We start from the raw sequence: 111,295 nt of genomic DNA on the forward strand, positions 1-111,295 counted from the left end.
GCCTGCCGAGGCGGAGTTGCGGCACCGGCAGTTCCGCGCCCTGGCCAAGGCCCGGAGCCGAAGGCTCCGAACAGCCGAGGCCCAACACCGGCCCCCGGGGCCCGGGGTCCCCGGGTCCCGCGGTTCCGGGGTTCCCGGGTCCAGGGGTGGGTCCAGGGGTCCAGGGATCCAGGGGTCCAGGGATCCAGGGTCGGGTCCGGGGCCAGGTCCCGGGGGCCGGGGGCGCGCCCCGGTCCGGGGTCCGGGGGCCGGGGGCGCGCCCGGGCTCCCGGGTTCGGCCGGGCCCGGAAGCGGGGGTGCGGGAGGGCGGCTGGGGCCAGTGCTAAACGGACTGGCGGAAGCGGGTCGTGCGGTGGATCGGGTCCGTGTCGATGGACGGGATCACGTGTTCGCCGATCAGTTTGATCGTGGTCATCGTGTCCTCGTACGAGATCCCGGTCGGGAGGCCGAAGGACAGCTGGTCCGCGCCCGCCTGCTCCCAGCGCTTGCACTGCGCGCGGACCTCCGACGGGTCACCGCAGATCAGCAGCTCCTCCGCGATGAGGAGTTCGATGATCTCCGCGTTGTACTCGGGGAGGGTCTCCGGCCACTGGGGAATAGCCTCCGGCCGCGGGAAGGTGTCGTGGTAGCGGAAGACCAGCGACTGGAAGCGGTTCATGTTCGCGTTGACCGCGATCTCCACCGCCTTCTCGTGCGTCTCCGCGCAGATCGCCGTCGACGTGACCATGACGTTGTCGTTGACGAAGGCGCCGATGGCCTTCGCCTCCTGGATGGCCGTCTTGTACTGGTCCAGGACCCAGCTCATGTCCGAGACCTTCTGCACGCTGAAGCCCAGCACGCCGAGCCCCTTCTTGGCCGCCATCGCGTACGAGGACGGGGACCCGGCGGCGTACCACATGGCCGGGTGCCCCTTTCCGTACGGCTTGGGGAAGATCTTCCGCGGCGGCAGGGACCAGTGCTTGCCCTGGAACCCCTCGTATTCCTCCTGGAGGAACATCTTGGGGAACTCCGCGATCGTCTCCTCCCAGATCTCCTTCGTGCCGTTCATGTCCTCGATGCCCGGCAGGAAGCCGAGGATCTCGTGGCTGCCCGCGCCGCGGCCGGTGCCGAATTCGAAGCGGCCCTTGGAGAGGTGGTCGAGCATGGTGACCTTCTCGGCCACCTTGACCGGGTGGTTCACCGGCGCCAGCGGGTTGAAGATGCCCGAGCCGAGGTGGATGCGCTCGGTGGCGTGGGCGAGGTACCCGAGGAACACCTCGTTCGCCGACAGGTGCGAGTACTCCTCCAGGAAGTGGTGCTCGGAGGCCCAGGCGTACTTGAAGCCCGACTTGTCCGCCTGGATGACGTACTCGGTCTCCTCGATCAGCGCCTTGTGCTCTGCCTCGGGGTCGACCTTGGATCGCGCCTCAGGCACGTATCCCTGCACAAAGAGCCCGAATTCCAAGGGGGTTCACCGTCCTTTAGTTTCTGACGTTGCGTCAGATTTGATGACTCGACTGTTCCATCGCGAGGGGTGGAGCGTCAATAGCTGACGCTCCATCAGATGCACCCCCGCCAGATGCGCCCCTCAGAGGATGCTGACGCCCGCCATCCAGCCGCCGTCGATGACGAAGGGCTGGCCGGTGATGTACGAGGAGTCCTCGCCGGTCAGGAAGAGGGCCAGCCTGGCGATCTCCTCGGGCCGCCCCACGCGCCCCATCGGGACCACCCGCTTGTAGAGCGCCGCCATCGCGTCCCTGGCCTCGTCGGTCATGTTCGCCGGGTCGAGCAGCCCGGGATTGGCCATCGGGGTGTCCACGGCGCCCGGGCACATCGCGTTGACGCGGATCCCCTTGCCCGCCAGCTCCAGCGCCGCCACCCGCGTCAGTCCGAGGACGGCCGCCTTCGTCGCGGCGTACGACCCGACGTACGCCATGCCCGTGAGGCCCGTGTACGAGGAGGTGTTCACGATCGTGCCCCCGCCGGCCGCCTCGATTTCGGGCGCCACCGACTTGATGCCGAGGAAGGCGCCCACCTGGTTGACCTGGACCACCTGCTGGAACTCCTCCAGGGGCGTCGCGGCGAGCTCGTTGAAGCGCAGGATGCCCGCGTTGTTCACCAGGCCGTCGACCGGGCCGAAGGCCTCCTTCGCGACGGCGATCGCGGCCGCCCAGTCCTCCTCGCGGCTCACGTCCATCCGTACGTACCGGGCCCGGTCCTCACCGATGTCCTTGGCCACGGCCGCGCCCTGCTCGTCCAGTACGTCACCGAGGAGCACCTTGGCGCCCTCGGCGGCGAAGAGACGGGCCTCCTGCTCGCCCTGGCCGCGCGCCGCGCCGGTGATGATCACGACGCGCCCGTCCAACTTGCCCATGGGGACTCCTAGTCGTTGAGGTGGGGGGCCACCTCGGCCCCGAAGGCGGTGATCTGGTCGACGAGTTCGGCGCGGTCGCGGCTGCGGAAGCGCACCTGGATCTGGTCCACGCCGAGCGCCTTGTACTCCCGCAGCGACTCGGCCAGCGCTTCCGCCTTGCCGGTGAGGGCGCGGCGGCCGGTGTCCCAGCCGGGCTCGCCGACGTACAGCGCCTCGGTGATCGCGCCGAACTCGATGGGGCCGGTGACCCCGGCCTCCTCGCGGAGCGCCTTGATACGGGCGATCTGCGCGGGCAGCGCGGAACGCGGGTCGCCCTGCGGGAGCCAGCCGTCCCCGCGCACGACGGCCCGGCGCACGGCGGCGGGCGAGGAGCCGCCCACCCAGACGGGGATCCGCTCCTGCGCGGGCCGGGGCAGCTGGCCGAGGTCCTTGAAGGAGAACCGCTCGCCCTCGTGCTCCGGGTACTCCTCGGGGCCGAGGGCGGCGCGCAGGGCGTCGAGGGTCTCGTCGAGGACGGCTCCCCGGCGGGCGAAGTCCACGCCGAGGACCTCGAACTCCTCCTGGACGTGCCCGGCGCCGACGCCGAGGATCAGCCGGCCGCCGGAGAGGTGGTCGAGCGTGGCGTACTGCTTGGCGCTGATCAGCGGGTGGCGCAGGCCGAGGATCGCGACGTGGCTCAGGAGCCGCACGTGCTCGGTGACGCCCGCGAGGAAGGAGAGGGTGGCGACCGGGTCGTACCAGACGGTGCTCATCGGGCCGGCGAGCCGCCGCGGGATGGCGACGTGGTCGCAGGTCGCCACGTAACCGAAGCCGGCCCGGTCGGCGGCGCGGGCCACCTCGGCGAGGTCGGTGGCGGTGGCCGCGGCCTCCCAGGGCTCGGCGTAGAGGGTGCTCTGGGACTGGATCGGGAGCTGCATACCGCAGACCAGCCGACCTTCGGGAAATACGCGCGCCATGGCGGGCCCGCCTCGCCTTCGTCTGCCGATTCGTCGTGTCGGTGCGTGTGCCGGGCCATCGTCGTAGCTGACGGTCCGTCAGGCAAGGGGTGCGGACGCGGAGGGTGCGCGGGCTCTGAGGACGCCGCGTGAGCGGGGCGCTGGTCCTCGACTGCGAGGGGCTCTCCCGGCTCGTGCGTCAGGACCGCGGCCTGCTGGAGTGACTGACGGCCGCCGAGGCCGAGGACGCCCGGCTACTGGTCAGCTCGGTCACCCTCGCCGAGGCGCGCGACCCCCGGGTGAACCAGGCCCGGTACGACTACGCGGTCTCCCGCGTGAACGTCGTCGCGCCGAGCGAGGCCATCGCACGGCACGCGAGCCAACTGCCGGCCGCCGCCGGGCTGCACGGGCACACGTACGCACTGGATGCCGTCGCGGCTGCGACCGCCCTCGACCAGCCCGGACCCGTCACCTTGCTCACCTCGGATCCCGAGGACCTGTCCGCGCTGTGCGGGAAGCGGGTCCGGGTCGTCCGGATCTGACGGCCCCGCCGACCTGCGCCGTCAGAAGCCTTCCGGGCCCATCACGATGACCGGCTTCGCCGCCGGGTCCAGGGTCTCGAGGACCTTCTTCATGGCCGCCTTCGGGATGCCGACACAGCCCTGGGAGGGGCCGTCGTGGTCCACGTGGAGCCAGATGTTGCCGCCCTTGCGCTCGCCGTCCGGCTTGGTGGCGTCCAGCGGGGAGGTGCCCGGCTTGCGGTTGAAGTCGATCGCGACGACATAGTCGAAGGAGCCCGCCAGGGACTCGCCGTTCACCCCGCGGCCCGTCGCCACGAACGCGCTGTCCTTGTCGTACGGGAGCCGCGTCCCGGGCGGCTTCGGCAGCAGGCCGCCCGCGTCGGTGAGGGCGAAGACGCCCTGCGGGGAGGTCAGGTCCCCGTACGTGCGCTCCGTGGACCAGCCCTTGGCCCCGTTGCGCGCCGGCCAGCTCTCGCCGCGCACCCAGTCGGCGCCGGCGGCGGGCCGCGTGTAGAGGGTGGCGGTGGACTCCGAGGAGTCCTTGGCCTTGCCGGTGACCAGGATGAGCTGGCGCGACTCGGCCGGGATCCGCTGCCGGGTCTGCTCGCTGATGCCGTTCAGCCCCTGGAGGGCGTGCCGCTGGGCGTCACGCGCGGCGCGGTCCTCGGCCGGCGGGCGGGAGTCCGCGCGGGCCTGCGGGGCGGCGCCCGCCTCTTGCGGGTGCTGGGCCGTGTACACCCAGCCCGCCCCGAAGGTCAGCAGGCCGAAGGTGGCGGCGAGCGCCACACGGCGCGACGGACGGGTCGAGCCGCCCGTGCGGGGCGTGCGGGTCGTGCGCGAGCGGGCGCGGCGGTGCTTGCTCATTGAACCGACCGTACAGCAGCCGACCTTCGCAGCCCGTGCACTGCGGGGGCGTGCCCGGCCCGTCCCGCAGCGGACGGCACGCGCGGACCATCGGCCCGCCCTCCCGCTCCGATCGGCCCCGGGCGCCCGTGCCGCCCCCCGCGCGCACGCGGCCGTACGCGCGCCCGCCGCCCCGACCGCCGCCCGGGTCGGGGGGCCCAACCGGGCGCCCCCACCTGCGGCGTGGGGCCGCTCGGCGCGCCCGCGATACGGCTCCACCGGAGCCTCGGCACGTCCGCCGGACCGATCACCGGACCCCGGTCGCCCGTGCTGGGCCCGGCCGGCTGCCGGGGGGGAAGGCCGCGACGGCCGCTCGGCCGTGGGTACGCGGTGTGTGACGTACGGCATGGCCCGGCGGGTCGGCACCGAGCAGGCTCACGTGTCCGGTGTGCGGCGTACGGGCCGCTGGGCCCCGGCCCCGGGCACCCGACGGCTGCGCCACGTCCACCGGCCGATGGGGCGGGCGGGCGAGCGGGCGGGAATCCCGTACCCCCAGGCCGATCACGGGCGTACGCTGAAGGATGCGAACTCCACGTCACGCGGCGCGCGTTGTCATCGTCTCCCCGGCCGGATCGGTGTTCCTCTTCCGCGAGGACAACGTGGAGGTCGGCATCCACTGGCTGCCGCCCGGTGGCGGGATCGACCCCGGCGAGAGCCCCGAGGACTGCGTGCGGCGCGAGCTGCGCGAGGAAACCGGATGGACCGACCTGGAGCCGGGGCGGCTGCTGTGCACGTGGGAGCACGACTTCACGCACCAGGGGATCCCGGTCCGCCAGCACGAGCACATCTACCTCACCCGGGGGCCCCGTCGCGAACCGGTCCTGGAGTACCCCGGCATCCACTGGCAGTGGCTCTCGCCGGAGCGCCTGGCCACCCTCGGCGAACCGCTGTGGCCGCCGAGCCTGCCGGACCTCCTGACGAACGGCCCCGCGGAGCCGGTCCACTTGGGGCTGCTGGCCTGACCCCCGGCCGTCAGCCCTTGCGGGTGGCCTTGGCGTACAGCGAGGCGGCGTATTCCCCGAGCACGGTGCTGGTCGACACGTCGTCGGTGTCCCCGCCCGTGAGGATGCCGATGATCTTCCCGTCACGGGCGATCCACGCACTGCCGCTGGTGCCGCCGGGGAAGTCGGCGCAGTCGAAGCGCTGTTGGGTCTCGCTCTCGCGGACGGCGACCGCGGTGCACGTACGGGGCACCTTGCGGTCGGCGGGGTAGCCGGTGACGGTGACCTCCTCGCCCGCGCGGCCGCTGGTGTCCAGCACCGCCGCGCCGGTCACGTCCTCGATGGTGCGGCCCTTGCCGTCGGGGGCGAGGCGGGCGAAGGCGAGGTCGTAGTCGTCGTCCGTGCCCTCGGACCAGCGGTCGTCCTCGAAGACCTCCTCGATCTTCCAGGTGCCGTACGGGGCGAACCCGTTCGCGTAGGCGGGTGCGAACACGGCGCTCCCGCCGTCCTGCTGCCCGTCGAGGAGACAGTGCCCGGCCGTGATGATCAGGTTCTTGCCGGGGCTGTGGACGACGGTGGCGGTGCAGAAGTGATCACTGTCCAGGCCGTTCGTGAACAGGGCCCCGGTGAAGGCCGCGGGCCCACCGGGCGGCGGGGTGACGGCCGGCGGCAGCGTGCTCGACGGCGGGGCGGAGAGCTGGGGCTTGGCCGCCTGCGCGCGCGAGGAAGCGGTCGGCGATCCCGTCGGCGCGGCCTTGGCGGAGCGCGCGGCCGACGTCCCTTCCGGCGGCGGCGCCAACTCGGCCACCGCGGCGGACGCCCCCAACGCCGCCACAGCACACAGCACCGCCGTCACGACGGTCCGCTTGTCCACCGGCATGATGATCCCTCCGCTGTGCCCCGGCGAAGCATGCCCCGCGAGCGGGGGCGGTTGCAAGGGGCGGGGTGGGCGGTGCGACGGGCCGCCGCCTCACCCGCGCCCCAGGACCACCGTCCCGGACGAGCAGAACCAGCCGCCCGTGCCCGAGGCCACCGCGACCTCCGGGAGGCGGCCGCCGCGTTTGGTGACCTGGCGGCCGGGGCCCGCCTCGCCGCGGAGTTGGCGGACCGCCTCGACCAGGAGGAACAGGCCGCGCATGCCGGGGTGGCAGGCCGACAGGCCGCCTCCGTCGGTGTTGACCGGGAGCTCCCCGTCCCGCAGCAGGCGGCCCTTCTCCACGAAGGCCCCGCCCTCGCCCTTCGCGCAGAAGCCGAGGTCCTCCAGGGTCACCAGGGTCATGTAGGTGAAGGCGTCGTAGATCTCCGCGAGGTCCACGTCCGCCGGGGTGAGCCCCGCCCGCTCGAACGCCAGTCGGCCGGAGAGCGCCGCCGGGGACACCGTGAAGTCCTCCCACTGCGCCATGGCCGTGTGGGAGACGGCGGTACCGGAGCCCAGGATCCACACGGGGGCCTTGGCCGTGCCGGGGACGTAGTCCTCGGCCGCGAGGAGCACCGCGCAGCCGCCGTCCGAGCGGATGCAGCAGTGCAGCTTCGTGAAGGGGTCCGCGATCATCTCGCCGGACAGGACCTCGTCCACGGTGATCGGGGCGCGGTACATCGCGTCCGGGTTCGTGGCCGCGTTCGCCCGGGCCTGGACGGCCACCGCGGCGAGCTGCTCCAGCGTCGTCCCGTACTCGTGCATGTGGCGGCGGGCGGCCATCGCGTACTTGGAGACCAGGGTGTGGCCGTAGGGGACCTCGAACTGGAGCGGTCCGCGCGCCCCGAAGGAGAGGTTCGCGGTCCGGCGGCGGGCCTTGATGTCCGCCCTGGCGGTGGATCCGTAGACCAGCAGGACCGCGTTGGCGTGGCCCGCGGCGATCGCGTCCGCGGCGTGGGCCGCCATGACCTCCCAGGTCGAGCCGCCGACCGAGGTGGAGTCGACCCAGGTGGGGCGCAGGCCGAGGTATTCGGCCACCTCGACCGGGGCGAGCGTGCCGAGGCCGGCCGAGGCGAAGCCGTCGATGACGGAGCGGTCCAGGCCGGAGTCGGCCAGGGCGCGCCGGGCGGCTTGCGCGTGCAGGGCGTAGGGGGTGGGGCCGTCCACGCGGCCGCAGTCCGAGAGGGCGACACCGACCACGGCGACCTTCCGGCGGGGGCGGGGGACCGTAGAGGAAGACGACATGGACCCGACGGTACATCTGATGATGCGTCAGATACCAGATCGGGGCGGACGGGGGATGGGCGAACGGACATCGGGGACGGGGACCCGGAGCGGGCGCGCGAGCCGGCCCGCCCGCCCCCTGGGCATCTGCCGCCGCCCGGCCTAACATGACGGCCCGTCAGATACGGGGAGGAGCCCGACGATGGATGCCGCCTTCACCGCGGAGCAGGACGAGATACGCCGCACCCTGCGCGAGATCCTGGGCAAACGCTGCGGCCCCGACGAGGTCAAGGCCGCCGTCCGCACCTCCGCCGGACACGACCGCGAGCTGTGGCAGCAGCTCGCCCGCCAGCTGGGGCTGCCGGGCCTCGCCATCGCCGAGGAGTACGGCGGCGTCGGCTGCGCCCCCGCCGACCTGGCCCTGGCCTGCGAGGAGACCGGGCGGGCGCTGCTGCCCTCGCCGCTGCTGGCCACCGCCGTGCTCTGCGCACCCCTGATCACCGCGCTCGGCACCGCCGCGCAGCGCTCCGCCCTGCTCCCGCCACTCGCGGCCGGCACACTGACCGCCGCCCTCGCGGTCCCCGGCCCGGCGCTGGCCACCGCGCTCGCCCTGACCGGCGACGACGTCGACGGACAGTGGTCCGGCGGCGGCCGCGCGGGCGGGGTCCAGGCCCGCACCGACGCGGCGGGCGGCGGCTGGCGGCTGTACGGGGAGGCCGCGCAGGTGCTGGACGGGCACAGCGCCTCGGTGCTGCTGGTCGCCGCGCACACGGGCGGCTTCGCGCGCAGCCGTACGCTGCTGTTCCTCGTACGGGAGGACGCGCCCGGGCTCACGCGCACCCGCCAAGCCGTGATCGACGAGACCCGACCGCAGGCCAAGGTCGAACTGCGGGACGTACCAGCCGAGTTGCTGGGCGGAGGTGACGGCGGCAGCGACACGCTCCGCGCCCTCGCCGCCACCGGGCGCACCGCCGCCGCCGTGCTCGCCGCCGAGGCCGCCGGCGCGGCCGGGCAGGCGCTGGGGCGCACCGTGGAGTACGTACGCCGGCGCGAGCAGTTCGGCCGGGCGATCGGCTCGTTCCAGGCGGTCAAGCACCGGCTCGCCGACCTCTACGTACAGGTCCAGGCGGCGCGCTCGGCGGCCTACTACGCCGCCTGGGACCCGGACCAGGGCGGCCTCGCCCTCGCCCAGGCCCTGGAGGCCCTGCGGGTGACCGCGGGCGAGGCGATCCAGCTGCACGGCGGCATCGGCTTCACGTGGGAGCACGACGCGCACCTCTACTTCAAGCGGGCGGCGGCCGACGAGCTGCTGTTCGGCCCGGTCCACCGGCTGCGGGCGCACGCCGCGGCCCGCGCGGGCCTGTTCGCTCCCCCTGCCCCCCACACCCCCTCTGCCCCCAGCACCACGTCCGCACCCTCCGCACCGTCCGTCCCGTCCGTCGCACGAGAGAGGGCGGCCGTCTGATGGCTCCCGGCGTCAAGCTGATGCAGAAGGTGTCCTCGACCATGCTGTTCGCGAAGGTCGCACCCCACGTCATCCCCGCCCTGGACAAGGCGGTGCACCGACTCACCCGCGGCAAGGTCCTGCTCAGCGCCCGCATGCTGCCGGGCGTGATCCTCACGGCCAAGGGCGCCAGGACGGGCGAACCGCGCACCACCCCGCTCGCCTGCATGCCGGAGGACGGCGGGTCGAGCTGGGTGCTGATCGGCTCCAACTTCGGCCGGCCCGGCCACCCGGCGTGGACGGGCAACCTGCTCAAGCACCCGGACGCGCACGTGAGTTGGCAAGGCCGGGACATCGCCGTGCGGGCCCGGCTGCTGGTGGGCGAGGAACGCGCGGCGGCGTGGCAGGCGGTGCTGGGGTTCTGGCCGCCGTACGCGACGTACCAGGCGCGCATCGAGCGCGAGATCCGGCTCTTCCGCCTGGAGCGTCGCTGATCACAGGGGTACGGAAGAGGCGGACGCGGAAGAGGCGGACGCGGAAGCAGTTCCGGACGGCGGACCCTGGACAGGGCCCGCCGTCACTTGGTCGGCTTCTTGCCCGTGATGCCGAGGTGGACGAGCAGCGCCAGGTTCGGCTTGAGCTCGGCCTGCTTGACGCCCCAGGCCTGGAAGCCCTTCTGGTGCGAGGCGACCGCGGCCAGCATCGCGACCAGCGAACCGGCCATCGCCGCCGGACTGAGGTCCTTGTCGACCTTGCCCTTGGCCTGGAGCTCCTTCATCGATTCGGTGAGGGAGTTGGTGACCGAGTTCAGGATCTTCATGCGGATCTTGTAGAAGCGCTTGTCGCCCTCGGCCGCGCCGAGGTCGACGACCCGCAGGATCGCGTCGTTGCGCCGCCAGAACTCCAGGAAGCCCTCGACGAGTTCCTCGGCGGTCGCCCAACCGGACTTACCGACCCAGGTCCGGCCCTCGACGAGCGAGGTCAACTGGGCCCCTTCCGAAGCCATGTGCTCGGCGATCTCCAGGACGGCGCCCTCGACGTCCGGGAAGTACTGGTAGAAGGTCGCGGGGGAGGTACCGGCCTTGCGGGCGACGTCGATCACTTTGACGTCGCGGTACGGCGAGGAGCTGAGCATCTCGCTGAGGCAGTCGAGCAGCTTCTGCCGCGTCGCCTGGCCGCGCCGGCCGGCGACACGCCCGTCGACGGTGCGTACTTGTCCTGTCATGCCGTCAGCTTACCGAGGGGTGATCGGCGCGCTATTCGGCCGCCTGCAAATGGGGTTACGGGGTCCCTGGCCTGGGCGGAAGGCGGTCCCGGGCGGCCCGGGGGGCGGATTTCGGACGCGGCCCGCCCACCCGCGCCCCCCTGCCCGGCTCGGGCGTGTCGCCCGGTTCCGCGAGGTATCCCCCGAATAGTCTTATCAACAGGCTGTGGACAAGTTTTCGGGCGGATCATGGCTGGGAGAGGTGGGAGGGTACACACCCCCGCACAACGGAAGGAACCGGGCCCATGGCCGCATTCGCGGAAGGCGCACCCTGCTGGGTGGACGCCTCGCTCCCGGACGTCGAGGCGGGCAAGCGCTTCTACGGCGCCCTCTTCGGGTGGACCTTCGCCGACAGTGCGGGCGCCGAGTACGGCCACTACACCCAGGCCTACAGCCGCGGGCGCAACGTCGCCGCCCTCGCCCCCAAGCCCGACGGCCGGATGCCCACCGTATGGGGCGTCTACCTCTACACCACCGACGCCTACGCCTGCGCCCAGCGCATCCGCGCCGCCGGCGGCCAGATGGTGATGGACCCGATGCCCGTCGGCCCGTACGGGACCGCCGCGATGGCCGCCGACCCCGGCGGAGCCGTCTTCGGCCTCTGGCAGCCCGGCACCCACCACGGCTTCGAGGCCCAGCAGGAGCCGTACACGTACTGCTGGAGCGAGGTCTACACGCGGGCCCGCGACGCCGTCGACGTCTTCTACGCCAAGGTCTTCGGCTACGTCCCGCAGGACCAGGACGACGCCGGCGTGGAGTACCGCCTGTGGTCCCCGCCCGGCACCGCGCCCGGTACGGACACGGCCGTCCTGGGCCGCAGCCTGATCACCGACGCCTTCCCGGAGATCATGCCGGCGCACTTCCTCGTGTACTTCGCCGTCCCGGACTGCGACCAGTCCGTCGCGATGGCGCAGCGGCTCGGCGGGCGGGTCACCGCCGACCCCTTCGACACCCCCTACGGCCGGATCGCGGTCGTCGCCGACAATCAGGGGGCCGTCTTCGGGCTGCTCTCGGAGCCCCGGACCAAGCCCGGCGCGTAGGCCGGGCACGCACGCGCCCCGGCCGCCCGGGCGGCCCCCCGGACCCCGTGCCGGAGAGATCACACGGCGCTGCTCGCCGCGCCGGGGCCGGACCCGGCGCGAGCCTGACAGAATCGGGGTGCGCGACCCGGGCGGCGCCCGGAGTGAGACGCTGCGCGGGGCCAGGCCCCGCACCGGTGGGAGCGGGCCCGGAGCGTGGGTCCGTACGGGGAGTGTGGAGGCGAGTGGTGGAGCAGCTGACGCAGCACGACCCGAGACGGATCGGCCCCTTCGAGGTGCTGGGACGGCTCGGCGCCGGCGGCATGGGGCTGGTCTATCTCGCGCGGTCCGCGTCCGGACGGCGGGTCGCGATCAAGACGGTGCGCACCGAGCTCGCCGAGGACCAGCTGTTCCGGGTCCGCTTCACCCGCGAGGTGGAGGCGGCCCGGGCCGTGTCCGGCTTCTACACCGCGGCCGTGGTCGACGCCGACCCGCGCGCGGCCGTGCCGTGGCTGGCGACCGCGTACGTCCCGGCGCCCTCCCTGGAGGAGATCGTCAACGAGTGCGGGCCGATGCCCGCCCAGGCCGTGCGGTGGCTCGCGGCCGGTATCGCCGAGGCCCTGCAGTCCATCCACGGGGCGGGCCTGGTCCACCGCGACCTGAAGCCGTCCAACGTCCTCGTCGTCGAGGACGGGCCCCGCGTGATCGACTTCGGTATCGCGAGCGGGGTCTCCAACACCCGGCTGACCATGACGAACGTCGCCGTCGGCACCCCCGCCTACATGTCGCCCGAGCAGGCGAAGGACTCGCGCAGCGTGAAGGGCGCGAGCGACGTCTTCTCGCTGGGCTCCACGCTCGTCTTCGCCGCCACCGGGCACCCGCCGTACCACGGGGCGAACCCGGTGGAGACGGTCTTCATGCTGCTGCGCGAGGGACCCAACCTGGAGGGGCTCCCCGACGAGCTCCGTCCCCTGATCGACTCCTGCATGCAGATGGACGCCACGCAGCGTCCGACCCCGGCCGACCTCCAGGCGCAGCTCGCCCCGCACCTCTTCGAGGGCGGCGACGAGAGCGGCACGGCCTCGGCGTGGCTCCCGGGCCGGGCCGTCGCGATGATCGAGGCCCGGCGCGCGGGGAACCGTACGCCCGCCGCCGCGATCGCGCCCCCGCCCCAGCCGGGCCCCCGCTCGGCCGGCGGGGCCTCCGCGGCCGTCACGCACCGCCGCCCGCGCGGCGGCGCCGACCCGTGGGTGGATCCGCGTACCGGCCAGGCCGTCCCGCAGCGCCCCCACCACCCGCCGATGAGCCCGGTCCCCTCGGGCGAGCCCGTCCGCCTCGGCGGCTCGCCGGTGCCGATCGGTCCCGGGCCGCGCGTGAGCGCCGCGGCGCCGGCGGCGCACGCCTCCGTCGCGGACTCGGCGACCGGCTGGGTCCGCCCGCCGGGCGGCTCGGCGTCCTCCGCGTCCGTACCGGCTCCGGTGTCCTCGCCCGGGTCCGTGCCGGGCCCCGCCCCGGCCCCCGACAGCGGCCGCTGGCGCCCGTGGCGCTTCCGCATGTCGAACGAGGTCTGGGGCACCCCGACCGTCGCCGGCAACCTGCTCTACGTCACCTCCTTCGAGGTGCACGCCCTGGACGTGGCGAGCGGCCGGCGCCAGTTCAAGACCCGCGACGTCGCCTGGTCCATGGCGGTCGCCGACGGCCGGATCCACGCCTCCGACGGCCCCTCGCTGTACGCGCTCGACGCCGGCGACGGCTCCGAGCGGTGGCGGCTGTCCACCGACGCCTGGGTGTACGCCCTGCGCGCCGAGCGCGGCACGGTGATCACCGCCACGCGCGGGGGCGGCGTACAGGGCTGGGAGGCCTCCAACGGCCAGAAGCTGTGGGAGCTGACCGGCGCGCAGAGCGACTTCGAGACCCCGGAGGCCGCTCCGGTCCTCCACGACGGCACGGTGTACGTGTGGCAGGACGCGCGGCTGCGCGCCCTGGACGCCCGCAGCGGCCGCGAGTCCTGGTCGTACCCGGTCGGCGACGCGGCCTCCTGCGGCGGCGTCCCGGTCCGGGTCACCCCGGCCCCGGACGGCAACGTCTACATCGCGGCCGGCACCCGCGTCCTGTCGGTGGACCGGGCCTCGGGCCGGGTCCGCTGGCACTTCGAGGCCCCCGCGGTCTTCCTGGCGCCGCCGGCCTTCGCACCGGGCGCGGCCATCACGGGCGGCGGGGTCTACCTCGTGGACTACCTGGGCACCGTCTACGCCCTGGACGCGGCGACCGGACACGACCGCTGGCGGATCGCGACGGAGGGCCGGCAGTCCTCGGACCCGGTCCTGGTCGTGGGCGGCAACGTGCACCTGGGCGCGGGCAGCGCGCTCTACACGCTCGACGCGGTCACCGGCACCCCGAAGTGGCGTTTCGCGGCGGGCGGCGAGATCACCGGCCTGCCGGCGGTCGCGGACGGCCGGGTGCACTTCGGCTCGGCCGACCACTGCCTTTACACCCTGGACGCGGCAGGCGGCCAGCTGCGCTGGAAGCTGGCCACGGGCGGCGAGATCACTGGCGCCCCGGTGGCGGAGGCGGGCGTGGTGTACGCGTGCAGCAAGGACCGCTGCGTGTACGCCCTGGACGCGGCGAAGGGCACGGGCACCCGTACGAGCGCTTGACCTGCATACGGGCGGGGCTCCGGCCCCGCCGCGCGGGGAACCGCACCGGGAGTGACAGGATGGACCCCATGAGCAACGTTTACTTCGACATCACCATCAACGGCGCGCCCGCGGGCCGCATCGAGTTCAAGCTCTTCGACGACGTCGTCCCGAAGACCGCGCGCAACTTCCGCGAGCTGTGCACCGGCCAGAACGGCTACGGCTACGCGGGCTCCGGCTTCCACCGCATCATCCCGCAGTTCATGCTGCAGGGCGGTGACTTCACCAACCACAACGGCACCGGCGGCAAGAGCATCTACGGCGAGAAGTTCGAGGACGAGAACTTCCAGCTGAAGCACGACCGCAAGTACCTGCTGTCGATGGCGAACGCCGGCCGCAACACCAACGGCTCGCAGTTCTTCATCACCACCGTCCTGACCCCGTGGCTCGACGGCAAGCACGTCGTCTTCGGCGAGGTCGTCTCGGGCCAGGAGCTCGTCGACCAGATCGAGGCCCTGGGCTCGCAGTCCGGCGCCCCCAAGGGCAAGGTCGAGATCGCGGCCTCGGGCGTCGTCGACGCCGCCTGATCGCACTCCGCCAGTACGGCCGGTCGGCCCCGCCCCCTTCCCGGGGGCCGGGGCCGCCGCCGCGTCCTGACGTGTTCGTAGGATGACCCCTTGATCAGAGCAATCGCGATTACGGGGGCGATTCGGCATGACGACCTTCGACACGGAGTGGGCAGGGCTCAAACAACAGGCGGCGGCCGGCGTGGACATGCGCCTCGCGAGCGCCGCGGCGGCACCTGACGGAGGCGGCGGCAACGGCGACCTGACGTCCGACCGGGCCGTCTGGAACCGGGCGAGCCAGGATCTCGGCGGCCTGTCGACGAGCATCAAGGGCGCCTTGGGCGCACTGGAGACGGGTCAGAAGGGCGCCGCGGTCGAAGGCGTCCAGAGCGCCACGGCGCACCAGGAGCTGTACCAGTCCTGGAAGACGTACCTGGAGAGCCTGTCGGGCAAGTGCACCTCCCTCCAGGGACCGCTGGAGAAGGCCGGCAAGGGCCAGTACGACAACGACGAGGCCATCAAGGGCGGCTTCGCGCAGATCAACGGGCAGTACAAGGACACACCCGCCACCGGCGGCAGCGGCGGGGGACGGTGAGCCTGAACCATGGACTACTCAGCACTCGTGGCCCTGAAACCGTCCGAGTTCACCGAGGCCGCCGACGGGTTCAAGGCCGTCAGCGACATGGCGGACCACGCGTACGGTGACACCGAGGGCCAGATATCGGCGCGACTGCGGGCCGGTCTCGACGGCGTCGCCCTGGAGGCGGCGCTGGGATCGCTCCGGGAACTGGCGAAGAACTTCCACTACACGCAGGTCGAATGCGGTCTGGCGGCGACCTCGCTGAAGGCGTTCGCGGCCGCGATGACCGAGGCGAAGAAGAAGCTCGCGGACGCCCTTGAGGACGCGGAGCACCAGAAGTTCAGGGTGGGGGCCGACGGCTCGGTGACCTACCCGCCCGGCGGTACGGAGAAGGACGGGAAGCTGCCCGAGGGCGGCACCGTCACCGGCAGCGCCAAGGGCAAGCCGTCGGGGAACGTCATCGACCCCACGAAGGACGCCAACGACCTGTCGGCCGCCTTGGAGCGGCAGGCGGCGAACATCCACCCCAATCCGAACTTCGGCAAGGCGGTGGAGATCGCCAACCGCATCGCGCAGGCCGTCGCCGAGGCGACCGAGGCCGACGCCCTGTGGGCGCCCAAACTGCGCAAGCTCAAGGCGGACGACGACCTGGTCGTCTCCGACAAGGACTGGGCGGACGTGCAGAGCGACACGTCCGAGGTCCGCAGCGGCGCGAAGGACTACCTGGACCACATCAAGCCCCCGCCCAAGGGCGACGACCCGAAGGCCAACGCCGACTGGTGGAAGGGCCTGAGCCCGGACGAGCAGTCCGCGTACCTGTCCCTGAACGGGGCGGAGGTGGGCGCGATGGACGGGCTGCCCTCGGTGGTCCGCGACGAGGCCAACCGCACCGTACTGGCGGAGACCAAGGCCCAGTTCCAGATCAGGCTGGACGGGATCCCCCCGCAGCCGCAGAAGTACGTCCCCTCGGGCAGGGACTACCCCGCGGTCGTACTCAACCCCGCCTGGTCGGAGTGGGACGAGAAGTACGCCAAGGACAAGGCCTTCCTGGACAAGAACCTCAAGGGCATGAACGCCATCCAGGCCCGGTTCGACGCCACGGGCACGGACGGCCTGCCCGAGGCGTACCTGCTGGGCTTCGACACCAAGGGCGGCGGCCGGGCCATCGTGGCAAACGGCAACCCGGACACGGCGGCCCACACCGCGGTGTTCGTCCCCGGCACGTACACCGACATCACGAAGTCCGAGACCTACATCGGCCACATGTCCAAGCTGTGGAAGGAGACCCACGCCCAGGTCCCCGGCGAGAACGTGTCCACCATCACCTGGATCGGCTACGACGCCCCGCAGAGCATCGTCCCCGAGGCCATGAAGGAGAAGTACGCCCACACGGCGGCCCCCGACCTGAACCACTTCATGGCCGGTCTGGAGCAGGTCCAGGGCGGCGACGAGAAGAGCCACACCACCCTCATCGGCCACAGCTACGGCAGCACGGTCGTGGGTGCGTCGTCGAACGCCGGCGACCTGCGCACCGACGACATCATCGCCGTGGGCAGCCCCGGCATGCTGGTCGGCCACGCCAAGGACCTGGACGTCGGCGCGGACCACGTGTGGTCCGAGGCGGCCGGCTTCACCAAGGACCAGGTGCCGGCCGGCGGCAAGGCGGCCGGGCTCGGCGGCGGTGCCCACTGGTACGAGGAGCTCCTGCCCTTCGGTTACGCATGGGGGTCGAACGTGCCCTCCGACGAGGATTTCGGGGCCCATATCATGGAAAACGACGCCAATGATCACGGGGACTACTGGAGGAAGGACTCGAAGAGTCTTGAAAATCAGGCGAACGTCGTCGCCGGTCATTACGACAGGGTCACCCGTGGCTGACACGAAGACCCGGGACCGGGTCGCCGGCCGCCGGGTTTCCGGATCTCTGCGGATCAAGGCTCTCGCTGTCGTCCTTGCCGGATCGCTTTCCATGCTGTCTATGGGGTGTTCGAACGTGAAAGAACTGAACTACGAGCCCGTCAGGATGGATCCCGGTCCGGCGCGCACGAAGACGAAGCAGGTCTCCAGCCGCCTGCTGGAGATGACCGGCGTCAAGGGCAAGGTGACCGAGCCCGGCCCGAGCGTGTCGCGCTGCAGCGAGTACGGGGACGACCTGTTCGCCACGGAGCACCCCTGGTCGGTGTACGAGATCTCCGACGCGCAGGTCGAGGAGGGCATGCAGAACCTGCGCAAGGCCCTCGGCGAGAACGGCTGGAAGATCACCAAGGACGGCAAGGCCAACAGCCAGGCCCAGGACCCGGAGATCTACGCCGAGAACAAGGCCGAGCAGTTCGACGTGCACGTCACGGGCCGCAGGAAGACGGAGACCGGGCAGTCGATGCTCCTGTTCAAGGTCGTCTCCGCCTGCTTCCGCGCGGCCTCGGCCTCCGACCTCGACGGCCAGTACTGACCCTGACCCGGCCGCGTCAGGGGCGCTCCGCCGGGGGGTAGGCCTCCGGGGGCGCCGTGGTGGTGTGCGGCGGCAGCGGGCGGACGCGGCGGGTGGGGCGGCCGCGCATGACGGCCGCCGCCAGCACGAGCAGGGCGCCAGCGCCGAAGGCGTTGGCGACCCCGTCGCCGAGGCCCATGCCCTCGACGCCCACGGCGAGGCCCTCGGCGGCCTGGCCCTGGCGGATCGCCCACAGCACGCTGAAGGCGAGGACGACGACCCCGGCCACGGCCATGAGCAGCCGCGAGCGCAGCACGATCGCGATCAGCGCGAGCAGGGCGGCGACGAGGAAGGGCAGCAGGAGCGAGGTCAGCAGGGCGGACTTGTGCGCCGTGATGCCGGTGCCGGTGAAGAGCTCGTAGACGCGGTAGTCGCGTCCGTGACGGCCGTCGTACCAGGCACGGAAGGGGCTCCAGACGGCGGCCGCCGCTCCGATGAGACCCAACAGCGAGCCGATGACGTTGCGGATCATGTCCGGTCCTCCGAGGTAGCGGTCGCGGTCCCGACGCTACGTCCGGGCCCCGGAGGCCGCATGCCGGAGGCCGCCGGACGGGTACGGCCGGTGGCGGCGGCTGGTAGCGTGCCCGCCGATGTCCAGGAGAGGAGCTTCGGCCATGGTGGCTGCACGTCACATCAGACTGACCGCGGTGCTGGTGACCGTCGTCTTCGCACTGACCGGGTTCTCGTCGAGCGGCGGCAGCAGCGGGAGCAGCGGCAAGAGCAAGAGCAAGAGCAGCGGGGGCGGGTGCTCCAGCTCCAAGAGCAAGAACAAGAAGAAGAGCCACAACGGGAGCGGCAACAGCAGCCCCACGCCCTCGGCCAGCCGGACGCCCCCGCCCGCGCACGTCATCGTCATCAGCTGCGCCGGCGCGGGGAAGACGGAGGCCACCCTCCAGGTCAGCTCCAACCTGGACACGCAGCGCTCCGTGCGGATCCCGGTGACCTTCCAGGACGCCCGGGGCGCCGGCCTCGACACCGGGTCCGTCCAGGTCACCCTCAAGGCGCGCGAGACCCGGACGGTCACCGTGCCGCTGACGAAGCCCGCCAAGGCCTCCGAGGTGAAGACCTGCCTGGTCGGCACGGTCGACTGACGGTCAGCGCAGCCGGGGCCGCGCGGTGCGGCTCCTGTTCGTGAAGAGTTCCGCCTGACGCTCCGGGGGGAGGTTCCCCAGGGCGATCAGCGCCGGGGCCTGGGCCAGCGCCTGCTGGAGCGTGGCCTGCTTGGCCGACCACAGGGCCCGTACGGTTCCCTGGACGGCCTGCGTCGGGAAGCCCGCCAGGGTCTGGGCCGCGCGCAGGGCCGCCGGGAGCAGTTCCTCGGGCGCGGTCAGTTCCGAGACGAGCCCGATCTCGTACGCCCGCCGCGCGGAGAGGCGCTCGGCCGTGCCCATCAGGGACATCCGGGCGGCCTCGCCGAAGGGCATGCGCTGCGCCATGTAGACGGCCTCGTAGGCGCTGACCATGCCGTAGCTGGTGTGCGGGTCGAAGAAGGTCGCCGTGGTGGACGCGATGACGAATTCCGCCTCACCGAGCAGGTAGAAGGCCCCGCCGCAGGCCATGCCGTTGACGGCGGCGATGACCGGCTTCCACAGGTCGGCCGCCTTGGGGCCGATGGCGATCAGCGGATCGTCTGCGGAGTACGGGGAGGCGGGCTGCGGCACCTCGACGCCCCGGTCGATCCCCGTGCAGAACGCGGCCGCGCCGGAGCCGGTGAGCACCACCGCCCGGACCCCCTCGGCGAAGCGGAACTCCCGCCACACCGAGCTCAGTTCGGCGGCCGTCGCCAGGTCGATGGCGTTGTGCCTGGCCTCCCGGTCCAGGGTGACGACCGCGACCCCGGACTCCTTGTCCCGCTCCACCCGCAGCGTCACGGCTTCTCCAGGATCCAGCGCGGCACGGCCATCGCGCCGACCGAGGTGAAGGCGACCTGGACGCGCGCGCCGATGCGCAGCCGGGCCGGGTCCACCGAGTCGAGCGGGGCGTCGGCGCGGGTGACCAGGTTCCCGGCCAGCCGGATGTGCGGGGCGTCGGCGAGCTCCACGAGGATCACGTTGTACGGGGCCTGCGCGGCGTAGGCGGGCAGCAGGGGCGGGTGCGGTCTGACGTACGACCAGATGCGGCCCCGGCCGCTCATCCGGCGCCATGCGCTGTCGAAGGACCGGCAGTGCGGGCAGCAGGGGCGCGGCGGGAAGCGCAGCCGGCCGCAGCCGGGCGCCGCGCAGGCCTGGATGCGCAGCTCGCCCTGGGCGGCGTACTCCCAGAAGGGGGCGCCGTCCTCGTCGGGGACCGGCAGGAGCAGTTCGTCAGTGGCAGGTGCGGTCATGGTCGGCCCCTCACGCTCGAAGCAGGATCGCTGACGTCGGGACTCCCTCGCCCGCCGTCACCAGGCAGGTGGTGGCGTCCGGGACCTGCGCGGTGGAGATGCCCCGCAGCTGCTTGACGCCCTCGTTGATCAGGTTGAAGCCGTGCACGTACGCCTCGGACAGGCCGCCGCCCCCGGTGTTGATCGGGAGCCGGCCGCCCGTCTCCAGGGCCCCGCCCTCGGTGAAGGCGGCGCCCTCGCCGCGCCCGCAGAAGCCGTAGCCCTCCAGCGACAGCGGGATCAGCGGGGTGAACGCGTCGTAGATCTGGGCGACGTCCACGTCCTGCGGCCCGAAGTCGGCCTGCTTCCACAGGTGGCGGGCGGCGGTCCAGGCGGGGCCGGACAGCGGGTCGTCGTTCCAGTAGTTGACCATGCCGTGGTGCTGGGCGGGCAGGCCCTGGGCGGCCGAGTGCACGTAGACGGGCTTCTGACGGCAGTCCCTGGCCCGCTCGGCGGAGACGATCACGCAGGCCAGCGCCCCGTCGGTCTCCAGGCAGTTGTCGAAGAGGCACAGCGGCTCGCTGATCATGCGGGAGGTCATGTACATCTCGCGGGTGAGCGGGCGCTCGTACATCATCGCGGCGGGGTTGGCGTTGGCGCGGTTGCGGCAGGCCATCGCCACGTTGAAGAGGTGGTCGCGGGTGGCGCCGTACTCGTGCATGTAGCGCCGGGCCAGCATGCCGATCTCGTCGGCGGGGCGCAGCAGGCCGAACGGGCGGGTCCACTGGCCGGGGGTGGGCAGCTGGACGGCCGTGTTCTTCCAGGGGCGCGGGCCGGAGCCGCGTTTGCGGGAGCGCCAGGCGACGCCCACGGTGGCCTGGCCGGTGGCTATGGCGGCGGCGAGGTGACCGACGGTGGCGCAGGAACCGCCGCCGCCGTAGCCGATCTTGGAGAAGAAGGTGACGTCCCCGGCGCCGATGGCCTTGGCGACCTCGACCTCGTCGGTCTCCTCCATCGTGTAGGAGGAGAAGGCGTCGACCTCGGAGGGCTCGATGCCCGCGTCGGCGAGCGCCGCCAGGATGGCGCGGCAGGCCAGTTCCTTCTCGGACTGCGGCAGGTGTTTCGCGAAGGCCGTCTGTCCTATGCCGACTATCGCCGTAGCGTCCTTGAGCGTTGCCGCCATCGCGACCTCCGGGGTGCGCCAGTGCTGACAGCCGCGAAGGCTACAGCTAATCTGACGGATAGTCAGCTACCGGGTGAGCAGGAGGGTGACACGCATGGGCGAACACGGGCGTGACGGCGTGCGTGGCGTGCGCCGGCACGTGTACGAGGACGTGCGCGAGGACCTCGGCGGGGGCGTGCCCGAGGACCTCGGGGAGGACCTGCGCGCGGACCTGCGCTGGGGCACCATCGCCGGGCTCGTCCAGGCGGCAGCCGCACGGTACGCCGACCGCGAGGCCGTCGTCGACGGCCGCGTACGGATCAGCTACGCGCAGCTCGGCGAGCGCGTCGAGCGCGCCGCGGCCGCCTGCATCGCCGCCGGGACCGAGCCCGGCGACCGGGTCGCCGTCTGGGCCCCCAACACGCTGGAGTGGATCGTCTCCGCGCTCGGGGCGGTCTCGGCGGGCGCCGCCCTCGTCCCCCTCAACACCCGTTTCAAGGGCGCGGAGGCGGCGTACGTCCTGGAACGCAGCCGGGCCCGGCTGCTCTTCGTCACCGGCACCTTCCTCGGCACCTCCTACGTCGCCTCCCTGCGCCGCGCCGCGGGCGACGGCCCCGGCGCGGGGCCGCTGCCCGGCCTGCCGCACCTGGAGCAGGTCGTGGTCCTCGCCGACGACGCCCCCGAGTCCTTCCGCACCTGGAAGGACTTCCTGACGGACGGCGACCGCGTACCGGCCGCCGCCGTGCGCGAACGCGCCCGGTCCATCCCCCCGGACGCCCCCTCCGACATCGTCTTCACCTCCGGCACCACCGGCAGCCCCAAGGGCGCCGTCATCACCCACGCCCAGTCCCTGCGCTGCTACGACGTGTGGTGCGAGCTCGCCGGGCTGCGCGAGGGCGACCGCTACCTGATCGTGAACCCCTTCTTCCACACCTTCGGCTACAAGGCCGGGATCATCGCCTGCCTCATGCGCGGGGCCACGATGGTGCCGCAGCCCGTCTTCAACGTGGACACCGTCCTCGCCAACGTCGCCGCCGAGCGGATCTCCGTACTCCCCGGGCCGCCCACCCTGCACCAGTCGTTGCTCGACCACCCGCAGCGCGACCACCACGACCTCTCCGCCCTGCGCCTGGTCGTCACCGGCGCGGCCGTGGTCCCCCTGCGGCTCGTCGAACGGCTGCGCGGCGAGCTGCGCATCGCCACCGTCCTCACCGCGTACGGGCTCTCCGAGTCCAGCGGCATCGTCACCATGTGCCGGCGGGGCGACCCGGCGGAGGTCATCGCCGCGACCTCCGGGCGGCCCATCCCCGGCACGGAGGTGCGGATCGCCGGACGGGACGGGGCGGCGCTGGCGGCTGGCAGCGCGGGCGAGGTGTGGGTCCGCGGCCACCACGTCATGCAGGGCTACTTCGAGGACCCGGCCGAAACCGCCGCGGCCATCACCCCCGACGGCTGGCTGCGCACCGGCGACGTCGGTGTCCTCGACGCGGCCGGCAACCTGCGCATCACCGACCGGATCAAGGACATGTTCATCGTCGGCGGCTTCAACGCCTACCCCGCCGAGATCGAGCAACTCCTGTTCCTGCACCCGGACATCGCCGATGTCGCGGTCGTCGGAGTGCCGGACCCGCGCCTCGGCGAGGTCGGCAAGGCCTACGCGGTCCGCCGCCCGGGCTCCACGCTGACCGCCGACGACCTGATCGCCTGGTCGCGGCGGGAGATGGCCAACTACAAGGTGCCGCGCACGGTCGAGTTCGTCACCGAGCTGCCGCGCAACGCGAGCGGCAAGGTCCTCAAGCGCGAGCTGCGCACGCGTTAGCGGGTGCGGCGGGCGAGGACCAGCCGCCACCGGGGAGCTCCGCCGGGCAGCCGCCCGAACTGCTCCAGCGGCACGGTCTCCACGGTGAACCCGGCCGCCCGGAGGTCCTCGCGCACCCCGCCGAACGGGAAGGTCCGGTAGTACATGACGAAGGGCGGCCGCCACACCGCGTTGCGCATCCGCATCACCGCGTCGAATCCCGCCGTCACCCACCACACCGGTGTGCTCGGGGGGATCGGGGCGCCGATCGGGAAGGCGAAGACCCCGCCCGCGCGCAGGGACCGGTGGATCCCGGAGAAGAGCGCGGGCCGCTCGGACGGCAGGAAGTGGCCGAAGGCCCCGAAGCTGACCGCCAGGTCGTAGGTGTCCGCCAGCGCGGGCGGCAGCGCCCGCGCGTCGGCCCGTACGAAGTCCACCAGCGGAGAACCGGGGCCGTACGCCCGCTCCGCCTCGGCGAGCATGCCCGCGCTGAGGTCCACCCCGGACACGCGGTCCCGGCACAGCCGCCGCAGCATGCCCATCGCCGCCCCCGTGCCGCAGCAGACGTCCAGCCCTGCGCCGAAGCCGCCCTCGTACTGGGCGAGGGCCTCCTCGACGGCGTCGAGCATCCGGTCCGGGGTGCGGAAGGGCGTGTGGTCGAACTTCGGCGCCAGCAGGTCGTAGCCCCGCTCGATCGAGGACAGGCCCTGCACGAGGAGTTCGCGGACGCTCGGTCCGTGGGAGGAGAACACGGCTCCAGCCTATGTCGCGGCCGCTCCCCCCGCCCGGACGCACGCGTACGGCGGTCGCGGTGGCTCCCCCTCCGGGCCACCGCGACCGCCGTTCCCCCGTTGCTCCCCCGTACGCCGATCCCCCGTGGATCCCCCGTGCGTACGGGGTGGTGCGTCTTACGGGCGCGGAGAGGACGCGTGGTTGTCCAGCGTCTGGATCTCCTCGCCCGGCAGCGGCGGGTCGACCGGGACGGGCTGGTCGACCGGCTTGATCTCGATGCCCGAGGCGTGGTTGTCCAGGGTCTCGATTTCGACGCCCGAGGCGTGATTGTCGAGCGGCTTGATGTCAGCGTCGGTCGGCAAGGTGTTCTCGTTCGTCGTCATCGGTTCTCCTGATGGATGGGTGGGCCCCGCTCGGCGATTCCCCCGAGGATCGCCGAACGGGTAGTCCTCCAACCGACCCGGTTCCCCCCGGAACTCCGGGTCGATGCACCTATCGTGGCGGGGGGCGATAAACGAACGATGAACGCCTCGTTCATCGGCCGTCACCGCAGGTCGCAGCCGGCTCAGGCGGCGGGCCAGTCGGCCGGGTCAGGCGGCGGGCTCAGGCCGCGAGCTCCGACGCCAGCAGGTTGCGCACCTCGGCCAGTTCGCTCGACCCCAGCTGCGCGAAGACGCTCTCCGCGTCCCGCCAGCAGGCCCGCGCCCGGTCGCGCTGACCCAGCCGCCGCAGCGCCTTGCCCAGCACGGTCAGCACGGTGGCCCGGCGCCACTCCCCGCCGATGCCGCGCAGCGCGATGGCCTGCTCGGCGTGCGAGGCGGCCAGGGTGGGGCGGCGCGCCGCCAGGTGGGTCTCGGCGAGCCGGAAGTGGGTGACGCCCTCCCACAGCGGCTGACGGTTGTCGTGGAACAGCGCGAGCGCCTCGGTGAGCTGCGTCAGGGCCTCGCCGTAGCGGCCCGCCTGGGTGAGCGCGATGCCCAGCGCGTAGCGGCCGTTGGCCAGGCGCAGGGTCAGGCCCATCCGGTCGTAGATGGCGATGCCCTGCTGGGCGAGGTCTATGGCGCTGGCGAGGCGGCCCAGTTCCACGTGGATGCGCGAGAGGTTGCACAGGGCGCTGGCCTCGCCGACGTTGTTGCCGTCGGCGCGGAAGTTCTTGATGGCCTCCAGCAGGTACCGCTCGCCGTCCGCGTGCCGGCCCTGGTACAGGGCGATGATCCCCCGGTCGTTGGGCGCCCAGCAGCTGGGCAGTGGGTCTCCGGCGGCGCGGGCGAGCGCGGTGGCCTGGCGGGCCTCGTCGTCGGCCTCGGCGAACCGGCCCGCGACCAGGTGGACGTTGGTGAGGGTGGTGCGGGCCCGGCCCTCGGCGTACGGGTCCCGCGCGGCCTGGGCGGCGTCGCGCAGGGCGACGGCGGCCGACTCGTACTGCTTGGAGTTGGCCCCCGACTCGGCCAGGTCCTTGGCCGCCCACAGCAGGTCCACGGCCCGGCGCAGCACGGGCGTGTCACCGGCCGTGGCGCACGGCCGCGCGGAGGCCTGCCGTACGCACGCCAGCAGCGGGTCGGCCTCGGCGTACAGCCAGTCCAGCGCGGCGCGCGGGTCGGCGAAGACCAGCCCGGGGTAGTGCGTGTCGGACAGGTGCGCGGGCAGCCGGTCGCCGGGGCGCTCCAGGGCGTAGACGCCGGAGGCGGTGGCCAGGTAGAAGTCCAGCAGCCGGTCCAGGGCCGCCTCGCGCCCGCTCGGCGGCTGCTCGTCGCGCTCGGCGCACGCACGCGCGTAGAGGCGTACGAGGTCGTGGAAGCGGTAGCGGCCGGGCGCGGCGGATTCGAGGAGCGAGCAGTCGACCAGAGCCTCCAGGAGGTCTTCGGTGTCGTACTCGGGCAGGTCCAGTACGGCCGCTGCCGCGGACAGCGAGATGTCGGGGCCGTCGGCGAGGCCGAGAAGGCGGAACGCGCGCTGCTGGGCGGGCTCCAACTGGCCGTAGCCCAGCTCGAAGGTGGCTTTGACGGCGAGGTCGCCGGCCTGGAGCTCGTCGAGGCGGCGGCGCTCGTCGGCGAGCTTGGCGGCGAGGACGGAGACCGTCCAGGTGCGGCGGGCGGCGAGGCGGGAAGCGGCGATGCGGATGGCGAGCGGCAGGAAGCCGCAGGCGCCGACGACGTCGAGGGCGGCCTGGCGTTCGGCGCGCACCCGCTCCTCGCCGACGATCCGGCTGAAGAGCTGGAGGGCCTCCTCGGGGCTCATCACGTCGAGGTCGACGAGGTGCGCCCCCGCGAGGCCCGCCATGCGCACCCGGCTGGTGACGAGGGCGGCGCAGCCGGCGGTGCCGGGCAGGAGCGGGCGGACCTGGGCCGCGTCACGGGCGTTGTCGAGGAGGACCAGGACGCGGCGGCCGTCGAGGGTGGAGCGGTAGAGCGCGGCGCGGTCGGCCGGGGAGTCGGGGATGGCGGTGTCGGGGGTGCCGAGCGCGCGCAGGAAGGAGCCGAGGACGGCCTCCGGTTCGGCGGGGCGGGCCTCGGTGCCCTGGAGGTCGACGTAGAGCTGGCCGTCGGGGAAGTGCGGGCGGGCGGCGTGGGCGACGTGCACGGCCAGGGTGGTCTTGCCGACGCCGCCGATCCCGGCGAGCGCGGAGACGGCCATGACCTGGCCCGCGGCCCCCGCGGACAGGATGGTGCCGAGCTCGTCGACGAAGCTGGAGCGGCCCGTGAAGTCGGGGACGGTGGCGGGCAATTGGGCGGGCCTTACGTGAACGGCCGCTGCGGCGGGGGCCGGGTCCTCCGCGCGGGCGAGGTCGGCGTCGGCGTTCAGGATGCGCTGCTGGAGGGCGGCGAGCTCGGGGCGGGGGTCGACGCCGAGCTCGTCGGCGAGGAGCCGGCGGGTGTCGGCGTAGACGGCGAGGGCCTCGGCCTGCCGGCCGCTGCGGTAGAGGGCGAGCATGAGCAGCTCGCGCAGGCGTTCGCGCAGCGGGTGGGCGGCGGTGAGGGCGGTGAGCTCGGAGACGGCCTCGGCGTGGTGGCCGACCTCCAGGTCGAGGTCGAGGCGGGTCTCCAGCAGCTGGAGGCGCCATTCGGCGAGCCGGGTGCGCTCGGTCTCGGCGTGCGGGCCCGGTACGCCGGCGAGCGGCTCGCCGTCCCAGAGGTCGAGGGCGCGGGCCAGGAGCGTACGGGCGAGGGAGCGGTCACCGGCCGCGCGGGCCGCTTCGGCGTCGGCGGCGAGGCTGCGGGCGACGCCGAGGTCGAGGGTGGCGGCGCAGCGCAGGCGGATCGCGTAGCCGCCGGACTCGGTGACGAGCAGCCCGGGGGCGACGACCTTGCGCAGGCGGGAGGCGTACGTACGGATGGTGGCGAGGGCCTGCTGCGGCGGGTCCTCGCCCCAGATGGCGTCGATGAGCTCGGGTGCGGTGGCGGTACGGCCCTCACGGAGCAGGAGCACCGCGAGCAGGGCCCGCTGCTGGGGCGTACCGGAGGGCAACAGCTCGTCCCCCCGCCAGGCCCGCACGGGGCCGAGCACGGCGAAACGCGAGTCCGTCGGCGCCGACGCCGGCGCCTTGGCGGCGGGCTCTGCGGTGGTCCGGGGCGCGGGCGCCGGCGCCTTGGCGGCGGGCTCGACCGAGATCCCCGGGGCGGGCGCGGTTCCGCGGGGCACGGGCGCGGCCGAGATCCCGGGCACGGGTGTGGTTCCGCCGGGCGCGGGCGCGGGCGGGGTTGCGCCGGGGCCGGGCGCGCGCCGGGGCGTCTCCTCGGGCGCCGAACGTGGCGAGGGGTCGGGGGGTGCGGCGGGGGTGTGTTCGACGCCCTGCGGGGAGCGCCCCGGCACACACCCGACCCCGTCGCAACCGGCCGGGGTGGGTCCGTGAGGCGCGCCGGGCGCGGGGCCGGGGGGTGCGGCGGGGGTGTGTTCGGCGCCCTGCGGGGAGCGCCCCGGCGCGCGGCCGGCCCCGTCGCAACCGGCCGGGGTGGGTCCGTGAGGCGCGCCGGGCGCGGGGGCGGGGGGGGCGGCGGGGGTGGGTTCGGCGGGCTGTGGGGGGTGCCCCGGCACGCAGCCGGCCCCGGGACCTGCTTCGGGTGCGGCTGTAGCCGCAATCGGCGGCTGCGGGATGGCCGGTACGCCGTCCATCTGTCGTCACCCTGCCTTCCGTCGTCGTAAGGGTCAGTCTGCCCTGTGTTGCGCGTACACGTCAGCCCGTCCCGGGCCGATCGCGGTCCAACTAGCTGACGGTTCGTCAGTTCAGCGCTACCGTATGGGCCATGGAGACCTTCCCGAAGATCATCTCGGTGGACGACCACACGGTGGAGCCCCCCCACGTCTGGCGGGACCGCCTCCCGTCCAAGTACCGCGACACCGGCCCACGCGTCGTCCGCGCCCCCTTGAAGGAAATGACCTTCCTCGGAGGCAAGTTCGCCCCTGTCATGGGGGCCAAGGGCGACGACGGCCCGATCGGCGACTGGTGGGTGTACGAGGACCTGCACCGGCCCCTCACCCGGCTCGACACGGCCGTGGGATACGACCGCGACGAGATCAAACTGGAAGTCATCACCTACGAGCAGATGCGCCCGGGGTCCTTCTCGGTTCCCGACCGGCTCGCGGACATGGACGTCAACCACGTCCAGTCGGCGCTCTGCTTCCCCACCTTCCCCCGCTTCTGCGGCCAGACCTTCACCGAGGCCAAGGACCGCGAGCTGGGCCTGCTCGGCGTACGGGCCTACAACGACTGGATGGTGGAGGAGTGGTGCGGCCCGGACGCGGGCGGCCGGCTGATCCCCCTCACCCTGATCCCGCTCTGGGACGCCCGCCTGGCGGCGGCGGAGGTCCGCCGCAACGCGGCGCGCGGCGTGCGCGCGGTCGCCTTCTCGGAGATACCCCCGCACCTGGGCCTCCCCTCCGTCCACACCGACGAGTGGGACCCCTTCCTGGAGGCGTGCGACGAGACCGGCACGGTCATCGCCATGCACATCGGCTCCTCGTCCCGCATGCCGTCCACCTCGGCGGACGCCCCGCCGGCGGTCGGCTCCACCATCACCTTCGCGAACTGCTGTTTCTCGATGGTCGACTGGCTGATGAGCGGCAAGTTCGAACGCTTCCCCCGCCTGAAGATCATGTACGCGGAGGGCCAGATCGGCTGGATCCCGTACATCCTGGAGCGCGCGAACGTGGTCTGGGAGGAGAACCGCGGCTGGGGCGGGGTCGCGGACAAGGTGCTGCGCCCGCCGTCGGAGCTCTTCGCGGAACACGTCTTCGGCTGCTTCTTCGACGACGCCTTCGGCCTGAAGAACCTGGACTCGATCGGCGTCGCCAACGTCCTCTACGAGACGGACTACCCCCACTCGGACTCCACCTGGCCCAAGTCCCGCGAGGTCGGCGAGGCCCAGATGGGCCACCTGGCGCCGGACGTCGTGGAGCGCATCGTGCGCGGCAACGCGATCGACCTGCTGGGGCTCACGGCGGACGGCCTGTGGGCGGGACCGGGGGCGTGAGCGTACGCGCGGGCGGCGGGATGGACGCACATCACGGCCGGTGGTGTTCGATGGGGGCATGACCAGCGCCGACAGCAGCCACAGCGACGCGTTCCACGCCACCTTGCACTCCCTGCGCGTGTGGGACGGCCCGCTCCCCGACTTCGACGCCGAGAACGCTCCCACCGAGCCCTTGGAGCTGTTCAGGGAGTGGTTCGTCCACGCCGCACGGGCGGGCCAGCCGGAGCCGCACACGATGAGCCTCGCCACGGTGGACGCCGAGGGGCGGCCCGACGTACGGACGCTGATGCTGCACGACGCCGACCCGCGGGGCTGGCACTTCGCCTCGCACGCCACCAGCGCCAAGGGCGTACAGCTGGCCGGGCAGCCGCAGGCGGCGCTCGGTTTCTACTGGCCGGCCGTGGCCCGGCAGGTGCGGATCCGGGGCCGGGTCGGTGCCTGCGGCCCGCAGGAGAGCCGGGCGGACCTGGCGGTCCGCTCGCGGGGAGCGCTCGCGGCCGCGCTCACGGGCCGCCAGAGCGAGGTGCTCGGCTCCACGGAGGAGCTGGCGCGGGCCTCGGCGGCCGCCTGGGAGCGGGCCGGCGCCGAGCCGGACGCGCCGGCTCCGACGTGGACCCGGTACGTACTGGACCCCGTGGAGGTGGAGTTCTTCCAGGGCGACGCCGCCCGCCGCCACATCCGGCTGCGCTACCGGCGCACCGCCGACGGCTCCTGGACCCGCGAGCTCCTCTGGCCTTAGGTGTGTTGTCCGGGCAGGTTGGTGCCGCGCCTCGCCGCGTTGTCGTCGCCTAGGATGCGCCGGTGGAGCTCAGTTCGGTGATCATCGCGGTGGCGGGCGTCGCAGGGACGCTGGGGGGTGCGATCCTCACCCAGCGCGGCTCGGAGCGCGTCAAGCGCCGGGAGATCGAGCTCGTGCGCGGCCACGAGGCGGTCCGCGAGGAGTTTTCGCTGCGCCGCACCTGCTACGTGGAACTGAACCGCGAGGCCCGGCAGTTCACCACGGCACTGAGCCGCCACCTGCACGTCATCCGGGAGCGCGGCGTGACGGACGCGGACCGCCTCACCCTCGAAGAGGTCCGGCGCGCCCACCTCGACCGGTACTCCGAGGCGCAGATGACCGCCCCCGAGGAGGTACTGCGGCCGGTGAGCACCGTCAACCGGGCCCTGAGCGAGGTGTACGGCCAGGTCAAGCGCCTGGAGCGCGGCGAACCGGGACCGGGCGAGACCATGGAGTCCGCGGTCCGCGCCCAGCAGGAGCTGTGGGACGCGCTGCGCGCCATGAGGGCCGCCATGCGCCAGGACCTCGGGGTGGAGTGAGCGCCGGGGTCAGCGAGCCGCCGGGGTCAGTGGGCCGCCGGGGTCAGTGGGTCGCCGGGCGGAACACCGCCACCCACACCCCGTCCGCCGTCTCGCGGAAGGTGACCGCGAGCGCCATGCCGATGCGCAGGTCGGCCGCCGGGCAGTCGACCACATCGGTCATCATCCGGGGGCCCTCCGCCAGGTCCACGACCGCCGCCGTGTAGGGGACGCGCGCGCCGAACGGCGGGAGGTCGTTGCGGTGGATCACCGACCAGGTGTAGAGGGTCGCCCGGCCGCTCGCCGTCTCCCACGCCACCCGGTCCTCCCCCGCCCAGCACTCCGGGCAGAACTCCCGCGGGTAGTGGTGCGCCCGCCCGCAGTCCGCGCAGCGCCGCAGCAGGAGGCGGCCCTGCGCCGCCGCGTCCCAGTAGGGGCGGGTGAACTCGTCCGCCTCCGGGAGGTCGTACCGTACGCCGCTCACAGGAACAGTCCCGTCGCCGCGTCGAGGGACCAGGTCTGCCAGGCCATGGCGAAGAGCGCGACCAGCGAGATGAGGGCCATCATCGCGTTCTGGCCCTGCTCGGCCCAGTCATGGATCATCAGCACGAAGTAGAGCAGGTTCAGCAACAGCCCGCCCACCAGCGCGATCGGGGTCAGGAAGCCCAGGACGAGACCCAGCCCGAGCGCGAGTTCCGCGTAGACGACGACGTAGGCGATCAGCTTGGGGCGGGGTTTCACGACCAGCTCGAAGCCGCCCTGGACGAAGGTCCAGCGGTGCTTGGCGGCGACGTCGGCGGCCCAGGCGATGCCGGTGCCGCGTTCGAACCAGCCCTTCTTGTCCTTGTGGCGCCAGCTCTCCAGCCACCACAGGCCGAGGCCCATGCGCAGCACGGCGAGCCACTCGGCCCCACTGAGCCAGATGGTCTGCATCGGCAGCCCCCACCCCTCTCGCGATCGCTCGCACCCACCCACCCCGCTATCTGACGGAACGTCAGTTCAGCGGATGGCGGCCGATCGCGCAAGCCCCCGGCCACCACCCGCCGAACCCGGTGCGAACCCCGTCCGAACCCCGCCCCAACCCCGTCGTAACCGATCCGCAATCGATTCCCTCCTCGTCCGAGACCCATCAACCCAGCGTGGCGATACGCTCACACCTCATGCCCGGAGTCCCCACACCCCCCGACATGACCACCCAGCCCCGCCCCGTGTACGTCATCGGGGCCGGCCCCGGCGGCCTCGCCGCGGCCGCCGCGCTGCGCGCCCGCGGGGTCCGCGCGGTCGTCGTCGAGAAGTCCGACGCTGTCGGCGCGTCCTGGCGGCGCCACTACGACCGGCTCCGCCTGCACACCACCCGCCGCCTCTCCGCCCTCCCGGGCCTGGCCATGCCGCGCCGCTTCGGGCGCTGGGTCTCCCGCGACGACGTCGTGCGCTACCTGGAGAAGTACGCCGAGTACCACGAGCTGGAGCTCGTCACCGGCGTCGAGGTGACCCGGGTCGAGCCCGCGCCCGAGGGCGGCTGGACCTTGCACGCCACCGGCGGGCGGGTCCTGAACGCCACGGCGGTCGTCGTCGCCACCGGGTACAACCACACGCCCGCCCTCCCCGACTGGCCGGGCCGCGAGGCCTACACCCGGCCGCTGCTGCACGCCCGCGACTACCGCGCCCCGCAGCCGTACGCGGGCCAGGACGTCCTCGTCGTCGGCGTCGGCAACACCGGCGCCGAGATAGCCGTCGACCTCGTCGAGGGCGGGGCCGCGCGGGTGCGGCTCGCCGTGCGCACCGCCCCGCACCTCGTGCGCCGCTCCACCGCTGGCTGGCCGGCCCAGCGCACGGGGATCCTCGTACGCCGACTGCCCGTGAAGCTCGTGGACCGGCTGAGCGTGGCCGTCGCCAGGATCTCCGTCCCGGACCTGTCGGCGTACGGGCTCCCGCGCCCCGACACCGGCCTGTACAGCAGGGTCACCGAGGGCGCGATCCCGGTTCAGGACGCCGGCCTGATCGATGCCGTCCGCAGCGGCAAGGTCGAGCCGGTGGCGGCCGTCGAGGCCTTCGACGGCGCCGAGGTGGTGCTCGCGGACGGCTCGCGGATCAGCCCGGACGCGGTGATCGCGGCCACCGGCTACCGCCGCGCCCTGGAGGACCTGGTCGGACACCTGGGCGTACTCGACGAGCGGGGCAGGCCGCGCACGCATGGCGCCCGCACCCCCGAGCAGGCCCCCGGCCTGTACTTCACCGGCTTCACCAACCCCATCAGCGGGATGTTCCGGGAGATGGCCTTGGACGCGGAGAAGATCGCCAAGGCGGTCGCGGCCCGACTGCCGGAGGCCTGAAAGACACCTGGTCGCGCCCGGCCGGGTCTGGCACCGTTCCTTACGGGAGCCTCCGCACGCCCGCACGCCCGCACGCCCGCGCCGCCGCACGCCCGCGCCGCCGCACGCCCGCACCGCCGCACCCTCATGCCCGCACACCAGCGCCCCCACACCACATCCACACATCGCCTCCGCCAGCTTTCCTGCGCAGCCCTGTTCCTGACGGCACGTCAGTTCAGTAATCTGACTGCACGTCAGTTATCGAGTTCCATCGAGGTTCATCGAGCAGGAGCGGGCGGAACGATGCTTGGATCTACTCACGGCACCCTCACCACCGACTTCCGCGCACGGGTCGAGGCCTGCGGGGAGACGCCCAGGACCGCCGTCCACTCGTCGGCGGCTCCCTCCGCCGACGACGCGGTCGCCCTGGACGTCAGCGGACGGCCGCTGCACGCCGACGTGCCCGACCTGGACCGGTTCTTCCGGCCCGAGTCCGTGGCCGTCATCGGCGCCTCCGACGCCGAGGGCAGGCCCAACGCCGGCATCACCCGCCAGCTCATCGCCTGGGCCGAGCGGGTGGGAGCCCGGATCCACCCCGTGCACCCCACCCGCGAGAGCGTCTTCGGGCTGCCCTGCGCACCCACGGTCGCGGCCCTGCCCGAACAGGTGGACCTCGCCGTCCTCCTCGTCGCCGACCCGCTGCCCGTCATCGAGGAACTGGCCGAGACCAAGGTCAAGTTCGCCGTCGCCTTCGCCTCCGGCTTCGCCGAGACCGGCGACGCGGGCGCCGCCGCCCAGGCCCGGCTCTCCGCCGCCGTAGAACGCACGGGCCTGCGCCTGCTGGGCCCCAACACCAACCTGAACGCCTTCGAGGAGTTCCGCGACGACCTCGACGGCCCGGCGATCGCCCTCATCACCCAGTCCGGCCACCAGGGCCGCCCGGTGTACACCCTCCAGGAGCTCGGCATCCGCCTCTCCCACTGGGCCCCCACCGGCAACGAGGCCGACCTGGAAACCTCCGACTTCATCTCCTACTTCGCCGAGCGGCCCGAGGTCGGGGCCATCGCCTGCTACGTGGAGGGCCTCAAGGACGGCCGGTCCTTCCTGCTCGCGGCCGACCGCGCGGCGCGCAACGGGGTCCCGGTCGTCGCCGTCAAGGTCGGCCGCACGGAGACCGGCGCCCGCATGGCCGCCTCCCACACCGGGAAGCTGACCGGCGCGGACACCGTCGTGGACGCCGCCATGCGCCAGTTCGGCGTCATCCGCGTCGACGGCCTGGACGAACTCCAGGACACCGCCGCCCTGCTCGCCCGGGCCCGCAAGCCGAAGGCCGACGGCGTCGTCGTCTACTCCATCTCCGGCGGCACCGGGGCCCACTTCTCCGACCTGGCCACGGAGGCGGGCCTGCGCCTGCCCACCCTCCCGCAGGCCAAGCAGGACGAGCTGCACCAGTGGATCCCCGCGTACCTGAACGTCGCCAATCCCGTCGACAACGGCGGCCACCCCGTCGGCGACTGGCGCGGCCGCAAGATCATCGACGCGATCCTCGCGGACCCGTCCGTCGGCGTCCTCATCTGCCCGATCACCGGCCCCTTCCCCCCGATGAGCGACAAGCTCGCCCAGGACCTGGTGGACGCGGCCGAGGCCTCGGACAAGCTGATCTGCGTGATCTGGGGCTCCCCCGTCGGCACGGAGGACGCCTACCGGCGAGTGCTGCTGGGCTCCTCCCGCGTGGCCACCTTCCGTACCTTCGGCAACTGCATCACCGCCGTACGGGCCTACCTCGGCCACCACCGCTTCACGGCCGGGTACCGCTCCCCCTTCCAGGACGCCCCGCGCACGCCCTCGCCCTCGTACCGCAAGGCGCAGGCGCTCATGCGGCCGGGCCAGCAGCTCAGCGAACACGCGGCGAAGCAGCTGCTGCGCGCGTACGGCATACGGGTCCCCCGCGAGCAGCTCGTCACCAGCGCGGCGGCGGCCGTACGGGCGGCCGGGCTGGTCGGCTACCCGGTGGTCATGAAGGCCTCGGGCCCCCAGCTCGGGCACAAGACGGAGCTCGGCCTCGTCAAGATCGGCCTGACCTCCGCGAGCCAGATCCGCGACGCGTACCGGGAGCTCACCGACACGGCCCGCTACGAGAACGTCCCGCTCGACGGGATCCTGGTCTGCCAGATGGTGGAGCGCGGGGTCGAGATGGTCGTCGGCGTCACCCAGGACGACCTCTTCGGCCCGACGGTGACGGTGGGCCTCGGCGGCGTCCTGGTCGAGGTACTGAACGACGCGGCGGTCCGCGTCCCGCCCTTCGGGGAGGACCAGGCCCGCGCGATGCTCGGCGAACTGCGCGGGCACGCCCTGCTGGAGGGCGTACGGGGGGCTCCCCCGGCCGACGTGGACGCCCTGGTGGAGGTCATCCTGCGGATCCAGCGGATGGCGCTGGAACTCGGCGACGAGCTCTCCGAGCTGGACATCAACCCCCTGATGGTCCTCCCGCGCGGCCAGGGGGCGGTGGCCCTGGACGCCCTGGCCATCTGCCGCTGACCGATCCAGCCCGCCGTCGGCGGGGGCTCCGCCGCCGCACCCCCGCGCCTCAAACGCCGGCGGGGCTGTATTTCCGCTCTGCCCTGAACTGGAGTTCACCCATGACCACCCGCACCCCCTCGGACGAGATCCTGCACCGGGTCGACGGCAACGTCTCGTGGATCACTCTCAACCGCCCCGAGGCCATGAACGCCGTCACCCCGGACCAACGCGAACGCGTCATCGCCCTGCTCGCGGACGCCTCCGCCGACCCCGCCGTCCGCGCCGTCGTCATCACCGCCACGGGCAAGGGCTTCTGCGCGGGCGCCGACCTGCGCGGCGCCCCCGCCGGCCCCGGGGACCGCGTCGCCGGTGACGTGGCCCGCATGATCCGGCTGGGCGCGCAGCGCCTGATCACCGCGGTCCTCGACTGCGAGAAGCCGGTCCTCGCCGCCGTCAACGGCACGGCCGCGGGCATCGGCGCCCACCTCGCCCTCGCCTGTGACCTCGTCATCGCCGCCGAACCAGTCCGCTTCATCGAGGTGTTCGTCCGCCGCGGCCTGGTCCCCGACGGCGGTGGCGCGTACCTGCTCCCCCGCCTCGTCGGCCCGCAGAAGGCCAAGGAGCTGATGTTCTTCGGCGACGCCGTCCCGGCGGCCGAGGCCGAACGCCTCGGCCTCGTCAACAAGGTGGTCCCGGCCGAGGAGCTGGAGGCGACGGCCCGGGCGTGGGCCGAGCGTCTCGCCCAGGGCCCCACCCGGGCCATCGCGCTGGCGAAGCAGCTGGTCAACGCCTCCCTGGACGGGGACCGGACGGCGGCGCTGGCCGCCGAGGCCTCCGCTCAGGAGATCAACATGACCACGGCCGACGCCAACGAGGGCGTGGCGAGCTTCGTGGAGCGCCGCACGCCCAAGTACCTCGGCCGCTGACCGTTTCGCTCCCCGTACGAGCTACGCCTGCCGGGGGCTCGGCTTCAGCAGCGCGAACACCGCTCCCGCCGGGTCGGCGGCCCACGCGATCCGGCCGACGTCCGGCACGTCGGCCGCGGGCATGAGCACCGCACCGCCGTTGCCCTCGATCGCCGAGACGGCGGCGTCCACGTCGGCCACGTGGAAGTAGGGGACCCAGCGCGGCACCGCCGCCGCCGAACCGCCGCCCGCGCCTTCGCCCCCGCCCGCGACCCCGTCCTCGGCCTGGGGCGCGATGCCGCCGAAGGACGTCGCCTGCTGGTCGCCCTCGGCGAGGCTCAGCACCCGGTACGTCATCCCGGGCACCTCCATCTCCTCGTGCCGCCAGCCGAACAGCCCCCGGTAGAACGCGGCGGCCGCGACGGGGTCCGGCACGTGCAGTTCCACCCACAGCAGGGTGTTCTCGGCGGAGGCCACCTCGAATCCGGCGGTCTTGCCGGGCTGCCACAGGGCGAACTCGGCGCCCTGCGGGTCGGTGGCCTGCGCCAGCCAGCCCTCGCCCATGACGTCCATGGGCTCCACCCGGATCCGTCCGCCGCCCGCCTTCACGGCGTCGGCGGTCTTGCGCACGTCCGGGGTGCTGAAGTGCACCATCCAGGCCGATCTGGCGCCTTCGTCGGTCAGCGTCCCGAGCCCGGCGACGGTCTTGCCGTCCAGCTGGAGCAAGCCGTACCCGCCGGCGTCGGGGCCCGCGGAGGCGTGCCTCCAGCCGAAGACGGCGCCGTAGAAGGCGGCGGCCGCCCCGGGGTCGGGGCTGCCGAGGTCGAGCCAGTTGGGTGATCCGGTACGGAAGTCGGTGCCGAGCATCAAGTGCCTCCTACAGGTCCGGCGGTACGAGTCCGCGGCTACGATGCCGAGCACCCACGCGCCGACGGGCGTACGGACCCCCGGCGAGCCGGAGTTTCACCCGTACGGTGGGAACGGTCCCGGCGGCCGGCCTCAGATCCCGACGCGCTCCAGCGCCGGCAGGAACTGGTCGTAGAAGTCCACCTTGATCTGGAGGGAGCGCCGCTCCACTTCCCTGAAGGAGTCGGCCGCCCCCTCGCCCCCGTCGCCGAGGAACCGCGCCACCCGGGTGGCGAGGCGATCGGCGTGGCCCGTGGCCAGGAGGTCCGCGGTCGCCAGCGCTTCACCTTTGGCGTCGTGGAGGTGGTGCAGGTAGTAGAAGCGCGAGCCGTCCTGCGTGAGCACGGGTTCCATGCGCTCACACACCCATGCGGCGGACCGATGTCTCTTTCTATGCAAGGGAGTTGACCAGCGCAGCAGCCATTCAGGCCTTCCGTCGGCAGCCGGCTTCCATCAAGGCGCGCGATGCACCTCCCTTCCTATCTGACGCAGTGTCAGTTTCAATCGTGGTTGTGATGGGACACGCAGGGATGGCGGCCACCGTCGTCCGATACCTCAGGTCAGTCGGCTCCCCCACCGCCACGTCGGCGGACCGGGAACCCGAGCCCGTCGACGCGCTGCCGCGCCCCGACCTGCGGGCCGTCGGCGAGGACGAGCGCGCGCCGGTCGGTCCCGCCGAGTTCCGGGCCGTACTGGGGAACTTCGCCAGCGGGGTCACCGTCATCACCGCGCCGCCCGGCGGGGGCGAGGAGGGGGACGGACCCGCCGGCTTCGCCTGCCAGTCCTTCGCCTCGCTGTCCCTCGACCCGCCCCTCATCACCTTCATGGTGGCCCGTACGTCGACCACCTGGCCGCGCATCGCCCGCGCCGGGGTGTTCTGCGTCAACGTCCTCGGGGCCGAACAGGGCGAGCTGTGCCGCTCCTTCGCCGTCAGCGGCGCGGACAAGTTCGCCGGGGTGGCCCACACCCCCGCCCCCGTCACCGGATCACCGCAGCTCGACGCCGTGCCCGCCTGGATCGACTGCCGGATCCACGCCGTGCACACCGGCGGCGACCACCTCATCGTCGTGGGCCGGGTGGTGGCCATGGGCGCGGCCGGCGAGGGCGAGCCGCTCCTCTTCCACAAGGGGAGGTTCGGCCGCTTCACCGCCTGAGCGGCGGCGGCCGGGGGGTCTCGTGCGGCTCAGCCTGCGGGCCGGCGCCCGGACGGGCGTCCGGACCGGTGCCCCAGCAGCCGCGCCTGCTCGGCCTTCAGCCGGGCTCCTCCTCGATGACGTGCCGGAAGGGGTCGCGGCCGTCGGGCCGGGAGATCAGCAGGTCAGGGGATCCGGGGGCAGAGGGTCCGGGGGTCAGAAGGTCAGGACCCCGCGCGCCACCCGCCCGTGGTGAGCGTCGTCGACGGCCTTGGCGAAGTCCTCGACCGGGTAGACCTCCGTCACCAGCTCGTCCAGCAGCAGCCTGCCCTGCCGGTAGAGCTCGGCGTACAGGGCGATGTCGCGCTGCGGGCGCGAGGACCCGTACCGGCAGCCCATGATCGTCTTGTCCAGGTACAAGGAGGAGACGAGGAAGGACGCCTCCTCCCGGAAGCCGGGCACGCCCAGCAGGACCGCCTGACCGTGCCGGTCCAGGAGGTCGACGGCCTGGCGGATCAGCTTGACGTTGCCCACGCACTCGAAGGCGTGGTCGGCGCCCGCCGGCAGGATCTCGCGCACCGCCGCCGAGGAGTCGGCCACCGCGGACGCGTCGACGAAGTGCGTGGCACCGAACTGCCGGGCCACCGCCTCCTTCGCCGGATTCGCGTCGACCGCCACGATCGTCGTGGCCCCCGCGATCCGCGCCCCCTGGAGCACGTTCAGCCCGATGCCGCCGCTGCCGATGACCACCACCGACTCGCCGCGGTCGACGCGGGCCCGGTTCAGTACCGCCCCCACGCCCGTCAGCACACCGCAGCCGATGAGCGCCGCCGAGGTCAGGGGGATGTCGGCGGGGATCTTCACGGCCTGCACGGCCTTGACGAGCGTGCGTTCCGCGAAGGCCGAGTTGGAGGCGAACTGGAACAGCGGCCGCCCGCCCCGCGAGAACGGCTGCCCGGGCATCCCGATCGCCTTGCGGCACATCGTCGGCCGGCCCCGGTCGCAGTCGGCGCAGGCCCCGCAGTTCGCGAGGGTGGACAGCGCCACGTGATCGCCCGGCGCCACGTGCGTGACCCCCGGGCCCACCGCTTCCACGACGCCCGCGCCCTCGTGCCCGAGCACCACCGGCGGGGGGAACGGAATGGTCCCGTCGATCACCGACAGGTCGCTGTGGCACAGCCCGGCCGCCGCGACCGCGACCAGCACCTCCCCCGGCCCCGGGTCCCGTATCTCCAGGTCGTCGACCACCCGGGCCTGCTTGCCGTCGAACACGACGCCTCTCACCTGGACTCCTTAGGCAGGCCGAGCACCCGCTCGGCGATGATGTTGCGCTGGATCTCGTCCGAGCCGCCGTAGATGGTGTCGGCGCGGGTGAACAGGAACAGGCGCTGCTCCTCGTCGAGTCCGTGCTCGTACGCCAGCCCGGGCGCCCAGTGCGCCGGTCCGGCGCTCGCCGCCGCCCCCCGCACCTCCACCGCCAGCTCCCCGAGCCGTCGGTGCCACCCGCCCCACAGCAGCTTCGCCACGCTCGGTGCGCCCGCGTCGGGCGTCGAGCCGAGGGTGCGCAGGGCGTTCCACCGCATGGTGCGCAGCTCGGCCCACTGGCGTACGAGGTGGTCGCGCACGACCGGATCCGCCGCGCCCGACGCCGCGTAGGCGGCCAGTACGCGTTCCAGTTCGGCGGCGAAGCCGATCTGCTGCACGAGCGTGGACACCCCGCGTTCCAGGGCGAGCAGGCCCACGGCCACGCGCCAGCCGTCGCCCGGCGCGCCGACGACCTCCGCCGCCACCGCCCCGTCGAAGAACACCTCGTTGAACTCCGAGGTCCCCGACATCTGCCGGATCGGCCGCACCTCGACGCGGCCCGGCTGGTCCATTCGTACGAGCAGGAACGACAGCCCCCGGTGGCGCCGGGACCCGGCCTCGGTGCGGGCGAGGACGAAGCACCAGTCGGCGTCCCGGGCCAGCGAGGTCCAGATCTTCTGCCCGGTGACCCGGTGCAGCCCGTCGGCCGGGTCACGGACCGCCGCCGTACGGATGCCCGCGAGGTCGGAGCCGGCGCCCGGTTCGCTGTAGCCCTGGCACCACAGCTCCTCGCCGCGCGCGATGCCGGGCAGGAAGCGGTCCCGCTGTTCCTGGCTGCCGTACGCGATCAAGGTGGGCGCGAGGAGGTTCTCCCCGATGTGGCCGACCCTGCCGGGCGCGCGCAGCGCCGCGTACTCCTCGGCCCACACCACCTGCCCGGTCAGGGACAGCCGCTGCTGCCCGTACGCCCCGGCGGGGACCTCCCAGCCCTGCCCGATCCAGCCGCCCCGGCCCAGCTCGCGCTCCCACGCCCGCCGGGCCTCGACCCCCTCGTGCTCGCTGCCCGGCCCGCCGAGGCCGACGGCCTGGGCGTACGGGCCCACGAGGTGCTCCGCGAGCCATCCCCGGGCGCGCCGGCGCAGCTCCTCGTCCTCGGCCCCGAAGCTGAAGTCCACGGTGTTGCCCTCCTGTCCGGCCTGCCTGCCTGCCTGCCTGGGGATGGGACCTAGGCGTTGGGGCGGTCCTTGGCGGCCGCCGCCTTGGCCATGGCCTCCAGCTGGGCGAGCATCGGCATCGGGTCCTTGCCGACCGTCCCGGGAAGGAAGTCGGCGATCTTCTCCGGTGTCCAGGAGCCCTCGGCGTACCCGGCGCGCAGCTCGCGCGGCTGCGCCCAGACGGCGATCTTGGGGCCGGCGATCGTGTAGACCTGCCCGGTGATGTCCTCGGCCCGGGCCCGGTCGCTGAGCAGGTAGGTGACCAGCGCCGCCACGTCCTCCGGCTCGCCGATCTCCTTGAGCTCCATGGGCACGTTGGCCGACATGCGGGTCCGGGCGACGGGTGCGACGGCGTTGGCCGTGACCCCGTACTTGGCCAGGCCGAGCGCGGCGGACCGTACGAGCGAGATGATCCCGCCCTTGGCGGCGCTGTAGTTCGCCTGGGCGACCGAGCCCTGGTGGTTGCCGCTGGTGAAGCCGATGAGCGTGCCGCCGCCCTGCCGGCGCATGACGGCGGACGCGGCGCGAAAGACGGTGAACGTGCCCTTGAGGTGGGTGGCGACCACCGGGTCCCACTCCTCCTCGGACATGTTGAACAGCATCCGCTCGCGCAGGATCCCCGCCACGCAGACCACGCCGTCGATGCGTCCGTACTGCGCGAGCGCGGTGTCGACGATGCGCTGTCCGCCCGCCATGGTGGAGATGTCGTCCGCCACGGCGACGGCCTGTCCGCCCGCCGCGGTGATCTCCTTCACGACGGATTCGGCGATCTCGCTGGTGGGCTCGCCGCCCTCGATGCCGACGCCGTAGTCGTTGACGACGACCTTGGCACCCTCGGCGGCCGCGGCGAGTGCCACGGCCCGCCCGATGCCCCGGCCGGCGCCGGTGACGGCGACGACCTTCCCTGCCAAGAAGTTCCCCACGTCCGGCCCCTTCCCGCGTTTTCTGACGGACCGTTAGATTCTTGGGGAGCCGGACGCACCAGCACAAGCCCCCGTCGCCGTTTCGCCGTTTCGCCGTTTCCCCGTTTCCACGCAAGGAGCTGTTGAGGCCCATGTCACTGCCCGCCGAGTTCCACGCCATCGCCGCGCGCGTCAACAACTGGGGGCGCTGGGGCGCAGCCGACGAGATCGGCACCCTGAACCTGATCACCGACGAGGTCGTCCGGGGCGCCGCGGCGCAGATACGCACCGGCCGCCGGATCCCGCTGGCGCTCCCCCTCAAGGAGGACGGCGTCCAGGTCGGCATGATCCCCGGGCGGATCAACCCGCTGCACACGATGGTGCAGATCAACCAGGAGCTCTTCGGCCCGGGCACGGTGGCGTGCAGCGACGACGCCGTGAGCATGGGCCTCCAGGCGGGCACCCACTGGGACGCCCTCACGCACGTCTCGCACTCCGGGCGGATCTACAACGGCCGCCCGGCGGCCACGATCACCGCGCACGGCCGCGCCGAGTTCAGCGGCATCGACAAGGCCGGGCACATCGTCTCGCGGGGCGTACTCCTCGACGTGGCCCGCGCGAAGGGGCTGGACCGGCTCCCCGGCGACCACGCGGTGACCCCGGAGGACCTCGCCGAGGCCGAGGAGTTCGGTGGGGTCACCGTCCGCGCGGGCGACATCGTCCTGGTGCGCACCGGCCAGATACAGGTCTACCTGGCGGGCGACAAGCACGGCTACGGCTACCCGTCCCCGGGCCTGTCCGTCCGTACGCCGCAGTGGTTCCACGCGCGCGACGTGGCGGCGGTCGCGAACGACACCCTGACCTTCGAGATCTTCCCGCCGGAGATCGACGACCTGTGGCTGCCGGTCCACGCCCTCGACCTGGTCGAGATGGGCATGCACCAGGGCCAGAACTGGAACCTCGAAAAGTTGTCCACAGCCTGTGCAGAAGAGCGCCGGTACGCCTTCCTGCTCTCGGCCATGCCGGAACCGTTCGTCGGCGCGGTGGGCACCCCGGTCGCCCCGGTGGCGGTGCTGTGAGCGGTGGCGGGGTGGGCGCGGGGGGCGCGGGGGGGGGTGGGCGCGGTGGGGGCGCGCCGCCGCTCAGGAGTCCCCGCCCACCGCTCCCGCCCCGGCCCGGGCCCCGACCAGGACCTCCAGGTAGTGCGCGTTGTACATGACGCCCAGCACGTTGCCGAACGGGTCGACCACCGACGCGGTGACGAAGCCCGGGCCGCGCTCCACGGGCCCCTCGTACTCCTTCGCCCCCATGGACAGCAGCTTCGCGAAGACACGGCCGAGACCCACCGTAGGCGTCAACCAGGCCCGTTCCGCCCCTAGTTACGCACCCCACGGGAACCATGAGGTGTCCATGGCGCGTCACCGTCCGCGCGACGCCGTTCCCGCGTCACGCAGAGGCCCCGCCGCCCCCAGGAGGAGCGATGGCAAACCCGTACCAGGTCACGCCGCCCCCGGCCCCCCGGCGCCGTTCGGGCGGCGGCATCGTCGCCTTCGTCGTCCTCGCCCTGATCATCGGCGGGATCTACGGCGCCTCCCGCTGGCTCGGCAAGGACGACGACAAGCCCGCCGCCTCCGCCACCGCGTCGGCGTCGCCCTCCGCGAAGCCCGTGAAGTCCTCCGATCCCGGGAACCCGGAGTCCTCCTCCGACACGTCCAGCTCGTGGAAGGTCGGCGACTGCGGCGGCCCCGACCCGGACAACCAGCCCGACGGCTACCGGCCGCAGAAGTGCAGCGCCTCCGGCGCCACCTTCAAGGCCGTCGACATCAAGGACGCCAGCATCTTCCCCGGGTCCATCCAGTGCCCGCCCGGCACCGACCTGATGATCCAAGTGAGCATCTCCTACGGCAACAGCAAGAAGGGCGGCATCCCCACCAACACGCTCTGCGGCCGCAACCTCTCCGGCGACCACCCCGGCGACCCGGGCGCCGGCGGCGGCCAGCTGGTGCAGGGCGACTGCGTGACCGACCAGGCCCAGGAAGTCCCCTGCGCCACGGCCGGCTCGGGCTCCTCCAAGGTGCTCGGCCTCGTCAAGCAGAAGAGCGAGTGCCCGTCGGGCACCACCCAGCCCATGCAACTGACCCTGGCGATCGGCCGCCCGTACGACGTGATCTGCACGGACGGCTGACCCCCGGCCCGCCGGTCGACGACCCGGAACCCTCGCCGGCGGCCCCCCACGGGGCGGCCGAGCAGGTGCTGGCACCGTGCCGTGCGGCCCCACCCGAAGAACTGCGGGTGGCGGCGGCGCGCGTGCACGCCCCGAGCGCGGCACGGCAGCCGCCACCCCGCGACCCGCACTCGTCAAGGCGTGCCCTTGGCGTCCCCTCGCGTCGAATCGCTCCACACCAGGGTGATCAAGATGTGACGGAACGTCAACACCTCGTTAGAGGTACACGTGTGGTTCCCGCACGGAGGAGTGAATCTTCGGCGGGTCGTCCGAGGCCCCGACCGGCGTCGGTTCCGCCGCGCGGTCGATCTCGCACCAGATCCGTTTGCCCGCGCCCTCGCGCTGCCAGCCCCAGCGGTCCGCCAGCCCGTCCACCAGTTCCAGGCCGCGCCCGCCCGTGTCGTCGCCGGCGGCCCGTCGGCGGGCCGGGGCGCGGTCGCTCGCGTCGGCCACCTCCACCCGGACGCCCGGGCCGCCGAAGAGCATCCGCAGGACGGCCGGACAGCCCGTGTGCACGACCGCGTTCGTGACCAGCTCGGAGATGAGCAGGATCAGCGTTTCGGCGAGCGGCTCGTCATCCCCTATGCCCGACCCTGCCAGCCGGGACCGGGCCCACCGGCGGGCCCGGCCGACCTCGGCGGGGTCCGCTCCTACCTCCAGCTGAACCTGAAGCACCTGCACCGCTCACACCATCCGAACCGGCGGACACTTCGCCTCGCGACAGGGTGGGATCACCCAGCGTGATCCCCTTGCCGAGCAGCATGGTTGACCTACAGTCACCACAACAAGCGCTTCGGGCATATTCCCGCGCGAAGGACCAGGCGTGGTGCATACTGTGCGACTCCCGCGCCGCTCAACCGCTCGCATCGTGGGAGCGTACCGGAGCAGGCCCCCGCGTCCGGGCCGTACGGGGGCGTGCGTAGGACACAAACCGATATCAACTCTCTGTAATCGGACATGCGTCCCCCGGCGTTCCGCCCGTAGCCTCCCCGGCCCCGCCCGTGACCCTCGGCTACCCCGGCTACCCCGCCGACGACAGCAGCTCCGCCGCCAGCGCCTCCTCCGCCTCGCCCGCCGTCCGCCACTGCTCGGCCCGCAACCACGCCCGCTTCAGGTGCAGGTGCACGTCCGCCTCCCACGTGAAGCCCATCCCGCCGTGGACCTGGAGGCAGTCCCGGGCGCACCGTACCGCGGCCTCGTCCGCCAGGAGCTTCGCGGCCGCCACCTCGCCCGGATCCCCCGTCACGGCCGCCGCGTACACCGCGGTACGGGCCACCTCCGCGCGTACCAGCATCCGCGCGCACAGGTGTTTCACCGCCTGGAACGCCCCGATCGGCTGCCCGAACTGCTCGCGCTCCCCCGCGTAGCGCACCGCCAGCTCCACCGTCCGCAGCGCGCTGCCGACCTGGAGCGCCGCCGTCAGGAGTGCCCCCTCCGAGCGGTGCGTATGCGGCGAACAGTCCGCGTCCGCGGACGGGCTCACCCGGTGCAGGGGCGTCAGCGGGTCCACCGAGCGGACCGGTGTGCCGGCCGGCACACCGTCGGCCCCCAGCACCGCGTCCGCCTCCCCCAGGTACGTCACCAGGTCGCCGCCCAGGTCGCGGGCCGTCACCACCACCGTGCCCTGCGCGGCCCCCGGGACCACCCCGGCGGCCAGGTGCGTGGCCACCAGCGGGCCCGGCAGCAGGACCCGCCCGGCCTCCTCGAAGGCCAGCACCGCCTCCGGCAGCCCCAGCCCCACCCCTCCCTCGGACTCGGGCAGGCGCAGCGCAAAGAGGCCCGCGTCCCCCAGTTCCCGCCACAGCCGCCGGTCCACGACCCCGCCCGACGGATCCGAAGCCCCCTCGTCGCCCGCGCCCCCCGCGTCCAGCGACGCCCGCAACGCCTCCCGCCCGTACCGCCCCGCCAGCAGGTCCCGTACGCCCGCCCGCAGGTCCCGCTGCTCCTGCGTCAGCTGGAAGTCCACGCCCCTCACCGGCCCTTCGGGAGGCCGAGGATCCGCTCGGCGACGATGTTGCGCTGGATCTGCGAGGTGCCCGCCGCGATCGTGTACGAGAGGGACGAGAGCCGGTCCAGCGTCCACTCCTCCTCCAGCGACAGGGACGCGGCGCCCAGTACCTGCGCCGCCGCCTCGTACAGCTCCTGGCGCGCGTGCGAGTAGGCGAGCTTGAACACCGAACCGCCGATGCCGGGCATCCCGCCGGCGGCCTGCGCCTCGCTGACGTTCCACTGCGTCAGCCGCCACAGCGCGCCGAACTTCCCGTAGAGCCGCCCCAGTCTGCGCCGCAGGACCGGGTCGTCCCAGCGCCCGTTCGCCTTGGCCGCGCGGGCCAGCTCGCCCAGGGTGCGGCGGCAGGCGACGACCTCACCGACGAAGGCGGTGCCGCGCTCGAAGGACAGGGTGACCATGGTGACCCGCCAGCCGTCGTCCTGCGCGCCGACCCGGTTGGCGGCCGGGACCCGTACCTCGTCGAGGAACACCTCCGCGAACTCCGTCGACCCGGCGAGCGTGCGCAGCGGCCGTACGGTGACCCCGGGCGCGTCCATCGGCATCGCCAGCCAGGAGATCCCCCGGTGTTTCGGCGCCCCGGGATCGGTGCGCACCAGCAGCTCGCACCAGTCGGCGACCTCCGCGTGCGAGGTCCAGATCTTCGATCCGGTGACCACGTAGTCGTCGCCGTCGCGGACCGCCCGCGTCCGCAGGGAGGCCAGGTCGGAGCCCGCGTCCGGCTCGCTGAACCCCTGGCACCACACCTCCTCGCCGCGCAGCACCGGCGGCAGCCAGCGCGCCCGCTGCTGCGCCGTGCCCTCGGCGGCGATGGTGGGGCCGGCGTGCAGCAGCCCGACGAAGTTCGCGCCGACGTACGGGGCCCCGGCGCGCTCCGTCTCCTCCAGGAAGATGAGGTGCTGGGTCGGGGTGGCCCCTTGCCCGCCCGCGTCCACCGGCCAGTGCAGGCCCGCGTACCCGGCCTCGTACAGCCTGCGCTGCCAGCCGAGGTCGTACGCGCGCCGGGCCGGCCAGTCGTCCGGGGACGGCTTGGCGGGCAGCGCGGGGAGCTCCTTGGCGAGCCAGGCGCGCAGCCGCGCCCGGAAGTCCTCCTCCTCCTCGGTGTAGGTCAGCTCCACTGCCCGTCCCGGCCCTTGTCCAGGCCGTCGGCCCGGTCCTTGTCGAGGTCGAGGCCGAGCATGCGGATGGCGTTGCCCCGCATCAGCTTGTAGACCGTCTCGTCGTCCAGGTCCTTCACGTGGTCGAGGGCGACCTCCTTGGTGTGCGGGAAGGTCGAGTCCACGTGCGGGTAGTCCGTCTCGAAGGTCGCGTTGTCGCGCCCGACGACGTCCAGCGAGGCGATTCCGTGCTTGTCGCGGAAGAAGCAGCAGAAGATCTGCCGGTAGTAGTACGTGGACGGCGGCTCGGGGATCAGGTCGCGCACCCCGCCCCAGGCGCGGTGCTCCTCCCAGACGTCGTCCGCGCGCTCCAGGGCGTACGGTATCCAGCCCATCTGCCCTTCGCTGTAGGCAAGTTTGAGCGTCGGGAACTTGACGAGCACCCCGCTGAAGAGGAAGTCCATCATCGAGGCCATGGCGTTGTTGAAGCTGAGCGAGGCCTGCACGGCGGGCGGCGCGTCGGGGGAAGCCGCCGGCATCTGGGAGCTGGACCCGATGTGCATGTTGACGACGGTCCCGGTCTCCTGGCAGACGGCGAAGAAGGGGTCCCAGTAGCCGGAGTGGATCGACGGCAGGCCCAGGTGGGTCGGGATCTCGGAGAAGGTGACCGCCCGTACGCCCCGGGCGGCGTTGCGCCGGATCTCCGCGACCGCCAGGCCGATGTCCCACAGCGGGATGATGCAGAGCGGGATCAGCCGGCCGCCGCTGTCGCCGCACCACTCCTCGACCATCCAGTCGTTGTACGCGCGCACGCAGGCCAGGGCCACCTCCTTGTCGTGCGCCTCGGCGAAGGTCTGCCCGCAAAAGCGCGGGAAGGTGGGGAAGCACAGCGAGGACTCGACGTGGTTGAGGTCCATGTCGGCGAGGCGGGCCTTGGGGTCCCAGCAGCCGCGTCGCATCTCCTGCCGGGTGATCCCCTCCAGCGTCATGTCGTCGCGGTCGAATCCGACGGCGGCGATGTTGCGCTTGTACGGGAACTTCAGGTCCTCGTAGATCCACCAGTCGGTGGGCGGGCCGTCGGGATCCATGGTGATCACGTATTTGCCGCCCGTGTACGCGAGCTCGCCGATGCCGGCGGTGAGCGGCTTGGGCCCGCGGTCGCGGTATTTGGCCGGCAGCCAGACGTCGAAGAGGTGGGCGGGCTCGATCACGTGATCGTCGACGCTGATGATCCGAGGCAGTTCCAGTTCCATGACCGTCTCCCATTTCTGATGGATCGTCAGAAACAAGCTAGCCCCGCCACCCCTGGACCGACAAGCGTCAGCGCTCTACGCTCTGCGCTGGATCTGACTGTCCGTCAGCTATGGGGAGGTCTGGCATGCCGCCTGGCACGACGTCGGGGACGACAACCGCCGCACAGGCGGCGGAACTGGCCCGGTCCGCGACCCTGTGGGAGCTGATCGCACGCCGGGCCGCACTGACCCCGGACGCCACCGTCCTCATCGAAGCCGCAGAGGAGCCCGCCGCCGACCGCCGGCTCACCTTCGGCGAACTGCGCGACCGCTCCGAACGCGTCGCGGCGGGCCTCCACGGCATGGGCGTGCGCCCCGGCACGGTCGTCGCCTGGCAACTGCCCACCCGCATCGAGACCGTGCTGCTCTCGGCCGCCCTCGCCCGCATCGGCGCCGTCCAGAGCCCCGTCATCCCCTTCTACCGGGACCGGGAGGTCGGCTTCGCGCTCCGCGAGGCCAAGGCCGAGTTCTTCGCCCACCCCGGGCTCTGGCGGGGCTACGACTACCGGGCGATGGCCGGCCGCCTCGCCGCACGCGGAGCCTTCGAGGCCTACCGCGACCTCCCCGACGGCGACCCGTCCGCACTCCCCCCACCACCCGCCTCCGGCACCGACGTCCGGTGGATCTACTGGACCTCCGGCACCACCTCCGACCCCAAGGGTGTCCTGCACACCGACCGCTCCCTGATCGCGGGCGGCTCCTGCCTGGCCCACGCCCTGCACCTGACCCCCTCCGACGTCGGTTCGATGGCCTTCCCCTTCGCGCACATCGCCGGGCCCGACTACACCGTGATGCTCCTGCTGTACGGCTTCCCGGCCGTCCTCTTCGAGAAGTTCGCGATGCCCGACGCCCTGGACGGCTACCGACGCCACGGCGTCACCGTCGCCGGCGGCTCCACGGCCTTCTACTCGATGTTCCTCACGGAGCAACGCAAGGCCCCCTCCACCCCCCTCATCCCCACGCTCCGCCTCCTGGCGGGCGGCGGCGCCCCCAAGCCGCCGGAGATCTACCACGCCGTCGTACGCGAGCTGGGCTGCCAGCTGACCCACGGCTACGGCATGACCGAGGTCCCGATGATCACCATGGGCGCCCCGGACGACACCCCCGACCACCTCGCGACCACCGAGGGCCGCCCCCCGGCGGGCATGTCCATCCGCATCACCACCCCGGACGGCACCCCGCTCCCCCCGAACACGGACGGCGAGGTCCGCCTGCGGGGCGAGGCCGTCTGCCAGGGCTACCTGAACCGCGACCAGTCGGCGGAGGTCTTCGACCAGGACGGCTACCTGATCACGGGCGACCTCGGCCACCTCACCCCGGACGGCTACCTGGTCCTCACGGGCCGCAGCAAGGACGTCATCATCCGCAAGGGCGAGAACATCTCCGCGAAGGAGATCGAGGACCTCCTCCACCAGCTCCCGGCCGTAGCCGACGTAGCCGTGATCGGCCTGCCGGACCCCACCCGAGGCGAACGCGTCTGCGCGGTCGTGGAACAACCCCCGGGCGCGGCCCCCCTGACCCTCCCCCAGCTCACGGCCTACCTCCGCACCCAGGGCCTGGCGCCGCACAAACTCCCGGAACAGCTGGAACTCCTGGACTCCCTCCCCCGCAACGAAGCCCTGCGCAAGGTCCTGAAGTACAAACTCCGCGAGCGGTACGCCTGAGCTCGGCGGGATCCGGGGAGGTAGAACCTCGCTCGTATTCGTCACTGTGACGTGAATTTGGTTCAACCGGGCCGCCGTTCAACCTCGCTCTGCAATGCTGGGAGCCGGTCGAGAGGAGCGGCAGCGATGCAGTGGAAGATCCACGGGGAACGTCCGATCTACGAGAACAAGTGGGTGAACCTGTGGCTCACCGACATCGAAACGCCGGATGGCCACCGCTGGGAACACCACGTAGTCAAGCTCCGCCACCTAGCCGTGGCGGCGGTCATCAACGACCGCCAAGAAGTGCTGATGATGTGGCGCCACCGCTTCATCACGGACGCATGGGCCTGGGAACTGCCCATGGGCCTGGTGGAGGCGGACGAGACACCCGGCGAGGCCGCCGCCCGTGAAGTCCTTGAAGAGACCGGCTGGCGTCCTGGCCCGATGAAGCCGCTGATCTACGCCGAACCGGCGAACGGCATCACGGACTCCCAGCACCACCTGTTCCGCGCGGACGGTGCCACGTACGACGGGCCGCCGACCGAGAAGAACGAGTCGGATCGCGTCGAGTGGATCCCACTGGCGAACATCCGCGGCATGATCGACCGCCGCGAGATCGTCAGCAGCGGCTCCCTCGTCGGCCTGCTCTACGTCCTGATGAACGAAGGGGTTCGCTGACCCGGCGGGGGAAGCATCGCTCGCAGACGTGCCTCGAAGGCAACCGCGGCCGGCACCTCGCGATGGGGCGCAAGCTGCTCGTAGAACTCGCGAAGGTGCCCGGCCACCCGCTCGGACGACACCGCTGCGGCAGGCACCAGGGCCTCTATCGCCGTGTGGCACGCCTGGTCGAGCTTGCCCCGCTGGAGCTGCGTACGGGCCAGCCAGAAGGCATGGAACGCCCGGCCGCGCTGGTTCGCAGGATCCTCCCGCGCCAGCGCATCCGCGATCAACGGCTCAGCGATCGCCGCCTCGCCCAGACGTCCGTGCGCAATGCCGGTGTCCACGATGAGCTTCGGCTCACCGAAGTAGGTCACCCATGCCGGGTCCGGATCGCCCTCGTGGATGCGCTCGAATTGACTGTGTGCCTCGGAGATAGCGTTATGCGTCGCTTTCCGGTCCCCCAAGGTCGCGTGGGCGAAGGCTTCGCGCATGGCCAGCATCGCCCGTACTCTCGGTGTCGCCCCGCTGGCGGCACGGGCTTGGTCCTGGGCAGCAGACACCAGTGCAAGCGCGTCCGCCGGCTTCTCCTGGTAGGTCGCTTGCAGGCTCATGCAGGCCAGTACGTTGGCCATGAACGGATGGTCGTCAATCTCTCTGGCCAGTTGCAGAGCCTCCGAGGCCATCCCCATGGCCGACATGCGCCGCGTCGGTGGGCTGATGCGCGAGGGCTGCACCATGGTCCTGGATGAGGTCGACTTCTTCGACCCGGCCATGGAAGCCACGTGCCGCGCGATCCAGTGGTGGGCCCATGAGCTGGTACAGGTGAACGCCTACCTGACCACGAAGGACGCCAGCGGCTTCAACCTCCACTGGGACGACCACGATGTCGTGATCGTCCAGCTCGCCGGCCGCAAGAGCTGGGAAGTCCGTGGTGCCTCGCGCAAGGCTCCGATGTACCGCGACTCCGCTCCCAACACCGAGCCCAGCGACGAGATCGTGTGGCAGGGCGTCATGGAGGCCGGCGACGTGATGCACATCCCGCGTGGCTTCTGGCACCAGGCCACCCGCGATAACCAGGGCGACGGATACAGCCTGCACGCCACCTTCGGCATCGTGAAGCGCGTCGGCGTCAACTGGCTAGCCTGGCTCGCCGACCAAGCCCGCACGCAGGAACTGTTCCGGTACGACCTGGACCGTTGGAACTCTTCCGACCAGTGGGAGGGACAGCAGCGGCTCCTAGCCGACGCCGTCGCCGAGATGGCTTCGAAACTGACCCCGCAGGACTTCTTCGATGCCCGGGAGCGGGAACGCCTGGCCGCCCGGCATGTCCCGGCCACCGGGTTGTTCGGCAAGCCGGCGGCCGTCGTGTGTGTCACCGACTTCGAGCCCGTGATCCAGCAGCACGCCGACACCGTGGACGTCCTCGCCGCAGGCAAGAAGGTCTCCTTCTCCGGCAAGGCGTACCCCGCGCTCGCCCTGCTGCTGAGCGGCCACCCCGTCGACATCGCCGACGCCGCCGAGAAGACCGGCGTGGACGTGGAGCAGCTCGCCGGGATCCTGCTGAAGGAGGAACTGTGCACGGAGCTGACCCCCGCCTTGTCCTCGGCCTACACCGGTCTCGTCACCACCGCGACATCCTGACGGCCGCACTCGACCTCGGCGTCACCTCCCTGGACACCGCGGCTGCCTACCTCGGCTTCCGCTCGCACGCGGTGCTGGCTGAGACGGCTGCTGATCTGCTGCCGAAGTTCGCCCTGTCCACGAAGGTAGGTTTCTTCCCGGGCGCTGGAGGTGCTGAGCACTCCCTCGATCCAAGTCGGCTGCGCCGGGCCATCGAGAAGGCGGCCCGGGAACTCGGCAGGGAACCTGACACCGTTCTCATCCACAACCCCGAGCGGAGCCTCACGGGCCTGTCCCCGGCCGATGGCCACGCTCTCCTCGGCAGCGCTTGCGCCGCCCTGGTCGACGCGGCCCGCGACGGCCTGTGCCGCACCTGGGGTGTGTCTTCTTGGGACACCCGGCCGCTCGGCATGGCCGGGGTGGACGACCTGCCGTCTCCAGACGTCCTCATGGTCCGGGCCGGGTTCCTCGTGGGCATCGACCTCCTCGATAGCACGGCCGTCCTGCACAGCGTCTGGCAGGCGGGCGAGACCTGGGGCATGAGCCCCTTCGGGGGTGGCAACGGGAAGGTCTGGGAGGACTTCGACCCTCGCCCCTTCCTTCGACCACCCCACGATGGCTTGTCCCGCGTGCAGGCAGCATTCCGTACGGCGTTCCACCTGCCGAGTGCTGTCGCGGTGGCCGCCGGCACCGACAACCCCGGTCACCTGGCCGAGCTGGTCCAGGTCCTGGGCGCGGATGTGAACACCACCGCCGTCAGCCAGTACCTGCGCGCCCTGCATGGGCACCGTCAGAGCTGAAGCTCAGCCACCAGGCGCTCGGCCTCATTCCGGGCCGGCACCAACAGCGGATCCCCGTCGTACGCGGGGGTCCGACGATCTTCGACAGGAAGAACAGCGACACCAGCTTGCCGTCCCGGCTCTCCAAGTCCGCACGCCGCTCCTGGCGGACGCGGTCCGCGAGCGCCGGGACGGCCAGCGCGTTGCCCCACAGCGTTGCGGCGTCCAGGCCCCGGGGCGCCATGCCCCAGTCCTCCCAGTCGATGATGGAGAACTCCGGCCCCATCACGTTGGCCCAGGTCAAATCCGCATGAGCCGGCACCCACCGCTCGATGCGCATATCGGCAAGGCCGGGGAAGACCTCACGAAGTGTCTGCGTCACCAGCTCCTGGGTGATCGTCACCGTGTCCGGCGTCGCGATGCGCGGCGTCTGCTGGTCCCCGAGGGCGTCCAGCGAGGCATTCAGCTCCGCCCACCACGCATCCGGCAGGCCCGGGTCTTCGAGCACCAGGGCGCCCTTGGCGACAGACGGCGACGCAAGCAGCTCCAGCTCATCCGCACGCCACATCACCGGTTCGCCCGGCTCGCGCCACGCCACGCCCTGGTACCACTCGGGCATCGCAACCCCGTGCAACACGGCGGCGGCCTCGGTCCCGTTCCAGCCCTGCGGGCCGATCCGCTCGAATCCCCGCCGCTCGATACGCACCCACGTATCCCGCTCCGTTGGGCCGCTCAAGGAACGGCGCTTGCGTACCAACGCCTGCCGATCCAACCGCACACGCAGCGCCTCTTCCACGCGCTCCAGCACGTCTTCGATCGGCTGACGGCGCAGATCCACCGGGGCGGCAACGGGCAGGAATCCAGTCATCACGACCTCCTCCACGCATCGACGACCGTAGCAGGGAGAGGCACGCCGCCACGATCCGTCCGTCCGCGCCCGGACCGGGGTTTCGACGCACCTGGGCCCCGCCTGGGAATCTGCCTTCCACACTCTGATCCCGCCCCAGGGGCCCCGCCCCGTACCCCCCGCCCCTCCGCCCCCCTACATCCGACTCAGCGAAGCCGCCGCGAACAGGACGTCCCGGATGGCCTCGCGGTCGCCGTGTTGGCCGGCCGCCGCTTCCTCCGGGGAGATGTGGCCCGCGGCCAGCTGGCAGAACTCGACGCCGTCCAGGGCGATCTCCGCCACCGTCCGCTCCGGCGACGGCTTCGCCGCCGGAGAGTCCAGCGCGATGTCCCAGCCGCCGCCACCCGCCCCTTCGATCTCCAGGTGCAGGGTCCGCCCCGGCGCGCCCGCCGCGACCAGGCCGCGCGCGGGGGCCGCCAGGCCGTCGCGCCGGCGCTTCGCCAGGGCCTCGGGCAGGAGCCGCGCCGCGAGGTCGATCATCCGGTGCAGGTGGGGGCCGGACGGCGGCTCGTACGGGTAGTCCACCGCCTCCGCGATGTCCCAGGCGTGCACCCAGCACTCGAAGGCGCGCTCCAGGAACGCGTCCGCGAGCGGCAGCGCGAAGTGCCCGTAGTCCACCCTCAGCTCGGCGACGCCCCGGCCCGCGAAGGAGACCGTGCGCACCAGCGTGTGGCCCTGTTCCCGCCACGGCTCGCGGACCTGCCGCGTGGCCGGGTGCGCCGCCGCGTGCCAGAAGTGCTCGGTGCGTACGGTCGGACCGCCCCGCGGCGCGTCCGGCCCCAGCGGGTCGTCCAGCCCCAGCGCGGTGGCGATCAGCCCGTCCACGGTCAGCAGATGGCCGATGACCCCCGCCACCGTGGTCCGCTGCGTCCGGCGCTGTTCCTCCTCGAACCACTTCAGCCGCACCGGGGTGTGCCATTCCGAGTCCCCGAAGTCCTGGAGCAGCGCATCGAGCCGCGCCGTCTCGGTGTCGTACGGACTGGCCCACGCCGGTACCGGGATGCGCGCGGGCCGCTTGCCGAGGCAGTCCTCCAGCACGCGCGAGCGCAGCAGCGGCTTGAGGTCGAGGTTCTCCTCCGGGTGCAGCAGCCCCACGGCGTCGCGCAGCCGCAGCGCCTCCTCCGCGCAGGGCGCGCACTCGGTGAGGTGGTCCTCCACCGCCTGGGTCTCCTCGGCGGAGCAGGCGGCCAGCGCCCACGCGCCGAGCAGGGACTTCAGTACGGCGTGCGAGGGCGGCGCGGGCTGAGCGGACGGCTCGGACAGTTCGGGCAGCTCGGGCAGCTCGGGCACCGCCTTCGGCCACGCCCCGGACATCCCCTCCCACCCCGGCCCCGACGTCCCGTCCGCCCCCGTGGGCAGCGACGTCGGCGCGTGCCCCGGGTCGAGGTCGTCGGCGGCACCGCGAGGACCCGGTATGCGCGGCGCGCCGCGCGGCCGCTCGTATCCGTCGTCGGGTGACTCGGCGGGACCGTTCATCGAGGGGTTCCGTATTCGCGCGGGCCGTAACCGGACTGGGCGGCGTCCTCCTGCGGGAGGGCGTTGGCGGTCGACAGCAACTGGAGCCCGAGCCGCAGCCGGCGGCGCGCCTCGTCCTCGCTGATCCGCAGGTCGGCGGCGGCCTGCCGGTAGTCGCGCCGCTGGAAGTAGGCCAGTTCGAGCGCGGCGCGCAGCGGCGCGGGCATGGAGGTCACGATGTAGTCCGCGCGGGCTGCCGCGTTGGCGCTGCGCACCTTCTGCTCGAGCTCCTCGCGCGAGCCCCGGCCCAGTTCGGCCTGGCGCAGCCGGGCCACCGCCTGCCCCTGGGTGATGCGGGCGACCCAGGAGCGCATGGAGCCCTGCTTGGGGTCGTAGGCGTCCGGATTCTCCCAGATGTAGCCGAAGACCTCGCGGGTGATGCGGTCCGCCGCCTTCTCGTCGCCCAGCACCCGGTGCGCCAGGCTGTGCACGAGCGAGGCGAAGCGGTCGTACAACTCCCCGAGCGCGGCGGCCTCGCCGCGGGCGAGGCGCTGCTGCATGCGGCGGTCCCAGCGCGGTGGTGCGTCCTTCGCCATAAGTGCCCCCAGCCGTGGGCCGTGTGTCGACCCATCGAATGTAGTGGGCACATGACGGTTCGCGCCTGTTTTGGCAGAACCTCGCCCTGGAAGAGCGCCCTGCGTGATAGAGGCGTGGCGGGGTGTGAACGGTGTTACCACCCAGGGCACATGGGGACAGGTGTGCGCGCCCCGCCGCGCTCCCCGTGCGCGGGTTCGATGCGGCCGTCTGCTTGACCACTTCGCTTAACGCTCGGGCCACCTAGGGCTTACGCTCCTGCCTTGTCTTGAATCTGTACCCCACGCACACGTGAAGGCGGAACGCCGAACATGGACAGCGCAGAATACGAGCGCAAGATCGCCGCCCGATTCGCCACCTTCGACCAGGACGGGTCCGGGTATATCGACCGGGAGGACTTCAGCGCGGCCGCGAAGGCCGTCCTGGCCGAATTCGGTACCGCTGCCCGGTCGGACAAGGGCCAGGCCGTCTTCGCGGGCGCCGAGGCGTTCTGGCAGGGAATGGCCGGCATCGCGGACGTCGACGGGGACCAGCGGGTGTCCCGCGAGGAGTTCATCACCGGGGCGGCGAAGCGGCTGCGTGACAACCCGCACCGGTTCGCGGAGATCGCGCGGCCGTTCCTGCGGGCCGTGATCGCGGTGGCGGACGAGGACGGCGCCGGCGCCACCCCGACGGCGGCCGCCCGCGTCCTGCGCGTCCTGGGCACCGCGCCCGAGCTGGCCACCCAGGTGGCCGCGGGCCTGGACCCCGACGGCGACGGCCGCCTCTCGGAGGACGACATCCTGAAGGCGTTCGCGGCGTACTGCGGCGTCGAGGCCCCCGACGCCTGACGGCCGCCGGCCGGCCCGCGGGATCCGACCCGGAACCCGCGGCGGCCGGCTACGCAAGGCCGAGGCTCACCAGGGCCTACGCGAACACCACCGTGCGGGCACCGTTCAGCAGCACGCGGTGCTCGCTGTGCCACTTCACCGCCCGCGCCAGCGCCTGGCACTCCACGTCGCGCCCGATGGCCACCAGCTGGTCGGGGGTGACCTCGTGGCCCACCCGCTCGACCTCCTGCTCGATGATCGGCCCCTCGTCGAGGTTCGCCGTCACGTAATGGGCGGTCGCGCCGATCAGCTTCACACCGCGCGCATGCGCCTGGTGGTACGGCTTCGCGCCCTTGAAGCTCGGCAGGAACGAGTGGTGGATGTTGATGATCCGCCCGCTCAGCTCCTTGCACAGGTTCTCGGACAGCACCTGCATGTACCGGGCCAGCACCACCAGCTCGACGTTCTCGGCGTGCACGAGCTCCAGCAGCTGGGCCTCCGCCGCCGCCTTCGTGTCCTTCGTCACCGGGATGTGCACGAACGGGATGTCGTAGGAGCCGACCAGTTCCGCGAAGTCGGTGTGGTTGGAGACCACGGCCGCGATCTCGACGGGCAGGGCCCCGATCCGCGCGCGGAACAGCAGGTCGTTGAGGCAGTGCCCGAACTTGGACACCATCAGGATGATCCGCATGCGCTCGTCGGAGCGGTGGATCTGCCAGTCCATCCGGAAGGAGTCGCCGATCGCGGCGAAGCTGGCGCGCAGCTTCTCCAGCGTCACGGCGGACTCGGCCTCGAAGTGCACCCGCATGAAGAAGAGCCCGGTTTCCCGGTCTCCGAACTGCTGGCTGTCCACGATGTTGCAGCCGGTCATGAAGAGGTAACTCGACACGGCGTGCACGATGCCCTGCTTGTCGGGGCAGGACACGGTCAGGACGTACTGGGACTGAGGCTCGGTCTGTGGCTGCTGGGCCGGGGCCGAGGACTGGGCCGGGGCCTGGACCGGGGACTGGGCCGGGTCCTTGGCCTGGGACGGGGCCTGGGAATGCGCGTCGCTCATGACCGCACAGCCTTTCACACCGCGCGGGTGAGGATCCTCAGAACGTCCAGCGAGGTCGGCCGGACATCCGGGTCGTCCCCGTCCGCTTCCGCCAGGCGTACGTGCGCCTCGCGCGCGGCGCGCACGGCCTCGGGCCACGCGTGGTGCTCCAGGTAGGCGGAGACGGGGGCGTCGGGGCCGACCTGGTGCATGATCCGCAGCACCCGCAGCACGGCGAGGTCGACGAGGGCCGCCTCCTGCGAGTCGCGGAAGATCGTGCCGACGTACTTCTCGGCCGACCAGCTGTCGAGCCAGGTGTCCTCGACGAGCCGGTACACGGCGTCGGTGACGTCCCCGTACCCTTCGTCGCCGGCCAGCCAGGTGTCCTCGTGGAACGCCGGATCGGAAAGCATGTGCAGCGCCGAGCGCACGTTGCAGCGCCAGCGCCACCAGGGCATGTCGTTGAGGGGCATGCCGCCCATGGTGGAGGAGCGGCCACCGCGTCGGGAAGAGTTCTTCGAACCTTGGGCGAATGTCACGCTTTCGATCGTACGTTCCTGTTCAGCGCGATCTTGAGGCGGCTGCGGACGGCGGCGCCCCCGTAATTCACCGGGGCGTCACCCGATGTTGTGTCCATCTCACTCGACTGTTACCGCTGAAGCGGAATGGTGCATGGACATGACCAACTCGCGACGTTCACCCTCCCTCTCCCGCACCTTCGTGGCCACGGCGATGGGTGCCTGTCTCGTCGCCGGGTGCGGGGTACTCCCCGGAGGCTCGGGGGGCTCCGGGGGGACCATCACCGTCATGACCTTCGCCCCGGAAGGCACCAAAGCGACCAACATGCCGGGAATGATCGGCATGGCCAAGGCGTACGAGCGCTGGGCCAACGCCAAGGGCGGCATCAACGGCCACCGGCTGCGCGTCCTGACCTGCAACGAGAAGAACACGCCCACCGGCGCCGCCGACTGCGCCCGCAAGGCCGTCGCCGAGAAGGCCGTCGCCGTCGTCGGCTCCTACAGCCAGCACGGACGCGCCTTCATGGCCCCGCTGGAGACCGAGGGCATCCCCTTCATCGGCGGCTACGGCCTCTCCGCCGAGGAGTTCCAGTCCCCCCTGTCCTACCCGGTCAACGGCGGCCAGCCCGTCCTCATCGCCGGCGCCGGCCACCAGCTCAGCCGCGCCTGCGACCAGGTCGCCCTGGTCCGCCCCGACACCCTCGCGGGCGACACGCTGCCGGTGCTGCTCAACGCCGGACTGCGTGCCAACAAGATGGCCGACGCCTCCGACATCCGGGCCGCCGAGGACTCCGCGGACTTCGTACCGCAGGCCCGCGAGGCCCTCGCCCACACCACCGGCAGCGGCAAGGAGAAGGAAAAGGAGAAGGGCTGCGTGACCGCCGTCCTCGGCGAGCGCACCGAGACCTTCTTCGACGCCTTCCGCCGCACCGACGCGCAGCGCAGGAAGCCGCAGATCTCCTCGGTCCTCGGCAGCCTCAGCCAGTCCCTGATCGACCGCACGGGCGGCAAGGAGAGCTCCTTCGAGGGCGCGTACGTCACCAGCTGGTACCCGGTGGCCACCGATCCCCTCTGGGAGCCGATGCGGCAGGTCGTCTCCGAGTACGCCTTCGGCGACGACGGGGTCGACCCCGACGACAGCGGGACGCAGACCACGTGGATCGCGTACACCGTCCTGAACGAGGTCCTCAAGCGCGCCAAGGACGGCGAGAGCGTGACCGCGCGCACGGTGAAGCGGTCGCTGAACGAGTCGCAGGCCGTCAAGACCGGCGGCCTCACCCCCGACCTGAGCTGGCGCTACCAGGACATGCGCGCCGTCGCGGGCTTCCCCCGCATCGTCAACGGCCGGGTCAGCTTCCAGGTCGTCCAGTCGGGCCGCCTCGTGGCGCAGCCCGGTGAGGCGCCCCTGGACATGACCCCGACCCTGGAACAGGCCCCACGGGCCGCGTGAGCTACGGCCGACCGGTCACAGCTGCGACTTGTCGCGCTTGGTGAGGCCGTACTTGGCCGCGATCGTGTTCCACATGGCCGCGGCCGACTCCTTGGCCTTCGTCGCCTCCCCGCTCGACTTGTTGCCGTCGGAGGCGTTCTTGGAGGCCTTGGCCTTGCCGTCCTTGCACTTGTCGCCTTCGACGTCCTCGGCCCAGGCGGCGTAGCTGTTGTCCGCGTCCCTGGAGGACTGCCAGGCCTTGGTGAGGGCCGCCGACAGCTTCACGTGGTCCGGGAGCTTGTCCAGCTTCAACTCCTTGAGCCGGGTGACGAGTTCCTCGCGCTGGCGGGCCGCGCTGCGCAGGTCGGAGGCCGCCTGGTCGAGGTTGGCGCAGCTCTTGATGTCCTCCACGGCCTTGATCACCGAGGCCCGGCTGTCGTTGCTGTCCGCGAGGAGCTTGTCCAGCTGGACCGCCTGCGGGCGGGCCGGGTCGACGGGGGCCTCCCCGCCGGGCTGCGCGGAGGCGCCGCTCGCGGTCGGTGTGGCGGGCACCGCGCCGGGGTCGTTGTTCTGCGGCTCCTTGTCACTGAGCAGCGAGCCGACGCCCAGCCCGACGACGGCCAGGCCGATGACGACCGCGGCGATGATCCCGGGCGAGACCCGGCGCCCCGCCTCGGCCTCCACCGGCGGGGGCGGGGGCGGTGCGTACTGCTGCTGCGGGTACGGCTGCGGCTGCTGGTGCCGGGGTGGTACGGGGCCCTGCGCGCGCGACGGGTAGGGGCGCGGCGGCGGCTGGCGCAGCACGGGCTCCTGGACGGGCGGCAGGTGCTGCGTGTGCCCGGCGGCGTCGTCGCTGCGGAACAGCCCGTCGAAGTCCTCGGGCACGGCCGGGACGGGCGCGATGAACTGCGTGGCCGCCTCCTCGTGCGGGGCGGCGGGGCCGGCGGGGACGGGCGGGATGAACTGGGTCGCGGCCTCGTCGTGAGGGGCAGCCGGGGCGGCGGGGACGGGCGCGATGAACTGCGTGGCCACCTCCTCGTGCGGGGCGGCGGGGTCGGCCGGGACGGGCGGGATGTACTGGGTGACGGCCTCGGGCAGCGGCGGGTAGCCGTAGCCGTGCGGATCCCCCGGCCCCTCGTACCCCGGCCCCACCACGTGCCCGGACACCTCCTGCGGATACCCGTACGCGGGCCGGCCGGGCTGCGGTGGCTGCGGCTGCTCCGGGTACGCCTGATGCCCGGACGCCGGGTCCGGACCCCACGGGGCACCCGGCTGGGGCGCACCCCCTCGTCCGCTCTGCGACACCGGGACTCCTTCTGCGTTAGCCCGAACGTATGGAACCGTCCGGATCACGCTACCCGGTCACCCCCCACCCCCGTCAGCCACTCCAGCCCAAGCCGACCCGACGATCCAGCCCCGCCGCACACATTCAGCCCCGCCGGCGTTCGAGGCGCGGGGTCCGGGGCGGCGCCCCGCTGTTTCAGCCCCGTCGGCGTTTGAGGCGCGGGGCCCGGGGCGGCGCACCGCTGTTTCAGCCCCGCCGGCGTTTGAGGCGCGGGGTCCGGGGCGGCGCCCCGTTCTTTCAGCCCCGCCGGCGTTCGAGGCGCGGGGCCCGGGGCGGCGCCCCGCTGTTTCAGCCCCGCCGGCGTTTGAGGCGCGGGGCCCGGGGCGGCGCCCCGCTGTTTCAGCCCCGCCGGCGTTTGAGGCGCGGGGCCCGGGGCGGCGCACCGGCAGCGGACCGGCACGGGCACGTCAACGGCGGCCAGCGAAACGGCGGCGACCAGCCGTTACGCGGCCCTCGCGTCCAGCCGCGCCCCGAACTCCCGCACCGCCGCCTCCTCCCGGTAGGGATCCAGCCGCGCCCGGAAGTCCTCCAGATACTCCGCGCCCCGGTTCGAGCGGAGCCCCTCCAGCAGGTCCGCCGCCTTCGTCGCGGTCTGGCAGGCCTGTTCCACCTCCCGCTGCTGCACCTGCGCCGCCGCCAGCAGCAGCAGCCCGATCGCCCGGCGGCGCTCCTTGCCCGCGGGCAGGCCCCGTAGCGCTTCCTCCGCCCGCCTGCCCGCCGCCTCCGCCTGACCCAGGTCGCGGTGGCAGTGGGCCAGCTCGTCCGCGAGGTACGCCTCGTCGAAGTGGCGGATCCACACCGGGTCGTCGCCCGACTCCGGCTCGGCCCGCTCCAGCGCGCTCACCGCCCGCGCGGACAGCACCGCCGTCGCCCGGCCGTCCCCCAGCAGCGCGTGCCCGCGCGCCTCGGCGGCGTAGAACATGGCCTCGACCCGCGGCGTGACCTGCCCGCGCGTCCCCTCCTGCGCGGCCCGCGCCAGCTGCGCGATCTCCCGCGGGTTGCCGAGCTCGGCGGCGAGGTGGCTCATGGACGCCGCGAGCACATAGCCCCCGTACGCACGGTCGCCCGCCGCCTGGGCCAGGCGCAGCGCCTGGATGTAGTAGCGCTGCGCGAGCCCCGGCTGGCCGGTGTCCACCGCCATGTAGCCCGCCAGCTCCGTCAGCCGGGCCACGGCCGCGAACAGCGCCCGCCCCACCGGCTCCCGGTACGAGCCGCCGATCAGCCCGGACACCACCGAGTTGAGGTAGTGCACGACCACCGGCCGGACGTGCCCGCTGCCGAAGCGGTGGTCGAGTTCCTTGAGCGCTTCGGTGGTCGCCCGGACCGCCTCGACGTCCGGCGTGCCGACGCGCGAGCCGCCGCTGCGGGCCACCTGCGCATCGGCCCCCGTGATCAGCCAGTCGCGGCTCGGCTCGACGAGCGCGGAGGCGGCCACGCTGGATCCGGCGAGGAAGTCGCGCCGGCCGACGTCGCTGCGCCACAGCTCGCAGACCTGCTCGATCGCGCCGATGACGGTCGGTGAGAACTGCAGGCCGACGCCGGAGGCGAGGTTCTTGCCGTTGGCCATGCCGATCTCGTCGATGGTGACGGTCCGGCCGAGTTTGCGCCCGATCGCCTCGGCGATGATGCCGGGGGCCCGGCCGCGCGGCTGCTGGCCGCGCAGCCAGCGCGCCACGGAGGTCTTGTCGTAACGGAGATCGAGGCCGTGTTCGGCCCCGCACATGTTCACGCGCCGGGCGAGCCCGGCGTTGGAGCACCCGGCTTCCTGGATGAGCGCCTGCAGCCGTTCGTTCGGCTGGCGGGCGACGAGAGGCCTGGCTGCCATGAAAACCCCCTGTGGCCGCGGGTGATCGCTGGAATGATCACTTCCCGCCTGATGTGCGGAGAATCTTCCGCTCTGCGTCGTGTCGCTACCCAACTGCAGCGCCCCGGGCTCCTACGCGCCCCCACGCGTGCATCAGTGCGCCCCGCATGCAGGATCGATGCAGCGCCCACCGGCCGGTTTACGGCCGTAACTCCGGGTGACCCGGGGAGTTGTGATGGGCGTGGAAGAGACCATCGGAGTCACGGAGACCGCACCCATCCCCAAGCAGCGCGGCGAACTGCTGCTGGACCATGCCGTGCGGTACGCGGAAGAACGGCACTGGGATGTCTTCGCCGGCACCTGGTTGGAGGCCGGTGACGGCCGGGAACTGTGCTCCTGCGGGGTGGCGGACTGCCCGGTGCCCGGCGCGCACCCGACGGTGAAGGACTGGGCGGCGCAGGCCACCGGGAGCGCGGTGCAGGTGCGGCGGATCTGGGCGAAGCACCCCACGGCCTCGATCCTGCTCCCGACGGGCCGGACGTTCGACGCGCTGGACGTGCCGGAGTCGGCGGGCTTCCTGGCGCTGGCGCGGCTGGAGCGGATGCAGCGCACCCTGGGACCGGTCACCCTCACGCCCGACCACCGGATGCTGTTCTTCGTCCTGCCGGGCGCCGGCGTCAAGGTGGCGGACCTCGTGCGCAAGCTGGGCTGGGCGCCGACCGGCCTGGACCTGCTCGCGCGCGGCGAGGGCGAGTACGTGGCGGCCCCGCCCACCCGCTTCGGCGGTCGGGGCGCCGTGCAGTGGGCGCGGCGGCCCACACCGGCGAACCGGTGGCTGCCGGACACGGAGGAGCTGATCGACGCGCTGGCGTACGCGTGCGGGAGCGAGGCGGCGGCGGACCGCAAGCGGCGCCAGGCCTGACCGGTGGCTGACGGCCGGTGACAGGTGGCCGGCCGGTGACAGGTGACCGGAAACTCATGACATACGTAATGCTCAGGCCTCTTCCCCGCCTCCTATCGTGAGGAAGGAACGACCAACGGGGATGTCACGAGAGGCAGGCGCATGCCGGACCAGGGCGATGCGACGGGTGGAACGTACGGGACGGGTGGCGCGCGAACCGCGCCGTCCGCCGTGCGGGTGGAAGGTCTGTGGAAGCGCTTCGGCGAGCAGGTGGCCGTCGCCGGGATCGACGTGGAGCTGCCCGCGGGCAAGTTCATCGGTCTGGTGGGCCCGAACGGGGCGGGCAAGACGACGACGCTGTCGATGGTGACCGGGCTGCTGCGCCCGGACATGGGACGGGTGTTCGTCGCCGGGCACGACGTGTGGGCGGACCCGACGGTGGTGAAGTCGCGGATCGGCGTGCTGCCGGAGGGGCTGCGGCTCTTCGAGCGGCTGTCGGGGCGTGAACTGCTCGGCTACATGGGCCGCTTGCGCGGGCTACCGGGCGAGGAGACCGACAAGCGGGCGACGCAGCTGCTGGAGGTCCTGGACCTCGCGGGCTCGCAGCACAAGCTGGTGGTGGACTACTCGACGGGCATGCGGAAGAAGATCGGCCTGGCGGCCGCTCTGCTGCACAATCCCGAAGTGCTGTTCCTGGACGAGCCGTTCGAGGGCGTCGACCCGGTGTCGGCGCAGACCATCCGCGGGGTGCTGGAACGTTACACCGCGTCCGGTGCCACGGTCGTCTTCTCCTCCCACGTGATGGAGCTCGTCGAGTCGCTCTGCGACTGGGTGGCCGTGATGGCCGCCGGCCGGATCCGCGCCGCGGGCCCGCTGGCCGACGTGCGGGGCTCCGCGCCCTCCCTCCAGGCCGCCTTCCTCGAACTGGTCGGCGCGCACGGACGCGACGCGGCCGGGGACTCGCTGGAGTGGCTCGGCGGGGGCTCGATCGGCGGCGGCTCCGGGACGGTCGCGCGATGACCACGCCCGCCGCCACGCCCTCGCCCTCGCCCGCCGCAACGGCGGGCGCCGCACGAGCCACGCCCGCTCCCGCTCCCGCTCCCGCGCCCCGGGCCGCCCCGGTCCCGCTCACCCGGATCTTCGTCGGCCTCAAGCTGGCGCTGCTGCGCAACGGGCTCAAGGGCTCCTCGAAGCGCAAGGCCGTCTACTTCACCACGCTGGCCTTCGCCCTGCTGGTCGGCTTCTTCGTCACGCTCGGTCTGTCCCTGCTGCACGGCAACGCCCACGCGGGCACCGTCGTCGTGCTGCTGGCCGCGATCCTGGCGCTCGGCTGGACCTTCATGCCGCTGTTCTTCCCCACCGGGGACGAGACGCTCGACCCGAGCCGGCTGGTCATGCTGCCGCTGCGGCCGCGGCCCCTCGTTCGGGCCCTGCTCGCCTCCTCGCTCGTCGGCATCGGGCCGCTCTTCACGCTGTGCCTGGCGGTCGGCTCGGTGGTGGCCGTCGCGCGCGGCGCGGCCGGCGCGGTGGCCGCGGTGGTGGCCGCACCCCTCCTGGTGCTCGGCTGCGTGACCCTCGCGCGGGCGGTGGCCACGGCCAACGTGCGGCTGCTGACCAGCCGCAAGGGGCGTGACCTCGCCCTGCTCAGCGGCCTGCTGATCGCGGTGGGCGCACAGCTGGCCAACTTCGCCAGTCAGCGCCTGTTCGAGACCGGCGGCCTGAGCCGGCTGGAGCCGGTGGAGGCGGTGGTGCGGTGGCTGCCGCCGGCGACCGCCGTCGGCATGGTGGACTCGGCGAGCGAGGGCGCGTACGGCGTCGCGGCCGCCCAACTGGCCTTGACCCTCGCGGCCCTGGCCGGGCTCCTGTGGTTCTGGGAGCGCAGCCTGACCAAGCTGATGGTCACACCGGACGGTTCGACCATCGCGGCGGCCACACCGGCCAAGGACCGCGGCGCGGGCGGCGTCTGGTCGCTGCTGCCGGCCGGCCGGACGGGCGCGGTCATGCAGCGCACCCTGCGCTACGTCGTGCGCGACCCGAAGACGAAGGCCTCGTGGGTGACCGCGCTGGCGGTCGGTCTCATCGTGCCGGTCTTCAACGCCCTCCAGGGCACGGGGTCCGTCTATCTCGCCTGTTTCGGCGCGGGCATGCTCGGCGTCCAGATGTACAACCAGTTCGGGCAGGACACCTCGGCGTTCTGGATGGTCGCGCAGACCATCTCGACGCGGCGGGACGCCTACGTGGAACTGCGCGCGCGTGCGGCTGCGCTGGCCCTGGTCACGGTCCCGTACACGGTCCTCGTCTCGGTGGTGACGGCCGCCGTGATCGGCGAGTGGCACTCCTTCCCCGCGGCCCTGGGCCTGTCCCTGGCCCTGCTGGGGTCGATGCTCTGCACCGGGGCCGTGGCCTCGGCCCGCTTCCCGTACTCCATCCCGTCGGACGGCGCCTTCAAGAACGTGGCGCCGGGCCAGGCCGGGCTCGCGTGGGCGGGCATCTTCGCCGGGCTGTTCGCCTCGTCGGTGATCTGCGCCCCGGTGATCGTGCTGGCGGTCTGGCTCAACACCGGCGCCCACCAGGACGTTTCCTGGATCCTGCTCCCGCTGGGCGCGGCCTGGGGCGCCCTGGCCACCTGGTGCGGCCTGCGTCTGGCCGCCCCGACGGTGGCACGCAAGCTCCCGGAGATCCTGCTGGCCGTGAGCAAGGGCTGAGGCGCCGGCTCCCCGGCCCCGTCACGGGGCTGCGGCGCCCGGCCCCCGTCACGGGGCTGTGGCGCCCGGCCTCGTCACGGCGCTGCGGCTCGGACTCCTTCCAGGAAGGGCTCCAGGGCCGCGCGCCAGGCCGCCGGCTGGTCGTAGTGGAGGTAGTGGCCGGCGTCGGGGATCTCCGCATACTGGCCGGCCGGGAGGACGCGGACCATCTCCTGGGCCTCGGCGCGGCCGAGGTCGCCGTCCAGGCCGCGGACGACCAGGGTCGGGCACCGGACCTGGGCCAGCTCCTCCCAGTGCGCGTCGTGGACCCAGGTCTCGCGGGCCGTCAGCATCTGGCGGCGGGAGAACACGGGGCGCCAGCCGTCAGCGGCCTCGTACATCACCTCGGCGAAGAAGGCGCCGCGGCCCGGGTCGGGGCGCTCCACCCGGGGGTCCTCCTCGCCGAACCAGCGGCGGGCCGCGTCCTGGCTGGGGAAGGGCAGCGGCCAGCGGTGGAACCAGTCCGCCCACTCCTGCTGGGAGGTTTCCCCGAGGGCGGAGGCGCGCATGTCGCAGATGACCAGGGCTTCGACCAGGTCGGGGCGGCGGGCGGCGAGCTGCCAGGCGGTGAGGGCGCCCATGGAGTGGCCGATGAGGGTGACGGGGGCGAGGCCGAGCTGCTCGATGGTGGCCTCGGCGTCGGCGACGAACGCCTCGCGGCTCAGGGCGGTGGGCAGGGCGGGACCGGCGGGCGGGCGGTCGCTCTGGCCGTGTCCGCGCTGGTCCAGGGCCACGACGCGGCGGTGCTCGCGGAGCCAGCGGGCGGTGCCGCTCCAGTGGAGGGCGCGGCCCATCAAGCCGTGCAGTAACAGCACCGCGGGGCGGGCGTCGGGCTCGGCGCCGGGCTGGGCGGCCGGTTCGCGGAACTCCCAGGCGGCCAGGCGCACGCCTTCGGCCCCTGTCACATCGACGCGCTCTACCACCGCAGATGCACCCCCTTCGCTCCCCGCCAGACTATCGAACCCGCATTCGAAAACGGGGTTCTGGCCTACAACACCGCTCTTTCGAGTGACCTTCCTCAAGGATTGGCGGCCGCTGCCGATGGAGATCCTTTCAACAGGGAGGCGGGCCGCTCGGGGAAGACGGTCCGAAGGGGACGACCTTGAGAGCTCGGGGCTCCAGGTCACCAGGGGAGGACCGGTCCCGGCGCCGCGAGGCGCCGGGACCGCCCCACCACAGTCCCCTTACAGGCGGGCCGACGCGGGCGTCAGCGCTTCGCCACGAACACGTGCGAGGCGACCTCCGCGTCCAGCTCGGCGGCCTCGCCGCCACTGCCCACCAGCACACCCCCGGGAGACTCGGTCACGCTCACCACCGCACCGGGCTGCACACCCGCGCGCCGCAGCGTGTACATCAGCTGGGCATCCGTCTGGATCGGCTCCCCGATCCGGCGCACGACCACCGTCTTGCCCTCGGTGCCCGGGTCGAGCTCCGACAGGCTGACCATGCCGTCCTCCAGGAACGGATCGGCCTCGGCCTTCTCGCCCAGCTCCTCCAGCCCGGGGATCGGATTCCCGTACGGCGACTCCGTCGGGTGGCGCAGCAGCTCCAGCACCCGCCGCTCCACCGCCTCGCTCATCACGTGCTCCCAGCGGCAGGCCTCGGCGTGCACGTGCTCCCACTCCAGGCCGATGACGTCGACGAGCAGACACTCCGCGAGCCGGTGCTTGCGCATCACGCGCGTCGCCAGCCGCCGCCCCTCCTCCGTCAGCTCCAGGTGCCGGTCGCTGGCGACGCCCACCAGGCCGTCGCGCTCCATGCGTGCCACCGTCTGGCTCACCGTCGGTCCGCTCTGGTCGAGCCGTTCGGCGATGCGGGCGCGCATCGGGACCACACCTTCCTCTTCCAGCTCAAGGATGGTGCGGAGATACATCTCCGTGGTATCGATCAGTCCGGACATTCATGCCCCTCGGATAGCGTGCGCTGGCCCTGCCCCCAATTCTGACGCATCGAGCGGACAACCGTCCCGTGCCTGGGTCAAGACCAGTCACGGACCTCCCGGGACATCCCCCCGGATATGCCCCGGACATCCCCCGGGCCTCCCCCCGGCATCCGCGCGCGCATCAACCCCGTGCGTACCGGCCGGGATGGACGTGCGTATTGACACGCCCTTGGTCCAGACCGCACGGTGAGCGGCGGACACGGACGCACCCCACCCCGCACCCCACCCCTGGAAGGGCCATCGGCGTATGAGCGAGAGCAAGCTGGCCGGTCAGTTCTTCGACGCGGCCATCGGCCTGCTGGAGAAGGTGCGCGACGAGGAGGCCGCACGGATCACCGAGGCCGGAGCCGTCATCGCCGACGCCGTCGCCGCCGGCAACCGCCTCTTCGCCTTCGGCGCCGGTCACTCCTCGCTGCCCGCGATGGACGTCGTCTACCGGGCCGGCGGACTCGCCCTGATGAACCTCCTCGCCGTCCCCGGCACCGTCGGCGTCGACGTCATGCCCGCCACCCTCGGCAGCGCCCTGGAACGGGTCGACGGGCTCGCGGGCGCGGTCCTGGACAGCAGCCCGGCCTCCGACGGCGACGTCCTCGTGATCATCTCGCTCTCCGGGCGCAACGCGCTGCCCGTGGAAATGGCCATGAACGCGCGCGCCATCGGCCTCAAGGTCATCGGCGTCACCTCGGTGGCGTACGCGACCGAGACCAAGTCGCGGCACGTCTCCGGCACCTTCCTCAAGGACCACTGCGACATCGTCCTGGACAGCAAGATCGCGGTCGGCGACGCGGAGCTGAGCGCCGAGGGCATCGACGCCCCCTTCGCCCCCGCCTCCACCGTCGTCACCAGCGCCATCATGCAGGCGGTGATGGCGGCGGCCGCCGGCGAGCTCGCGGCCCGCGGGCTGGAGCCCCCGATGCTGCGCTCGGGCAACGTGGACGGCGGCCACGAGTGGAACGGCCGCGTGATGCAGCAGTACGGCGACCGGATCTTCTTCCGCCACTGAGCCCTGGCCCGGCCCTGAGCCCAAGGGCCCCGGGCCTGAGGGCCTGAGGGCCTGAAGGCCTGAAGGCCTGAGGGCCTAAGCTCCCGCCGCCAGGTCCAGGTCCGCCGCGATCCGGGCCGCGACCTCCTCCGCGTACGCCGCGTCCGCGCTCTCGAAGGCGGCCCGCGAGGGCCCGCGCAGGAACGTCAGCGCCCCCAGGGTCCGGCCCCGGCTCCGCAGCACCGTACAAAGCGCGTGCGCCGCGCCCTCGGGCCACTGCCGGGTCCCCGCCCACTCCGCGTCGGCCTCCCCGCCCGGGGCGCTGGCGCGCACCGAGCCGATCCGGTCCAGCGCCTGCAACGCCGGGTGCCCGGCCGGATACCGCACGGGGATCGACCCGGGCCCCCGCAGCGACGGGGGTGACGCGGCCGACCGTACGAGCCTGCGCCGCTCGGGGTCGGCCGCGGGATCCAGTACGTCGAGCAGCACGTGCTCGGCGAAACCGGCCAGGGCGTAGTCCAGCCGTACGGCGGCCGCCTCGGCCGGGTCCTCGCACTCGGCGGCGGCCCGCCCCGCACGGTGCAGCTGATGGGACCGAAACCTCAGCTGGGCGGTGTCCAACTGGGCCTGCCGGGCCTCGGTGACGTCCTGGAACAGCCACCCGACCCCCAGCGGAACCGGCTCCTCCGCCAGCGGCGAGGCCAGCCGCAGGAACCCGCACCGCCAGCACCTGCGCCGTACCCCCTCCGCCGTGCGCACCGACACCCACACCTCCACCGGCGCGGGCGGCGCCCCCTCGGCGAGCACGTGCTGGAGCGCGCCCTCCAGCTCCTCCACGCCCTGGGTCAGCAGCTCCCCGAGCGGCCGCCCGAGCAGCGCGGTACGGCCCGTCCCGAAGGCGCGCGCGGCGTGCGCGTTGACGACCGCGGGCCGCAGGTCGACGTCGACGAGGACCACACCCCACGAGGCGTCCTCCATCAGCGCCTCGCTCAGCGCGATGGACCGCTCCAGGTCGATCTGCGCGTGCACCTCGCTGAAGGCGCAGTACACCCCGGCGGGTTTCCCGTCGGCGCCCGGCACACCGGCGGACTGGGTCCGCACGAGGACCCGCCCGCCGTCCTTGGTCAGCAGCGCGAACTCGTGCACCTGCCGTCCGGGCACGTGCTGGGCGGCCATGAGCCGGTCCTGCACGTCCTGAGCGTCGGCGGCCCGCACCGCCCACCCCTCGAACCCCTTGCGCCCCACGGCCTCGGCGGCGGACCAGCCGAGGACCCGCTCGGCCTCACGGTTCCAGTGGGTGATCACGCCGTCGGAGTCGAACGCGCACAAGGCGGCGTCCATCCCGTCCAGCAGCGCTGCGAGCAGATCGTCGGCGATCTCGTGACGTCCGGAAGCACTCACCTGACACCCCCTGCAGGTGTTCGCGTGTGCGGCACGTCGGATCATTCAACTGGAACGTGACGCAGCCCACACCGAGTTTCCCGGATTGAGTACGAGAAATCCGGTCAGGGCCTGTTCTGGAGGATCGTGTAGCCGAAAGTCCCGGCCACGAGGAGGACGGCGAAGACGACGGTCAGGGCGGCCATCCGCCACCCCGACGTCCACCGGTACCTCCGGTCCGACCGCTCCCCCCGCGCCGTCTGCCCGGCGATGCGCGGCTCCGCCCGCGGATCGGGCGTCCAGTCGGCCCCGCGCATCTCCCGGAAGAGGGACTGCAGGACGAGCACCTCGTGCTCGACCGCCGGCAGGTCGACGTCGTTCACGCAGGGCAGCAGCAGGCGCTTGCCGTCGGCGCGGTAGGCGTAGGTGACGATCGCGGGCATGCCGCCCCCGGCGGCGAGCCGGGGCAGGGTCACCGTACGGATGTCGTGGAGGTCCCCCCAGGCGATGCGGCGCACGCCCATCCCGGTGCCCCGGGATATGCCGTGGTGATCGACGCGGGTGAACTGACGCTGCCTGACGACCACCAGCCACCCGCACACGGGCAGCAGCACCAGGGTGATCAGCCCCTTCAGCCAGCGGGGCGGAATCGACGAGGCCCACAGCTCCAGGAACAGCAGGGCGACCGCGCTGCCCAAGGCGATCCAAGCGGCCACCGAGCCCTTCCGCTCGTGCCGGTACTCGCGCGGCAGCGCTCCTTCATACATCTCTCCCCCTCGGATATCACCCGGACCCCGCACGAGGCGTCGACCCGGTCCCCCGCTTCGCACGACCACCGGAAACAAAACGCTTGTGGCTGCGGGGACGTCTGCCTACGCTCGGACGTACACGAGAAGGGAGGTGGTTCCCGCAATGTACGGAAACCGGACGCGTGAGGTGGCTGCGGGCTAAGCGCCCGTCGTCGCACGCACCCAGTGCGGTGCCCGGCGCAAGCGCCTGGCGCCAATCCACAGCAGTCACCCGACCCGCGGGCTCGCCGGTACGTCCGGCCGGCTTCTCCCACTGCAGGGGAGAAACCCGAGCCCGCGGGTCGTCTGCTTTTCCAGGACATGCCGTTTCCAGGACGCCCGGCCGCGGCCTCTTACGGGCACAGGCGCTCAATGCGCCACTTGCCCCCGTCCAGGACGTAGTACAGCCGGTCGTGCAGGCGGTTCGCGTGGCCCTGCCAGAACTCCACCGCCTCCGGGACCACCCGCAGGCCGCCCCACTCCGGCGGCACCGGGACCTGCTCGCCCTCCGGGTAGCGGACGGCGAGCTCGGCGTAACGGCGGTCCAGTTCCCCGCGGGAGGCGATCACGCTGGACTGCTCGCTCGCCCAGGCGCCCAGCTGGGAGCCGTGCGGGCGGGAGCGGAAGTACGCCGCCGTCTCGTCGCGGCCGATGCGGGTCGCCGTGCCGGTGACGATCACCTGGCGGGCGATGGGGTGCCAGGGGAAGAGCAGGGCGACGTGCGGGTTCTCGGCGATTTCGCGGCCCTTGCGGGAGGCGTAGTTGGTGAAGAAGACGAAGCCCCGCTCGTCGAACTGCTTCAGCAGCACCGTGCGCGAGCTGGGCCGGCCGTCGGGGGTGGCCGTCGAGACGACCATGGCGTTGGGTTCGAAGAGGTGCGAGTCCACGGCCTGCTGGAACCACCGGGCGAACTGCCGCATCGGATCCTCGGCGAGGCTCTCCTCCTCGACGATCTCCGAGCGGTACTGCTTGCGCATCGTGGCGGGGTCAATGTCGTGGTCGGTCACGCGGGCCATCCTGCCGCAGCCGGGCCGAAGGCGGTGTGCCGTATGTCACGCTTCCGCAGTCCCGGCGGAACCGACAAAATCTTGGGGCCGGTCCGAAGGTTCCCGTACGGGTGACCTTCGGCCGTGCCGGGCATCAACGGGGATGACCGCGCCGGACCGCGAGTCACGCCGGGAGCCGCGCGTGTTCGCACTATCTGAGGAGCCGCCTGATGTCCGACTTCGTACCCGGGCTCGAAGGGGTCATCGCGTTCGAGACGGAGATCGCCGAACCGGACAAGGAAGGCGGTGCGCTCCGCTACCGCGGGGTCGACATCGAGGACCTCGTCGGTCACGTGTCCTTCGGCAACGTCTGGGGTCTGCTGGTCGACGGCGCGTTCAACCCCGGGCTGCCGGCCGCCGAGCCCTTCCCGATCCCGGTCCACTCCGGTGACATCCGCGTGGACGTGCAGTCCGCGCTCGCCATGCTCGCCCCCGTGTGGGGTCTGAAACCGCTGCTCGACATCGACGTGCAGACCGCCCGCGACGACCTCGCGCGCGCCGCCGTCATGGCGCTGTCGTACGTCGCCCAGTCCGCCCGCGGCCAGGGCCTGCCGATGGTGCCGCAGTCGGAGATCGACAAGGCGGAGTCCGTCGTCGAGCGGTTCATGATCCGCTGGCGGGGCGAGCCGGACCCGAAGCACGTCAAGGCCGTCGACGCGTACTGGACCTCGGCCGCCGAGCACGGCATGAACGCCTCCACCTTCACCGCGCGGGTGATCGCCTCGACCGGTGCGGACGTCGCGGCCGCGCTGTCCGGCGCCGTCGGCGCCATGTCGGGGCCGCTGCACGGCGGGGCGCCCTCGCGGGTGCTCGGCATGATCGAGGAGATCGAGCGCACCGGTGACGCCGTGGCGTACGTGAAGAAGGCCTTGGACAAGGGCGAGCGGCTGATGGGCTTCGGGCACCGCGTGTACCGCGCCGAGGACCCGCGCGCCCGCGTGCTGCGCCGCACGGCCAAGGAGCTGGACGCGCCGCGCTACGAGGTCGCCGCCGCCCTGGAGAAGGCCGCCCTGGAGGAGCTGCACGCGCGCCGCCCCGACCGGGTCCTGGCCACGAACGTGGAGTTCTGGGCCGCGATCATGCTGGACTTCGCCGAGGTCCCGGCGCACATGTTCACGTCGATGTTCAGCTGCGCCCGTACCGCGGGCTGGTCCGCGCACATCCTGGAGCAGAAGCGCACGGGCCGCCTGGTGCGGCCGTCGGCCCGCTACACGGGGCCGGGGCGGCGCAACCCGCAGGAGATCGAGGGCTACGCGGACATCGCCGAGACCGCATGATTCTTTACGCGTGATGCTCTACGCGTGATCTCCAGCCGGCAACGCCCGGGCGCCGCATTCCGTACGGGGTGCGGCGCCCTTGCGTTGGTCCGGCCGTCTTCAGCCGAGTGTCGCGTCCAGGATGCGGGACCACTGGGCGACGACGCGGGCCCGGCGGGCCCGGTCGTCGGTGAGGACATTGGCCAGGCCCAGGCCGCGGGCCATGTCGAGGAGGCCCTGCACGGTCTCCCGTACGCCCGGTACGGACTCGTCCGCGCCCAGCAGCTCGACGGCGATGCGGTGGGTCTCGCGGCCGACCCGGGCCTCCAGTTCGGTGACCCGGGGGCGCAGCGGCTCCTCGTTGGAGGCGGCGACCCAGAGTTGGAGCGCGGCCCGGAAGAGGGTGCCGGTGTAGAGGTCGACCAGCGCCTCGACCGCGGCGGGGCGGGCGGCCGGGCCGGAGTGGAAGAGGTCGCGCAGGGCCGTGGACCTCTCCTCCGCGACGTATTCGACGGCCGCGGTGAACAGGTCCTCGCGGGTGGGGAAGTGGTGCTGGGCGGCGCCGCGGGAGACGCCGGCCCGTTCGGCGACGACGGAGACGGTGGACCCGGCCCAGCCGTGTTCGGCCAGGCAGGACACGGCCGCCTCAAGGAGGTGGCGGCGGGTGACGCGGCTGCGGGCCTGTTTGGGGCCCGGGGGCGGGGGGCCCGGCGTAGCTTGCGTGGGGCCCTGGTCGGGCTTCGTTACAGCGCCCATGACGGTTCCCGGCGTTCGAAGCGGGCGGTGATGCCCTCGCGGGCCTCGGCGGAGGCGAAGAGCCCTGCGGACAGCTCGGTCAGGCGCGCGCCGTCGCGGTCCAGGGCCTCGCGTACGGCGGCCGTCATCAGCGCCTTGGTGGCCGCCAGGCCCTGCGGGGACGCCCGGCGCAGGCCGGCGAGTACGGGCGCCAGGGCCGCGTCCACGTCGTCGGCGTGCAGGGTGAGGAGGCCGATCCGGGCGGCTTCGGCGGCGTCGAAGGCCTCGGCGGTGAGGAAGTAGCGGGCGGCGGCGCGCGGGTCGAGGCGGGGCAGCAGCGGGAGGGAGATCACGGCGGGAGCGAGGCCCAGGTGGGTCTCGGTGAAGGCGTACGAGGACCGGGGCCCGGCGGCGGCGATGTCGCAGACGCCGAGCAGGCCGAGGCCGCCGGCCCGGACGTGGCCGGTGACGCGGGCGACGACGGGGCGGGGCAGTTCGGCGATCTCGCGGAGCAGGGCCAGGAAGTCGCCCGGGTCGAAGGGGGACGTGAGGTCGGCCCCGGCGCAGAAGGTGCTGCCGGTGTGGGTGAGCACGACGGCGCGGACGGCCGTGTCCGCGGCGGCGGTGGCGAGGGCGGCCCGGAGTTCGGCGACGAGGGCGGCGGAGAGGGCGTTGCGGTTGGCCGGGGAGTCCAGGGTGAGGGTGGCGATGCCGGTTGCTTGGGCGGCGTGCACGAGTGGGGCCATGTCTCCTCCGGAGCGGTCGGCGGTGGGGTGTGCCCGGCGGGCCCGGGTGGGTCCTTCGGGGAGGGTACGCGGGTGCCTTGCGGGCGGGTTGGCGGGTGCCCTGCGGGGTGCCCTGCGGGCGGCTGGGCCGGTGCCTGCGGGCGGCTGGGCGAGTGCCTGCGGGCGGCTTGGCGAGTGGCGGCTCTGGGGGTGGTGGGGCCTTGGCCCTGGTGCGGGTCGGGCTTGAGGGGTGGGGCGGGGCCCCGCACGAGGGTCTCCTCGGCTCGCGCCTGCGGCCGGGGTCGCGAGGGGCGGCCTGGGTTGCGCGCTCGTCCTGCGGGGACCCTCCTGCGTGTCCCCGCCCCACGCGGCACCCCCCGTGCGGGACCACCCCGCGGCGCGCTCGTCCTGCGGGGACCCCCCTGCGTGTCCCCGCCCCACGCGGCGCCCCCCGTGCGGGACCACCCCGCGGCGCGCTCGTCCGGCGGGGACCCCCCTGCGTGTCCCCGCCGCACGCGGCGCCCCGGGTGGCGGACCACCCCGCGCGGGGGCGCGTCCTCGGGGTCAGTAGGACTTGGGGAGGCCCAGGGTTTGGTGGGAGATGAAGTTGAGGATCATCTCGCGGCTGACCGGGGCGATGCGGGATACGCGGGCCGCGGTGATCAGGGATGCCAGGCCGTATTCGCGGGTGAGGCCGTTGCCGCCCAGGGTGTGGACGGACTGGTCCACCGCGCGCACGCAGGCCTCCCCCGCCGCGTACTTGGCCATGTTCGCGGCCTCCCCCGCGCCCATGTCGTCGCCCGCGTCGTACAGCGCGGCGGCCTTCTGCATCATCAGACGGGCCAGTTCCAGCTCGATGTGGGCCTGGGCCAAGGGGTGGGCCACGGCCTGGTGTGCGCCGATGGGCTCCTTCCACACCTGGCGGGTCTTGGCGTAGTCGATGGCCTTGGCGAGGGCGTAGCGGCCCATTCCGATGGCGAAGGCGGCGGTCATGATGCGCTCGGGGTTGAGGCCGGCGAAGAGCTGGAGGAGGCCCGCGTCCTCGTCGCCGATCAGGGCGGAGGACGGTAGGCGGACGTCGTCCAGGGTCAGTTCGAACTGCTTTTCCGCCGCCTGGAGTTCCATGTCGATGACGGAGCGGCCGAAGCCCGGGGTGTCGCGCGGAACGATGAACAGGCAGGGCTTGAGGCGCCCGGTCTTCGCGTCTTCCGTGCGGCCGACGATGAGCGTGGCGTCGGCGATGTCGACGCCGGAGATGAAGACCTTGCGGCCGCGCAGGATCCACTCGTCGCCCTCGCGGCGGGCCGTCGTGGTGATCCGGTGGGAGTTGGATCCGGCGTCGGGTTCGGTGATGCCGAAGGCCATGGTGCGGGTGCCGTCGGCGAGGCCGGGGAGCCAGGTCTGCTTCTGGGCTTCGGTGCCGAAGCGGGCGATGACCGTGCCGCAGATGGCGGGTGAGACGACCATCATCAGGAGGGGGCAGCCCGCGGCGCCCAGTTCCTCCAGGACGATGGACAGTTCGGCGATGCCGCCGCCTCCGCCTCCGTACTCCTCCGGCAGGTTGACGCCGAGGTAGCCGAGCTTGGCGGCGTCGGCCCACAGTTCGTCGGGGTGGCCGCCTTCGCGGGCCGCGCGGGCCAGGTAGGCGCGGCCGTAGCGCTGGCCGAGGGCGGCGACCGCGGTGCGCAGCGCCTGGTGTTCCTGGGATTCGATGACGGGGCTCATGCTGGCGTTTCCTCCTGGACTACGGCGAGCAGGGCGCCGAAATCGACCTGTTGGCCGGTGACGGCGTGGAGCGCGGTGAGCGTGCCGGAGGCGGGGGCGAGGATGCGGTGCTCCATCTTCATGGCCTCCAGCCAGAGCAGGGGCTGCCCGGCGGTGACGGGGCTGCCGGGGCCGAGGCCCTCGGCGACGCGGACGACGGTGCCGGGCATGGGGGCGAGCAGGGAGCCCGGTTCGGTGCGGTCCTGGGGGTCGGGGAAGCGGGGCACGGGGGTGAAGGTGTGGGCGCCGAGCGTGGGGGTCCCCCCGCCGAAGGCAGGGGGAGAGTCCACGTAGACCTTGTTCGAATTATGTTTCACGTGGAACAGGCGCCGGATCCCCTCGACTTCGAGCGTGACGAGGTTGGGGGTGGCGGCCAGGACGCGGATGCCAGGATGGTTCACGGGCTGGTACTGGACCTCGTACGCGGTCCCGGTGGCGGCAGCGGTGTAGCGGCGGGTGTGCGGCTGGGAGCGGACGTTGCGCCAGCCGCCGAGGCGGGCGGCGAGGGAGGCGCCCGGGGCGGGGGCCGCCTCGGCGAGGGCGGCGGCGAGGGCGGCCGCGGTGGCGTCCGGGGCGCCTTCGGTGAGGGTGGCGAGGTGGCGGTCGTAGAAGCCGGTGTCGAGCTGCCCGGCGGCGAACTCCGGGTGGCGCAGGGAGCGTACGAGGAGCTCGCGGTTGGTGGTGAGCCCGTGGATGCGTGCCGTGGCGAGGGCGCGGGCGAGGACGCGTACGGCCTCGGTGCGGGTGGGGGCGTGGGCGATGACCTTGGCGAGCAGGGGGTCGTAGTGGATGCCGACGGTGTCCCCGTCGGTGAATCCGGTGTCCACGCGGACCTCGCCGGGGACGGCGAGCGTGTGCAGGACGCCGGTCTGGGGGTGCCAGTCCTGGGCCGGGTCCTCGGCGTAGAGGCGGGCCTCCACGGCGTGGCCGGTGGGCTGCGGCGGTGACGGGGGCAGGGCGGCGCCCTCGGCGACGCGCAGCTGGAGGGCGACGAGGTCCAGGCCGAACACCGCTTCGGTGACGGGGTGTTCCACTTGGAGGCGGGTGTTCATCTCCAGGAAGTACGGGCGCCCGTCGGCGGTGACGAGGAACTCGACGGTGCCCGCTCCCCGGTAGGAGACGGCGCGGGCGGCGGCGACGGCGGCCGCGTGCAGGCTCTCGCGCAGGCCCTCGGGCAGGCCGGGCGCGGGGGCCTCCTCGATGACCTTCTGGTGGCGCCGTTGCAGGGAGCAGTCGCGCGTGCCCAGCGCCCAGACGGTGCCGTGCGCGTCGGCGAGGATCTGCACCTCGATGTGGCGGCCGCCTTCGACGTAGGGCTCGGCGAAGACCTCGCCGTCGCCGAAGGCCGAGCGGGCCTCGGCGCCGGCCGCGTCGAGGGCTTCCTTGAGGCCGTCGAGGTCGCGGACCACGCGCATGCCGCGTCCGCCGCCGCCCGCGGCGGCCTTCAGGAGCAGGGGCAGCTCGGCGGTGGTGGCGGTGGCCGGGTCGACGGGTTCGAGGAGGGGGACCCCGGCGGCACGCATGAGTTCCTTGGCGCGGGTCTTGGAGGCCATGGCCTCGATGGCCTCGGGGGGCGGGCCGATCCAGGTCAGGCCGGCGGCCTGGACCTGGCGGGCGAAGTCCGCGTTCTCGGAGAGGAAGCCGTAGCCGGGGTGGACGGCGTCGGCGCCCGCGGCGAGCGCCGCCCGGATGATCAGGTCGCCGCGCAGGTAGGTGTCGGCGGCGGCCGCGCCCGGCAGGCGTACGGCCGCGTCGGCCTCCCGGACGTGCAGGGCGTCGGCGTCGGGGTCGGAATGGACGGCGACGGTGGTCAGGCCCAGGGCGTGGGCGGTGCGGAGGATGCGTACGGCGATCTCACCGCGGTTGGCGACGAGGAGGGAGTGAAGGGTCATGTGCGGGCTCACATCCGGAAGACGCCGAAGCCGCCACGGGCGCCCTCGACGGGGGCGTTGTGGACGGCCGACAGGCACAGGCCGAGGACGGTGCGGGTGTCGCGCGGGTCGATGACGCCGTCGTCGTACAGCCGCCCGGACAGGAACATCGGCAGGGACTCGGCCTCGATCTGCGCCTCGACGAAGGCCCGCATCCCGGCGTCCGCCTCCTCGTCGTACGGCCGGCCCTTCGCGGCGGCGGACTGCCGGGACACGATGGAGAGCACCCCCGCGAGCTGCTGGGGGCCCATGACGGCGGATTTGGCGCTGGGCCAGGCGAAGAGGAAGCGGGGTTCGTAGGCGCGGCCGCACATGCCGTAGTGGCCGGCTCCGTAGCTCGCGCCGATGAGGACGGACAGGTGCGGGACGCGGGAGTTGGAGACGGCGTTGATCATCATCGAGCCGTGCTTGATGATGCCGCCCTGCTCGTACTCCTTGCCGACCATGTAGCCGGTGGTGTTGTGGAGGAAGAGCAGCGGGATGTCGCGCTGGTTGGCGAGCTGGATGAACTGCGCGGCCTTCTGGGCCTCGGCGCTGAACAGCACGCCCTGGGCGTTGGCGAGGATGCCGACGGGGTAGCCGTGGAGGGTGGCCCAGCCGGTGACGAGGCTGGGGCCGTAGAACGGCTTGAATTCGTCGAAATCGGAGGCGTCGACGAGGCGGGCGATGACCTCGCGGGGGTCGAAGGGCGTCTTGAGGTCGGCCGGGACGATGCCGAGGAGTTCCTCGGGGTCGTACAGGGGCTCCTCGGCCGGGGGCGGGTCGGCGTGCGGCTTGCGGTGGTTCAGGCGGGCGACGACGCGGCGGGCCCGGCGGATCGCGTCGTACTCGTCGAGGGCGTAGTGGTCGGCGAGGCCGGAGGTGCGGGCGTGCATGTCGGCCCCGCCGAGGGACTCGTCGTCGCTCTCCTCGCCGGTGGCCATCTTGACGAGCGGCGGACCGCCGAGGAACACCTTGGAACGGTCCTTGATCATGATGGTGTGGTCGGACATGCCGGGGACGTACGCGCCTCCGGCGGTGGAGTTGCCGAAGACGACGGCGATGGTCGGAATCCCGTCGGCGGAGAGCCGCGTGATGTCACGGAAGATCGCGCCGCCCGGGATGAAGATCTCCTTCTGGGAGGGCAGGTCGGCGCCGCCGGACTCGACGAGGCTGATGCAGGGCAGCCGGTTCTGCCGGGCGATCTCGTGGGCCCGCAACGCCTTCTTCAGGGTCCACGGGTTGCTGGCGCCGCCGCGGACGGTGGGGTCGTTGGCGGTGATCAGGCACTCGACGCCCTCGACGGTGCCGATGCCGGTGACCATGGAGGCGCCGACGGGGTAGTCGCTGCCCCAGGCGGCGAGCGGGGACAGCTCCAGGAACGGCGTGTCCGGGTCGAGGAGCAGTTCGATGCGCTCGCGGGCCAGGAGCTTGCCGCGCTGCTTGTGTCGGGCGGTGTACTTCTCGCCGCCGCCCCGGAGCGCCTTGGCGTGCTCGGCGTCGAGGGCGGTGAGGCGTTCCAGAGCGGCGGTACGGGCCTGCGTGTGCTCGGGGGCGTGCGGGTCGACGGTGGTGCCGAGGCGGGTCATGGACGGGTCCCCTCCGGGGCGGACGGCAGCAGGTGCGTCGGGATGTCGAGGTGGCGGGCGCGGAGCCATTCGCCGAGGGCCTTGGCCTGCGGGTCGAAGCGGTGGCCGGAGGCGACGCCGTCGCCGAGGAGGCCGCGGATCTCGAAGTTCAGGGCGCGGAGGTTCGGCAGCTCGTGGCGGACCACCGGGAGGTCCCGGGTCTCGGGCAGCAGGTCCTGGAGTGCCTCCACCGTGAGGGTGGTGCGCAGCCAGTCCCATGCGGCGGGGGTCTCCACCCACACGCCGACGTTGGCGTCACCCCCCTTGTCGCCGCTACGGGCGCCCGCCACCGCCCCGAGCGGCGCGCGGCTGGTGGGCCCGGCGGGGCTCACCGCCCCGAGCGGCGCGCGGGTCGCGGGCCCGGCGGGGCTCACCGCCCCGAGCGGCGCCTGGGTAGTGGGCCCGGCGGGGCTCCGCCCCGGGGGCGGCGCCTCCGCCTCCGGCGAGGCGGGAGAACCGGGGCTCCGCCCCGAACCCCGCTCCTCGGACGCGGGAAGGGCTGACAATCCAGCCCCGCCGGCGTTTGAGGCGCGGGGGCCCGGGGGCGGCGCCCCCGACGGGCCCGGGGGCGGCGCCCCAGTCGGGTCCGGGGTGGAGACCCGGGGGCGGTGGCCCGGGTCTGGCGCCCCGGTCGGGTCCGGGGGCAGCGCCCCCGACGGGTCCGGGCGCGGCGCCCCGGTCGGGTCCGGGGCGGAGACTCGGGGGCGGTGGCCCGGGTCTGGCGCCCCGGTCGGGTCCGGGGGCGGAGCCCCCGACGGGTCCGGGCGCGGCGCCCCGGTCGGGTCCGGGGGCGGAGCCCCCGACGGGTCCGGGGCGGAGACCCGGGGGCGGTGGCCCGGGTCTGGCGCCCCGGTTTCGGGAAGCGGCGGGGTGGGGGGCAGGCTCCGCGCGGCGGAGATCGGTAGGCGGGTGCCGTCCGGGAGGACCGCCGTGTGGGGGACGGAGTCGGCCGGGGCCAGGGCCGAGGTGAAGACCCCGTACGGCTGGGCCGGGCCCGGCGGGGCCGTCACGTGGAAGCCCGGGTAGCTGCCCAGGGCGAGCTCGATCGCGGCCGAGGTCAGCGCGCGGCCCACGCGGTCCGGCGAGGGGTCGCGGACCACCAGCCGCAGGAGGGCGCTGGCCGTCTCCTCCGTCGGGGCGTCCTCGTGGTCCGTACGGGACAGGGTCCAGTCGGCGGTGGCCACGCCCTCCAGGGCGTCGGACAGCTGGGCGCGGACCAAGGCCGCCTTCGCCTGGATGTCCAGGCCGGTCAGGACGAAGACGACCTCGTTGCGCCAGCCGCCGATGCGGGTGACGCCGACCTTGAGGGTGGCGGGCGGGGGTTCGCCCAGGACTCCGGTGATGCGTACGCGGTCGGGTCCGTCGCCGGTCAGGCGGACGGTGTCCAGGCGGGCGGTGACGTCCGGGCCGAGGTAGCGCACGCCCTGGGTCTCGTAGAGGAGCTGGGCGGTGACGGTGCCGGCCGAGACCGTGCCGCCCGTGCCCGGATGCTTGGTGATCACCGAGGTGCCGTCCTCGGCGATCTCCGCGAGCGGAAAGCCCGGACGGCGGACGTCGTGCGCGGTGAAGAAGGCGTAGTTCCCGCCGGTGGCCTGGGTGCCGCACTCCAGGACGTGGCCCGCCACCATCGCCCCCGCCAGCCGGTCGTAGTCGTCCGGGGCCCAGTCGAACCACCAGGCGGCCGGGCCGCTGACCAGCGCGGCGTCCGTGACGCGGCCGGTCACGACCACGTCCGCGCCGGCGCGCAGGCAGGCGGTGATCCCGCCGCCGCCGAGGTAGGCGTTGGCCGTCAGCGCGCCCTCGTACGGCGTCAGGTCGTCCCCCTCGACGTGGGCCACGCGGACGGGGACGCCCACCGTGGCCGCCAGGTCCCGTACCGCGTCGGCCAGTCCGGCCGGGTTGAGGCCGCCGGCGTTCGCGACGATCCGTACGCCCCGTTCGCGGGCGAGGCCGAGGCCTTCCTCCAGCTGGCGCAGGAAGGTTTTGGCGTAGCCGAGGCTCTGGTCCTTCAGGCGGTCGCGGCCCAGGATCAGCATGGTCAGCTCGGCCAGGTAGTCCCCGGTCAGCACGTCCAACGGGCCACCGGTCAGCATCTCGCGCAGGGCGCTGAAGCGGTCCCCGTAGAAGCCCGAGGCGTTGGCGATCCGCAGCGGCCGGCGGGTCATCGGGGGCCCTGCGGCGACGGTGCGCGTCCGGGCCCCGCCGGGCCCGCGAAGGCCTGCGCGATGTCCAGCCAGCGGTCCGCGTCGCGGCCGGTTGCGGCCAGGGCCAGGTCGGCGCGGTGGGCCCGGCGGGTCGCCAGGAGGCAGAAGTCGAGCGCCGGGCCGGTGACCCGCTGCGGGGCGCCGGGCGGGCCGTACGTCCACAGCTGCGAGCCGTCGGGGGAGGTCAGTTCCACCCGGAACTCCTCGGCGGGCGCCGGCAGTCCGTGTACGGCGTAGGCGTAGTCGCGGGCCCGCACGCCGATGCGCGCCACGTGCCGCAGCCGCGCGGTCGGGGTGCGGCGCACGCCGAGCGCGTCGGCCACGTCGTGCCCGTGCGCCCAGGTCTCCATCAGCCGGGCGCCTGCCATCGACGCGGCCTTCATGGGCGGCCCGTACCAGGGGAAGCGGGCGTCGGGCGAGGCCGCGGCGAGCGCCTCCCCGAGCGCGGCGCGGCCGGTGCGCCAGCGGGCGAGCAGGTCGGCGGGCGCCAGCGCCGCGCCCTCCCGCGCGCCCTCGTCGACGAAGGAGTCGGGCGCCTTCAGGGCCTCCTCGACCAGGGCGCCGAATCCGGTGGCGTCGGTGAGGGAGAGCAGCGAGGCCCGGTCGGTCCAGTGCAGGTGGGCGATCTGGTGGGCGACGGTCCAACCGGGCGCGGGGGTGGACCTGGCCCAGTCACCGGTCCCCAATTCTCCGACCAGCGCGTCGAGTTCCTCACTCTCCTGGCGCAGATCTGCGAAGACGGCGGGTGCTGCGGCGGGTGCTGCGTCGGCGGCGGACGGATCGGGCACGGTGCGCTCCCCTCTCGGCGTGAGGGGAAGACTGGCAGCACCCGGAAAAACAATCAAGCACGCTTGCATGATTTTCTTAGCGCCAGCCTCACCGGGCGACGCCTTCCCGCCACACCGCGCAAACCCCCGTACACGAACGGGAGTTGGACCGGGCCGCGCCGACCGCAGGTCCAGGGCGCGGCGGCCGCCGACCACCCCGAGGCGATTTCGGCCGTACGCCGGAAACCCGCGATACGTCACGGATGTCCCGCCGACACTGGCACCGGACGTTCCGCTGCATGTTCGTGTGCGTGTCCCTCGACGAAGAGGATGGAATGACGTGACTTCAGCCGCCCAGCCCCCCTTTTCCCAGCCCTCCTCCCAGCCCTCCTCCTCCCCGTATCCCTTCTCCCTGTATCCCGAACTCGACGCGACCGCCCTCAGCGCCTTCGTCACCGCGCTCGAATGCGGCGACGTCACCGGCCTCGCCCCCGCCCGCGCCGCCGAGGTCGCCGAAGTCCGCTCCGTCGCCGTCTTCACCCGCGGCAAGGTCACCGGCGCCCACGGGGACCTCCTCGACGCCGCACTGTGGCGGCACACCGGAACCGGCCCGCGCCCGGTGATCGTCATGCCCTCGCCCTGGACCAGCCTGGGCTGGCTCCCGTACGCGGTCCAGGCCACGCTCTTCGCCCTGCGCGGCTACAACGTCCTCGCCTACTCCGCCCGCGGCTTCGGCGGCTCCGAGGGCGAGGTCGAGGTGGCGGGCGCGCTCGACATCACGGACGGCAGCCGGGCCCTGGACCACATCATCGAGCGCAGCACGGGCCCCGTGACGAAGATCGGCTTCCTCGGGGACTCGTACGGCTCCGGGATCAGCCAGCTGGTCGCCGCGCACGACACCCGCGTCCACGCCGTCGTCGCGCTCAGCACCTGGGGCGACCTCGGTGAGGCGTTCTACGAGAACTCCACCCGTCACGTCGCGGCCGTACGGGCCTTGCTCGCGGCGGCCGCGAAGGCCCGGCTGAGCCCGCAGACGCAGACGGTCTTCGACAACGTCCTCGCCAACCGCGACGTTCCGGGGACCCTGCGCTGGGCGGAGACGCGCTCGCCCTTCACCCACATCAAGGAGCTCAACCGCCGCCAGGTGCCCGTCTTCTTCTCGCACGCCTGGCACGAGACCCTGTTCCCGCCCAACCAGACCCTGAAGATGTTCAACGAACTGACGGGTCCCAAGCGCCTCGCCGTCTCCATAGGCGACCACTCCGGCCCCGAGATGACCGGCATGCTGGGCCTGCCGAACCGGATCTGGACGGACGCCCACCGCTGGTTCGACCACCACCTCAAGGACATCGACAACGGCATCGGCGACGAAGGGCAGGTCGTCGGCGAGGTCATGTGGAGCAAGACCCTCGAACCCCGCCCGACCTGGCCCTCCCTCACCGAGCACGTGGAGCGGGTGTACCTGGCGGACGACGGGGAGCTCGTCGAGGAGGCCGACGACGCGCAGGCCGGCTGGACGGCGACCGTGCTGTGCGGGGTGGACACCCCGGCGACCGTCGCCGACAAGGTCGTCGAGTCCGGGTACGCGGAGATGGCCGGCCGCCCGAAGGTCTACCCGACGGACGACATCGACCGCACCGTCGCCGCCGTGTGGGCCGCGGCGCCCGTCGCGGAGACCACCCGGCTGCGCGGCACACCGCGGCTGCGCGTGACCTACCGGGCCGCGAATCCCGGGTCGACCTTCGTCGCGTACCTCCTCGACGTGGCGCCCGAGGGCATGGCCCACCTCGTCACGCACGCCCCGTACACCGACCTCGACTCGCCGCCCGACAGCCTGGTGAGCGCGGACATCGAGCTCCAGGCGACGGCGTACGACGTGCCGCGCGGGAACCGGCTGATGCTGGTCATCGACGCCCGCGATCCGTTCTACGGCGACGCCAACCTGCCGCGCGCGACCCTGGCGTTCACCTCGCCGGAGGCGACGCCCTCGTACCTGGACCTGCCGCTCGGCTGAGGAGGTACACCCGCCCACCGTCCCCCGTGGGCGGCGGGCGGGCGTACGGCTCTCAGGGGCGGCGGGCGAAGTCCATCGTCCAGTTGTGGATCCAGGTGGCGCCCTCGTCGAGCGAGAAGAACTGCTCCCAGCGCGGCGACTCCCCCGGCGCCGTCCCCGACCACACGAACCGCACGCGGACGGCCTTCCCGGCATGCGTGTCCTCCCCTTCGAAGACCCCGCGCCCGCCGTCGAACCGGCCGGTGACGGGCGGGAAGAGCGTCCCGGTCCGCCGGCTCGACCAGTACAGCGACCACTCCTCGCGCTCCCAGTCGAAGAGGCGCAGCGTGAGCCCGCCGAAGCCCTTCGTCGGGAAGTCGATCTCGTCGAAGCTGGCGCCGCCGTCGAAGTGGCGCGAGGCGCGGGACACGGCCGGGAACTCCTCCCACGCGCTGTCCGCGTCGAGGAAGTCGGTGCGCCAGCGGTTGGTCACGTCCCACGTGCCGACCAGGAAGTCGAATTCGTTCATGCGAGGACGGTAGGAGCACTCCACTGACATCCTGTGTCAGTGAAGTCGAGCCGCCTGCTGTCGATCCTGCTCCTGCTCCAGACCCGGGGCCGGATGACCGCAGCCGAGCTCGCGCAGGAGCTGGAGGTGTCGGTCCGTACGGTCTACCGGGACGCGGAGGCGCTGGCCGCCGCGGGCGTACCGCTGTACGGGGACGCCGGGCACAGCGGCGGCTACCGGCTGCTCGCCGGCTACCGCACCCGCCTGACGGGGCTCAGCGCGGGCGAGGCGGAGGCGCTGTTCCTGACCGGGATGCCGGGCGCCGCGGCCGAACTGGGCCTCGGTCCGGCCCTGTCGGCGGCCCAGCTGAAGCTGCGGGCGGCGCTGCCGGCCGAACTGCGGGCGCAGGCCGATCGGATGAGGCTGCGCTTCCACCTGGACGCGCCGGGCTGGTACGCGGAGCACGAGGAGACCCCGTACCTCGCGCAGGTCGCCGACGCGGTGTGGCGGGGCCGGGTGATCGAGGTGCGCTACCGGCGCTGGAAGGAGCCGAGGGAGGTCGGCCGCCTCCTCGCCCCGTACGGGCTGGTCCTGAAGGCGGGCCGCTGGTACCTGGTCGCGGGGCCCGCCGACGGGCAGCCGCAGCCGCGCACCTACCGGGTGGACCAGATCCTCTCGGTCACCGAGACGGCCCGCTCGGCGCAACTCCCCAACGGCTTCGACCTGGCGACCCACTGGCGGCGGACCCAGGCCGACTTCCACGCACGGCTCCACCCGGAGGAGGCGCTGGTACGCCTCTCCCCGCGGGCCGCGGCCCAGCTGACCGGCGCCCAGGCCCGCGCCCTGACCTCCACGGGCGAACCGGACCCGGACCTGCCGGGCTGGACGCGCGCGGTGCTCCCGATCGAGTCGCAGTCCCGGGCGGAGGCCCAGTTCCTCGCCCTGGGCGCGGAAGCCGAGGTCCTCTCCCCACCGGCCCTGCGCACCCGCATCCGCACCACCCTGACGGCGATGACGACCCGCTACGGCTGAACCGCCGGCTGGCGGAGGCTGTGGCGGCTCCGGCTCCGGCTGCGGCTGCGGCTGCGGCTGCGGCTGCGGCTGCGGCTGCGGCTGCGCAGGCCTCAGCCGATGTCCACGTTCACCGCTTCGTAGATCTTCGGCTCGACCCTCGGCATGCCGCTTTCCTGGAAGACCGTCGCCGCCTTCTCCATGAACGCCGTGAAAGCCTCCTTCGACTCCCAGAGGTCGACCACGAGCCAGCCGCCGTCCGCCGGGGCCCCCGCGTGGGAGATGAAGCCCTCCGCCGGCCACCACGGCGCCGCGCGGAGGTTCGCGTGGTTGAGCTCGTACTGCTCCTTGGTGACGCCCGGCAATTCGACGATGGCGATGATGGCCACGGTGCTGCTCCCGTGAGGTCGAAGGATGGGGGAAACGCCCTCAGCCAAGCAGTGCGCCCCACCCTGCGCACGGCGGCACGAGCCGACCGGGCTACCCCGCACGGCCCACCCGGCTGCGCCCTGCGTGAAGATGCCCTCATGAGCAGAGAGACGGACGAGGTGGGCCAGGCCATCGCGGGCGAGTTGCGTCTGATGGACCCGTGTGTGCGCGTGTCCCGGTCGCTGGTTGAAGAGCTCCTCGACCCGGACTTCGTCGAGGTCGGCGCCTCGGGCCGGCGCTGGACGTACGAGGACATGCTGGCCGCCCTCCCGGAGATGGACGGCGCGTCGCAGGACGGCCCGCGCTACGAGCCGTCGGGGATGACCGGTGTCGTGCTGGCGCCCGGGGTGGTGCACCTGACCTACGAGACCACGATCGGCGGACACCGGGCACGGCGCAGTTCGCTCTGGCGCGAGCGGAGTGCGGGCACGGGGTGGCGGATGTACTACCACCAGGCCACCCCCGTACCGCCCGCGGGCAGCTGACCGCGCCGCCCGGGGCCGAAGGGCGGCCGCGGATCCCTCAGGCGGCCTTCTTGCGCATCTGGGACCGCACCGCGCCCATGCTCGCCGCGATCACGAGGGCGATGGCCAGGGCGTCCAGTGCCGACATGGCCTGGTGGAGGACGAGGAAGCCCGCGGTGGCCGCGATGGCCGGCTCCAGGCTCATCAGGATCGCGAAGGTCGGGGCCGGCATGCGCCGCAGGGCGAGCAGCTCCAGCGTGTAGGGCAGGACGGAGGACAGTACGGCCACGCCGACGCCCAGCGCGAGGGTGCCGGGGACGAGGAGGGCCGAGCCCGCCTGGGCGACGCCGAGGGGCAGGGACAGGACCGCGGCCACCGCCATCGCCAGGGCCAGGCCGTCCGCTTGCGGGAAGCGGCGGCCCGTACGCGCGCTGAAGACGATGTACGCCGCCCACATCGCGCCCGCCCCCAGCGCGTAGGCCGCGCCCAGCGCGTCGAGGGAGCCGAAGCCGAGGCCGCCCCCGCCGTGTCCGGAGAGCAGGACCACGCCGCCGAGGGCGAGGCCGGCCCAGAGCACGTTCACCAGCCGCCGGGAGACGACGACGGAGAGCGCGAGCGGCCCGAGGACCTCCAGGGTGACGGCCGGGCCGAGCGGGATCCGGTCGATGGCCTGGTAGAAGAGTCCGTTCATGCCGGCCAGCGCGAGGCCGAAGGCGAGCACCGTGCCCCAGTCGGAGCGGGAGTAGCCGCGGACCTTGGGGCGGCACAGGAGCAGCAGCACGACCGCGGCTGCCGTCAGCCGCAGGGTGACCACCCCCGCCGCCCCGGCCCTCGGCATGATCATGACCGCGAGGGCGGCGCCGAACTGCACCGAGATCCCCGCCGAGATCACCAGCGCGACCGGCCCGAACCGGGCCGCCGCACTCCCTGCGGGCGGCTCGGCGAGGGGAGCCGCGGCCGACGCGGACACGGTCGGGGCCGTGGCCGGGGCCGGGGTCGTGGCCGACGAGGGGGCGGGAGGTGCGGTCATTTCTCCAGATTACGGGTCCGTAAGGAGTCCTTCCGCTTACGTTGCCTTACATGTTCGCTACGGCTTCGTGTCGGTCAGGCCTTCCCCGAGACCCGGGCGCAGGTGCGACGCGTCTCATCCGGTGGACGCGCTCACAGCGGCCCGACCAGGACCCGATACGCTCCGCTCGTGGCTGAGATCCAGATTCCCGCTGACATCAAGCCCGCCGACGGACGCTTCGGCGCGGGCCCCTCCAAGGTGCGGACCGAGGCGCTGGACGCCCTCGCCGCCACCGGTACCTCCCTGCTCGGAACCTCACACCGGCAGGCTCCGGTCAAGAACCTGGTCGGCTCGGTCCGCCAGGGCGTCCGGGACCTCTTCTCCCTCCCCGAGGGCTACGAGGTGATCCTGGGCAACGGCGGCTCCACCGCCTTCTGGGACATCGCGACCGCCGGTCTGATCGAGCGGAAGTCCCAGCACCTCACCTTCGGCGAGTTCTCCTCCAAGTTCGCCACGGCCGCGAAGCTCGCGCCGTGGCTGGACGCGCCGTCCGTGATCTCCTCCGAGCCGGGCACGCACCCCGAGCCGGTGGCCGAGGAGGGCGTGGACGTGTACGCGTACACGCACAACGAGACCTCGACGGGTGTCGCCGCGCCGGTCAAGCGCGTCGCGGGCGCGGACGCCGGGTCGCTCGTCCTGGTGGACGCGACCTCGGGCGCGGGCGGTCTGCCGGTGGACATCACCGAGTCGGACGTCTACTACTTCGCGCCGCAGAAGTCCTTCGCCTCGGACGGCGGCCTGTGGCTGGCGGCCTTCTCCCCGGCCGCCCTGGAGCGCGCCGCACGCGTGCACGCCTCCGGCAGCCGGCACATCCCCGAGTTCTTCTCGCTGCCGACGGCGATCGACAACTCGCTGAAGAACCAGACCTACAACACCCCGGCGCTGGCGACCCTCTTCCTGCTGAACCAGCAGCTGGAGTGGATGAACAGCCAGGGCGGTCTGGAGTTCACCACCGGGCGTACGGCGGCCAGCGCGCGCAACCTGTACGGCTGGGCCGAGGCGTCGAAGTACGCGACCCCGTTCGTCGCGGACGCCGACAAGCGCTCCGCCGTCATCGGCACGATCGACTTCTCCGACGACATCGACGCGGCGGCCGTCGCCAAGGTGCTGCGCGCCAACGGCATCGTGGACACCGAGCCGTACCGCAAGCTCGGCCGCAACCAGCTCCGCATCGCGATGTTCCCGGCGATCGACCCGGCGGACGTGCAGGCGCTGACCGCCTGCATCGACTACGTGATCGAGAAGCTCTGACCGCAGGCTGTGGCTGAAGGGTCTGACCGCACGCTCTGACCTCACGCTCCTGAGCCCCCGCGACCCGCCGTCGCCGGGGGCTCAGTCGTCCGCCGGTGGGGTCGTCTGCGCTCACCTCCCGGGCGGGACCCGGCTCTCCAGGCGGTACCTTCAGGACGTTCGGGCAGTTCGGGGCCCGGCGATCCGTGAAGGCACAGCTTGGAGGCAGCGGCGTGAGCGTGCGAGTGACGGCGGCACAGAGCGGCGTGGACCCCTTCGGCACGGCCCGGCTTCGGCGCGGGGTGCTCGATGCCTGGGGCGCGGGCCCGGCCCGTTTCCGCGAGGACGCCAACGCCGAGGAGGACCTGGCGCTCGGCGGCTACCGGGACCGGCTCGTCGTCGAGCTGGCACAGAACGCCGCCGACGCCGCGGCCCGGGCCAAGGTGCCCGGCCGGCTGCGGCTCACCCTGCACCCCGGTCCGGGCGACCGCGGGCAGGCGCTGCTAGCCGTCGCCAACACCGGTGCCCCGCTGGACGCGACGGGCGTGGAGTCGCTGAGCACCCTGCGCGCCTCCGCCAAGCGGGAGTCCGCGGACGACAGCGTCGGCCGCTTCGGCGTCGGCTTCGCCGCCGTCCTGGCCGTCTGCGACGAGCCCGCGGTGCTCGGCCGCCACGGCGGGGTCCGCTGGTCCCTGGCCGAGGCCCGCGAGCTGGCCCGGGACGCCGCCGTCGGCAGCCCCGGCCTCGGCGACGAACTGCGCCGCCGCGACGGGCACGTGCCGCTGCTGCGGCTCCCGCTGCCCGCCGAGGGCAGCGCCCCCGAGGGCTACGACACCGTCGTGGTCCTCCCGCTGCGCGACGCCGCCGCCGAGGACCTGGCCGAGCGGCTGCTGACCAGCATCGACGACGCCCTGCTGCTCACCCTGCCCGGACTGCGCGAGGTCGTGGTGGAGACCCCGGCCGGCGGCACCCGCACGCTCCAGCGCCGTGACGAGGGCCCGTACACCGTCATCGAGGACACCACCGCCACCGGCACGCGCACCAGCCGCTGGCGCACCGTCCGTCACGGCGGCCCCATCGAGCGGGCGCTGCTCGCCGACCGGCCCGTGGAGGAGCGGCTGCGGCCCGCCTGGGCGGTGTCCTGGTCCGTGCCCGTCGACGACGACGGCGCCCCGCTGCGCCCGGCCACCGCGCCCGTGGTGCACGCGCCGACCCCCACCGACGAGCCGCTGGGCATCCCGGCGCTGCTCATCGCGACCCTGCCGCTGGACACCACCCGCCGGCACCCCGCGCCGGGGCCGCTGACCGACTTCCTCGTGGAGCGGGCGGCCGACGCGTACGCCGAACTCCTCGGCTCCTGGGACCCCGTCAGCACCGGTCTCGTGGACCTGGTCCCCGGCCCGCTCGGCAAGGGCGAACTGGACGGGGCGCTGCGCGCCGCCGTGCTGCAGCGCCTGCCCCGTACGGCGTTCCTCGCACCGGCCGCCCCGCCCGAGCACGCGGAAGAGCGGGCCGCCCTGCGCCCCTTCGAGGCCGAGGTGGTGGAGGGCGCGGGCGCCGACACCGTACGCGTCCTGGCCGAGGTCCTGCCGACGCTGCTGCCGGCGGGCCTGGAGCGCCGCGCCGAGCTGCGCACCCTGGGCGTGGGCCGGCTCCCCCTCGGCGACGCCATCGAGCGGATCGCGGGCATCGAGCGGACCCCCGAGTGGTGGTACCGGCTCTACGACAGCCTCGCCGGGGTGGACCCCGACCGGCTGTCCGGGCTGCCCGTACCGCTCGCCGGGGACCCTTCCCAGGCCGGAGGCCCCGGGGGAGTCCGTACCACGATCGGGCCGCGCCACGTCCTGCTCCCGTACGCCGAGACGCCCGCGGACCTGGCCCGCCTCGGGCTGAAGGTGGCCCACCCGGACGCGGCGCACCCGCTGCTGGAGAAGCTCGGGGCCCTCCCCGCCACGCCGCGGGCCATCCTGACCACCCCGCAGGTGCGGGCGGCGGTGGCCGCCTCCCTCGACGCCGGGGAGATCTGGGACGAGGACGCGGACACCCTGGACGCCGACGAGCTGGCCGAGGTGGTCCTGGGGCTGATCCGCGACGCCGACCTGGCCCCGGGCGACGAGCCCTGGCTGGGTGCGCTGGCCCTTCCCGACGAGGACGGCGAACTGACCCCGGCGGGCGAACTCCTCCTTCCGGGCAGCCCCCTGGCCTCCGTCATCCGGGAGGACGAGGTCCCGTACGTGGACGCCGAGCTGGCCGCCCGCTGGGACGCGGACACCCTCACCGCCTGCGGGGTCCTCGCCACCTTCCAGCTGGTCCGCGCCACCGACGTCGTCCTGGACCCGGACGAACTGGAGCCGCGCGAGGGGGACTTCGCCGAGCCCGACGACGCCGGTCTGCTGGACGCGGTGGACGTGTGGTGCGAGGACGTACTGGACCAGCTCCCCGACACCCCGGTCCCCCCGGTGGCCACGGAACTCATCGCGGTCCGCGACCTCGACCTGGTCGACGACCACTGCTGGCCCCAGGCCCTGGCGATGCTGGCACAGCCGCCGCTGCGCGACGCCCTGACCCAGCCCGTACGGATCCTCCTCCCGGACGGCACCATGCAGTCGGTGCGCCCGTACACCGCCTGGTGGCTGCGCGACCACCCGGTGCTCGACGGCCGCCGCCCGGCCGGGCTGCGCGCCGCGGGCGGCGACCCGCTGCTGGAGGGCCTCTACACCTCGGCGGACGCCACGGGCTTCGAGGACGAGCAGGTCCTGCGGGCCCTGGGCGTACGGACGACCGTGGCGGCCCTGCTGGACGAGCCCGGCGGCGCGGCCGAACTGCTGGCCCGGCTGGCCGACCCGGACCGCGAGGTGACGGACCGGCAGCTGCACGGCCTGTACGGAGCTCTGGCCGATCTGGACCCGGAGCAGGTCACCCTGCCCGACGAGCTGCGTGCGGTGGTGGACGGCGAGGTGCTCGTGGTGGACGCGGCCGAGGCGGTCATCGCGGACGCCCCGGACCTGCTGCCGCTGACGGCGGGCCTGCCCCTGCTGCCCGTCAGCCCGTCGCGTGCGGCGGACCTCGCGGACCTGCTCCAGGTGCGGCGCCTGTCGGAGACGGTCCCGGCGGAGGTGAGCACGCCGGGCGAGGAGCACGAGGTCCCGGAGTCGGTCCGTGTGCTGCTGGGCCCGGCCACTCCGGCCACCTACGTCGAGCACGAGGAACTGATCGCGGGCGGCATCGAATTGGACTGGCGCCGCACCCCGGACGGCACCGTGCACGCCGCCACCCTGGAGGGCGTCGCGGCGGGCCTGGCCTGGTCGGCGCGCCAGTGGCCCCGCCGCTTCGAGGTCGCGGCCCTCCTGGAGGACCCGTCCCGGACCGGTGAACTGGCCCGGGACCGGTGGTTCGACTAGGCCGTCTCTGCCGGATCTCGCCGGGCCCGCGCCGCGCGGCCTAACCGACGAGATCCGAAAGAGACGACCTAAGCCAGGGGTCAGGCCCTGACCAGGGGCGCCAGGTGCGGGCGTTTGGCCGTGCGGCCGTCGCCGGAGGAGCGGCCGCGCAGGCGGCGGCCCAGCCAGGGGCCGAGGAACGCGGCCGCCCAGCGCAGTTCGGCCGTGACGGCAGTGACGGCCGAGCGGCCGGCGGGGGTGTCCGCGGGCGGCAGGGGCAGCGTCCAGCTGTCGTCGCTGCCGGGCAGGCCGACGGCGTGGGCGAGGGCCGCGGCGATCCGTTCGTGGCCCAGTGGGCTGGCGTGGAGCCGGTCCTCGGTCCACAGCCTCGGGTCGGTGACGATGGCCGGCCGGGCGGTTTCGGCGACGCTGACGCCGTGGCGGGCCGCGGCGGCGCGGATGCGGGTGTTGAGCTCGTGCACGCGGGGCCCCACGGGCCGGGCCAGGGGCACGATCCGGCTCAGGTCGGGAAAGGTCACGGTCGCCACGTGGACCCCGGCGGCGGTGAGTTCCGCGAACATCGCCTCCAGGTGCCCGACGACCTCCGCCGCGTCGAACCGGGGCCGGAGCACGTCGTTGACGCCGGCGACGACGGTGGCCAGGTCGGGGCGCAGCGCCAGGGCGGGGCCGAGCTGTTCGGCGCGGACCTGACCGGCGAGGCGTCCCCGTACGGCCAGATTGGCGTACTGGAGCCCGGGGTTGGCGGCCGTCAGGTGCTCGGCGAAGCGGTCGGCGAAGCCGCGCAGGCCCAGGGTGTCGTCCCCGTCGCCGAGGCCCTCGGTCTGGCTGTCGCCCAGGGCGACGTACCGCAGGTATTCACCCGTGGCCATGGTCGGTCCGCCTCTCCCTCAAGATGGCCGCGGTGCGGCGGCACCAGTCCCGGTGGCCCTCTTCGAAGGCCAGTCCGCGCAGGCCGGTCAGGTATCCGCCGATCCGCTCACCCCGGCGCAGGAACTCCTCCTCGTCGACGTCGCCGCGCATCTTGCGCAGGACCTTGCCGAGGAGCTCGATCTTGGCGTCGGCCGCGGCCGCCCGCTCTTCGAGCTGTTCGATCACCGCCGCGCTGCCGATGCGGTCGGCGTTCTGCACCTTGACGAGGAGGTCGTCCCGGATGACCGGGGGTTTCGACGGGGCCGTGGCGAACGCCTCCAGCTCGGCGCGGCCGGAGCCGGTGACCTGGAAGAGGCGTTTGTTGGGCCGGCCCTCCTGGACCACCTGGCGGCCCGCGACCAGTCCTTCCTTCTCCAGCTTGGCCAGTTCGGCGTAGAGCTGCTGGGGGGAGGCGTGCCAGAAGTTGGAGACGCCGATGCCGAAGGACTTCGCCAGCTCGTATCCGCTGTACTCGGCGTCCAGCAGCGCCGCCAGTACCGCATGTCGCAAGGCCATCGCCGCGGCCCCTTCCTTTTCCTCGTCCGCTCTCGCATCATACTCATGAAACTGACTAGTCAATTCCTTGACTATGACCGGACCGCACGCCCACCCGCACACATGCATGCACGCCAGGAGGAGCCATGGAGACCGCCGACCGCTTCCGCGCCGCCGTGGAGAAGCGCGATCTCGCCGCGCTGGAAGACCTGTTCACCGAGGACATCCGCTTGTACAGCCCGGTGAAGTTCACGCCGTTCGAGGGCCGGCCCATGGTGATGGGGCTCTTCGGGGTCCTGCTGCGCGTCTTCGAGGACCTGCGCTACGTCGGCCACTTCGAGGGGACGGCCGAGACGAGCACCGACCCCGCGCAGACCCCGTCGACGATCCTGCCCTTCCGGGCCACCGTGGACGGCAAGCAGATCCACGGCATCGACCTGCTCCAGTTCGACGAGGAGGGCCGGGTCAAGGAGTTCACCGTGATGGTCCGCCCGCAGTCCGCCGTGCAGGCCCTGGGCCAGGCCGTCCTCGCGGGCCTGACCGCCGACGGCCTCGTCTGAACCTTTACGGAGACGGCCTAGGCGGGGAACCTGCGGTCGACCCATCGGAACGTGAACTCGATCAGGGCCGCCGCGCCCGCCGCGATGGCCACCGCGATCCACGGCATCGTGGCACCCTCCAGCTTGAGCTGGAAGAACTCCTGGAGCCACGGCACGACGAGGACGATCAGGAACGCGCCGCCCATCGCCCCGACCAGCCCCACCCGCCACCACGTGTACGGGCGGGCGATGATCGCCAGCACCCACATCGAGGTGAGGAAGAGGGCCAGCGTGGCCGCGCTCGTCTCCGCTGTGAGGGAGTCGGGTCCCGTGTAGTGGGCGCGGGCGAGCAGGTACGTCACGAAGGTGGCGGTCGCCGCGATCACGCCGCCCGGGATCGCGTACCGCATGACCCGTCTCACGAAGTGCGGCCGCGCGCGCTCCTTGTTGGGGGCCAGGGCCAGGAAGAAGGCCGGGACGCCGATGGTGAGCGTGGACAGCAGGGTCAGGTGGCGGGGCAGGAACGGGTACTCGACCTGCGAGCAGACCACGAGGATGGCGAGCAGCACCGAGTAGACGGTCTTGGTGAGGAAGAGGGTCGCCACCCGGGTGATGTTGCCGATGACCCGGCGGCCCTCGGCGACCACCGAGGGGAGCGTCGAGAAGCTGTTGTCGAGGAGGACGATCTGGGCGACCGCCCGGGTGGCCTCCGAGCCGGAGCCCATGCTCACCCCGATGTCGGCGTCCTTGAGGGCGAGCACGTCGTTGACGCCGTCGCCCGTCATCGCGACGGTGTGGCCCTTGGACTGGAGGGCGCCGACCATGTCCCGCTTCTGCTGCGGGGTCACGCGCCCGAAGACGGCGTTCTCGTCGAGTACCCGGGCCATGTCCGCCTGCTCGGAGGGCAGTTTCCGCGCGTCCACGGTGTTCTCCGCGCCCGGTAGTCCGAGTTTGCCGGCGACCGCGCCGACGGAGACCGCGTTGTCGCCGGAGATGACCTTCGCCCTGACGTCCTGGTCCTCGAAGTAGCGCAGCGTCTCGCCGGCGTCGGGGCGCAGCCGCTGTTCCAGGACGACCAGGGCGGTCGGGCGGACCCCGGTGGCCACGGCCTCGTCGTCCAGTTCGCGCCCGGAGCGGGCCAGCAGCAGGACCCGCAGGCCCTGCTCGTTGAGCTCGTTCATCTCCTCCAGGGCCGGGTCCCCGGCGGGGAGCAGCACGTCGGGGGCGCCGAGCAGCCAGGTGTTGTTCTCGCCGTCGCCCTCGCTGAAGCTGGCGCCGCTGTATTGGCGGGCGGAGGAGAAGGGCAGCGACTCGGTGCAGCGCCACTCCGCGCTGTCGGGGTAGGCGTCGATGATCGCCTGGAGGCTGGCGTTGGGCCGGGGGTCGGACTCGCCCAGCGCCCCGAGCACCTTCTTCACGTACGCCTCCTCCGCGCCGCCGAGGGGGCGGAGCTCGGTGACGTCCATGCCGCCCTCGGTGAGGGTGCCGGTCTTGTCGAGGCAGACCACGTCGACGCGGGCGAGGCCTTCGATGGCGGGCAGCTCCTGGACCAGGCACTGTTTGCGGCCGAGCCGGATGACGCCGATCGCGAAGGCCACGGAGGTGAGGAGGACGAGCCCCTCGGGGATCATGGGGACGATGCCGCCGACGGTGCGGGCGATGGAGTCCTTGAGGTTGGAGTCCTTGACGACGAGCTGGCTGATGACGAGGCCGATGGAGGTCGGGACCATCATCCAGGTGACGTACTTGAGGATGGTGGAGATGCCGGAGCGCAGCTCGGAGTGGACGAGCGTGAAGCGGGAGGCTTCCTCGGCCAGCTGGGCGGCGTAGGCGGCGCGGCCGACCTTGGTGGCGGTGAACGCGCCGCCGCCCGCGACCACGAACGAGCCGGACATGACGAGGTCGCCGGGCTTCTTCAGGACGGGATCGGCCTCGCCCGTGAGGAGGGACTCGTCGATCTCCAGGCCGTCCGCCTCGCCGACGGTCCCGTCGACGACGACCTTGTCGCCGGGGCCGAGCTCGATGACGTCGCCGAGGACGATCTCGGAGGTGGAGATCTCGGCGGTACGGCCGTCGCGGCGCACGCTCGGTTTGGCTTCGCCGATGACGGCGAGGCCGTCGAGGGTCTTCTTGGCGCGCAGTTCCTGGATGATGCCGATGCCGGTGTTGGCGATGATCACGAAGCCGAAGAGGCTGTCCTGGATGGGCGCGACGAAGAACATGATCACCCAGAGCACGCCGATGATCGCGTTGAACCGGGTGAAGACGTTGGCGCGGATGATGTCGGCGGTGGAGCGGCTGCTGCGGACGGGCACGTCGTTGACGTCTCCGCGCGCGACGCGCTCGGCGACCTCGGCGGTACTGAGGCCCGCCGGCTTGAACCGGGGCGCGGGCGGCTGCACGGGGTGCACCGGATCGAGCTCGGCCCCCGCGTCGATGGCGGTGCCGGGGGCGCCGGCGCCGCTCGGCTCCGGCCCGTCCTGGTCGATCCTCGCCCGCTGCGTCATGGTTCCGACGGTAAGGGGGCTTCGAACGCTTCACCCGCCGAGAAGTCCGAAGATCCGACTTCAGGATGACCCGGATCGTCCCCTGGTCGGGGGCGGGGTCAGCGGCCAGCGGCCAGGCTCGCGGCCGAGGCCGGGCGCGGCTCGGCTTCGAGGGGGGCGGCTTCGAGGTGGGGCGGGGCCCCTCCGGGACGTCTCCTCGGCTCGCGAACCCTTGGCCCGGTCGGACAGGCAGCCGGCGATGGGTTCGCTCGACCTGCGGGGACGCCCCGGAGCGTCCCCGCCCCACGGCCCGTCCAGCGGTGCGGGGCGGGCCCCGTCTACGACTGCTGCGGGTCCTGCCCCGGCTGCTCGTCCCGTTCCGCCAGCGCAGCGGCCGCCGCGTGGCGCTTGAGGGCGGCGTCGCGACCCCGGACGTACCAGATGCCGATCAGGCCGAGGAAGCCGCCGGCCGCGCAGGTCCAGACCCACCACAGCTGACCGCGGTCGGCGAACCATCCGTAGAAGGGGAGCTGGACCACGAACAGGGCGAACCAGAGGATCGTGCCGCCGGTGATGGTGGCGACGATCGGGCCCTCCAGGGGCTCGGGCGCCTCGTGCTTCGGGGTCCATTTCGCCATGCCGTCAGTCTAGGCGCCCAGATCCGGGGTCTACGCGCGGAGATGGACTGCCCTTCGTTCATGTGTTCATACTGAAACGATGTGGGCGTGGCCCATTTTCTTCGTATGAACCACCCAATGAGGACCGTATGAGCACCCCCACGGCCACGGCCCCGGAACCGTCCCTCCAGGAACCCTCCGGAAGGCTGGACCGCTACTTCAAGATCTCCGAGCGCGGCTCGACCGTCGCCCGGGAGGTCCGCGGCGGCTTCGCGACCTTCTTCGCGATGGCCTACATCATCGTGCTCAACCCGATCATCCTGGGCAGCGCGAAGGACATGTACGGGCACCAGCTCGACGGCGGCCAGCTCGTCACGGCCACCGTCCTGACGGCCGCGTTCTCCACGCTCCTCATGGGTGTCATCGGCAACGTCCCGATCGCCCTGGCCGCCGGCCTCGGCGTGAACACGGTCGTCGCCCTCCAGCTCGCCCCGCGCATGAGCTGGCCCGACGCCATGGGCATGGTGGTCCTGGCCGGCCTCGTCGTGATGCTGCTGGTCGCCACCGGCCTGCGCGAGCGGGTCATGAACGCCGTCCCGCTGGGCCTGCGCAAGGGCATCGCCATCGGCATCGGCCTGTTCATCATGCTGATCGGCCTGGTCGACTCGGGCTTCGTCTCCCGCATCCCGGACGCCGCGCACACCACGGTCCCGCTCCAGCTCGGCGGCGCCGGCCACCTGGACGGCTGGCCCGTCCTGATCTTCGTCGTCGGCGTGCTGCTCACCCTGGCCCTGCTCATCCGCAAGACGCCGGGCGCGATCCTGATCTCCATCGTGGTCATGACCGTCGCCGCCGTCGTGGTCCAGCTGATCGCCAAGCTGCCCGACTCGGGCTGGGGCCTCACCGTCCCGGCCTGGCCGGGCAACCCGGTGGCCGCGCCCGACTTCGGCCTCGTGGGCGAGGTCAGCCTGTTCGGCGGCTTCGGGAAGGTCGGCGTGCTGACCGGCGCCCTCTTCGTCTTCACCGTGCTGCTGTCCTGCTTCTTCGACGCCATGGGCACCATCCTCGGCGTCGGCGACGAGGCCAAGCTGATCGACAAGAAGACCGGCGAGTTCCCCGGGATCAACCGGGTCCTGCTCGTCGACGGCCTCGCCGTCGCCTCGGGCGGCGCCACCTCCTCCTCGGCCACCACCTGCTTCGTGGAGTCCACGGCCGGGGTCGGCGAGGGCGCTCGTACGGGCCTGGCGAACGTCGTGACGGGCGGCCTCTTCGCCGTGGCGCTGTTCCTCACCCCGCTGGCGACCATGGTCCCGTCCCAGGCGGCCACGCCCGCCCTGGTGGCGGTGGGCTTCCTGATCCTGGCGGGCTCGGTCAAGGACATCGACTGGAGCGACTTCACCATCGCCGTCCCGGCCTTCCTGGCCATGGTGATGATGCCCTTCACCTACTCGATCACCAACGGCATCGGGATCGGCTTCGTGAGCTTCTGCGCCCTGCGCCTGGCGACCGGCCGGGGCCGCGGGGTCCCGGTGGCCATGTACGTGGTGTCGGCGGTGTTCGTCTTCTACTACGCGATGCCCGCCCTGGGCCTCACGTAGCCCCGCCCGGGCTCACGTCAGCCCGTAGAACTTCTCCGTCTCGTCGACGGCCGCCTTGAAGCGCTCGTCGAAGTCATCGCGAATGAGCGTCCGGACCACGTAGTCCTGGACGCTCATTCCGCGTTTGGCGGCATGGATCCGGAGCCTGTCGAGGAGCTCCCCGTCTATGCGCATGCTCAGCACATGTGTCCCCATGCCGAAAGAGTCGGGGCAGAGCGTGCGTCCGCGGGTCACTTTCCGCCGCCGACTCACCCTTACGAGTGACCGTCCCCACACCCGCGGAAACCATTCTTCCTTAGGTAGGGTAATGAGTTACTCTAAATACATGCTTGACCTCACCCATGGCGACGATGCCGGCGCCGTGAACGATCTCCGCTCCGCCGTGATGCGGCTGGGCCGACGCCTGAAGCACCAGCGCGTCGACGAATCCCTGAGCCCGACCGAGATGTCGGTCCTCGGCACCCTCGCCCGCTGCGGCCAGGCGACCCCCGGAGAGCTGGCCCGGCGCGAGCACGTCCAGCCGCCGTCGATGACTCGCATCGTCGCGTTGCTGGAGGCCAAGGGTCTGGTCACGCTGGAACCGCACCCCGACGACCGCCGCCAGAAGGTGGTCCGCCAGACGGAGGAGGCCGAAGCGATGCTCGAAGAGAGCCGCCGCAAGCGCAACGCCTTCCTGGCCGGGCTCGCGGCCGAGCTGACCGAGGACGAATGGGCCAAGCTGCGCGCGGCCGCACCCGTCCTGGAGAAGCTCGCGCACCTGTAGGAACGACGCCAGGAGGCGAACGCTTTTGAGTACGGGAACCGGAGCAGACTCCGCACCCGGCCACATATCCACCACCACTACCGCCGCGCGCACCGCGGCACCCGCGAGCCGGAACTCGATGTTCAGCTCGCTGAGGATCCGGAACTACCGGCTCTTCGCGACCGGACAGGTCGTCTCGAACACGGGCACCTGGATGCAGCGCATCGCCCAGGACTGGCTGGTCCTCTCCCTGACCGGCTCCGCCTCCGCCGTCGGCATCACCATCGCCCTGCAGTTCCTGCCGATGCTGATGTTCGGGCTCTACGGAGGCGTACTCGCCGACCGGCTGCCCAAGCGGCCCCTGCTGCTCGCCACCCAGAGCGCGATGGGCCTGACCGGCGTCGCACTCGCCGTCCTCACCCTGGCCGGACAGGTCCAGGTCTGGCACGTCTACCTCGCCGCCTTCCTGCTCGGCCTGATCACCGTCGTGGACAACCCGGCCCGCCAGACGTTCGTCCCCGAGATGGTCGGCAAGGACCAGGTGGCGAACGCGGTCAGCCTGAACTCGGCCAACTTCCAGTCCGCCCGACTGGTCGGACCGGCGATCGCCGGTGTGCTGATCACCGCCGTGGGCTCCGGCTGGGCCTTCCTGCTCAACGGCCTGTCCTTCGCCGCGCCCATCGCGGGCCTGCTCCTCATGCGCACCGCCGAGCTGCACCCGGTCGAACCCCGGCCCCGCGCCAAGGGCCAGCTGCGCGAAGGACTCCAGTACGTCGCCGGCCGGCCGGAGCTGATCTGGCCGATCGCGCTCGTCGGCTTCATCGGGACCTTCGGGTTCAACTTCCCGATCTGGCTGTCGGCGTTCGTGAGCGACGTCTTCCACGGGGACGCGGGCACGTACGGGCTCTTCAACACCCTGATCGCGGCCGGTTCCCTCGCGGGCGCCCTGCTCGCGGCCCGGCGCGGCCACTCCCGCCTGCGGCTGCTCGTGACCGCCGCCGTGCTGTTCTCGGTACTGCTGCTCGTGACGGCCCTCGCGCCCGGCTTCTGGCTGTTCGCCGCGCTGCTCGTGCCGATCGGCGTCTTCGGTCTGACGGTCAACGTCACGGCCAACTCCAGCGTGCAGATGGCCACCGACCCGGAGATGCGGGGACGGGTGATGGCCCTGTACATGATGGTCTTCACCGGCGGCACCCCGGTCGGCGCTCCGCTGCTGGGCTGGATCACGGACACGTACGGCGCGCGGGTCGGCATGGCCGCGGGCGGTCTGATCTCGCTGGCCGCGTCCGCGACGATCGCGGTGGTCCTCGCCCGGGTGGGCAACCTCCGCCTGCGGGTGGACCGGCGCGGCGTGGCCTTCGTCCCGTCGGTGCGGCCGCGGGAGCTGGTCAAGGTCGCCTGACCGAGGCCCGCCCTGCGGGGCGTGATCCAGCCCCGTCGGGGTTCGAAGGGCGGGAGGGCGGCATACGCTCGGCCCATGAGACTGTTCGCAGCCGTCCTGCCGCCCCCCGCGGCCGTCGCCGAGCTCGCTCAGGCCGTCGACCCGCTGCGCGACGACCGGCTGACGTGGACCGGGCAAGCGGCCTGGCACTTCACGCTCGCCTTCATGGGCGAGGTACGGGACGAGGTGCTCCCCGACCTCTACGCCCGTCTGGAGCGGGCCGCCCACCGCACGGAGCCCTTCGCGCTGCGGCTGCACGGCTGCGGGCACTTCGGGGACCGCGCCCTGTGGGTCGGCGCCGCCGGTGAGCTCACCGCCCTGCGGATGCTCGCCGAGCGGGCCGACGCCGCCGCGCGGCGGGCCGGGGTACCGATGGACCAGCACCGCCGGTACACCGCCCACCTCACCCTGGCCCGCAGCCGCCACGCCACCACCCCCCTCGGCCCGTACCTGGACGCCCTCGCCGGCTTCGAGGGCACCGCCTGGCAGGTCGACACCCTCAGCCTCGTCCGCAGCAACCTCCCCGTGAGCGGGGTGCCCGGCGAGCAGCCCCGCTACGAGACCGTCCAGGCCTGGCCGCTCTCCGGCTGAGTTAGGCTCGACGGGTGGATCCCAAGACCAGAAACCGTGTGATGGCCGGTGTGCTCGTGCTGATGTTCGTCGTCGTGGCCGTGGCGGCTGTCGTGGGCCAGTAACCACCGCCCGCCGCGGCCGCCCGGCGTCGCGTCCCTCACTCCGTACGCGGCGGCTGCGCCAGCAGGTCTTGCCTGGAGTGGACTCGAAGCAGTTGGCTTGTGCCTCATGAAGTACACGCAGCTCGGACGCACCGGACTCAAGGTCAGCCGACTTGTACTCGGCACGATGAACTTCGGTCCGCAGACAGACGAACCGACCAGCCACGCCATCCTGGACGCCGCCCTCGACGCGGGTCTGAACTTCGTAGACACGGCCAATGTGTACGGGTGGGGTGAGAACAAGGGCCGCACCGAGGAGATCATCGGCACCTGGTTCGCCCGGGGCGGCGGCCGGCGCGAGAAGACGGTCCTGGCCACCAAGGTCTACGGCTCCATGTCCCCCGAGGGCGAGCCCTGGCCGAACGAGGACCGGCTGTCGGCGCTCAACATCCGCCGGGCCGTCGAGGCCAGCCTCAAGCGGCTCCACACCGACCACATCGACGTCTACCAGTTCCACCACGTCGACCGCCGGACCCCCTTCGAGGAGATCTGGCAGGCCGTCGACGTACTGATCCAGCAGGGCAAGATCCTCTACGCGGGCTCGTCCAACTTCCCCGGCTACAAGATCGCCCAGGCCAACGAGACCGCGGCCCGCCGCGGGATGGTCGGCCTCGTCAGCGAGCAGTGCCTCTACAACCTCGCCGAGCGGCGGGCCGAGATGGAGGTCATACCGGCGGCCCAGGAGTACGGCCTCGGGGTCATCCCCTGGTCCCCGCTCCACGGCGGCCTGCTCGGCGGGGTCATCAAGAAGGAGGTCGAGGGCGGCCGCCGCGCCTCCGGCCGGTCCGCGGACGCGCTGGCCGACAGCACGGTACGGGCGCAGGTGCAGGCGTACGAGGACCTGCTCGACAAGCACGGCCTGGAGCCCGGCGAGGCCGCCCTGGCCTGGCTGCTGACCCGGCCGGGCGTGACGGGCCCCATCGTCGGCCCGCGCACCGCCGAGCAGCTGGAGAGTGCGCTGCGGGCGCTGGAGCTGGAGCTGAGCGAAGAGGTACTGGCCGGGCTGGACGAGATCTTCCCCGGGCCGGGGCCCTCCCCGGAGGCCTTCGCCTGGTGATCCGGTAGATCCGGTAGATCCGGTAGTACATCGGCCATCGGTCGTCGGCCGTCGCCCCTTGCGGAGGGGGCGGCGGCCTTCGCCCCCCACGGACCCTGAGGGTGCGTTACCGCGGCTGCGGCGCCGGCCGGTAGGGGCCGCCGATGCCCCACGCCTGGTGCAGCACGGCCGCGAACTCCCCCGCCAGGCGGTGTTCGCCGGAGGCGTTGGGGTGGGTGCCGTCGTAGGTGTCCCGGTGGATGTCGTACCCGGACGGGCGCGCGGCCAGCAGGATCGGCGAGGCCGCCGTCGTCAGGTCCGCGACCGCCTTCGCGAGGAGCTCGTTGAAGCGGGTGACCTCGGCGGCGAACGGCGCGTCCTTCTCGGCCCGGACGTTCGGGATGACGGGGAGCAGGACCATCCGGATACCGGGGCGGGCCTCCCGCGCGGCCGCCACGAAGCGGCGGACGTTGGCGGCGGTCTGGTCGGCGTCGGTGTAGAAGCCGAGGTCGATCAGGCCGAGGGAGACGAGCAGGACGTCGGCGCGGCCCTCGCGGGCGGCGGGCCCGACGAGGGGGGCCATGTGCTGCCAGCCCTCGCCCCAGCCCGCCAGGTGGCGGCGGGCGTGCTCCGGGAAGCCCGGGTCGGCGTACGCGTCGGAGCCCTCGTACAGCTCGCTGCGCGGGCCGACGATCCGGTGGGGGCCGGCGAAGGTCGAGCTGAGGTGCTGCCACATCCGGTAGCGCCAGGTGTAGTCGCCGGCGCGTCCGATGGTCATGGAGTCGCCGACGAACATGAAACGCATCCGGTCATCATCGCGGATGGCGCGGCGGAAGCGCCTGTGACGCCGGACACGCGGCAGGTGCTGGCAGGCTGGGGGGATGCGCCTGCCCCTGCCGCCCGCCGCCGTTACCGCTGTCGCCGCCGTCGCTGCCGTCGCCGCTGCCGTCCTCGCCCTGCCGCCGGGCGCCGCCGCCTTCGCGGCGGAGGGCGCCGGCGCCTCCTCGTTCACCATCTCCGACCCGCGGATCAAGGAGTCGAGCGGGCTCGCGGCCAGCCGGATCCATCCGGGCGTGTACTGGACGCACAACGACAGCGACGACGGCCCGTACGTCTACGCGGTGGACTCGGCTACGGGCAAGACGGTGGCCCGGGTGACGCTGACCGGGATCGGCAAGCCGCGTGACGTCGAGGCGATCTCGCTGGGGCCGGACGGGCAGCTCTACGTCGGGGACATCGGCGACAACCGCAACGGGACGTGGGACCACGTGTGGATCTACCGCTTCCAGGAGCCGAAGGCTCTGGGCGATGTCACGGTCAAGGCCACGCAGTTCACGGTGCGGTACGCGGACGGGCCGCGCAACGCCGAGGCGCTGATGGTGCATCCGGTGACGGGGCGGGTCTACATCGCGAGCAAGGACGAGAACAAGGGCGGGCTGTACGAGGGCCCCGCCGAGCTGGTGGCGGGCGACGGCGCGTCGAACGTGTTCCGCCGGGTGGCGGACGTCCCGTGGGTGACGGACGGGGCGTTCTCGCCCGACGGCGGCCAGCTGACCCTGCGCGGCTACTTCACGGCCCGCAGCTACCCGTGGAAGGACGGCCGGCCTCAGGGCGGCGGCGAGCGGGTGGACGCGCCGTGGCAGGGGCAGGCGGAGTCGGTGACGTACACCCCGGACGGGGCCGCCCTGATGTTCGGCGCGGAGGGAGAGGGCAGCCGGGTCATCGCGGTCCCGGTGACGACTCCCCCACCCTCCGCGGCCGCCCCCAAGCCGGGCTCCCCGGCGGAGCAGGCCCCCTCGCCGGAGCCGGGCGGCAGCTTCGGCAAGGGCGCGCTCGTCCTGGCCGGGGGCCTGGTCCTGGTCTTCGCCGCGAAACGGCTGTTCCGCCGGCAGTCGCGCGGCTGAATCCAGCCTCGCCGGCGTTTGAGGCGCGGGAGCCCAGGGCGGCGCCCCTCCAGCCTCGCCGGCGTTTGAGGCGCGGGGGTCCGGGGGCGGCGCCCCCGGCGGGTGGCTACTCCTCGCGGATCGGGATGTGCCCGTTGACTGCCGAACCGGCGGAGCCACCGGCGGAGCCGGGGGCCTGGTGGGCCATCGACGCCAGGAGGTGGCGGGCCACGCCCAGGCCCGTGCCGCCCATCGTCAGGGCCTTCGCGAACATCTCCGACATGCCCTCCGCCCCGTTCAGCAGGACCATGTGCTCCACGTTCCCGAAGGCGGCCGCGCCGGCCTCCACGATCGCCGGCCAGTTCTCGGCCAGCTGCTGCGCGACCACCGCCTCCTGGTTCTCCGCCAGCGCCGCGGCCCGCGCCTTGATCGCCTCCGCCTCGGCCAGCCCGCGGGCCTTCGCCGATGCCGCCTCCGCGAGGCCCCGCGCCTGCGTCGCCGCCGCCTCCGCCTCACCGGTCGCCCGGGTCGCCGTAGCCGAGGCCAGGCCGCGTGCCTCCGTGGCCGCCGCGTCGGCCGTCGCCGCCGTCGTCACCCGCGTCGCCTCGGCCGCCGCCGCGAGCTCCGTCTCCTTCGCCTTGGCCTGGGCCGCCGAGATCCGGGCGTCGCGCTCCGCCTCCGCCCGGGTCCGCGTCTCGTACGCCGCCGCGTCCGCGGGCTTGCGCACGTCCGCCTGCAGCTGCTGCTCGCGCCGGTGCGCCTCCAGCTCCGCGACCCGGGTCTCCTGGACGACGACCTCCTGGCGGGCGGCGGCCTCCGACAGCGGACCGGCCTGGCGGGCGGTCGCCGCCGCCTTGTCCCGCTCGGCCTGGTAGCCGGCCTGCAGGATCTCGCTGTCCCGCGTGGCCTCCGCCATCCGGGCGAAGGCGGCCTGTTCGGCCTCCGTGGCCAGCCGGTTCGCCTCGGCCTGCGCGATGCGCGCGTCCCGCTGCACGGCGGCCGCGTGCGGCATCGCCAGGTTCTTGATGTAGCCGGTCGGGTCCTCGATCTCGTGGATCTGGAGCGAGTCGACGATCAGGCCGAGCTTCTCCATCTCGGTACCGCAGGCCATCCGGGTCTGGCCCGTCAGCTTCTCCCGGTCGCGGATCATGTCCTCGACCGTCAAGCCGCCCACGATGGACCGCAGGTGACCGGCGAAGACGATGTGCACCCGCTCCGGCATCATCTTCTGCTGGTCCAGGAAGCGGCGGGCCGCGTTGGCGATCGACACCAGGTCGTCGCCGACCTTGAAGATCACCACGCCCTTCACGCGCAGCGGGATGCCCTGGTGGGTGACGCAGTCCACCGACAGCTGCGTCTCGTTGAGGTCCAGGGACAGTTTCCGTACCGCCTGCACCCCCGGCAGTACGAGCGTTCCGCGCCCGGTGACGATCCTGAACCCCATGCCCTGACCGAGGCCCTCGGTCTTGTGCGTGGAACCGGAGATGACGAGCGCCTCGTTCGGCTCGGCCACCCGCCACATGAGCTTGAACAGGCCGATCACGGCCGTGACTCCGGCGAGAACGATTCCCGCCACGACGCCGATGGTCATCGGCAACGCCCCCTTAGGTCAGTGCCGTTCGGCACCGATGAGGGCGAGTCTGCGCCCGCCGCGCCTCCGCGTGAAGACGCGGACCGGGTCTGTCGCGATCCTGATACGCACAGGTCGCGCGCGGCGTCAGTCGTCGTAGGCGGCCATCACGTACACGGTGCGCGGCGGCAGGTACTCGACGACCGTCACCACCGTCCCGACGGCCAGCCGGCCGGTCCCGGCGACCGGGTGGGCTAGGAAGTGCTCCGCCCCGCCCCGGATCCGCACGATGACCTCGCCGACCAGGCCCGGCCCGACCGTCCCGGTCACCCGGCCGGTCATTCCCACCATGTCCGTGTCCCCCATGGACCGAGGGTACGCGTCCCCGCCGCGCGGAAACCCGCCCGCGAGGCGCCCACGGCCCGGCCCGCACCGCCGCGCGGAGGCCCGGCCCGCGGCTACGAGTGCCCGAGGTCCGGCGCTTCGAGGTCCGCGGTCGTGACGGAACCGGTGTCCGCGGCAGTCGTGACCGGCCGCAGGGTGAACTCGTCCGAGGCCATCGAGTCGAGCACCGGCGGGGCCGGCCGCAGCGGCGCCGGCATGACGGCGGCCTCCGAGTGCCCGCCGCAGCCGTACGACAGCGACACCAGGCGGCCGTCGGCCGGGCTGAACTCGTTCGCGCACACCCCGAAGGCCTGCCCCAGCGAGCCGCCGATGGCGACGAGGAAGCCGCAGGACACGCACGACGCGGGCGCGGCCTGCGCCATCGGGGTCTTCGCGCCGAAGGCCTCGTCCCAGCGGTCGGCCGCGCTGTGCAGCCCGTACCGGGACAGCACCCGCGCGCGCCGCATGCCCAGTTCCTCGGCGACGGACGTGATGGAGCCGCGGACCGGGACCACCGTGCGGTCGGTGACGTCGGCGTCCTCGGCCTCGACCAGTTCGGCCATCTCGGCGGAGACGACCGAGTTCGGCGGCGGGGCGTCCTCGCCCGACCAGCCCGGCTCCAGCCGCAGGTCCTCGGCGTCGGTGGGCAGCAGGTCGCCCGGGCCCATGTCGCCGGGGCGCAGCCGCTCGCTCCACGGCACCCACTCGGGGGCCAGCAGCGCGTCGTCGCCCGGGAGCAGCACCGTTTCGTCGAGCGTGACGTTCTTCGCGCGGGAGGCGCGGGTCACGGTGACGGCCCAGCGCCAGCCCCGGTAGCCCGGTTCCTTGCACTCGAAGAAGTGGGTGACGACCCGGTCGCCCTCCGCGACGGCCGAGACGTGCGATCCCACCACGCCGGGGAAGGCGGCCTCCTCGGCCGCCGAGCGGGCGAGTTCTACCGCCTCGACGCACAGGCGGTCGGGGGTACGCGGGGTACGGCTTCGCGTCGTCGCAGCACTCACTGGTCTCGTTCTCTCCTACGCCGTCTCACGTGTGCGCCGTCCGTACTGTCGTCCACAACGACCCGTCGGTGCTGTCCGTGCGTGGCGCGGGCGGAGCGGACCAGAGGGCCGCGTCGACGTCCGCACCCGATCGGACTCCGGGCGCACCTTTATGCAATCCATTCTGCGGGATCGCGAAGAGGCGCGCGGCCAGGAGCAACCGCCGGTGGCGCGCTACGCACGCTACCTCCTCTTAAGCCTCGGGCACACATGCAAGGTCCGATTCGCGGACAAGCCCGCGTCCTCGCGACGCGCCGGGGGGCGCTGGAGAGGGCCGGGTGGGGCACTATGTCGAGTGTGGCACCCCTTCGGTCGTCCGACGACGGCTCGGGACCGGCCAGGCGGGCCGGCCGGGCTCTGGGGCGTGCCCTGCACCTGCCGTTCACCGGTACGGCCCGGGGAATCCGGCGGGCCACGCACGCGCACGGGGCGGGTGAGTCGGGCCTCGGCAAGCTGATCGAGTTGCACGCCATCAACGGCGCCGGCGACATGATGATCACGGTGGCGCTGGCCTCCACGGTGTTCTTCTCCGTCCCCACGGACGAGGCACGCGGCCGGGTGGCCCTGTACCTGGCGATCACGATGGCGCCCTTCACCCTGCTGGCCCCGGTGATCGGTCCGCTCCTGGACCGGCTCCCGCACGGCCGCCGGGCCTCGATGGCGGCCGCGATGCTGGCCCGGGCGCTGCTGGCGCTGATGATGTCGGGCGCGGTGGCCACGGGCGGGCTCGAGCTGTATCCCGCCGCGCTGGGCGTACTGGTGGCGTCCAAGTCGTACGGGGTGGTGCGCAGCGCGGTGGTGCCCCGGCTGCTGCCGCCGAAATTCTCACTCGTCAAGGCGAACTCCCGGGTCACGCTGGCCGGCCTGCTGGCCACGGGCCTGGCCGCGCCGCTGGGCGCCGGGCTGAACGCGATCGGGCCGCAGTGGCCGCTGTACGGGGCCTGCCTGATCTTCGCGTGCGGCGCCTTCGCGGCGTTCACGCTGCCCCACAAGGTGGACGAGGCCAAGGGCGAGCGGCGCGCGCGGCTGTCCACGCACGAGGCGCACTCGAAGCGGCCGGGCCTGCGGACGGTCAGCCGGTCCGTGCTGTGCGGGCTGCTGGCGAACGCCGCGATGCGCGGGCTGTCCGGGTTCCTGATCTTCTTCCTGGCGTTCCTGCTGCGCGAGCATCCCCTGGCCGGGCAGAGCGCGGCCGTGTCGCTGGGCGTCGTGGGCGTGTCGGCGGGCGTGGGCAACGCCTGCGGCACGGCGGTGGGCGCGTGGCTGCGGGCCCGGGCGCCGGAGGCCATCATCGCGTCGGTGCTGTGCCTGACGCTGGGGGTGGCGGTGCTGGCGGCGGTGTTCTTCAGCGGGGTGTTCATGGCGGTGCTCGGCGCGACCGCGGGTTTCTGCCAGGCCCTGGCGAAGCTCTCGCTGGACGCGATGATCCAGCGGGACGTCCCGGAGGCGGTGCGCACCTCGGCCTTCGCCCGTTCGGAGACGCTGCTCCAAGTGGCGTGGGTGCTGGGCGGCGCGATCGGCATCGCCCTGCCGCTGAACGGCGTCCTGGGCATGTCGGTGGCCGCGGTCGTGGTCGCCCTGGGCACGACGATGGCCGTACGCGGCGTCCTGGCGGCCCCCCGCCACCAGCCGGGCACGTCCCGCCCCCGCGTGGCGTAGCCGCGCCCGCGCTCCAGCCCCGCCGGGCACAACCCAGCCCCGCCGGCGTTTGAGGCGCGGGGGCCCGGGGGCAGCGCCCCCGCCAACGGCGCCGCACCCGGCACCACACCCCGGCCCACGCCACACGGCAGAACCGGCGGACGCCACCCGGCGGACGCCACACCCCAGGCCAGCGGGACCCCGTGCGGCGGCGCGGCCCACCGGCCCGATAGCCTTCGGCTCATGACCGCACCGCTTTTCTCGGGTAGGGCCCGCCGCAGCGTCGCGGCCCTCGGAGCCGTGTCCGCCGGCCTCCTCCTCCTTTCGGCCTGCGACAA

The 111,295-nt window shown here is 72.9% G+C and carries 102 protein-coding genes and 2 pseudogenes (1 of these 104 running past the window's edge); 46 read left to right on the forward strand and 58 right to left on the reverse strand.

Features of this window, described 5'->3' with window-relative positions; all coding sequences use genetic code 11:
- Positions 1–322 precede the first annotated feature (322 nt).
- From AC07DU_RS07575 to AC07DU_RS07585, 3 genes are all read right to left on the reverse strand, one after another.
- A complete protein-coding gene (locus AC07DU_RS07575; RefSeq protein WP_360900040.1) occupies positions 323–1,444 on the reverse strand; it encodes an LLM class flavin-dependent oxidoreductase in 1,122 nt (373 codons plus the stop codon).
- A 123-nt stretch (positions 1,445–1,567) separates the two neighbouring features.
- Positions 1,568–2,353 carry an SDR family NAD(P)-dependent oxidoreductase gene (locus tag AC07DU_RS07580; protein ID WP_479110163.1) on the reverse strand — a complete coding sequence of 262 codons (786 nt, stop codon included), beginning with the start codon at positions 2,351–2,353 and terminating at the stop codon, positions 1,568–1,570.
- Positions 2,354–2,361: 8 nt separating this feature from the next.
- Positions 2,362–3,309, reverse strand: coding sequence for an LLM class F420-dependent oxidoreductase (locus tag AC07DU_RS07585; RefSeq protein ID WP_479110165.1), 948 nt, complete (start codon positions 3,307–3,309; stop codon positions 2,362–2,364).
- A 203-nt stretch (positions 3,310–3,512) separates the two neighbouring features.
- On the opposite strand from AC07DU_RS07585, the gene AC07DU_RS07590 reads away from it, so the two are divergent.
- On the forward strand, positions 3,513–3,830 hold the full coding sequence (locus AC07DU_RS07590; RefSeq protein ID WP_479029051.1) for a DNA-binding protein: 318 nt from the start codon (positions 3,513–3,515) through the stop codon (positions 3,828–3,830).
- A 21-nt stretch (positions 3,831–3,851) separates the two neighbouring features.
- Here AC07DU_RS07590 and AC07DU_RS07595 read toward each other — a convergent pair whose 3' ends face one another.
- The gene (locus AC07DU_RS07595; protein ID WP_479110167.1) at positions 3,852–4,673 is read right to left on the reverse strand and encodes a L,D-transpeptidase family protein; all 822 of its coding nucleotides are present in this window, start codon (positions 4,671–4,673) and stop codon (positions 3,852–3,854) included.
- Between the two features lie 560 nt (positions 4,674–5,233).
- Between AC07DU_RS07595 and AC07DU_RS07600 the strand changes: the two genes are divergently transcribed.
- A complete protein-coding gene (locus AC07DU_RS07600) occupies positions 5,234–5,674 on the forward strand; it encodes an NUDIX hydrolase (protein WP_453375037.1) in 441 nt (146 codons plus the stop codon).
- A 10-nt stretch (positions 5,675–5,684) separates the two neighbouring features.
- Here AC07DU_RS07600 and AC07DU_RS07605 read toward each other — a convergent pair whose 3' ends face one another.
- Positions 5,685–6,533 (reverse strand): trypsin-like serine peptidase, encoded by an 849-nt coding sequence (locus AC07DU_RS07605; RefSeq protein ID WP_479028767.1) that lies wholly within the window; start codon positions 6,531–6,533, stop codon positions 5,685–5,687.
- Between the two features lie 90 nt (positions 6,534–6,623).
- The gene (locus AC07DU_RS07610) at positions 6,624–7,814 is read right to left on the reverse strand and encodes a thiolase C-terminal domain-containing protein (RefSeq protein WP_479110169.1); all 1,191 of its coding nucleotides are present in this window, start codon (positions 7,812–7,814) and stop codon (positions 6,624–6,626) included.
- Positions 7,815–7,995: 181 nt separating this feature from the next.
- On the opposite strand from AC07DU_RS07610, the gene AC07DU_RS07615 reads away from it, so the two are divergent.
- Positions 7,996–9,258, forward strand: coding sequence for an acyl-CoA dehydrogenase family protein (locus AC07DU_RS07615; protein WP_479110171.1), 1,263 nt, complete (start codon positions 7,996–7,998; stop codon positions 9,256–9,258).
- Positions 9,258–9,731, forward strand: coding sequence for a nitroreductase family deazaflavin-dependent oxidoreductase (locus AC07DU_RS07620; protein WP_479028776.1), 474 nt, complete (start codon positions 9,258–9,260; stop codon positions 9,729–9,731). Before AC07DU_RS07615 ends, AC07DU_RS07620 begins: the two co-directional genes overlap by 1 nt.
- Before the next feature lie 83 nt (positions 9,732–9,814).
- Here AC07DU_RS07620 and AC07DU_RS07625 read toward each other — a convergent pair whose 3' ends face one another.
- Entirely contained in the window at positions 9,815–10,462 is a 648-nt protein-coding gene (locus AC07DU_RS07625) for a TetR family transcriptional regulator (protein ID WP_360900073.1), read from the reverse strand.
- 284 nt (positions 10,463–10,746) lie between these two features.
- On the opposite strand from AC07DU_RS07625, the gene kbpA reads away from it, so the two are divergent.
- The 6 genes from kbpA to AC07DU_RS07655 all read left to right on the forward strand — a co-directional run bounded on the left by kbpA (position 10,747) and on the right by AC07DU_RS07655 (position 17,751).
- Positions 10,747–11,541, forward strand: a complete 795-nt coding sequence (kbpA, locus tag AC07DU_RS07630) for an AfsK-binding protein KbpA (protein WP_360900076.1) — start codon at positions 10,747–10,749, stop codon at positions 11,539–11,541.
- A gap of 224 nt (positions 11,542–11,765) precedes the next feature.
- A complete protein-coding gene (gene afsK / locus AC07DU_RS07635) occupies positions 11,766–14,177 on the forward strand; it encodes a protein serine/threonine kinase AfsK (RefSeq protein WP_479110173.1) in 2,412 nt (803 codons plus the stop codon).
- A gap of 68 nt (positions 14,178–14,245) precedes the next feature.
- Complete coding sequence (locus AC07DU_RS07640) at positions 14,246–14,743, forward strand: peptidylprolyl isomerase (RefSeq protein WP_360900082.1); 498 nt, start codon at positions 14,246–14,248, stop codon at positions 14,741–14,743.
- A gap of 127 nt (positions 14,744–14,870) precedes the next feature.
- Positions 14,871–15,317 (forward strand): hypothetical protein, encoded by a 447-nt coding sequence (locus AC07DU_RS07645; protein WP_479110175.1) that lies wholly within the window; start codon positions 14,871–14,873, stop codon positions 15,315–15,317.
- Between the two features lie 9 nt (positions 15,318–15,326).
- Entirely contained in the window at positions 15,327–17,180 is a 1,854-nt protein-coding gene (locus AC07DU_RS07650; protein WP_479110177.1) for an alpha/beta hydrolase, read from the forward strand.
- 115 nt (positions 17,181–17,295) lie between these two features.
- On the forward strand, positions 17,296–17,751 hold the full coding sequence (locus tag AC07DU_RS07655) for a hypothetical protein (RefSeq protein WP_158754271.1): 456 nt from the start codon (positions 17,296–17,298) through the stop codon (positions 17,749–17,751).
- 16 nt (positions 17,752–17,767) lie between these two features.
- Here AC07DU_RS07655 and AC07DU_RS07660 read toward each other — a convergent pair whose 3' ends face one another.
- On the reverse strand, positions 17,768–18,262 hold the full coding sequence (locus tag AC07DU_RS07660) for a hypothetical protein (RefSeq protein WP_360900091.1): 495 nt from the start codon (positions 18,260–18,262) through the stop codon (positions 17,768–17,770).
- Positions 18,263–18,404: 142 nt separating this feature from the next.
- Between AC07DU_RS07660 and AC07DU_RS07665 the strand changes: the two genes are divergently transcribed.
- Positions 18,405–18,881, forward strand: a complete 477-nt coding sequence (locus AC07DU_RS07665) for a hypothetical protein (protein ID WP_479028786.1) — start codon at positions 18,405–18,407, stop codon at positions 18,879–18,881.
- A 3-nt stretch (positions 18,882–18,884) separates the two neighbouring features.
- Here the strand turns inward: AC07DU_RS07665 and AC07DU_RS07670 are convergent, their stop codons facing one another.
- The 3 genes from AC07DU_RS07670 to AC07DU_RS07680 are packed head-to-tail and all read right to left on the reverse strand — an operon-like array spanning position 18,885 to position 21,275.
- On the reverse strand, positions 18,885–19,661 hold the full coding sequence (locus AC07DU_RS07670; RefSeq protein WP_479110179.1) for an enoyl-CoA hydratase/isomerase family protein: 777 nt from the start codon (positions 19,659–19,661) through the stop codon (positions 18,885–18,887).
- A complete protein-coding gene (locus AC07DU_RS07675) occupies positions 19,658–20,113 on the reverse strand; it encodes a Zn-ribbon domain-containing OB-fold protein (protein WP_479110181.1) in 456 nt (151 codons plus the stop codon). Before AC07DU_RS07675 ends, AC07DU_RS07670 begins: the two co-directional genes overlap by 4 nt.
- Before the next feature lie 10 nt (positions 20,114–20,123).
- A complete protein-coding gene (locus tag AC07DU_RS07680; protein ID WP_479110183.1) occupies positions 20,124–21,275 on the reverse strand; it encodes a lipid-transfer protein in 1,152 nt (383 codons plus the stop codon).
- 199 nt (positions 21,276–21,474) lie between these two features.
- On the opposite strand from AC07DU_RS07680, the gene AC07DU_RS07685 reads away from it, so the two are divergent.
- Positions 21,475–23,073, forward strand: a complete 1,599-nt coding sequence (locus AC07DU_RS07685) for a FadD3 family acyl-CoA ligase (RefSeq protein WP_479110435.1) — start codon at positions 21,475–21,477, stop codon at positions 23,071–23,073.
- On the opposite strand, the gene AC07DU_RS07690 is transcribed toward AC07DU_RS07685, so the two are convergent.
- The 3 genes from AC07DU_RS07690 to afsR form a co-directional block, all read right to left on the reverse strand.
- A complete protein-coding gene (locus AC07DU_RS07690) occupies positions 23,070–23,804 on the reverse strand; it encodes a class I SAM-dependent methyltransferase (protein WP_479110185.1) in 735 nt (244 codons plus the stop codon). The two genes, AC07DU_RS07685 and AC07DU_RS07690, sit on opposite strands and share 4 nt — an antisense overlap.
- A gap of 156 nt (positions 23,805–23,960) precedes the next feature.
- The gene (locus AC07DU_RS07695) at positions 23,961–24,167 is read right to left on the reverse strand and encodes a hypothetical protein (RefSeq protein WP_479028796.1); all 207 of its coding nucleotides are present in this window, start codon (positions 24,165–24,167) and stop codon (positions 23,961–23,963) included.
- 220 nt (positions 24,168–24,387) lie between these two features.
- Positions 24,388–27,447 carry an SARP-family global regulator AfsR gene (afsR, locus tag AC07DU_RS07700; RefSeq protein WP_479110187.1) on the reverse strand — a complete coding sequence of 1,020 codons (3,060 nt, stop codon included), beginning with the start codon at positions 27,445–27,447 and terminating at the stop codon, positions 24,388–24,390.
- Positions 27,448–28,025: 578 nt separating this feature from the next.
- Here afsR and AC07DU_RS07705 point away from each other — a divergent pair.
- From AC07DU_RS07705 to AC07DU_RS07715, 3 genes are all read left to right on the forward strand, one after another.
- Positions 28,026–29,252 carry an amidohydrolase family protein gene (locus tag AC07DU_RS07705; RefSeq protein ID WP_360898477.1) on the forward strand — a complete coding sequence of 409 codons (1,227 nt, stop codon included), beginning with the start codon at positions 28,026–28,028 and terminating at the stop codon, positions 29,250–29,252.
- Between the two features lie 58 nt (positions 29,253–29,310).
- The gene (locus AC07DU_RS07710) at positions 29,311–29,991 is read left to right on the forward strand and encodes a pyridoxine/pyridoxamine 5'-phosphate oxidase (RefSeq protein ID WP_479028805.1); all 681 of its coding nucleotides are present in this window, start codon (positions 29,311–29,313) and stop codon (positions 29,989–29,991) included.
- Positions 29,992–30,053: 62 nt separating this feature from the next.
- Positions 30,054–30,569 carry a hypothetical protein gene (locus tag AC07DU_RS07715; protein ID WP_479028808.1) on the forward strand — a complete coding sequence of 172 codons (516 nt, stop codon included), beginning with the start codon at positions 30,054–30,056 and terminating at the stop codon, positions 30,567–30,569.
- A gap of 43 nt (positions 30,570–30,612) precedes the next feature.
- Here AC07DU_RS07715 and AC07DU_RS07720 read toward each other — a convergent pair whose 3' ends face one another.
- Positions 30,613–31,032, reverse strand: a complete 420-nt coding sequence (locus tag AC07DU_RS07720; protein WP_479110189.1) for a Zn-ribbon domain-containing OB-fold protein — start codon at positions 31,030–31,032, stop codon at positions 30,613–30,615.
- Positions 31,029–31,481 carry a DoxX family protein gene (locus AC07DU_RS07725; protein ID WP_479110191.1) on the reverse strand — a complete coding sequence of 151 codons (453 nt, stop codon included), beginning with the start codon at positions 31,479–31,481 and terminating at the stop codon, positions 31,029–31,031. The genes AC07DU_RS07720 and AC07DU_RS07725 overlap by 4 nt, the downstream gene beginning before the upstream one ends.
- Before the next feature lie 254 nt (positions 31,482–31,735).
- Between AC07DU_RS07725 and AC07DU_RS07730 the strand changes: the two genes are divergently transcribed.
- The 3 genes from AC07DU_RS07730 to AC07DU_RS07740 all read left to right on the forward strand — a co-directional run bounded on the left by AC07DU_RS07730 (position 31,736) and on the right by AC07DU_RS07740 (position 36,306).
- A complete protein-coding gene (locus tag AC07DU_RS07730) occupies positions 31,736–32,881 on the forward strand; it encodes a flavin-containing monooxygenase (RefSeq protein ID WP_479110193.1) in 1,146 nt (381 codons plus the stop codon).
- Between the two features lie 282 nt (positions 32,882–33,163).
- Positions 33,164–35,398 carry an acetate--CoA ligase family protein gene (locus AC07DU_RS07735; RefSeq protein ID WP_453373375.1) on the forward strand — a complete coding sequence of 745 codons (2,235 nt, stop codon included), beginning with the start codon at positions 33,164–33,166 and terminating at the stop codon, positions 35,396–35,398.
- Between the two features lie 101 nt (positions 35,399–35,499).
- Entirely contained in the window at positions 35,500–36,306 is an 807-nt protein-coding gene (locus AC07DU_RS07740; protein ID WP_479110195.1) for an enoyl-CoA hydratase/isomerase family protein, read from the forward strand.
- 21 nt (positions 36,307–36,327) lie between these two features.
- On the opposite strand, the gene AC07DU_RS07745 is transcribed toward AC07DU_RS07740, so the two are convergent.
- Both AC07DU_RS07745 and AC07DU_RS07750 read right to left on the reverse strand, forming a co-directional pair.
- Positions 36,328–37,152, reverse strand: a complete 825-nt coding sequence (locus AC07DU_RS07745; RefSeq protein WP_479110197.1) for a VOC family protein — start codon at positions 37,150–37,152, stop codon at positions 36,328–36,330.
- Between the two features lie 132 nt (positions 37,153–37,284).
- Complete coding sequence (locus tag AC07DU_RS07750; protein WP_479028826.1) at positions 37,285–37,545, reverse strand: hypothetical protein; 261 nt, start codon at positions 37,543–37,545, stop codon at positions 37,285–37,287.
- A gap of 176 nt (positions 37,546–37,721) precedes the next feature.
- Between AC07DU_RS07750 and AC07DU_RS07755 the strand changes: the two genes are divergently transcribed.
- On the forward strand, positions 37,722–38,345 hold the full coding sequence (locus tag AC07DU_RS07755) for a flavin reductase family protein (RefSeq protein ID WP_479110437.1): 624 nt from the start codon (positions 37,722–37,724) through the stop codon (positions 38,343–38,345).
- A gap of 195 nt (positions 38,346–38,540) precedes the next feature.
- On the opposite strand, the gene AC07DU_RS07760 is transcribed toward AC07DU_RS07755, so the two are convergent.
- The 3 genes from AC07DU_RS07760 to AC07DU_RS07770 are packed head-to-tail and all read right to left on the reverse strand — an operon-like array spanning position 38,541 to position 41,766.
- Positions 38,541–39,608, reverse strand: coding sequence for a Zn-dependent alcohol dehydrogenase (locus tag AC07DU_RS07760; RefSeq protein WP_479028828.1), 1,068 nt, complete (start codon positions 39,606–39,608; stop codon positions 38,541–38,543).
- Positions 39,605–40,804: an acyl-CoA dehydrogenase family protein gene (locus AC07DU_RS07765; protein WP_479028830.1), complete on the reverse strand. Its 1,200-nt coding sequence runs from the start codon at positions 40,802–40,804 to the stop codon at positions 39,605–39,607. Before AC07DU_RS07765 ends, AC07DU_RS07760 begins: the two co-directional genes overlap by 4 nt.
- Before the next feature lie 50 nt (positions 40,805–40,854).
- On the reverse strand, positions 40,855–41,766 hold the full coding sequence (locus AC07DU_RS07770; protein WP_360898503.1) for an SDR family NAD(P)-dependent oxidoreductase: 912 nt from the start codon (positions 41,764–41,766) through the stop codon (positions 40,855–40,857).
- Between the two features lie 131 nt (positions 41,767–41,897).
- On the opposite strand from AC07DU_RS07770, the gene AC07DU_RS07775 reads away from it, so the two are divergent.
- A complete protein-coding gene (locus AC07DU_RS07775) occupies positions 41,898–42,824 on the forward strand; it encodes a cyclase family protein (protein ID WP_360898505.1) in 927 nt (308 codons plus the stop codon).
- A gap of 63 nt (positions 42,825–42,887) precedes the next feature.
- On the opposite strand, the gene AC07DU_RS07780 is transcribed toward AC07DU_RS07775, so the two are convergent.
- Positions 42,888–43,103, reverse strand: a complete 216-nt coding sequence (locus AC07DU_RS07780) for a VOC family protein (protein WP_479110199.1) — start codon at positions 43,101–43,103, stop codon at positions 42,888–42,890.
- A 122-nt stretch (positions 43,104–43,225) separates the two neighbouring features.
- Between AC07DU_RS07780 and AC07DU_RS07785 the strand changes: the two genes are divergently transcribed.
- A complete protein-coding gene (locus AC07DU_RS07785) occupies positions 43,226–43,930 on the forward strand; it encodes a hypothetical protein (protein WP_479110201.1) in 705 nt (234 codons plus the stop codon).
- A gap of 255 nt (positions 43,931–44,185) precedes the next feature.
- Here AC07DU_RS07785 and AC07DU_RS07790 read toward each other — a convergent pair whose 3' ends face one another.
- The 4 genes from AC07DU_RS07790 to AC07DU_RS07805 all read right to left on the reverse strand — a co-directional run bounded on the left by AC07DU_RS07790 (position 44,186) and on the right by AC07DU_RS07805 (position 48,327).
- The gene (locus AC07DU_RS07790) at positions 44,186–44,650 is read right to left on the reverse strand and encodes an ATP-binding protein (RefSeq protein ID WP_453373383.1); all 465 of its coding nucleotides are present in this window, start codon (positions 44,648–44,650) and stop codon (positions 44,186–44,188) included.
- A gap of 340 nt (positions 44,651–44,990) precedes the next feature.
- Positions 44,991–45,935: an acyl-CoA dehydrogenase family protein gene (locus AC07DU_RS07795; RefSeq protein WP_479110203.1), complete on the reverse strand. Its 945-nt coding sequence runs from the start codon at positions 45,933–45,935 to the stop codon at positions 44,991–44,993.
- A 5-nt stretch (positions 45,936–45,940) separates the two neighbouring features.
- A complete protein-coding gene (locus AC07DU_RS07800) occupies positions 45,941–47,095 on the reverse strand; it encodes an acyl-CoA dehydrogenase (protein WP_479110205.1) in 1,155 nt (384 codons plus the stop codon).
- Entirely contained in the window at positions 47,086–48,327 is a 1,242-nt protein-coding gene (locus AC07DU_RS07805) for an amidohydrolase family protein (RefSeq protein WP_479110207.1), read from the reverse strand. Before AC07DU_RS07805 ends, AC07DU_RS07800 begins: the two co-directional genes overlap by 10 nt.
- A gap of 125 nt (positions 48,328–48,452) precedes the next feature.
- On the opposite strand from AC07DU_RS07805, the gene AC07DU_RS07810 reads away from it, so the two are divergent.
- Positions 48,453–50,030 carry a class I adenylate-forming enzyme family protein gene (locus AC07DU_RS07810; protein WP_479110209.1) on the forward strand — a complete coding sequence of 526 codons (1,578 nt, stop codon included), beginning with the start codon at positions 48,453–48,455 and terminating at the stop codon, positions 50,028–50,030.
- Between the two features lie 126 nt (positions 50,031–50,156).
- Positions 50,157–50,690 carry an NUDIX hydrolase gene (locus AC07DU_RS07815; protein ID WP_479028845.1) on the forward strand — a complete coding sequence of 178 codons (534 nt, stop codon included), beginning with the start codon at positions 50,157–50,159 and terminating at the stop codon, positions 50,688–50,690.
- Here the strand turns inward: AC07DU_RS07815 and AC07DU_RS07820 are convergent.
- Positions 50,660–51,349, reverse strand: a pseudogene (locus AC07DU_RS07820) (hypothetical protein); the annotation flags it as partial. The gene AC07DU_RS07815 and the pseudogene AC07DU_RS07820 sit on opposite strands and share 31 nt — an antisense overlap.
- Before the next feature lie 10 nt (positions 51,350–51,359).
- Between AC07DU_RS07820 and AC07DU_RS07825 the strand changes: the two are divergent.
- Positions 51,360–52,313, forward strand: coding sequence for a JmjC domain-containing protein (locus AC07DU_RS07825; protein ID WP_479110211.1), 954 nt, complete (start codon positions 51,360–51,362; stop codon positions 52,311–52,313).
- Positions 52,247–53,092, forward strand: a complete 846-nt coding sequence (locus AC07DU_RS07830) for an aldo/keto reductase (RefSeq protein ID WP_479110213.1) — start codon at positions 52,247–52,249, stop codon at positions 53,090–53,092. The genes AC07DU_RS07825 and AC07DU_RS07830 overlap by 67 nt, the downstream gene beginning before the upstream one ends.
- Here AC07DU_RS07830 and AC07DU_RS07835 read toward each other — a convergent pair.
- From AC07DU_RS07835 to AC07DU_RS07845, 3 genes and pseudogenes are all read right to left on the reverse strand, one after another.
- Positions 53,083–53,939 (reverse strand): annotated as a pseudogene (locus tag AC07DU_RS07835) (hypothetical protein). The gene AC07DU_RS07830 and the pseudogene AC07DU_RS07835 sit on opposite strands and share 10 nt — an antisense overlap.
- A gap of 174 nt (positions 53,940–54,113) precedes the next feature.
- Positions 54,114–55,454: a zf-HC2 domain-containing protein gene (locus tag AC07DU_RS07840; protein WP_479110215.1), complete on the reverse strand. Its 1,341-nt coding sequence runs from the start codon at positions 55,452–55,454 to the stop codon at positions 54,114–54,116.
- A complete protein-coding gene (locus AC07DU_RS07845; protein WP_360898533.1) occupies positions 55,451–56,029 on the reverse strand; it encodes a sigma-70 family RNA polymerase sigma factor in 579 nt (192 codons plus the stop codon). The genes AC07DU_RS07840 and AC07DU_RS07845 overlap by 4 nt, the downstream gene beginning before the upstream one ends.
- 309 nt (positions 56,030–56,338) lie before the next feature.
- Here AC07DU_RS07845 and AC07DU_RS07850 point away from each other — a divergent pair, with 309 nt between their 5' ends.
- Positions 56,339–56,857, forward strand: a complete 519-nt coding sequence (locus tag AC07DU_RS07850; protein WP_360898535.1) for an EF-hand domain-containing protein — start codon at positions 56,339–56,341, stop codon at positions 56,855–56,857.
- A 76-nt stretch (positions 56,858–56,933) separates the two neighbouring features.
- Here the strand turns inward: AC07DU_RS07850 and purU are convergent, their stop codons facing one another.
- Together purU and AC07DU_RS07860 are read right to left on the reverse strand one after the other, a co-directional pair.
- A complete protein-coding gene (gene purU / locus AC07DU_RS07855; protein ID WP_479110217.1) occupies positions 56,934–57,893 on the reverse strand; it encodes a formyltetrahydrofolate deformylase in 960 nt (319 codons plus the stop codon).
- Positions 57,894–57,907: 14 nt separating this feature from the next.
- A complete protein-coding gene (locus AC07DU_RS07860) occupies positions 57,908–58,354 on the reverse strand; it encodes an SCO4402 family protein (RefSeq protein WP_360898623.1) in 447 nt (148 codons plus the stop codon).
- Positions 58,355–58,550: 196 nt separating this feature from the next.
- Here AC07DU_RS07860 and AC07DU_RS07865 point away from each other — a divergent pair, with 196 nt between their 5' ends.
- Positions 58,551–59,840: an ABC transporter substrate-binding protein gene (locus AC07DU_RS07865; RefSeq protein WP_479028859.1), complete on the forward strand. Its 1,290-nt coding sequence runs from the start codon at positions 58,551–58,553 to the stop codon at positions 59,838–59,840.
- A 15-nt stretch (positions 59,841–59,855) separates the two neighbouring features.
- Here the strand turns inward: AC07DU_RS07865 and AC07DU_RS07870 are convergent, their stop codons facing one another.
- Both AC07DU_RS07870 and AC07DU_RS07875 read right to left on the reverse strand, forming a co-directional pair.
- A complete protein-coding gene (locus AC07DU_RS07870; protein ID WP_479110219.1) occupies positions 59,856–61,124 on the reverse strand; it encodes a ferritin family protein in 1,269 nt (422 codons plus the stop codon).
- 482 nt (positions 61,125–61,606) lie between these two features.
- A complete protein-coding gene (locus AC07DU_RS07875; RefSeq protein WP_479110221.1) occupies positions 61,607–62,989 on the reverse strand; it encodes a transcriptional regulator in 1,383 nt (460 codons plus the stop codon).
- Positions 62,990–63,203: 214 nt separating this feature from the next.
- Here AC07DU_RS07875 and AC07DU_RS07880 point away from each other — a divergent pair, with 214 nt between their 5' ends.
- The 3 genes from AC07DU_RS07880 (at position 63,204) to AC07DU_RS07890 (ending at position 66,574) form a co-directional block, all read left to right on the forward strand.
- Positions 63,204–63,890 (forward strand): bifunctional DNA primase/polymerase, encoded by a 687-nt coding sequence (locus AC07DU_RS07880; protein ID WP_479110223.1) that lies wholly within the window; start codon positions 63,204–63,206, stop codon positions 63,888–63,890.
- Positions 63,891–64,031: 141 nt separating this feature from the next.
- Complete coding sequence (locus tag AC07DU_RS07885) at positions 64,032–64,889, forward strand: ABC transporter ATP-binding protein (RefSeq protein ID WP_479110225.1); 858 nt, start codon at positions 64,032–64,034, stop codon at positions 64,887–64,889.
- On the forward strand, positions 64,886–66,574 hold the full coding sequence (locus tag AC07DU_RS07890; protein ID WP_479110227.1) for a transporter: 1,689 nt from the start codon (positions 64,886–64,888) through the stop codon (positions 66,572–66,574). Before AC07DU_RS07885 ends, AC07DU_RS07890 begins: the two co-directional genes overlap by 4 nt.
- Before the next feature lie 74 nt (positions 66,575–66,648).
- On the opposite strand, the gene AC07DU_RS07895 is transcribed toward AC07DU_RS07890, so the two are convergent.
- A complete protein-coding gene (locus AC07DU_RS07895) occupies positions 66,649–67,536 on the reverse strand; it encodes an alpha/beta fold hydrolase (protein ID WP_479110229.1) in 888 nt (295 codons plus the stop codon).
- Between the two features lie 284 nt (positions 67,537–67,820).
- Positions 67,821–68,513, reverse strand: coding sequence for an iron-dependent transcriptional repressor DtxR (locus AC07DU_RS07900; RefSeq protein ID WP_360898551.1), 693 nt, complete (start codon positions 68,511–68,513; stop codon positions 67,821–67,823).
- A gap of 289 nt (positions 68,514–68,802) precedes the next feature.
- Here AC07DU_RS07900 and AC07DU_RS07905 point away from each other — a divergent pair, with 289 nt between their 5' ends.
- Positions 68,803–69,558, forward strand: coding sequence for an SIS domain-containing protein (locus AC07DU_RS07905; RefSeq protein ID WP_360898553.1), 756 nt, complete (start codon positions 68,803–68,805; stop codon positions 69,556–69,558).
- Positions 69,559–69,633: 75 nt separating this feature from the next.
- Here AC07DU_RS07905 and AC07DU_RS07910 read toward each other — a convergent pair whose 3' ends face one another.
- The 3 genes from AC07DU_RS07910 to pdxH form a co-directional block, all read right to left on the reverse strand.
- Positions 69,634–70,938, reverse strand: a complete 1,305-nt coding sequence (locus tag AC07DU_RS07910) for a PAS domain-containing protein (RefSeq protein WP_479028870.1) — start codon at positions 70,936–70,938, stop codon at positions 69,634–69,636.
- 104 nt (positions 70,939–71,042) lie between these two features.
- Positions 71,043–71,684 (reverse strand): hypothetical protein, encoded by a 642-nt coding sequence (locus tag AC07DU_RS07915; RefSeq protein WP_479110231.1) that lies wholly within the window; start codon positions 71,682–71,684, stop codon positions 71,043–71,045.
- A 374-nt stretch (positions 71,685–72,058) separates the two neighbouring features.
- Positions 72,059–72,721 (reverse strand): pyridoxamine 5'-phosphate oxidase, encoded by a 663-nt coding sequence (gene pdxH, locus AC07DU_RS07920; RefSeq protein ID WP_479110233.1) that lies wholly within the window; start codon positions 72,719–72,721, stop codon positions 72,059–72,061.
- 200 nt (positions 72,722–72,921) lie between these two features.
- On the opposite strand from pdxH, the gene AC07DU_RS07925 reads away from it, so the two are divergent.
- The gene (locus AC07DU_RS07925) at positions 72,922–74,028 is read left to right on the forward strand and encodes a citrate synthase 2 (protein WP_360898557.1); all 1,107 of its coding nucleotides are present in this window, start codon (positions 72,922–72,924) and stop codon (positions 74,026–74,028) included.
- A 99-nt stretch (positions 74,029–74,127) separates the two neighbouring features.
- Here AC07DU_RS07925 and AC07DU_RS07930 read toward each other — a convergent pair whose 3' ends face one another.
- The 7 genes from AC07DU_RS07930 to AC07DU_RS07960 form a co-directional block, all read right to left on the reverse strand.
- Positions 74,128–74,763, reverse strand: coding sequence for a TetR/AcrR family transcriptional regulator (locus AC07DU_RS07930; RefSeq protein WP_479110235.1), 636 nt, complete (start codon positions 74,761–74,763; stop codon positions 74,128–74,130).
- The gene (locus AC07DU_RS07935) at positions 74,751–75,488 is read right to left on the reverse strand and encodes an enoyl-CoA hydratase family protein (RefSeq protein WP_479110237.1); all 738 of its coding nucleotides are present in this window, start codon (positions 75,486–75,488) and stop codon (positions 74,751–74,753) included. Before AC07DU_RS07935 ends, AC07DU_RS07930 begins: the two co-directional genes overlap by 13 nt.
- Before the next feature lie 543 nt (positions 75,489–76,031).
- The gene (locus AC07DU_RS07940; protein WP_479028879.1) at positions 76,032–77,192 is read right to left on the reverse strand and encodes an acyl-CoA dehydrogenase family protein; all 1,161 of its coding nucleotides are present in this window, start codon (positions 77,190–77,192) and stop codon (positions 76,032–76,034) included.
- Positions 77,189–79,123: an acetyl/propionyl/methylcrotonyl-CoA carboxylase subunit alpha gene (locus AC07DU_RS07945; protein ID WP_479110239.1), complete on the reverse strand. Its 1,935-nt coding sequence runs from the start codon at positions 79,121–79,123 to the stop codon at positions 77,189–77,191. Before AC07DU_RS07945 ends, AC07DU_RS07940 begins: the two co-directional genes overlap by 4 nt.
- Positions 79,124–79,131: 8 nt before the next feature.
- A complete protein-coding gene (locus tag AC07DU_RS07950) occupies positions 79,132–80,730 on the reverse strand; it encodes an acyl-CoA carboxylase subunit beta (RefSeq protein ID WP_360898567.1) in 1,599 nt (532 codons plus the stop codon).
- The gene (locus AC07DU_RS07955) at positions 80,727–82,934 is read right to left on the reverse strand and encodes an acyclic terpene utilization AtuA family protein (RefSeq protein ID WP_479110241.1); all 2,208 of its coding nucleotides are present in this window, start codon (positions 82,932–82,934) and stop codon (positions 80,727–80,729) included. The genes AC07DU_RS07950 and AC07DU_RS07955 overlap by 4 nt, the downstream gene beginning before the upstream one ends.
- Positions 82,931–83,761, reverse strand: coding sequence for a TIGR03084 family metal-binding protein (locus AC07DU_RS07960; RefSeq protein WP_479110243.1), 831 nt, complete (start codon positions 83,759–83,761; stop codon positions 82,931–82,933). Before AC07DU_RS07960 ends, AC07DU_RS07955 begins: the two co-directional genes overlap by 4 nt.
- Positions 83,762–84,080: 319 nt before the next feature.
- Between AC07DU_RS07960 and AC07DU_RS07965 the strand changes: the two genes are divergently transcribed.
- On the forward strand, positions 84,081–85,754 hold the full coding sequence (locus AC07DU_RS07965) for a CocE/NonD family hydrolase (RefSeq protein WP_479110245.1): 1,674 nt from the start codon (positions 84,081–84,083) through the stop codon (positions 85,752–85,754).
- 52 nt (positions 85,755–85,806) lie between these two features.
- Here AC07DU_RS07965 and AC07DU_RS07970 read toward each other — a convergent pair whose 3' ends face one another.
- Positions 85,807–86,262: a hypothetical protein gene (locus AC07DU_RS07970; protein WP_479110247.1), complete on the reverse strand. Its 456-nt coding sequence runs from the start codon at positions 86,260–86,262 to the stop codon at positions 85,807–85,809.
- Between the two features lie 39 nt (positions 86,263–86,301).
- On the opposite strand from AC07DU_RS07970, the gene AC07DU_RS07975 reads away from it, so the two are divergent.
- Complete coding sequence (locus AC07DU_RS07975) at positions 86,302–87,273, forward strand: helix-turn-helix transcriptional regulator (protein WP_479110249.1); 972 nt, start codon at positions 86,302–86,304, stop codon at positions 87,271–87,273.
- A 92-nt stretch (positions 87,274–87,365) separates the two neighbouring features.
- Here AC07DU_RS07975 and AC07DU_RS07980 read toward each other — a convergent pair whose 3' ends face one another.
- Positions 87,366–87,641: a hypothetical protein gene (locus AC07DU_RS07980; RefSeq protein ID WP_360898579.1), complete on the reverse strand. Its 276-nt coding sequence runs from the start codon at positions 87,639–87,641 to the stop codon at positions 87,366–87,368.
- Positions 87,642–87,779: 138 nt separating this feature from the next.
- Here AC07DU_RS07980 and AC07DU_RS07985 point away from each other — a divergent pair, with 138 nt between their 5' ends.
- Positions 87,780–88,166 carry a nuclear transport factor 2 family protein gene (locus AC07DU_RS07985; protein ID WP_479110252.1) on the forward strand — a complete coding sequence of 129 codons (387 nt, stop codon included), beginning with the start codon at positions 87,780–87,782 and terminating at the stop codon, positions 88,164–88,166.
- A gap of 37 nt (positions 88,167–88,203) precedes the next feature.
- Here AC07DU_RS07985 and AC07DU_RS07990 read toward each other — a convergent pair whose 3' ends face one another.
- Positions 88,204–89,175 carry an EamA family transporter gene (locus tag AC07DU_RS07990; protein WP_479110254.1) on the reverse strand — a complete coding sequence of 324 codons (972 nt, stop codon included), beginning with the start codon at positions 89,173–89,175 and terminating at the stop codon, positions 88,204–88,206.
- 168 nt (positions 89,176–89,343) lie between these two features.
- On the opposite strand from AC07DU_RS07990, the gene serC reads away from it, so the two are divergent.
- The gene (gene serC / locus AC07DU_RS07995) at positions 89,344–90,465 is read left to right on the forward strand and encodes a phosphoserine transaminase (protein WP_479028899.1); all 1,122 of its coding nucleotides are present in this window, start codon (positions 89,344–89,346) and stop codon (positions 90,463–90,465) included.
- A gap of 212 nt (positions 90,466–90,677) precedes the next feature.
- Positions 90,678–93,845 carry a sacsin N-terminal ATP-binding-like domain-containing protein gene (locus tag AC07DU_RS08000; RefSeq protein ID WP_479110256.1) on the forward strand — a complete coding sequence of 1,056 codons (3,168 nt, stop codon included), beginning with the start codon at positions 90,678–90,680 and terminating at the stop codon, positions 93,843–93,845.
- Between the two features lie 80 nt (positions 93,846–93,925).
- Here AC07DU_RS08000 and AC07DU_RS08005 read toward each other — a convergent pair whose 3' ends face one another.
- Positions 93,926–94,714, reverse strand: a complete 789-nt coding sequence (locus AC07DU_RS08005; protein ID WP_479110258.1) for an SGNH/GDSL hydrolase family protein — start codon at positions 94,712–94,714, stop codon at positions 93,926–93,928.
- A complete protein-coding gene (locus tag AC07DU_RS08010) occupies positions 94,701–95,270 on the reverse strand; it encodes a PadR family transcriptional regulator (protein WP_479028905.1) in 570 nt (189 codons plus the stop codon). The genes AC07DU_RS08005 and AC07DU_RS08010 overlap by 14 nt, the downstream gene beginning before the upstream one ends.
- A 125-nt stretch (positions 95,271–95,395) precedes the next feature.
- On the opposite strand from AC07DU_RS08010, the gene AC07DU_RS08015 reads away from it, so the two are divergent.
- Positions 95,396–95,809: a nuclear transport factor 2 family protein gene (locus AC07DU_RS08015; RefSeq protein WP_360898593.1), complete on the forward strand. Its 414-nt coding sequence runs from the start codon at positions 95,396–95,398 to the stop codon at positions 95,807–95,809.
- A 17-nt stretch (positions 95,810–95,826) separates the two neighbouring features.
- On the opposite strand, the gene AC07DU_RS08020 is transcribed toward AC07DU_RS08015, so the two are convergent.
- The gene (locus AC07DU_RS08020) at positions 95,827–98,295 is read right to left on the reverse strand and encodes a cation-translocating P-type ATPase (protein WP_479110260.1); all 2,469 of its coding nucleotides are present in this window, start codon (positions 98,293–98,295) and stop codon (positions 95,827–95,829) included.
- Between the two features lie 317 nt (positions 98,296–98,612).
- Positions 98,613–98,912 carry a DUF2530 domain-containing protein gene (locus tag AC07DU_RS08025; RefSeq protein WP_479110262.1) on the reverse strand — a complete coding sequence of 100 codons (300 nt, stop codon included), beginning with the start codon at positions 98,910–98,912 and terminating at the stop codon, positions 98,613–98,615.
- A 128-nt stretch (positions 98,913–99,040) separates the two neighbouring features.
- On the opposite strand from AC07DU_RS08025, the gene AC07DU_RS08030 reads away from it, so the two are divergent.
- Complete coding sequence (locus AC07DU_RS08030) at positions 99,041–100,489, forward strand: NCS2 family permease (protein WP_453374013.1); 1,449 nt, start codon at positions 99,041–99,043, stop codon at positions 100,487–100,489.
- Positions 100,490–100,501: 12 nt separating this feature from the next.
- On the opposite strand, the gene AC07DU_RS08035 is transcribed toward AC07DU_RS08030, so the two are convergent.
- Complete coding sequence (locus tag AC07DU_RS08035; RefSeq protein WP_030010567.1) at positions 100,502–100,684, reverse strand: hypothetical protein; 183 nt, start codon at positions 100,682–100,684, stop codon at positions 100,502–100,504.
- Positions 100,685–100,814: 130 nt separating this feature from the next.
- Between AC07DU_RS08035 and AC07DU_RS08040 the strand changes: the two genes are divergently transcribed.
- The 4 genes from AC07DU_RS08040 to AC07DU_RS08055 all read left to right on the forward strand — a co-directional run bounded on the left by AC07DU_RS08040 (position 100,815) and on the right by AC07DU_RS08055 (position 104,463).
- Positions 100,815–101,252, forward strand: a complete 438-nt coding sequence (locus tag AC07DU_RS08040) for a MarR family winged helix-turn-helix transcriptional regulator (protein WP_360898601.1) — start codon at positions 100,815–100,817, stop codon at positions 101,250–101,252.
- Between the two features lie 25 nt (positions 101,253–101,277).
- Positions 101,278–102,633 carry an MFS transporter gene (locus tag AC07DU_RS08045; RefSeq protein WP_479028910.1) on the forward strand — a complete coding sequence of 452 codons (1,356 nt, stop codon included), beginning with the start codon at positions 101,278–101,280 and terminating at the stop codon, positions 102,631–102,633.
- Positions 102,634–102,708: 75 nt separating this feature from the next.
- Positions 102,709–103,263 carry an RNA 2',3'-cyclic phosphodiesterase gene (gene thpR, locus AC07DU_RS08050; protein ID WP_479028912.1) on the forward strand — a complete coding sequence of 185 codons (555 nt, stop codon included), beginning with the start codon at positions 102,709–102,711 and terminating at the stop codon, positions 103,261–103,263.
- A gap of 210 nt (positions 103,264–103,473) precedes the next feature.
- The gene (locus AC07DU_RS08055; protein ID WP_360898607.1) at positions 103,474–104,463 is read left to right on the forward strand and encodes an aldo/keto reductase; all 990 of its coding nucleotides are present in this window, start codon (positions 103,474–103,476) and stop codon (positions 104,461–104,463) included.
- Positions 104,464–104,569: 106 nt separating this feature from the next.
- Here the strand turns inward: AC07DU_RS08055 and AC07DU_RS08060 are convergent, their stop codons facing one another.
- Positions 104,570–105,247, reverse strand: a complete 678-nt coding sequence (locus AC07DU_RS08060) for a GDSL-type esterase/lipase family protein (protein WP_479028913.1) — start codon at positions 105,245–105,247, stop codon at positions 104,570–104,572.
- A 76-nt stretch (positions 105,248–105,323) separates the two neighbouring features.
- Between AC07DU_RS08060 and AC07DU_RS08065 the strand changes: the two genes are divergently transcribed.
- Positions 105,324–106,346: a WD40 repeat domain-containing protein gene (locus AC07DU_RS08065; RefSeq protein WP_479110265.1), complete on the forward strand. Its 1,023-nt coding sequence runs from the start codon at positions 105,324–105,326 to the stop codon at positions 106,344–106,346.
- Positions 106,347–106,452: 106 nt separating this feature from the next.
- Here the strand turns inward: AC07DU_RS08065 and AC07DU_RS08070 are convergent, their stop codons facing one another.
- The 3 genes from AC07DU_RS08070 to AC07DU_RS08080 all read right to left on the reverse strand — a co-directional run bounded on the left by AC07DU_RS08070 (position 106,453) and on the right by AC07DU_RS08080 (position 109,280).
- Entirely contained in the window at positions 106,453–107,916 is a 1,464-nt protein-coding gene (locus tag AC07DU_RS08070) for an SPFH domain-containing protein (protein WP_479110267.1), read from the reverse strand.
- Positions 107,917–108,042: 126 nt separating this feature from the next.
- The gene (locus AC07DU_RS08075; protein ID WP_360898615.1) at positions 108,043–108,261 is read right to left on the reverse strand and encodes a hypothetical protein; all 219 of its coding nucleotides are present in this window, start codon (positions 108,259–108,261) and stop codon (positions 108,043–108,045) included.
- A 92-nt stretch (positions 108,262–108,353) separates the two neighbouring features.
- Positions 108,354–109,280, reverse strand: coding sequence for a DUF3027 domain-containing protein (locus AC07DU_RS08080; protein WP_360898617.1), 927 nt, complete (start codon positions 109,278–109,280; stop codon positions 108,354–108,356).
- A 327-nt stretch (positions 109,281–109,607) separates the two neighbouring features.
- Between AC07DU_RS08080 and AC07DU_RS08085 the strand changes: the two genes are divergently transcribed.
- Both AC07DU_RS08085 and AC07DU_RS08090 read left to right on the forward strand, forming a co-directional pair.
- Positions 109,608–110,978 carry an MFS transporter gene (locus AC07DU_RS08085; RefSeq protein ID WP_360898619.1) on the forward strand — a complete coding sequence of 457 codons (1,371 nt, stop codon included), beginning with the start codon at positions 109,608–109,610 and terminating at the stop codon, positions 110,976–110,978.
- Between the two features lie 222 nt (positions 110,979–111,200).
- Positions 111,201–111,295: the beginning of a DUF2771 domain-containing protein gene (locus AC07DU_RS08090; protein WP_360893951.1), read on the forward strand. Its footprint extends 394 nt past the window's final position; the window shows 95 of its 489 coding nt (coding positions 1–95); the start codon lies at positions 111,201–111,203; its stop codon lies beyond the right edge, outside the window.

The sequence above is a fragment of the Streptomyces sp. NPDC045695 genome (assembly GCF_056432025.1).

Bases quoted from the DNA above. Each gene is read 5' to 3' on its own strand.
- AC07DU_RS07750 (WP_479028826.1), bottom strand. From the start codon at position 37,545: ATGGAACCCGTGCTCACGCAGGACGGCTCGCGCTTCTACTACCTGCAC.
- AC07DU_RS07615 (WP_479110171.1), top strand. From the start codon at position 7,996: ATGGATGCCGCCTTCACCGCGGAGCAGGACGAGATACGCCGCACCCTG.
- AC07DU_RS07925 (WP_360898557.1), top strand. From the start codon at position 72,922: ATGTCCGACTTCGTACCCGGGCTCGAAGGGGTCATCGCGTTCGAGACG.
- AC07DU_RS07710 (WP_479028805.1), top strand. From the start codon at position 29,311: ATGACCAGCGCCGACAGCAGCCACAGCGACGCGTTCCACGCCACCTTG.
- AC07DU_RS07905 (WP_360898553.1), top strand. From the start codon at position 68,803: ATGAGCGAGAGCAAGCTGGCCGGTCAGTTCTTCGACGCGGCCATCGGC.
- AC07DU_RS07725 (WP_479110191.1), bottom strand. From the start codon at position 31,481: ATGCAGACCATCTGGCTCAGTGGGGCCGAGTGGCTCGCCGTGCTGCGC.
- pdxH (WP_479110233.1), bottom strand. From the start codon at position 72,721: ATGGCCCGCGTGACCGACCACGACATTGACCCCGCCACGATGCGCAAG.
- AC07DU_RS07605 (WP_479028767.1), bottom strand. From the start codon at position 6,533: ATGCCGGTGGACAAGCGGACCGTCGTGACGGCGGTGCTGTGTGCTGTG.
- AC07DU_RS07595 (WP_479110167.1), bottom strand. From the start codon at position 4,673: ATGAGCAAGCACCGCCGCGCCCGCTCGCGCACGACCCGCACGCCCCGC.
- AC07DU_RS07805 (WP_479110207.1), bottom strand. From the start codon at position 48,327: ATGGAACTGGAACTGCCTCGGATCATCAGCGTCGACGATCACGTGATC.
- AC07DU_RS07680 (WP_479110183.1), bottom strand. From the start codon at position 21,275: ATGGCGGCAACGCTCAAGGACGCTACGGCGATAGTCGGCATAGGACAG.
- AC07DU_RS07705 (WP_360898477.1), top strand. From the start codon at position 28,026: ATGGAGACCTTCCCGAAGATCATCTCGGTGGACGACCACACGGTGGAG.
- AC07DU_RS08060 (WP_479028913.1), bottom strand. From the start codon at position 105,247: ATGCGTTTCATGTTCGTCGGCGACTCCATGACCATCGGACGCGCCGGC.
- purU (WP_479110217.1), bottom strand. From the start codon at position 57,893: ATGAGCGACGCGCATTCCCAGGCCCCGTCCCAGGCCAAGGACCCGGCC.
- AC07DU_RS07645 (WP_479110175.1), top strand. From the start codon at position 14,871: ATGACGACCTTCGACACGGAGTGGGCAGGGCTCAAACAACAGGCGGCG.
- AC07DU_RS07940 (WP_479028879.1), bottom strand. From the start codon at position 77,192: ATGAGCCCCGTCATCGAATCCCAGGAACACCAGGCGCTGCGCACCGCG.
- AC07DU_RS08030 (WP_453374013.1), top strand. From the start codon at position 99,041: ATGAGCACCCCCACGGCCACGGCCCCGGAACCGTCCCTCCAGGAACCC.
- AC07DU_RS07600 (WP_453375037.1), top strand. From the start codon at position 5,234: ATGCGAACTCCACGTCACGCGGCGCGCGTTGTCATCGTCTCCCCGGCC.
- AC07DU_RS08005 (WP_479110258.1), bottom strand. From the start codon at position 94,714: ATGGCCACGGGTGAATACCTGCGGTACGTCGCCCTGGGCGACAGCCAG.
- AC07DU_RS07990 (WP_479110254.1), bottom strand. From the start codon at position 89,175: ATGACCGCACCTCCCGCCCCCTCGTCGGCCACGACCCCGGCCCCGGCC.
- AC07DU_RS07840 (WP_479110215.1), bottom strand. From the start codon at position 55,454: ATGAACGGTCCCGCCGAGTCACCCGACGACGGATACGAGCGGCCGCGC.
- AC07DU_RS08085 (WP_360898619.1), top strand. From the start codon at position 109,608: ATGTCGAGTGTGGCACCCCTTCGGTCGTCCGACGACGGCTCGGGACCG.
- AC07DU_RS07650 (WP_479110177.1), top strand. From the start codon at position 15,327: ATGGACTACTCAGCACTCGTGGCCCTGAAACCGTCCGAGTTCACCGAG.
- AC07DU_RS07735 (WP_453373375.1), top strand. From the start codon at position 33,164: ATGCTTGGATCTACTCACGGCACCCTCACCACCGACTTCCGCGCACGG.
- AC07DU_RS08075 (WP_360898615.1), bottom strand. From the start codon at position 108,261: ATGGGGGACACGGACATGGTGGGAATGACCGGCCGGGTGACCGGGACG.
- AC07DU_RS07620 (WP_479028776.1), top strand. From the start codon at position 9,258: ATGGCTCCCGGCGTCAAGCTGATGCAGAAGGTGTCCTCGACCATGCTG.
- AC07DU_RS07665 (WP_479028786.1), top strand. From the start codon at position 18,405: ATGGTGGCTGCACGTCACATCAGACTGACCGCGGTGCTGGTGACCGTC.
- AC07DU_RS07815 (WP_479028845.1), top strand. From the start codon at position 50,157: ATGCAGTGGAAGATCCACGGGGAACGTCCGATCTACGAGAACAAGTGG.
- AC07DU_RS07845 (WP_360898533.1), bottom strand. From the start codon at position 56,029: ATGGCGAAGGACGCACCACCGCGCTGGGACCGCCGCATGCAGCAGCGC.
- AC07DU_RS08035 (WP_030010567.1), bottom strand. From the start codon at position 100,684: ATGGGGACACATGTGCTGAGCATGCGCATAGACGGGGAGCTCCTCGAC.
- AC07DU_RS07930 (WP_479110235.1), bottom strand. From the start codon at position 74,763: ATGGGCGCTGTAACGAAGCCCGACCAGGGCCCCACGCAAGCTACGCCG.
- AC07DU_RS07850 (WP_360898535.1), top strand. From the start codon at position 56,339: ATGGACAGCGCAGAATACGAGCGCAAGATCGCCGCCCGATTCGCCACC.
- AC07DU_RS07985 (WP_479110252.1), top strand. From the start codon at position 87,780: ATGAGCAGAGAGACGGACGAGGTGGGCCAGGCCATCGCGGGCGAGTTG.
- AC07DU_RS07775 (WP_360898505.1), top strand. From the start codon at position 41,898: ATGTCACTGCCCGCCGAGTTCCACGCCATCGCCGCGCGCGTCAACAAC.
- AC07DU_RS07580 (WP_479110163.1), bottom strand. From the start codon at position 2,353: ATGGGCAAGTTGGACGGGCGCGTCGTGATCATCACCGGCGCGGCGCGC.
- AC07DU_RS08065 (WP_479110265.1), top strand. From the start codon at position 105,324: ATGCGCCTGCCCCTGCCGCCCGCCGCCGTTACCGCTGTCGCCGCCGTC.
- AC07DU_RS07860 (WP_360898623.1), bottom strand. From the start codon at position 58,354: ATGGGCGGCATGCCCCTCAACGACATGCCCTGGTGGCGCTGGCGCTGC.
- AC07DU_RS07865 (WP_479028859.1), top strand. From the start codon at position 58,551: ATGACCAACTCGCGACGTTCACCCTCCCTCTCCCGCACCTTCGTGGCC.
- kbpA (WP_360900076.1), top strand. From the start codon at position 10,747: ATGGCCGCATTCGCGGAAGGCGCACCCTGCTGGGTGGACGCCTCGCTC.
- AC07DU_RS07955 (WP_479110241.1), bottom strand. From the start codon at position 82,934: ATGACCCGCCGGCCGCTGCGGATCGCCAACGCCTCGGGCTTCTACGGG.
- AC07DU_RS07945 (WP_479110239.1), bottom strand. From the start codon at position 79,123: ATGACCCTTCACTCCCTCCTCGTCGCCAACCGCGGTGAGATCGCCGTA.
- AC07DU_RS07730 (WP_479110193.1), top strand. From the start codon at position 31,736: ATGACCACCCAGCCCCGCCCCGTGTACGTCATCGGGGCCGGCCCCGGC.
- AC07DU_RS07610 (WP_479110169.1), bottom strand. From the start codon at position 7,814: ATGTCGTCTTCCTCTACGGTCCCCCGCCCCCGCCGGAAGGTCGCCGTG.
- AC07DU_RS07950 (WP_360898567.1), bottom strand. From the start codon at position 80,730: ATGACCCGCCTCGGCACCACCGTCGACCCGCACGCCCCCGAGCACACG.
- AC07DU_RS07880 (WP_479110223.1), top strand. From the start codon at position 63,204: ATGGGCGTGGAAGAGACCATCGGAGTCACGGAGACCGCACCCATCCCC.
- AC07DU_RS08015 (WP_360898593.1), top strand. From the start codon at position 95,396: ATGGAGACCGCCGACCGCTTCCGCGCCGCCGTGGAGAAGCGCGATCTC.
- AC07DU_RS07935 (WP_479110237.1), bottom strand. From the start codon at position 75,488: ATGGCCCCACTCGTGCACGCCGCCCAAGCAACCGGCATCGCCACCCTC.
- AC07DU_RS07695 (WP_479028796.1), bottom strand. From the start codon at position 24,167: ATGACGACGAACGAGAACACCTTGCCGACCGACGCTGACATCAAGCCG.
- AC07DU_RS07810 (WP_479110209.1), top strand. From the start codon at position 48,453: ATGCCGCCTGGCACGACGTCGGGGACGACAACCGCCGCACAGGCGGCG.
- AC07DU_RS07825 (WP_479110211.1), top strand. From the start codon at position 51,360: ATGGCCGACATGCGCCGCGTCGGTGGGCTGATGCGCGAGGGCTGCACC.
- AC07DU_RS07890 (WP_479110227.1), top strand. From the start codon at position 64,886: ATGACCACGCCCGCCGCCACGCCCTCGCCCTCGCCCGCCGCAACGGCG.
- AC07DU_RS07740 (WP_479110195.1), top strand. From the start codon at position 35,500: ATGACCACCCGCACCCCCTCGGACGAGATCCTGCACCGGGTCGACGGC.
- AC07DU_RS07785 (WP_479110201.1), top strand. From the start codon at position 43,226: ATGGCAAACCCGTACCAGGTCACGCCGCCCCCGGCCCCCCGGCGCCGT.
- AC07DU_RS08010 (WP_479028905.1), bottom strand. From the start codon at position 95,270: ATGGCCTTGCGACATGCGGTACTGGCGGCGCTGCTGGACGCCGAGTAC.
- AC07DU_RS07675 (WP_479110181.1), bottom strand. From the start codon at position 20,113: ATGACCGCACCTGCCACTGACGAACTGCTCCTGCCGGTCCCCGACGAG.
- AC07DU_RS07885 (WP_479110225.1), top strand. From the start codon at position 64,032: ATGCCGGACCAGGGCGATGCGACGGGTGGAACGTACGGGACGGGTGGC.
- AC07DU_RS07915 (WP_479110231.1), bottom strand. From the start codon at position 71,684: ATGTATGAAGGAGCGCTGCCGCGCGAGTACCGGCACGAGCGGAAGGGC.
- AC07DU_RS08025 (WP_479110262.1), bottom strand. From the start codon at position 98,912: ATGGCGAAATGGACCCCGAAGCACGAGGCGCCCGAGCCCCTGGAGGGC.
- AC07DU_RS07625 (WP_360900073.1), bottom strand. From the start codon at position 10,462: ATGACAGGACAAGTACGCACCGTCGACGGGCGTGTCGCCGGCCGGCGC.
- AC07DU_RS07745 (WP_479110197.1), bottom strand. From the start codon at position 37,152: ATGCTCGGCACCGACTTCCGTACCGGATCACCCAACTGGCTCGACCTC.
- AC07DU_RS07900 (WP_360898551.1), bottom strand. From the start codon at position 68,513: ATGTCCGGACTGATCGATACCACGGAGATGTATCTCCGCACCATCCTT.
- AC07DU_RS08070 (WP_479110267.1), bottom strand. From the start codon at position 107,916: ATGACCATCGGCGTCGTGGCGGGAATCGTTCTCGCCGGAGTCACGGCC.
- AC07DU_RS07875 (WP_479110221.1), bottom strand. From the start codon at position 62,989: ATGGCAGCCAGGCCTCTCGTCGCCCGCCAGCCGAACGAACGGCTGCAG.
- AC07DU_RS07585 (WP_479110165.1), bottom strand. From the start codon at position 3,309: ATGGCGCGCGTATTTCCCGAAGGTCGGCTGGTCTGCGGTATGCAGCTC.
- AC07DU_RS08040 (WP_360898601.1), top strand. From the start codon at position 100,815: ATGCTTGACCTCACCCATGGCGACGATGCCGGCGCCGTGAACGATCTC.
- AC07DU_RS08055 (WP_360898607.1), top strand. From the start codon at position 103,474: ATGAAGTACACGCAGCTCGGACGCACCGGACTCAAGGTCAGCCGACTT.
- AC07DU_RS08020 (WP_479110260.1), bottom strand. From the start codon at position 98,295: ATGACGCAGCGGGCGAGGATCGACCAGGACGGGCCGGAGCCGAGCGGC.
- AC07DU_RS07755 (WP_479110437.1), top strand. From the start codon at position 37,722: ATGGCGGCCACCGTCGTCCGATACCTCAGGTCAGTCGGCTCCCCCACC.
- thpR (WP_479028912.1), top strand. From the start codon at position 102,709: ATGAGACTGTTCGCAGCCGTCCTGCCGCCCCCCGCGGCCGTCGCCGAG.
- AC07DU_RS07660 (WP_360900091.1), bottom strand. From the start codon at position 18,262: ATGATCCGCAACGTCATCGGCTCGCTGTTGGGTCTCATCGGAGCGGCG.
- AC07DU_RS07970 (WP_479110247.1), bottom strand. From the start codon at position 86,262: ATGAACGAATTCGACTTCCTGGTCGGCACGTGGGACGTGACCAACCGC.
- AC07DU_RS07640 (WP_360900082.1), top strand. From the start codon at position 14,246: ATGAGCAACGTTTACTTCGACATCACCATCAACGGCGCGCCCGCGGGC.